This is a genomic window from Streptomyces sp. NPDC002640 (genome assembly GCF_053592575.1).
This window is the reverse complement of the sequence record NZ_JBSFVZ010000016.1, coordinates 57,672-172,609: the sequence shown is the minus strand read 5'-3', so window position 1 is coordinate 172,609 and position 114,938 is coordinate 57,672. Positions and strand designations below refer to the sequence as shown.

Here is a 114,938-nt window from a genome sequence, read left to right as displayed (position 1 = left end):
CCTCGCGCACCGCCTGCGCCCAGGGCCCGGGCATGCCCTGGCAGGCGCGCTCGGTCACCGTCCGCACCGCCTGCTCCACGATCTGCCGCGCGGTGGCCTCGTCGTCGGCGGGCTGGGTAACGGCGAGCCGCCGGGTGGTGAGCGGCGCCCGCCGCCCCTGGTGCCAGCGCCACAGCCGCAGCCACGGCGTGCCGCAGGCCCGGTTGGCGCCGCGCATCCAGGCGCGTTCGGCGGCCTCCCCGGCGGCCCGCGATCCGACCGCGGCGGCCAGGCCGTCGGCGAACTCGTCGCGCGCCTCCTCGCTGAGACCGGCCCGTACGCCCGTGGTGTAGGCGGGGCGCAGCCGGGCCGCGGCGGCGTCCACGTCGGCGGCGATCCGCCGGGCGGCCGCCCCGCGTTCGCGGACGAACCGGCCCAGCGCGTCCTTCAGGTCGTCCACGCCGTCCCCGGTGAGGGCGGACAGCGCCAGCACGGTCGCACCGGGCTCGCCGTGCTCGCTGAGCGCGATGCCGTCCTCGTCGAGCAGCCGCCGCAGGTCGTCGAGGACCTGGTCGGCGGCCTCTCCGGACAGCCGGTCGATCTGGTTCAGCACGACGAAGGTGACCTCGGCGTGCCCGGCCATCGGCCGCAGGTACCGCTCGTGGAGCACCGCGTCGGCGTACTTCTCCGGGTCGACGACCCAGATCACCGCGTCCACCAGGGTGAGCAGCCGGTCGACCTGCTCACGGTGCTGGACGGCGGCCGAGTCGTGGTCGGGCAGGTCGACCAGGACCAGGCCGCGCAGCCGCTCCTCGTCCTCGATGTTCTGCAGCGGGCGGCGCCGCAGCCGGCCCGGGATCCCGAGGCGGTCGATCAGCGGGGCGGCGCCGTCGCTCCAGCTGCAGGTCAGGGCCGCGGCGGTGGTGGGCCGGCGCACCCCGGTCTCGGAGATGGCCACCCCCGCCAGGGCGTTGAAGAGCTGCGACTTGCCGCTGCCGCTGGCTCCGGCGATGGCGACGACGGTGTGCTGACCGGAGAGCGAGCCGCGTTCGGCCGCGCGGTCGAGGACCTGGCCGGCCTCGGCGAGGGTCCTGCTGTCGACGCGCGCCCTGGACATCCCGATCAGCTCGCGCAGCGCCTCCAGCCTGGCGCGCAGGTGGTTCCCGTAGACCGACTCGGCGGCGGGCTGCGCGGTGGAGGCGGAGGGGGCGGACACGTGGCGCGCGGCGAGGGGTTTCGCGGTGGCGAGCCCGGCGCGGCGCACCAGCGAGCCGCCCGGGCCGGGGAAGCCGGGGGCGGCGGCGCCCCGGCGCAGCCCGACGTGTTCGTCGGACCGGGTGCTCCCGCCGGGCCGGGTCCGGGCGCGGTCCGCGCCCGCCCCGTCCACCCGGACGCGCCGCACATGGGCCCCGCCCGCGGCCCCGGGCTCCTCGTCCTCGCCCACCGGACCGGTGCCGCCGGACCCCAGCTCGGAGTCGCCGGACCCCCGTCCCGTGCCGCCGGACCGCAGCCCCCCGTCACGGGACCGCCGCTCGAAGTCGCCGGACCCCAGCTCGGAGTCGCCGGACCCCCGCCCCGTGCCGCCGGACCGCAGCTCCCGGTCACGGGACGGCCGCTCGGATTCGCCGGACCTCAGCCCCTGGCCGCCGGACCGCTGCTCGGTGTCCCCGCCGTGGGCGGCCCGGGCCGTGCGCGGGGCGTCCGCCGGGGTGCCGTGGCCGGGTGGGGCGGTGGTTCCGCCGTCGGCCGGCGGGTCGGCGGGACCGTCCGCGGCACGCCGGGCCGGACCCTCGGGCCCGCTCCCCCGGGCGTCCGGGCCGCTGCCCGTCCCGGCAGACCCGTCTCCCGGTCCGGGTTCGGGCTGTTCGGGGCGGTCCGTGTGGTCCTGGTCAGTGACGGCGGTCACCGGTCACCTCTCCTTCTGCAGTACGGACAGCGCGGCGATCAGTTCGGACTGTGGCTCGGCGTGCACGTCCAGCGCCTCCAGCGGGGAGAGCCGGCGTTCGCGTTCGGCCGCGATCACCCGGTCGACCAGCGAGGTGAGCAGCCGCGATCCCCGGTCCCGCAGGCGCAGCGCCCCGTGGGGACCGATCCGTTCGGCGAGCCGCTCGCCGGAGGAACGGGCCCGCCGCCCGCCCAGCAGCGCGGTGGCGGCCAGCGCGGCCACGGCCTCCGGGTCGGGCGCGCCGGAGCGTTCCAGCTCGCGGACCTCGTCCTCGGCGTACTCCTCGATCTCCCGCCGCCAGCGCCGCACGGCCATCCCGATGCGGTGCTCGGCGCTCTCACCGCCGGACGCCTCGTCGTCGAGCAGTCCGGAGGCCTCGGCGGCCGGTTCGCGACGCCAGGTCTCGTCGGCGCGTTCGTCGGCGGCGGTCACGGCGCACAGCAGCAGTTCCGTCAGGCTGTCGCAGAGCGCGTCGAGCAGTTCGTCGGGTTCGCAGTCCAGCGGGTAGGCCCGCCACCGCTTCAACGCGTCCCCGGCGAGCGCGGCGCCGGCCTGGATCCGCCCACGGACCCGCACGTGCTCGCTGTCGTACGCCTTCTCGACGGCGTTGGTGAGCCGCAGCGCGGCGGCGTACTGAGCGGCGGCCGCGCCTGCCAGTTCCGGCATCCTGGTCCGCAGCGAGTCCAGCACGCCCCGCGCGGTGCGGGCCACCGCGTACCCGCGGGCGGCGGGGTCCTCGGCGAGCCGGGTCAGCCACTCCCGGAGCGGGGCCACCGCGCTGCCCGGCAGCAGGCCGCCGCCGGACGCCGACTCGGGCAGCTCCGGCACGGTGAACCGGGGCACGTCGCCGAGACCGGCCTTGGTGAGCAGGGCCGCGTACTGCCGGGACACCTCGTTCACCACCTGGTGCGGCACCCGGTCGAGCACGGTGACCAGGCTGACGTCGTACTGCTTGGCGACGCGCAGCATGTTCCAGGGCACCGCGTCCGCGTACCGGGAGGCGGTGGTGACCATGATCCAGACGTCGGCGGCGCAGATCAGCTCGGCCGCCAGCACCCGGTTCTCGGCGACCAGCGAGTCCACGTCCGGGGCGTCGATCAGGGCCAGTCCGCGCGGCAGGGTCTCCGCCGTCTCGATCCGCAGCGCCCGCTGCGCGGCGCCGTCCCGCCCGCGCTCGCCCCGGCCGCCCCGCGCCCCGCGCACGCCGCGCCGCGCCGGTTCCTCCGCGGGGTCCTTGGTGTCGCCCTGCACGCGGGTGAGCCGGGGCAGCACCCGCATACCGCTGAACCAGTGACAGTCCTCCGGATGGCAGACCAGCACCGGGGTCCGGGTGGTCGGCCGCAGTACCCCGGCCTCGCTGACCTGACGTCCGACCAGCGAGTTGACCAGCGTGGACTTCCCCGCGCCGGTCGATCCGCCGATCACCGCGAGCAGCGGCGCCTCCGGGTCCCGCAGGCGCGGCACCAGGTAGTCGTCGAGCTGCGCGAGCAGCTCCTCCCGGTTGGCCCGGGCCCGTGGGGCGCCCGCCAGCGGCAGCGGGAAGCGTGCGGCGGCGACGCGCTCACGCAGGGCGGAGAGTGCGTCGAGCAGCTGAGGCCGTACGTCCAAGGTCACCACATGTGAAGAATGCCCAATTTTACGGACTTTCTGAAGCATATGGGCATGTCTGCGTGCCGCCGGGTCCAGGAAGGGAAGGGACGGCCGGGCCGCACGCATAACGAGTGCACAACACCCGGCGCGTCAGGCGCGAAAAGCGCTGCGCGAATCAGCACTGCCTGGGATTATCAGGAATCGCTTCACCGAACCTCCACATCGAGCCACGGAGGCGAGGCGCTCGGGGCGTGAAGGATGGGACCCCTATCCTTGTCCCCGGCAACGTCAAGGACACGCCCGGACCCGGGCACCGCGACAGAGGCCAGCACACCGGCCCCCGTAGCTCAGTGGATAGAGCAGGCGCCTTCTAAGCGCTTGGCCGCAGGTTCGAGTCCTGCCGGGGGCGCTCGAAAGGGCTGGTGACAGCCCTCCGCGCCCGGCGCGGACCGCCCGCCCGACAGGGCGGGATCCGTACGGCCACGGCCGGCACCGTCCCCGCGAACTCCGCCCGGCGGCCCGCCCGTCGTACCGCTCGCGCCGCCGGACCGGCCGGCGATTCCCCCACCGGATCACCTCCGGCGGTCCCCCGCGTCACGACCGCGCCCTCCCGGAACGGGAAGCCGATCTTCACGCCGCCACCCAGTGGCACGGCGGACGCCGGCGCACGCCCGCCCCGCCGGACGAGCCCGCGCAGGGGCGGCCACCGCGGCTCCTCCGGCGGGGCGGGTGTCCGCCTCCTCACACCTCGCCGAAGTCGAGCCGCCCCGGCGGGTCCACCCCCGACGGGGCGGACAGCGGCACAGACCGTTCGTCGTGCGGGCCAGTCGTGCGGGCCGAGGGTTTCTGTTCCGCGGCCGAATTCACCCGTCCGGCGGTGGTGTTCCGCCTGTTCGGCGGCATGGTTCGTCCATCGGTGACGGGCCTCTGTTCAAAACGGGTGATTGCCTCGAACCATGCCGTTACCAGGACGACAGAGGCGCGTTGAAGGGGGAGTGCGGCGGCGTTGACCTGCTGTCGCCCTCACCGAGTAAGAAGGAGTACGTGATGTCTCGCATCGCGAAGGCTGCCGTTGTCGCGTTCGGCACGGGTGCCGTTGTTCTGGGCGGCGCCGGCATGGCGCTGGCGGACGCCGAGGCGGAGGGCCAGGCCGTTGGTTCGCCGGGTGTCATCTCCGGCAACGTGATCCAGGTTCCGATCCAGGTTCCGATCAACCTCTGCGGCAACACCATCGACATCATCGGCCTGCTGAACCCGGCCGCGGGCAACGTCTGCGCCATCGACAGCGAGTTCGAGAAGGACGACAAGGGCCACAACAAGGGCCACAACAAGGGCCACGGCTACGGCCACTGAGCCTGGCGTTCCGCTCTTGCGGTATTGCACGAGGGCCTCGGCGGTTTCCCCGCCGGGGCCCTCCCGCATGTCCGGGCGCGGGTGACAGCACGTCGAGCGCCCCGCTCCCCCACCGGGTGGGGCCGGGGCGTCGCGCTGCGGGCTTCGGGTTTCCGGCTTCGGCGTAATCCCTCAGGCGTAGACGTAGATCTGGGCGACGTCCTCGACGTCGGCCGGGGTGGTGTTCCACGGCGGCAGCGGTTCCCCGCGGGCGACGATGCGGCCGTACTGGCTGTCGCGCGGCTTCGGGGGGCGCGCCGGCAGGTAGCGGGCGCCGCGGTGCAGCCGCTGCCAGCGGGTCCACAGCAGGTCGACGTAGGCGTGGTGGAGCCAGAACGCCGGGTCGTTGACGGACGCGGCGCCCAGCATGGTGCCGCCGATCCAGCGGTGGACCCGGTTGTGGTTGCGCCAGGATGCCTGGCCCGCGCCGCGGCCCCAGCCCTCGATCCGGTTCCGGAACCCGCGCGGCGAGGTGGAGTCCCAGGGCGCCGTGTCGTACACCGGGTCCTCCATCGCCCAGGCGACGTCCCGGGCGGTGGGCAGGGTGATCGGGTCGCGGGACCGGCCCAGGTCGCGGGTGAGGTAATCGGTGTCGGTGACGTTCACCCCGAGGATCCAGCCCTCGCGCCGGGCGAACGGCCCGGTGGTCACCTGTCGGTCGGAGCGGCGGCCGTCGCCGCCGAGCAGGCCCTCGGTCCACGGCGTCCCGGTGGCGCCGCGGTTCTTCGTCCAGTCCCAGTAGGGCAGTGTCACCGCGGGGTCGATCCGCTGCAGCGCCTCCTCGAACCGCAGCAGGAAGAGCCGGTGCCACGGCAGGAACGAGGGCGTCATGTGCGCGGCGCGCAGACCGCTCTCCCCGTCGGGGGCGAAGTGCTCGATGTGCGTCAGCACGAACTCGTCGTACTCGCCGCGGCGTTTGAGCTCCAGGACGGCGCCGACGAACCGGCGGCGCTCGCCCGCGGTCAGGCGGCTGACGTCCTTACGGGTGTACGCCATGGCCTGCGCCCCTCCCCGCTCCGGGACTCCCCACTCCGGGACTCCCCGCTCCGGCGGCGCCCGCTCCCGGAGCGCCGTGGGAGAGGCCGGTGAGCCGCTCTCCGGGCAGGAGTTGGTCCACGGCGGCCCGGGCGGCCGCGCGGGGGGTCGGATAGGACCCGTAGTGGTCGATCATGCTCAGGTACGAGCCGTCGGCGCGCCGCATCAGGTGCAGCGGCTGGTCGTCCACGGTGACGTGCCATTCCAGGACCCCCTCGGCGAGGGCGGACCGGGCGTGACCGCGGAAGCCGCGGATCCGGCGGCCCCGGTAGACCTCGTCGAACAGGGCCTCGGCGACGCGCGGCCCGTGCGCGCGAGGCGCTCCGTGCGCCGCGTGCGCCTCGTGCCGGCGGGGGCGCCGCAGCGCCCGCGGCTCCTGCGGGTCGGTGGCGGGCAGCGGCCGGGATCGGGGGGCCGCCGCGGCGACCACCGGGGCGGTCACGGCGGTGAACGCCGCCGCCAGCAGAACGCGCAGCGCGCCCCGCCGGTTCCTCGGGACGGACATCGTGGTTCTCCAGTCCGGGGTGGGTGACGTGCTGCATGCCCCGGCCGAGGGCTGTGTGTGGGGGGGCGGCCGGTGAGGGCGGACAGGCGCGGGCCGGTCCCGCCGTCTCGGCGGAAACCGGCCCGGCCGGCGGTGCTCCCGGCGCGTCAGCCGAGGGGGAGGCCGCCGAGCAGTCCGCCGCCACCCTGGTTGAGCTGCTCCGTCATGCCGTTGACGGCGTTGAGCGGGGAGCCCTCGGCCTCGGTGTTGAGGAGCGTCTCACCGCTCTGGTGCTGGATCGGCATCAGCGGACCGGCCAGCTCGGTGACCGTCCCCAGCGGGGAGGCGGGCGCCTCGGCGGCGGAGGCGGTCCCGGAGACACCGGCCGCGGCGGCCAGCGAACCGACGAGGACGGCGGCTGCCTTCAGAGACTTCATCGTGTTCCTTTCATGCCGCGGCGGCACGACGACGCGCACCGCCACGACGGGCTTTCGATTCTCCGTGCCCAACGAGCCACCCCCTTCGGGGAAACCCCGTCACACCGCTTCCGGCCGAAACCACGCGCCGGAACGCCCGGAACGGTCCGGTCTCCGGCCGCCGTGCCCGGAACAAGGGCGGGCCGCCCCTCCGCGGGAAACGACGGAAGGACGGCCCGCCCCGGGCAACCCGCCGGACCAGGGCCGGTACGTGCTGCCGGGGCTGTCGGTGGACGCCGCGCACCCGGGGTGCCCGGCGCCCGAGGTGCCGTGGGACGGTCAGGCGGCGACGCGTCCACGGCGGTAGAGGAGGGCACCGGCGCCGATGAGCGCGGCGGCCGCGGCGGCCGCGGCCGCGGTGCCCGCGGCACCGGTCTCGGCCAGCTGCGGGCCCTCGCCACCGTGGGGCTCCGGGGCGGGCGGCACCGAGCGGTCGCCGCCGGGCGGCTGCTCCTCGTCGGTCGGCGGGTTCTCCTGGCCGGGGGCCGGAGGCTCTTCGTGGTTGTCGCCCGGAGGCTCCTCGTGGCCGTGGCCCGGGGGCTCCTCGTGGCCGTAGCCGGGCGGGTTGCCGGGGTTGTGCGGGTTGTGCGGGTTGTGCGGGTCACCGCCACCCGGCTTGCCGGGACCGTCGTGGTCCTCGTCCTCGACCTCGGTGTTGGTCAGGCAGGTGTTGCCGACCGCGGGGTTGAGGAGACCGATGACGTTGATCGAGTTGCCGCAGACGTTCACCGGCACGCTGATCGGCACCTGGATCGCATTGCCGGACAGGACACCGGGGGAACCGGCGGCCTGCGCCTCCGCCTCGGAGTCTGCGAACGCTGGTGCGCCGTATGCGGCGAGGAGGCCGGTGGCGGCTGCGGCCATGGCCGCGCCCCTGCTCAGAGACTGTCGCACTGCTGATGATCTTCCTGCTCGGAGAATAGGAGAAGGCCGGCTCCGGCACGCCCCGTGGGCATGCCGGAGCCGGCCCGGGTGCAACCGAGTGGCCCGGTAGGTCAGTCGATGGCGCAGAAATTGCCGACGGCCGGGTTGAGGAGGCCGATGACGTTGATCGTGTTGCCGCACAGGTTCACCGCGAGCTGGACCGGAACCTGGATGACGTTGCCGGAGACCACACCCGGGGAACCGACAGCCTGCCCCTCGGCCTCGGCGTCGGCGAAAGCCGGAGCGGCGATGGAAGCCGCCATCAGGGCGCCCGCGACGACAGCAACGCTCTTCTTCATGAAGTTTCCCTTCTCAACGGTCATGCCCCTGTGTCGGCCGGAACCGAGCGAGCTCACTGGAACGGCTCGCACCATGACCTGCCGAGAAGTAGAACGAGGCGACGACGGGGAGGAAACTCCACAGAACGCACCATCCAGGAATTCACCCGAATGCCAGCTGTAGTGTGACAAGTAATCCAAGGGCGCAGGAGCTCAGCAGGAGCTCAGGAGCTCAGGGAGCCTTCCGGTACAGCTCCTCGATCTGCTCCTTGTACGCCTCCGCCACCGCGTGCCGCTTGACCTTGAGGGACGGGGTGAGCAGCCCGTTGTCCTCGGTCCACTCCCCCTCGACGAGGACGAACGAGCGGACGGACTCGGCGCGGGAGACCGCCTGGTTGGCGTGGTCCACGGCCTTCTGCACCTCGGCCCTGATCCGCTCGTCGCGGATCACCTCCGACATCGGGGTGTCGGCCGGCCTGCCCCGCACGGAGAGCCAGTGGGCGACGGCCTCGGGGTCCAGCGTGACCAGCGCGCCGACGAACGGGCGGTTGTCGCCGACCACCATGCACTGGCCGATCGGCGGCCGGCTGCGCATGCGGTCCTCGAGCACCGCCGGGGCGACGTTCTTGCCGCCCGAGGTGACGATCAGGTCCTTCTTGCGGCCGGTGATGGTGAGGTAGCCGCCCTCGTCCAGGGCGCCGAGGTCCCCGGTGGCGAACCATCCGTCGCGCAGCACGGCGTCGGTGGCCTCCTGGTTGTTCCAGTAGGCGCCGAAGACGATGCCGCCCTTGACCAGCACCTCGCCGTCCTCGGCGATCCGGACGGCGGTACCGGGGACCGGACGGCCGACCGTGCCCGGACGCGGTTCCAGCGGCGGGACCACGGTGGCGGCGGCGGTGGTCTCGGTGAGGCCGTACCCCTCGAAGATGAGGACGCCGGCGGCGTAGAAGAAGAGGTTGAGCTCCCGGTCGAGCGGCGAGCCGCCGCTGATGGCGTACCGCAGGCGGCCGCCGAGCTCCTTGCGGATGCGGCGGTAGACCAGCAGGTCGTACAGCGCCCAGCCGGCCCGCAGGCCGGGGCCGGGCCCGTCGCCCCGGCCCAGGAAACGGCGCAGGTGGGCCTCGGCGAAGCGGACGCCCAGGCGCTCGGCGCGGTCGAAGGAGGCGCCGCGGCCGATCTTCTCGGCGGTGGCGCGGCCGGTGTCGCGGATCTTCTCGAACAGGTACGGCACGCCGACCAGGAAGGTGGGGCCGAACTCCCGGAACAGCGGGCGGAGTTCGTCGGGCTTGATGCTGGGGCAGTGCCCCAGCTCGATCCGGGCCATCTGGCAGGCGATCTGGATGGTCCGGCCCAGGATGTGCGCGAGCGGGAGGAAGAGCAGGGTGGAGGCCGCCTGACCGGTGGCCGCCTTGAAGACCGGGTGGAGCAGCTCGACGGTGTTGGCGGCCTCGGCGTGCAGGTTGCCGTGGGTCAGCGCGCAGCCCTTGGGGCGGCCGGTGGTGCCGGAGGTGTAGCAGAGGGTCGCGACGCTGTCCGGGCCGAGCGCGGCGCGGCGTTCGGTCACCGCGGAGTCGGGCGTCTCCCGCCCCAGCGCGGTGAGTTCGGCGATGCCACCGCCGTCGAGCTCCCACAGCCGTACGGGTTCGGGGTGGTTGCCCTGCCGCACGGCGGCGGCGAGGTCGGAGGTCTCCACGACCGCGAGGCGGGCGCCGGAGTCGGCCAGGATCCACTCGACCTGGTCGGGCGACGAGGTCGGGTACACGGGGACGGTTCTGCCGCCGGCCGCCCAGATCGCGAAGTCGAGCAGCGTCCACTCGTAGCGGGTCCTCGACATCACGGCGACGCCGCCACCGGGTTCGAGGCCGGCGGCGATCAGGCCCTTGGCCACGGCGGTCACCTGGCGGGCGAACTCCTCGGCCGTCACCGGCGTCCACACGCCGCCCTCGCCGCGGCGGCGCAGCACCACGGCGTCCGGGGCCTCGGCGGCGTTGGTGAACGGCAGGTCCGCGATGCTGCCGCGGGTGGGCGGCGTGGCCAGTGCGGGGGTGCGGGCCTCGCGCACGACGCCGTGCTCGTCGCGGACGAGCTCGACGGCCGCGGAGCGGCCGCCCATGCTCCGCCGTGCCCGCTTCATCTCCTTGCGTACGCCCATGTGCGCTCCCGGTCCGGCGGTCAGGGGGTCTCCGGCGCTAACTTACTCGCGCGTAAAGAAGAGTCAACGGGTCTGACGTGAAGGGGTGGGGGAGGCGGTCGCGGGGCGGGGGCTCGAGCGGGGGTGGAGCGGGCTCGGGGTGGGGACGGAGCGGTGGTGGAGGCCGGGGGGCGGCGGGGGTCGGCGAGGGAAGGAGGCGGGAAACCGACTCGGGGGATGTCGGTGCCGGCCGCTAGAGTCGGGGGCAGTGAGCCGGGTGCGGGTGGGCCCCGGCCGGTACGGTCCGACGTCGGCGTGAGGTGGGGCGCATGAAGCTGCGGTACGCCGTGGCGTGGGTGGGGTGCACGGTGGCGGCGCTCGCGGTCACGTATGTCGCGGGGGCGGTTTCCGGGGGGTCGGCGCCGGTGGAGGTGCCGGGGGTCACGTCGGATCTCCCCGCGAACGGGGTGGAGACCGAGGCGGCGCTCCCGCTGCCCACCGCGACGGCCTTCGCGGGCTGACGCCGCGTTCCCTTCCGCGGGGCCGGGCCCGGTGGTGTTCCGGGGGCCGCTCTCCGCGGGCCCTGCGCGCGGCTGGACCTGCCGGTGACGCCGGCCTCCGCCGTTCGGTGACCGGGCCTGACGTCCTGCCGCGCGTGTGCGGCACCTGTGGCTGCGCTCGCCTCCGCACAGGCACCCGGCGGGATCGGATCGCCGGCCCTGTGCGCGGTGCGTCGCCACGCGCCTTCACCCCCGGCGGGCGGCTCGCACCGCCACGGGTGGGCCGACCTTGCCGGAGGCACGCGGCCTCGCCACAGCGCGGCGGGGGCACAGCCCCGGCGGACGGCACCGCCTTGCTCCCCCGACCCGCCGCGCCTCCTTCCGGAGGGACCGAGGCACAGGTGCGCCGGCCGCAGCGTGTGTACGCACCGGCCTGCGCCCGCCCCTCCCCCAGCGCCCAGCGCCCAGTGCCCAGTGCCCAGTGCCCAGCGGCACGATGGCCGCAAGGGGAGGACGCCGGTGCCCCGTGCGGGGTCGGGTGGGGTCAGTGGTGGTGGGGTCAGTGGTGGTGGGGGAAGCCGAGGTTGACGCCGGTGGGGGTGTCGGCGGGGTCGGGCCAGCGGGTGGTGACGACCTTGCCGCGGGTGTAGAAGTGCGTGCCGTCGTTGCCGTAGACGTGGTGGCCGCCGAAGAGGGAGTCCTTCCAGCCGCCGAACGAGTGGTAGCCGACCGGCACCGGGATGGGGACGTTGACCCCGACCATGCCGGCCTGGACCTCGAGCTGGAAGCGCCGGGCCGCGCCACCGTCCCGCGTGAAGATCGCCGTGCCGTTGCCGAAGGGCGAGGAGTTGATCAGGGCCAGGCCCTCCTCGTAGGTGTCGGCGCGCAGCACGCAGAGCACGGGGCCGAAGATCTCGTCGCGGTAGGCGTCGGCGGTGACCGGGACCCGGTCGAGCAGCGAGATGCCGATCCAGTGGCCGTCCTCGTAGCCCTCGACGGTGAAGCCGGTGCCGTCCAGGACGACCTCGGCGCCCTGCGCGGCGGCGCCCCGGACGTAGGAGGCGACCTTGTCCCGGTGGGCGCGGGTGATGAGCGGGCCCATCTCGGAGACCGGGTCGTGGCCGGGGCCGATCACGACCTTCTCGGCCCGCTCGCGGATGCGCCGCACCAGCTCGTCGCCGATGCCGCCGACCGCGACCACCGCGGAGATCGCCATGCACCGCTCCCCCGCCGAGCCGTACGCGGCGGAGACCGCGGCGTCGGCGGCGGCGTCCAGGTCGGCGTCGGGCAGCACCAGCATGTGGTTCTTGGCGCCGCCGAGGGCCTGGACGCGCTTGCCGTGGGCGGAGGCGGTGGTGTGGATGTGCCGGGCGACGGGGGTGGAGCCGACGAAGGAGACGGCCTGCACGTCCGGGTGCTCCAGCAGGCGGTCCACGGCGGTCCCGTCGCCGTGGACGACGTTGAGGACGCCGTCCGGGAGGCCCGCCTCGGCGAGGAGTTCGGCGATCCGGACGGAGGCCGAGGGGTCCTTCTCGGAGGGCTTGAGGACGAAGGTGTTCCCACAGGCGACGGCGATGGGGAACATCCACATCGGCACCATGGCGGGGAAGTTGAACGGCGTGATGCCGGCCACCACGCCCAGCGGCTGCCGGATCGCGGCCACGTCCACCCGGCTCGCCACCTCGGTGGACAGCTCGCCCTTGAGCTGGACGGGGATGCCGCAGGCCAGGTCGATGATCTCCAGGCCGCGGGCGACCTCGCCGAGGGCGTCGGAGTGGACCTTGCCGTGCTCGGCGGTGATCAGCCGGGCGAGTTCCTCGCGGTGGGCGTCGACCAGGGCGCGGAACGCGAAGAGGACGGTGGTGCGGGTGGCCAGTGAGGAGCGGCCCCAGGTGGTGAACGCCTCCCGGGCGGCGGCGACGGCGGCGTCCACCTCCCGCACCGAGGCGAGGGGGACCCGGGTGGTGACGGCGCCGGTGGCGGGGTCGGTGACCGGGCCGTAGGTCCCCGAGGTGCCCTCGACGGCCTTGCCGCCGATCCAGTGAGGGAGGGTCCTGGTCATGCCTCAACTCCTTCGCGGTCGACCGCTTGCCCGACCAGTCCAGCAGCCCGGACACGCCCTGTCGACGGAGACTTCTTGGAGACATACCCCCAGGGGGTATAGTCTGGGTACCGGTGGACAACCGGTCCATCTCTTCGATCAGGAGTAACGACATGACCCAGTCGACCGACACCCAGGGCGCCGTCACCACCGTCTACAAGGTGACCGGCATGAGCTGCGGCCACTGCGAGGGCTCCGTCTCGGGCGAGGTCTCCCAGATCCCGGGCGTGCGGTCGGTGAAGGCCGTCGCCTCGGCCGGGGAGGTCACCGTGGTCTCGGCCGCCCCGCTGGAGGAGGACGCCGTCCGCGCCGCCGTCGACGAGGCCGGGTTCGAGTACGCCGGCCTCGCCTGACCCCTGCGAACCCCCCGTCACCCACCAGGAGGCCCGAATGTCCAGCACCGTCACCACGACCGGGACGGCGGATCCGGCCGCGGACGCGCCGCGCGCCGAGGTCGAGCTGCTGATCGGCGGCATGACCTGCGCCTCGTGCGCCGCCCGGATCGAGAAGAAACTCAACCGGATGGAAGGCGTCGAGGCGACGGTCAACTACGCCACCGAAAAGGCGCGGGTCTCCTACCCCGAGGGGGTATCGGTCGACGACCTGGTCGCCACCGTGGTGAAGACCGGGTACACCGCCGAGCCCCCTCCGCCGCCCGCGCCCGCGGAGACCGTCCGGCCGGGCGGCGCCGCCACCGGGGAGGACGCCGTCCAGGACGACGACCCCGAGGTGACGGCGCTGCGGACCCGGTTCACGGTCTCCGCGGTCCTCGGACTGCCCGTCGTGCTGCTGGCGATGATCCCCGCCCTGCAGTTCGACAACTGGCAGTGGCTGTCCCTCACCCTGGCCGCCCCGGTCGTGGTGTGGGGCGCCCTGCCGTTCCACCGCGCCGCCTGGACCAACGCCAGGCACGGCGCGGCCACCATGGACACGCTGGTCTCGCTGGGCACCCTGGCCGCCTTCGGCTGGTCGCTCTGGGCCCTCTTCCTCGGTGACGCCGGGATGCCCGGGATGCGCCACGCGTTCACCCTGACCGTCTCCCGCGGTGAGGCCTCGGGCACCCTCTACCTCGAGGTGGCCGCCGGGGTCACGGCGCTGATCCTGCTGGGCCGCTGGCTGGAGGCGCGCTCCAAGCGGCGCGCCGGGGCGGCCCTGCGGGCGCTGATGGAGCTGGGCGCCAAGGACGTCGCGGTGCTCCGGGACGGCCGCGAGGTGCGGATCCCGGTCGACGCGCTCGCACCCGGCGACCGGTTCGTGGTGCGGCCCGGCGAGAAGGTGGCCACCGACGGCGTGGTGGTGGAGGGGTCCTCCGCCGTCGACGCCTCGCTGCTGACCGGCGAGTCCGCGCCGGTGGACGTCTCGGTGGGCGACCCGGTCACCGGCGCCACCGTCAACGCGGGCGGGCGGCTGGTCGTCGAGGCCACCCGGGTCGGCTCGGACACCCGGCTGGCCCGGATGGCGAAGCTGGTCGAGGAGGCGCAGAGCGGCAAGGCGGAGGTGCAGCGGCTGGCCGACCGGATATCGGGCGTCTTCGTGCCGGTGGTGCTGCTGATCGCCCTGGGCACGCTCACCGCCTGGCTGCTGCTGGACGGCGACGTCACGGCCGCGTTCACCGCCGCGGTGGCGGTGCTGATCATCGCCTGCCCCTGCGCGCTGGGCCTGGCCACCCCGACGGCGCTGATGGTGGGCACCGGGCGCGGTGCCCAGCTGGGGATCCTGATCAAGGGCCCGGAGGTGCTGGAGTCGACCCGCCGGGTGGACACCGTGGTGCTGGACAAGACCGGCACGGTCACCACCGGCGCGATGACGCTCCACGAGGCGCACGCCGCCGAGGGCGTCGAGGAGCGGCTGCTGCTGCGCCTGGCGGGCGCGGTGGAGCACGCGTCCGAGCACCCGGTGGCCCGGGCGATCGCCGCGGGGGCCGAGGAGCGGGTGGGCGCGCTGCCCGCCGTGGAGGACTTCGTCAACCTGCCCGGCCGGGGCGTGCGCGGTCGCGTGGAGGGTCACGAGGTGACCGTCGGACGGCTCACGGCGGACGGCGCGGCGGTGGAGCTGCCGCCGGCGCTGGCGCGGGCCAAGGACGCCGCGGAGGACGCCGGGCGCACCGCAGTGGTGGTCTCCTGGGACGGCGCCCCGCGCGGGGTGCTGGCGGTGGCCGACACGGTGAAGGCGACCAGCGCCGAGGCGGTGACCGAACTGCGCCGCCTGGGGCTGCGGCCGGTGCTGCTGACCGGGGACAACCGGCGGGCGGCCGCCTCGGTGGCCCGCGCGGTGGGCATCGGGGACGAGGCCGACGTGATCGCGGAGGTCCTGCCCGAGGACAAGGTGGCGGCGGTGCGCCGGCTGCAGTCCGAGGGGCGCACGGTGGCCATGGTGGGCGACGGCGTCAACGACGCGGCGGCGCTGGCCGCGGCGGACCTGGGCCTGGCGATGGGCACCGGGACGGACGCGGCGATCGAGGCGGGCGACCTGACGCTGGTGCGGGGCGACCTGAGGGTGGCGGCGGACGCGATCCGGCTCTCGCGCCGGACCCTGGCCACCATCAAGGGCAACCTGTTCTGGGCCTTCGGCTACAACGTGGCGGCGCTGCCGCTGGCGGCGGCCGGGCTGCTGAACCCGGTGATCGCGGGCGGCGCGATGGCCTTCTCCTCGGTCTTCGTGGTCACCAACAGCCTGCGGCTGCGGGCCTTCCGCTGAGCCGTCGGGGAGACGCCGGACCGTGTGCGAGAGGGCCGTCGGGCCCGGGCCGACCGCCCGGGCCCGACGGCCCTCTCGCGTGGCCGGAAAAGGTCTTGTGGCAAATCCGTCGTCCTCTGGATCTGCCCCCGGTTCCTCACATAAGCTCTTCACAAGTCTCACGCGACATCTTCAATCGGCACCGCCCGGCCCGACGCCGGTCGTGCGTCGTGGCGAGGAAGCCGCACGAGATGCAGATCACAGTGCAGTCAACGTAACCCTTGGCGGCAGTCAAGGGTCTAAGTTGGCGGTTACCGGGAGCATCTTGGGGGGTGTTGCCGGTAACTGCGGGGTCGTCTTGGGGGACGGCTCCGGAGCTGCGTTGCCGGGGCACGCGCAACCGGGGAGCTTTGAGCGGCCCCCCCGACGGTGCGGGTCCCGGCAGACCGCACACCGCTCGCCGCCACCGGCGGCGTACGCAGCGATTCAGGCGCTGCCCACAGACGCCCGGGCCCGGATCCCGTGGGGGGAATCCGCTCCGGGGCACAGAAGGGCGCCCTGTACGTCGGCCCGTGGGGGGACCGGCGGCAGGGCGCCCTTCGTCTTTCCGTCTTCCGCCCCGATGCCCGTCTTCCGCCCCGAGCGACCGAACGCGGCGGAGCCGCCCCGGCGAGGCCGGGGCGGCTCCTGTGAGGCGTGGGGCGACCGAGGTCAGCCGCGCTCCTCCACGGGGACGAAGTCGCGCTCGACGATGCCCGTGTAGATCTGGCGCGGGCGGCCGATGCGGGAACCCGGCTCCTTGATCATCTCGTGCCACTGCGCGATCCAGCCCGGCAGGCGGCCCAGCGCGAAGAGCACGGTGAACATCTCGGTCGGGAAGCCCATCGCCCGGTAGATCAGACCCGTGTAGAAGTCCACGTTCGGGTACAGGTTGCGGGAGACGAAGTAGTCGTCGGAGAGCGCGTGCTCCTCGAGCTTCAGCGCGATGTCCAGCAGCTCGTCGGACTTGCCGAGGGCCGAGAGGACGTCGTGCGCCGCGGCCTTGATGATCTTGGCGCGCGGGTCGAAGGACTTGTACACCCGGTGGCCGAAGCCCATCAGGCGGACGCCGTCCTCCTTGTTCTTCACCTTGCGGATGAAGGCGTCGACGTCGCCGCCGTTGGCCTGGATGCCCTCGAGCATCTCCAGCACCGACTGGTTGGCGCCACCGTGCAGCGGGCCCCACAGGGCGCTGATGCCGGCCGAGATCGACGCGAACATGTTCGCCTGCGAGGAGCCGACCAGGCGGACCGTGGAGGTGGAGCAGTTCTGCTCGTGGTCCGCGTGCAGGATCAGCAGCTTGTCGAGGGCGGAGACCACGACCGGGTCGAGCTCGTACTCCTCCGCCGGCACGGAGAACGTCATGCGCAGGAAGTTCTCGACGTAGCCGAGGTCGTTGCGCGGGTAGACGAACGGGTGGCCGACCGACTTCTTGTAGGCGTGGGCCGCGATCGTCGGGAGCTTGGCGAGCAGGCGGATCGTGGAGAGGTGCCGCTGCTTCTCGTCGAACGGGTTGTGGCTGTCCTGGTAGAAGCTGGACAGCGCGGAGACCACCGAGGACAGCATCGCCATCGGGTGGGCGTCCCGCGGGAAGCCGCGGAAGAAGTTCTTGACGTCCTCGTGCAGCAGGGTGTGCTGCGTGATCTCGTTCTTGAACGTGGTGAGCTCGTCGACCGTGGGGAGCTCACCGTTGATCAGCAGGTAGGCGACCTCCAGGAAGGTGGACCGCTCGGCCAGCTGCTCGATCGGGTACCCGCGGTACCGCAGGATGCCCTGCTCACCGTCCAGATAGGTGATGGCGGATTTGTACGCGGCGGTGTTGCCGTATCCGCTGTCCAGGGTCACCAGACCGGTCTGAGCCCGGAGCTTCGCGATGTCGAAGCCCTTGTCACCGACGGTGCTGCCGACCACCGGGTAGGTGTACTCGCCGTCGCCGTACCGCAGTACTACAGAGTTGTCGCTCACGTCTTCCCTCACCGACCTAGTCCTCATCTTCGAGGTGCCCTGACGCCTCTACCTTCCCCCAACTGGCTCTGGAGAGTGCACTCGGGGTCGACCATCGGGCCCACTGGCGGCACTCAGTGCCGTCAACCTGTTCATCCTGCCCGTCCCGGGCGAGTTGCGGAAGGCCACTGTGACCTTTGCGACCCATTTGATCGATCATTTTTATCGAACCGAATCCTCACACCGGCGACCGGGGACCCGAGAGCCGGAAATCCAGCGCCGTGCAGCGCCGCCCGGCCGACACCGTGCGCACCGCCTGACCGAGGGCTTTGCGGGAGCCAACGAGGACGACGAGCCTCTTGGCCCGGGTCACCGCCGTGTAGAGCAGGTTCCGCTGGAGCATCATCCAGGCGCCCGTGGTCACCGGGATCACCACCGCCGGATACTCGCTGCCCTGCGAGCGGTGGATGGTGACCGCGTAGGCGTGGGCCAGTTCGTCGAGCTCGTCGAAGTCGTAGGGCACCTCCTCGTCCTCGTCGGTGAGCACCGTCAGCCGCTGCTCGTCCGCATCGAGCGAGGTGACCACGCCGACCGTGCCGTTGAAGACGCCGTTCTTCCCTTTGTCATAATTGTTGCGGATCTGGGTCACTTTGTCCCCCACACGGAAGACCCGGCCGCCGAACCGCTTCTCGGCGAGGTCCGGGCGGGCGGGGGTGACCGCCTGCTGCAGGAGTCCGTTGAGCGCCCCCGCGCCGGCCGGTCCGCGGTGCATGGGGGCGAGGACCTGGACGTCGCGGCGGGGGTCCAGGCCGAAGCGGGCGGGGATGCGGCGGGCGGCCACGTCGACGGTGAGGCGGCCCGCGGCCTCGGTGTCCTCCTCGACGAAGAGGAAGAAGTCCTTCAGGCCTTCGGTGAGCGGGTGCTGCCCGGCGTTGATCCGGTGCGCGTTGGTGACCACGCCGGACTGCTGGGCCTGGCGGAACACCTTGGTCAGGCGCACCGAGGGCAGCGGGCCGCCGACGGCCAGCAGGTCCCGCAGGACCTCGCCGGCGCCGACGCTGGGCAGCTGGTCGACGTCCCCCACGAACAGCAGGTGGGCGCCGGGGGCGACGGCCTTCACCAGCTTGTTGGCGAGCAGCAGGTCCAGCATGGAGGCCTCGTCGACGACGACCAGGTCGGCGTCGAGCGGGCGGTCCTGGTCGTAGGCGGCGTCCCCGCCGGGCTTGAGCTCCAGCAGCCGGTGGACCGTGGAGGCCTCGGCGCCGGTGAGCTCGGCGAGCCGCTTGGCGGCCCGGCCGGTGGGCGCGGCCAGCACCACCTTGGCCTGCTTGGCACGGGCCAGCTCCACGATGGAACGGACCGTGAACGACTTGCCGCAGCCGGGTCCGCCGGTCAGCACGGCGACCTTCTCGGTCAGCGCCAGGCGGACCGCCGCCTCCTGCTCGGGCGCCAGGTCCGCGCCGGTGCGGGTGCGCAGCCAGCCGAGCGCCTTGGCCCAGTCGACCTCGCGGAACCACGGCATCCGGTCGTCCTCGGTGCGCAGCAGCCGCAGCAGGCGGGAGGCGAGGGCCTGCTCGGCGCGGTGGAACGGGACCAGGTAGACGCCGGTGACGAGGCCGGCGGCGGTGCCGTCCTCCGGGCCCGGGACCTTCTCGCGGATCACGCCCGGCTCCTCGCCGTCCGGCCCGGGCTCGGCCAGCTCCGCCAGGCACTCGATGACCAGGCCGGTGTCCACCTGGAGCAGCTTGACCGCGTCGGCGATCAGGCGCTCCTCGGGGAGGAAGCAGTTGCCCTGGTCGGCGGACTGGGAGAGCGCGTACTGGAGGCCGGCCTTGACCCGCTCCGGGCTGTCGTGGGGTATGCCCACGGATCGGGCGATCTTGTCCGCGGTGAGGAAGCCGATGCCCCAGACGTCGGCGGCCAGGCGGTAGGGCTGGTTCTTCACCACGGAGATGGAGGCGTCGCCGTACTTCTTGTAGATCCGCACGGCGATGGAGGTGGAGACCTCGACGCTCTGCAGGAAGAGCATCACCTCCTTGATCGCCTTCTGCTCCTCCCAGGCGGCGGCTATCCGCCGCGTGCGCTTGGGGCCGAGGCCGGGGACCTCGATCAGGCGCTCCGGCTCCTCCTCGATCACCGTGAGGGTGTCCAGGCCGAAGTGCCGGGTGATGCGGTCGGCGAAGACGGGGCCGATGCCCTTGACCAGGCCCGAGCCGAGGTAGCGGCGGATGCCCTGGACCGTGGCGGGGAGGACGGTCGTGTAGTTCTCCACGTGGAACTGCTTGCCGTACTGGGGGTGGGAGCCCCAGCGGCCCTCCATGCGGAGCGACTCGCCCACCTGGGCGCCCAGGAGGGCGCCGACGACGGTCAGCAGCTCGCCCGGGCCGGAACCGCGGCCGGTGTCGACACGGGCGACGGTGTAGCCGTTCTCCTCGTTGGCGTACGTGACGCGTTCGAGGACGCCTTCGACCACGGCGCGCTTGGGGGCGGGCGGAGTTGCCATGGTCCGACGTTACCGCCGCCCGGGGACAGCGCCGTGGGCCTGTGGAAAACCCCGGGCGGAACGGGCGGGCGGTCAGGCGGGCAGTCGGGCAGTCGGGCGGTCGGGCGGTCAGCTCTTCCGGGCGACGTCCCGTGCCCACAGAACGAGCGGCGCCTGGAGGGGCAGGCGGCCGTAGGCGGCGGCCTTCATCGGAGCGGGGCGGTGGCGCCAGTCGTAGGCCATCTTCACGTTGGCGGGGAGGACGCCGACGAAGAAGGCCCCGGCCGCCAGGGCCGCCGTCCGCCGGGTGCGCGGCGCCACGAGCCCTGCCGCCAGGGCGAGTTCGACGACGCCGCTGGCGTACGTCCAGGTCCGCGGAGAGCCGGGCAGACCGCGGGGCACGATCCCGTCGAAGACGCGCGGCTTCGCGAAGTGGGCCGCGCCGGCCGTCGCGAGGAGCGCGGCGAGGGCGAGCGGGGACCCGGAGCGGGACCGGGAGCCGGAACGGGGGCGGGAGCCGGAGCCGGAACCCTGGCGGGAGCCGGAGCGGGAGCGGGACATCGCGTTCTCCTCGGAAGGCGGCGTGATCCGGCGATGCTACGCGCCGCTCGCCGATGATCATCAGTGCTCACATGAGCGAGCTGCGTCACAAAGCCCCCCAGGGTCTTGCCGGCCGGCCGTGTAATCGTTTCCAATCACCCGTGTAAACGTTTCCACAAGGAGGTGGAATCCGCGGATGCCCGGTATCAAGGACGTCGCCGCACACGCCGGCGTCTCCGTCGCCACCGTGTCGCGCGCGCTCAACCGGCACCCCTCGGTGAGCGAGGAGGCCCGCGCCCGGGTGCTGGCGGCGGTGGAGGAGCTGGGGTACCGGCCCAACGCCGTCGCCCGGTCCCTGCGCACCGACCAGACCCGCACCCTCGGGCTGGTCATCAGCGACGTGCTCAACCCGTACTTCACGGAGCTGGCGCGCGCCGTGGAGGAGGAGGCCCGCGCGCTCGGCTACAGCGTGATCATCGGCAACGCCGACGAGCGCCCCGACCTGCAGGACCACCACATCGGGACCCTCCTGGACCGCCGGATCGACGGCCTGCTGGTCTCCCCCACCGACGGCGGCGGCCCGCTGGTGCTGGACACGGCACGGGCCGGGACCCCGGTGGTCTTCGTGGACCGCTGGATCCCCGGCGCGGAGGACGTGGACGTCCCCGTGGTCCGGTCGGACGGGCGGGAGGCGGTGCGGGACCTGGTCGCCCACCTCCACCGCCTCGGTCACCGCCGGCTCGCGATCATCGCGGGCCCCGCGGCCACCACCACCGGCAGCGAGCGGGTCGAGGCGTTCCGCGGCGCGCTGGCGGCCCTCGGCCTGGAGCTGCCCGACGCCTACATCGGCCAGGGCGACTTCCAGGCGGAGAGCGGACGCCGCGCCACCGAGCGGTTCCTCGACCTCCCCGAGCCGCCCGAGGCCGTGTTCGCCGCCGACAACCTGATGGCGCTCGGCGCCCTGGACGCCGTGCGGGCGCGCGGGCTGCGGGTGCCGCACGACATCGCGCTGGCGGCGTTCGACGACATCCCGTGGTTCGTGCACACGGACCCCGCGGTCACCGCGATCGCCCAGCCGACCGGCGAACTCGGCCGCGCCGCCGTGCGCGCCCTGGTCGACCGCATCGAGGGGCGGGCCGCCCGGTCCGTCACCCTCCCCGCCCGGCTCGTCGTACGCCGCTCCTGCGGCGAGGACGGCGGGGCCCATCCCCAGGAGAGGAGCAACCCGTGAGCGACACGCAAGAGTTGCTGCGCATCGAAGGAGTGCGCAAGGCCTTCCCCGGCGTGGTCGCGCTCGACGGCGTCGACTTCGACCTGCGGCGCGGCGAGGTTCATGTGCTGCTCGGCGAGAACGGCGCGGGCAAGAGCACGCTGATCAAGACGCTCTCCGGCGCCCACCGTCCCGACGAGGGCCGGATCCTGGTCGACGGCCGGGAGGTCGTGATCGGCGGCGCGCAGGACGCCGAGAAGCTCGGCATCGCCACCATCTACCAGGAGTTCAACCTGGTCCCGGACCTGACGGTGGCCGAGAACATCTTCCTTGGCCGCCAGCCCCGCCGGTTCGGCATGATCGACCGCCGGACGATGGAGGCCGAGGCCGCGAAGCTGCTGGAGCGGGTCGGGGTGCCGGTGTCGCCGCGCGCCCGGGTGCGGGAACTCGGCATCGCCCGGCTGCAGATGGTGGAGATCGCCAAGGCGCTCAGCCTGGACGCGCGCGTGCTGATCATGGACGAGCCGACCGCCGTGCTCACCTCGGAGGAGGTCGAGAAGCTGTTCTCGATCGTCCGCCGGCTGCGCGAGGACGGTGTGGGCGTCGTCTTCATCACCCACCACCTGGAGGAGATCGCCGCCCTCGGCGACCGCGTCACCGTCATCCGCGACGGCCGCAGCGTCGGCCAGGTGCCGGCCTCCACCCCGGAGGACGAGCTGGTCCGCCTGATGGTGGGCCGCTCCATCGAGCAGCAGTACCCGCGCGAGCGCGCAGCGGCCGGCGAGGCGCTGCTGCGGGTGGAGGGGCTGACCCGGGACGGCGTCTTCCACGACGTCTCGTTCGAGGTCCGGGCCGGCGAGGTCGTCGGCATCGCCGGGCTGGTCGGCGCGGGCCGCACCGAGGTGGTGCGGGCCGTCTTCGGCGCCGACCACTACGACGCGGGCACGGTGACGGTGGCCGGCCGGGCGCTGCGCCGCCACGACGTCAACGCGGCGCTGGACGCCGGGATCGGCCTGGTCCCCGAGGACCGCAAGGGCCAGGGCCTGGTGCTGGACGCCTCCGTGGCGGAGAACCTGGGCCTGGTCACCCTGCGGTCGTCGACGAAGGCGGGCCTGGTGGACCGCAGGGGGCAGCGGCAGGCCGCCGGGCGGATCGCCGAGCAGCTCGGCGTCCGGATGGCCGGCCTCGACCAGCAGGTGCGCACGCTCTCCGGCGGCAACCAGCAGAAGGTCGTCATCGGCAAGTGGCTGCTCGCCGACACCCGGGTGCTGATCCTCGACGAGCCCACCCGCGGCATCGACGTGGGCGCCAAGGTCGAGATCTACCAGCTGATCAACGAACTCACGGCCGCCGGCGCGGCGGTCCTCATGGTCTCCAGCGACCTGCCCGAGGTGCTCGGCATGAGCGACCGGGTGCTGGTGATGGCCCAGGGCCGGATCGCGGGCGAACTGCCCGCCGACGAGGCGACCCAGGACACGGTGATGGCGCTGGCCGTCACCACGCAGTCCACGAACACCCCCGGCGACGAGGCCGGCGACGAGGAAGGGAAGGCCCCCCGTGGCCACTGACACGCTCAAGAGCAAGCCGGGCGCGGGTGGCGCCGGCGGCCTGCGCCGCATTCTTCTCGACAACGGCGCGCTGACCGCGCTGATCGTGCTGGTCGTCGCCATGTCGGCGCTGTCCGGCGACTTCCTGACGGCGGACAACCTGCTCAACGTGGGCGTCCAGGCGGCGGTCACCGCCATCCTGGCGTTCGGTGTGACCTTCGTGATCGTCTCGGCGGGCATCGACCTGTCGGTCGGCTCGGTCGCCGCGCTGTCGGCGACCGTGCTGGCGTGGATGGCGACCTCCGAGGGGGTGCCGGTCTGGATCGCCGTGATCCTCGCCGTCGCCACCGGTCTGGCCTGCGGTTTCGTCAACGGTGTGCTGATCTCCTACGGGAAGCTGCCGCCGTTCATCGCCACCCTGGCGATGCTGTCGATCGCCCGCGGTCTGTCGCTGGTGATCTCGCAGGGCTCCCCGATCGCCTTCCCGGAGTCGGTCTCCCACCTCGGTGACACCCTCGGCGGCTGGCTGCCGGTGCCGGTCCTGGTCATGGTCGTCCTCGGCCTGATCACGGCGCTGATCCTGGGCCGCACCTACATCGGCCGCTCGATGTACGCCATCGGCGGCAACGAGGAGGCCGCGCGGCTGTCCGGCCTGAAGGTCAAGAAGCAGAAGCTGGCGATCTACGCCCTCTCCGGCCTGTTCGCCGCCGCGGCGGGCATCGTGCTGGCCTCGCGCCTGTCCTCGGCGCAGCCGCAGGCCGCACAGGGCTACGAGCTGGACGCGATCGCCGCGGTGGTCATCGGCGGCGCCTCGCTGGCCGGCGGCGTCGGCAAGGCCTCCGGCACCCTGATCGGCGCGCTGATCCTGGCGGTGCTCCGCAACGGCCTCAACCTGCTGTCCGTCTCCGCCTTCTGGCAGCAGGTCGTGATCGGCGTGGTCATCGCGCTCGCCGTCCTGCTGGACACCGTCCGACGCAAGGCGGGCGCCACCCCGGCCGCCGCCTCCCCGGCGGGCGGCGGCAACCGCGGCAAGCAGGCGCTGACCTACCTGCTGGCGGCCGTGGTCGCGATCGCGGTGGTGGCCTCGATGTCCTTCCTGCACAAGGACTCCGACTCGGCGGCCCAGCGGAAGGTGGGCCTGTCGCTCTCCACCCTGAACAACCCGTTCTTCGTGCAGATCCGTCAGGGCGCCGAGCAGGAGGCGAAGCGCCTCGGCGTCGACCTGACCGTCACCGACGCGCAGAACGACGCCTCGCAGCAGGCCAACCAGCTGCAGAACTTCACCAGTTCCGGCCTGTCGACCATCGTGGTCAACCCGGTCGACTCGGACGCGGCCGGCCCGTCGGTGCGCTCCGCCAACCAGGCGGACATCCCGGTGGTCGCGGTGGACCGCGGCGTCAACAAGGCGGAGATCGACACCCTGGTGGCCTCCGACAACGTCGAGGGCGGCCGGCTGGCGGCCCGCGCGCTGGGCAAGAAGCTGGGCGGCGAGGGCCGCATCGTGATCCTGCAGGGGCAGGCCGGCACCTCCGCCAGCCGTGAGCGCGGCCAGGGCTTCGCCGAGGGCCTGAAGGAGTTCCCCGGCATCGAGGTGGTCGCCAAGCAGCCCGCGGACTTCGACCGCACCAAGGGTCTGGACGTCATGACCAACCTGCTGCAGGCCCATCCGGACGTCGACGGCGTGTTCGCCGAGAACGACGAGATGGCGCTGGGCGCCGCCAAGGCGCTCGGCTCCAGGGCCGGCAAGCAGGTCCAGGTCGTCGGCTTCGACGGCACGCCGGACGGTCTGAAGGCCGTCGAGGCGGGCACGCTGTACGCCTCGGTCGCCCAGCAGCCCACCGAGCTCGGGAAGATCGCGGTGCGCAACGCGCTGGCGGCGGCCGAGGGCAAGGACCTCGAGGACCTGGTGAAGGTCCCGGTGAAGGTCGTCACCGAGCAGAACGTCGGCTCGTTCGGCGGCTGACGGGTCCGGGCGAGGAAGACGAGGGAAGACGAGGAACGCGACATGCACGACTACGACCTGGTGGTCGTCGGGTCGGCCAACGCCGACCTGGTGATCGGTGTCGAGCGGCGGCCCGCCGCGGGAGAGACGGTGCTCGGTTCCGACCTGGCCGTCCATCCGGGCGGCAAGGGCGCCAACCAGGCGGTCGCCGCCGCCCGGCTGGGGGCGCGCACCGCGCTGGTGGCGCGGGTCGGCGACGACCCGCACGGGCGGCTGCTGCTGGAGTCGCTGTCCGGCTCCGGCGTCGACACCTCCGCGGTGGCGGCCGGCGGGGCGCCCACCGGCGTCGCGCTGATCACCGTGGACCCGTCCGGCGACAACAGCATCGTGGTGTCGCCCGGCGCCAACGGGCGGCTGACGCCCGAGGACGCCCGGGCCGCCGCCGAGCGGGTGCTGCGGTCGGCGGCGGTGGTCTCCGCGCAGCTGGAGATCCCGCTGGAGACGGTCACCGAGGTGGTCCGCCTGCTGGCGCCCGGGACCCGGTTCGTGCTGAACCCGTCGCCGCCGCGGGAGCTTCCGGCCGGGCTGCTGTCCGCCTGCGACCCGTTGATCGTGAACGAGCACGAGGCGCGGGTGATCGCCGGCGCCTCGGCGCTCGGGGACACCCCCGAGGAGTGGGCCGCCGCGCTGCTGGCGCTTGGCCCGCGCTCGGTGGTGATCACCTTGGGCGCCGAGGGCGCGGTGACGGCGGAGGCCGGCGCGGAGCCGGTGCGGGTGCCGTCGGTGCGGGTGGACGCCGTGGACACGACCGGGGCGGGCGACGCGTTCACCGCGGCGCTGGCCTGGCGGCTGGGGCTCGGCGAGCCGCTGCCGGTCGCGGCGGGCTACGCGGCGCGGGTCGGCGCGGCGGCCGTGACGAAGGAGGGCGCCCAGGCGTCGTACCCGACGGCGGAGGAGGTCGCGGCGCTGTGAAGCGGTCCGGGATCCTGAACCGTCACCTCGCGGGCGCGCTCGCGGAGCTGGGCCACACCGACCAGGTGCTGGTCTGCGACGCCGGCATGCCCATCCCGGCGGGCCCGCGGGTGGTGGACCTGGCGTTCCGGGCCGGGGTGCCGTCCTTCGCGACGGTGCTGGACGGGCTGCTCGAGGAACTGGTCGTGGAGGGCGCGGTCGCGGCGGACGAGGTGCGGGACGCCAACCCGGCGGCCGCGGCACTGCTGGCGGGCCTGCCGGGACTGCGGACGGTCCCCCACGAGGAACTGAAGGTCCTGTCGGCCGGTGCGCGGCTGGTGGTGCGCACCGGCGAGGCGGCGCCGTACGCCAACGTCCTCCTGCGGTGCGGGGTGTTCTTCTAGGGCCTGTCCGGCGGATCATGCCGTTCTCGCCGCCGGGTTCGCTTCACACGCCGCTTGAGCGGGGCCTGGTGCGTGCGGCTGCAAGGCGGAGGAGGGAGGCGACGCGGAGCGTCGTCGAGTGACGACAACGCCGCAGACGTGCGTGCCAGGCCCCGCGACCCACGTGCATGATCCGCCGGACGGGCCCTAGGGCTGTCCGGCGCCTGTCCGGCCGGCGTGGGGAACGTTCGAGGGGGCCCGGTCCTGTGGACCGGGCCCCCTCGTTCCCCCCGCCAGAAGCCACCGATCCCCCCGGATCCCCCCGGAACCCTCTCCACAACTTCTGACGCCGACTAAGACCGGCGAGGTGGCGCAAGGGTTGTACGGTCGGACAAGATTTTTTCGAGCCGCCCCCGGACGCCCGGCCAGTCCTCCGCGAGGACCGCGTGGACCGCCGTGTCGCGCAGCCGGCCCTCCTCCCCCGTGACCCGGGAGACGCCCCATCCCCGCAGCACTCCTTCGGGCCGCGCCCCCACCCGTTCCATCGCGGCGCGCGACCGCGCGTTGCGGGCGTCGGTGAGCAGGTCCACCCGCCGCACGTCCCACCCCTCGAACGCCTGCCGGAAGAGCAGCAGCTTGGCCTCGGTGTTGATGCCCGTCCCCTGCGCGGAGCGGCCCAGCCAGGTCCAGCCGACCTCGACCGCGTCCAGCCGTTCCGGGGAACGCCAGGAGCGCGGGGCGCAGAAGGAGGTGCAGCCGACGGCCCGGCCGGTGGCCAGGGAGATCTGGGCGTAGGGCGCCACCGTCCCCTCCTCGGCCTGCCCCCGCCGGGTGGCGATGTAGTCCGCGACCTCGTCGGCGCGGGGGACCCAGGTGTAGGTGTAGGCGGACCGGTCCTCCTCCGCCGCCACGGCCAGGTCAGCCGCGTGACGCGGGTGCAGCGGCTCCAGCCGTACCCGCGAGCCCTCCAACGGCGGCGCGGTCGGCAGCCGTCCCATCCGGGTCCTCCTTCGTCGGGGTGCGCGGCACGGAGTCTGCCGTACCGCCCGGCCCGCCGGCGACGGGTTTCCCGCCCGGGCGGGACAGCGAGGTCATGGCGACGCCCGTCACCAGCAGCGCCGCGGCCGCCCAGCGCAGCGGACCGACCTCCTCGTCCAGCAGGAGCCAGGCGGAGGCCATGCCGAAGACCGGGACCAGCAGGGAGAACGGGGCCACGGTGGACGCCGGGTGGCGCTTGATCAGCCATCCCCAGGCGCCGAAGCCGAAGACGGTGCTGACCCAGGCGATGAAGAGGATGACGGCGACGCCCTCCCCGTCCAGGGCGCGCAGGGCTGCCAGGTCGCGGTCGGCGCCCTCGGTGAGCAGGGACAGGGCCAGCAGCGGCAGCACCGGCACGGTGCTCACCCAGACCATGAAGTTGAGCGCGTCCGGCGGGGACGCCTTGCGGGTGAGGACGTTGGAGACGCCCCAGCAGGCGCCGCCGAGGATCACCAGGGCGAAGGCGTGCAGCGGCCCCGTGCCGCCCTCGTCGACGGCGGCCACCACGATCCCGGCCACCGCCACGGCCATGCCGGCCACCCGCGGTCCGGTGAGCCGCTCGCCGAGCACGGCGAAGGCGAACAGGGCGGTGAAGACGGCCTGGACCTGCAGGACCAGCGAGGTGAGCCCGGCGGGCATGCCCTGGTCCATGCCGACGAAGACCAGGCCGAACTTGGCCACGCCCAGGGCGAGCCCCACGCCCACGATCCACTTCCACGCGACCTTCGGCCGCCCGACGAGGAAGACGGCCGGGAGGGCGGCGAGGAGGAACCGCAGCGCGGACAGCAGCAGCGGGGGGAAGTGGTCGAGGCCTATCTCGATGACCACGAAGTTGACGCCCCAGGTCGCCGCGACGCACACGGCCAGGAGGAGATGAGTAGGTCGCATGGATCGAGGATCCGCCGCCGGGACCGTGAAGCACCAGCGATGATTGCTGCACCCGTGGATGTAGCGATACTGCATGATGACGCACGGATAGCGCCACGGATCGAATGAGATCCGGATCGGATCGGAGGGGACCGGGCCATGCTCGATCTGCAACGGCTGCGCGCCCTGCACGCGGTCGCCGTGCACGGGACCGTCAACGCGGCGGCGGAGTCGCTGGGTTACACGCCGTCGGCGGTGTCCCAGCAGATCGCCAAGCTGGAACGGGAGACCCGCACGTTGCTCCTGGAGCGGCGGGGCCGCGGGGTGCGGCTCACCGAGGAGGCGCGGCGGCTCGCGGAGACCGCGCGCGAACTGCTGGGCATCGTGGAGCGCGCGGAGGCGGAGCTGGAGTCGCGGCGCGGGGAGCCGGCGGGGCGGCTGACGATCGCCGCCTTCCCGTCGGCGGCCCGCGGGCTGATGCCGGGGGTGCTGGCCGACCTGGCGGCGGGGCACCCGGCGCTGGACGTCCGGCTGAGCGAGGTGGACCCGCACCTCTCGGTGGGGATGGTGGCCAAGGGCGCCGTGGACCTGGCGGTGTCCCACGACTGGGACGTCGCGCCGATGGCCCTGCCGCCCGGGCTGGCCCGGCAGCGCATCGGTGAGGACCGCAGCGACCTGATGGTGCCGCGGGGGCACCGGCTGGCCGGCCGCGACGTGGTGCGGCGCGAGGAACTGGCCGGTGAGCCGTGGGTGTGCCAGCCGCCGGGGCGGGTCTGCCACGACTGGCTGGTGCGGACCATGCGCGCGGCCGGGCACGAGCCGCGGGTGGTGCACACCGCGGACGAGAACCCCACGCTGGTCGCGCTGGTGGCGGCGGGTCTGGGCGTGGCGGTGATACCCCGGCTGGGCCGCGGGCCGCTGCCCGAGGAGGTGGTGACGGTGCCGATGGAGCCGGTGCCGGTGCGGCGGCTGTACGCCGTGTGGCGGGAGGAGGCGGCCCGGCGTCCGGCCGTGGCCGAGACGGTGCGGACGCTGCGGGCCCGCTGGGGACGGATCGCCGGGGAACCGTGAAGCGGGCCGGCGCGTCCAAGGGCCGTACTGCCGGACGAGTCACCGCAGAGCGGTCGACCGGCCACCTGTGGGGGCCGGTTTCTCCCCTCCCCTCCGCCTGCGGCCGGCAGCCGCGGCCGTCACCGGCGCCACCCCCCTCCACGGCGCCGGTGACGGGCCACCGGACGGCATCCGGTGCGGTCGTCGCTCTTGACCGAAAGAAACTTCCCCGATATTCGTGACCCCTCGGCAGTTTCCTTCACCACGGAAGGGGCGCACGTGCGCGACTCCAGCACGGGGCTCAACGGAACCACCGCCTCAGGGAACACCGCTCGACCCTCCAGACGTACCGTTCTCGCCGCCACCGCGGGGATCACCGCCGCACTGGCGGTCGGCTCCCCCGCCCTCGCCGCCGACGGTCCCGCACCGGTGGACGACGACCGGCTCCGGGCGCTCATCTCCGGGATGACCCTGGAGGAGAAGGTCGGCCAGCTCTTCGTGATGCGGGTCTACGGCCACTCGGCGACCGCTCCCGACCAGGCGGACGTCGACGCCAACCTCAAGGAGATCGGCGTCCGCAACGCCGCCGAGCTGATCGAGAAGTACCGGCTCGGCGGCATCATCTATTTCGCCTGGGCCCACAACACGCGCGACCCCCACCAGATCGCCGACCTCTCCAACGGCATCCAGAAGGCGTCCCTGGACCTTCCGCGCGGCCTGCCGATGCTGATCGCCACCGACCAGGAGCACGGCATCGTGGCCCGCGTCGGCAAGCCGGCCACCCTGCTGCCGGGTGCGATGGCACTGGGTGCCAGCGGGTCGAAGGCGGACGCGAAGGCCCTGGGCCGGGTGGCGGGTTCGGAGCTGACGGCGCTGGGCATCCGCCAGAACTACTCGACGGTCTGCGACGTCAACGTTAACCCGGCCAACCCGGTGATCGGCGTGCGCTCCCTGGGCGCCGACCCGCAGGCCGCGGCCCGGCTGGCCGCCGCCGAGGTGGTGGGCTACCAGAACGCCGGCGTGGCGGCCACCGCCAAGCACTTCCCCGGCCACGGCGACACCGCCGTCGACAGCCACTACGGCTTCCCGATCATCACCCACAGCCGCGAGGAGTGGGACGAGCTGGACGCCCCGCCGTTCCGGGCGGCGATCCGGGCCGGGATCGACTCGATCATGACGGCACACCTGATGGTGCCCGCGCTGGACCCGTCCGGCGACCCGGCCACGCTCTCCCGGCCGATCCTCACCGGCATCCTCCGCGAGGAGCTCGGCTACGACGGCGTGGTGGTCACCGACTCCCTCGGCATGCAGGGTGTGCGGACCAAGTACGGCGACGCGCGGGTGGCGGTGATGGCGGTCCAGGCCGGCGTCGACCAGCTGCTCAACCCGCCGGACATCAGCGTCTCGTGGAACGCGGTGCTGGACGCGGTCCGAAGCGGCGAGCTGACCGAGGCGCGCCTTGAGGAATCGATCCTGCGCATCCTGCGCCTCAAGGCGAAGCTGGGCCTCTTCGAGGACCCGTACGTCACCCGCGACGGCGTCGACGAGGTGGTGGGCACGCACGCCCACTACAAGGCGGCCGACCGGATCGCCGACCGCACCACCACGCTGCTGGTCAACGAGGGCAACCTGCTCCCGCTGAACCGGCTGAGCCACCGCAGGATCCTGGTGGTCGGCCCGGACCCGGCCTCCCCGTCGCTCTCCGACGGCCCCACCACCAAGGTGATCGCCGCGGAGCTGGCCCGGTTCGGCTTCGCCACCACGGCCCGCACCACCGGCACCGCGCCGTCCGCCTCCGTGATCGCGGGGGCGGTCACGGCCGCGGCGGACGCGGACGCGGTGGTGGTGGCCACCTACAACGTGACGGCGAGCAGCGCGCAGCGGACGCTGGTGCAGCGCCTGCGGGAGACCGGCCTGCCCGTGGTCGTGGTGGCGGTGCGCAACCCGTACGACGTGGCGCACCTGCCGGACGTGCGGGCCGTGCTGGCCTCCTACTCGTGGACCGACACGGAGGTGCGCGCCGCCGCGCGGGTCATCGCCGGGGAGGTCTCGCCGAGCGGCAGGCTGCCGGTGCCGGTGCAGCGGGCCGACGCCCCGAGCGAGGTGCTGTTCCCGATCGGGCACGGGCTGACGTACTGACCCCCGGGCGGCGCGGCCCGCCTGGGGTACCGGGCGGCCTGCGGTACCCGGGGGCCGTCCATCCGCCGTACGCGGCCTGCGCCCGTCATCGCCGCACAGATACCGGTTCGGCCCCATTCCTCCCCGAGGCCCGGCGTGTCCCGCTCCCCCGCGGGGCAGGCTGCTGCGGGGGGATGGACCGATGCGGATTTCTGCTGTGGCGGTGGCGGGCGCCGTGCTGCTCGGCGCGCTGCTGGGCACGGGGTGCGGGCCCGGCGCTCCGTCAGGATCACCCAAGTCGCCGGAGGCGGCCGGGGCCGAGGCGGACGGCCGGGGGCAGGCCACGGCGGGGCCGTCGCCGACGGGTCACGGCGAGGTGTTCCTGGCGGTCGGCGCGTGCGGTTCGTCCGGGTCCCGCGGCTTCGCCGAGGTGCCCTGCACCAGCGAGCGGGCGGTGGCCCGGGTGACCGCGCGGCACGAGGGGAGGCCCACGGGCGGCCCCGCCTGTCCGGCGAACACCGACTTCGTGCTCCACGTCAGCGACCGCGGGTCCGCCGCGGACGAGGACGGCGACGGCGTCACCCCGCGCGGGTACGCCTGCATGCGCAACCTCCAGCCGCCCCATCCCGGCGACCCGGGCGGCGGGGGCGGCCCGCTCACGGTGGTCGGGGACTGCGTCCACGGCACCGGCGAGGGCGAGGTCCGCGAGACGGCCTGCGACGGCACGGGCGAGCACGCGCCGGAGTTCGAGGTCACCCGCGCGGTGACCGACCGCGACCGGTGCCCCGCGTCGACCGACCTGTACGTGCGGCTCGGCGGCGACCGGCCGGTCGGCTGCGCCCGCGAGCTCTGAGGCGGCACGGCGCACGGCGCACGGCGCACGGCGGCACGCGAAGGCCGTGCCGTGCGGGGCCTCCCCCGCACGGCACGGCCGGTACCGCCCGTCGGTGACGTGTCAGGTCACCGATGTCGTGTCAGGTCACGGACGGAGCGTGGGCTCCCGCTCCACGTCCCGCTTGTCCAGCTTGGCGTCGAACTTCGCCAGCGGCTTCGCCTTGGCCGGGTCCGCCTGGACGGCGGCCGGGGCGACGCCGGCCCACTCGAGGATCCGCGCGGTGGCGAGCGCCTTCTCCTCCGGGACCAGACCGGCGACGTTGGCGCCGTGGTTCATCCCGGGCGCGGTCAGCACGTAGGAGTCCTTCGCGCCCTTGCCCAGGTGGAACGGCTCGGCGCCCCACGGGTCGTTCTGCCCGTAGACGAAGAGCATCTGACGCGCGTTCCTGCGCACCCAGTTGTCCACGTCGCGCATCGCGGACGGCTGGAACCGCATCGGGATGGAGCGCGGCACGAAGTTCCGCGGCGGCTGGTAGCCGTAGCGGATCAGCTCGTCCTCGATGTACGGGAAGGTGATCGTGGGCGCGCCCAGCTGGGTGCCGGCCTGGTAGTAGTACGGCGTGTACGGGCTCAGGCCCTGGTCGGTGTAGAAGGAGAACCCGGAGATCGTGTCGACCGAGTTCCAGATCTCCTCGTCCGTGGCGTTCGCCGCGTCGGCCGGGATCGAGGCGCAGTCGGCGACCGTGCTGTACTGCCAGAAGCCCCACACGTAGTCCAGCACCACGGCCTCGTAGGCGCGGTCCATGGAGCCGATGGTGTCGAAGGTCCAGCCGTTCTCGGCGGCGGCGGTCCGGTAACGCTCCATCAGGGCGTCCCGGCGGACCAGCGCCTCGCGCTGCACGCCGTTGAGGCGGTCGCGGCACTCCTTGGTGCCGACCGTCGCGAAGAACTCGTCGTACGCCGAGTCCTCCTTGTTCACCACGTCGTTCGGGGCGACGTAGGCGACCACGCCGTCCATGTCGCGCGGGTAGAAGCGCTCGTAGTAGGTGGCGGTCATGCCGCCCTTCGAGCCGCCGGTGGACAGCCACTTCTCGCCGTAGATCGGCTTGAGGGCCTGGAAGATGCGGTGCTGGTCGCTGGCCGCCTGCCAGATGTCCAGGTCCGACCAGTCGGCCGGGTCCGGGCGGGACGGCGAGAAGAACCGGTACTCCATGGAGATCTGGTTGCCGTCGACGATCTGGGTGGGCTCGCGGCGGCTCGGGTTGGTGGAGACGCTGTAGCCGCCGGTGTAGAAGACCGTCGGGCGCGAGACGTCCTTGTGCAGCACGGTGATGCGCTGCTGGAACGTGCCCTTCGACGGGTCGCGGTGGTCCACCGGCTGGGTGTAGTTCAGCACGAAGAAGCGGTAGCCGGTGTACGGCTTCTCCTGGATCAGCTTCATCCCGGGTATCGCGAGCAGCCGGTCCAGGATGTCCGCCTCGGCGGCGACGCCTGCGGTGGCCGCGGTGGCGGCCGTGGTGGCCGTGGCCTCGGGCTGGACGGCGGTCGCCGTCGTCGCCGTGCCCAGTGTGCCCATCAGCACACCGAGCGCCACCGCCCCTCTGAGCGCGTTGCGCATGCACCCTCCCCTGGGAGTCATAGGTGGCCCGAACCTACCGGTGCGTCACCCGTCCCACCAGGGGCGGACGGTGGATTCCGTCACCCCGGTACCGCCGCCCGCTGCCGCCGCCGTCCTCCCGGCACCGTCTCCGGCCCGATTGTGGTGCGGCGGCACCGTGCGGCCGCACCGCCGTTCAGTCGCTCCCCGTCCGGCCGTCGCCCGTCCGGCCCTCGTCCGTCCGTCCCCCGCCCGTCCGGCCGCGCCGCGCGATGAGGGCCGCCACCCCGTCGAGGACGACCTCCAGGCCGAACGCAAAGTCGGCGTCCGCGTCGTCCACTCCGTGGGTCTCGTCCGTCCCGCCCGGCGCGTCGAGGGCGTCGGAGGCGAGGAGGCGCGTGACCGCCGGGTGCCGTTCGGGGTCGGTGAGGGCGGCGAGGGTTCGCCGGTAGCGGCGCAGGATCTCGTCCGGCGGGCTGCCGCTCGCCGTGTACGCGGCGTCCAGGTCGGACCGCAGCGTCGCCCCGTCGCGGACGTACCCGCCGACCAGCATGAGCACGCCGAGCTTGGCGCCCTCGTCGAGCCCGGTGCCGTCGAGGGCCGCGAGGCCGCGTTCCATCCACGCCACCGACCTGGGGCTCGCGGGAGGGCCGGACACCGGGATCCGCAGGAGCCAGAGGTTGCGGTGGAAGACCTCGCGCTGCGCCCGCGCCCAGTGCGTCAGCGCGGCACGCCACCCGGCCCCGCCCGGCGGCGGAGGGGGAGGCTCGGGCATCACCGCCTCCTGCATCAGGACGTAGAGCTCGTCCTTGGCGCCGACGTACCGGTAGAGCGACATCGGCGAGACGCCCAGCTCCTTGGCGACGCGCCCCATGGACACCGCGCCGATGCCCTCGGCCTCCGCCACCCCCACCGCGGCGGCGACGATGCGGTCCAGGGTGAGACCGGGCTTCGGCCCCTTGGAGGGGCGGGCCCGGAGCCCCCAGGCGGTCGCCAGACTCGCGGGCAGGCCGGTGTCCTCGTCCGCCGTCATCCCTCGCCTCCCTCCGCGACCCGGGCGCCGTTCCCTCGGCCTCGGGGTTGACGCACATCCTAAATCTGCGTAACCCTTACACAGTAACGCGTATGCCTTACGCAGTACGCCACGCGGCACACCGCCGGAGAGGGGCGAGGACATGCCCGGCACACCTGCCATCGAGGCCGTCGGCCTCCGCAAGAGCTACCGGGGGGCCGAGGTCCTGCACGGCCTCGACCTGACGGTCCCGCGCGGCGCGGTGCACGCGCTGCTCGGCCCGAACGGCGCGGGCAAGACGACCACCGTGCGCATCCTGGCCACGCTCACCGAGGCCGACGCCGGCACCGTCAGGGTGGCCGGGCACGACCTGCGCACCGAGCGGTCCCGGGCCCGCCGCGCGCTCAGCATCGCCGGACAGTTCACCGCGCTCGACGAGGCGCAGACCGGTGCGGAGAACCTGGTGATGCTGGCCCGCCTCGCCCGCCTCCCCCGCGCCGCCGCGCGCACGAGGGCCGCCGGACTCCTGGAACGCTTCGAGCTCACGCACGCCGCCGACCGCCTGGTCAGGACGTACTCGGGAGGCATGCGCCGCCGCCTCGACCTGGCCGCGGCCCTGGTGGGCCGGCCCGACGTGCTCTTCCTGGACGAGCCGACCACGGGTCTGGACCCGCGCAGCCGCCGGGAACTGTGGAACGCCGTGCGCGAACTGTCGGCGGGCGGCACGACCGTCCTGCTGACCACCCAGTACCTGGAGGAGGCCGACCGGCTGGCGGACCGGGTCGCCGTGATGCACGACGGGCGACTGGTCGCCGAGGGCCGCCCCGAGGAGCTGAAACAGCGGGTCGCCGGGCACCGCCTGGACGTCGTCCTGGCCGACGCGGACGCCTACCGGCGCCTGGTTCCGCGGGCGGTGTTCGAGGAGCGCGAGACGCTCACCCTGGGCTTCCCCACCGACGGGGGCGCGCCCCACGTGCGGGCGCTGCTCGACGCGCTGGACCCCGACGGCACGGCCGTCGAGCGGTTCTCGCTGCACACGGCCACGCTCGACGACGTCTTCCTGTCCCTCACCCGGCCCGCGCCCCGCCCGGAGGCCCGCCGTGTCTGACGTCCTGATCATGACCGGCCGCTCGGTCCGGCTCAGCCGCCGCAACGTCGACGCGCTGTTCACGGCCCTGGCGCTGCCGGTGATGCTGCTGCTGATCTTCGTGTACTTCTTCGGCGGCGCCATCGACACCGGCACGCGGTACGTCACCTACGTCGTCCCCGGGGTCCTGCTGCTGTGCGCCGGCTTCGGCTCGGCCGGCACCGCCGTGGCCGTCACCGAGGACCTCAAGGGCGGCATCATCGACCGCTTCCGCTCCCTGGACGTCGGCGGCGCCGCCGTGCTGGCGGGCCACGTCCTCGCCTCCACGGCCCGGAACCTGATCGCCGTCTCCCTGGTCCTCGCGCTCGCCTTCGCGATCGGCTTCCGTCCGACGGCGGGCCCGGGCGGCTGGTTCGCCGCGCTCGGGCTGCTGGTCGCCTACATCGCGGCGCTCTCCTGGCTGTCCGCGGTGGTCGGCCTCCTGCTCAGGTCCCCCGAGGCGGCCGGCGGCTTCACCTTCTTCGTGAGCTTCCTGCCGTACCCGAGCAGCGCCTTCGTGGAGACCGACACGATGCCGTCCTGGCTGCGGGGGTTCGCCGAGCACCAGCCCGTGACCCAGGTGATCGAGGCGGTGCGCGGGCTGCTGCTGGGGCAGCCGGTGGGCTCGGTGGGATGGGTGGCGCTCGCCTGGTGCGCGGGTGGCCTCGCCGTCGCCGTGGCCGTCTCGGGGCCGCTGTTCAGGCGGCGGGCGGTCTAGGGACGGTCCACGGGCCGTGCGGCGGCCGGCGCCGCGGGTCCGGCCTCCGCGGGTGCGGCGGCGGCTGCGGGGGCCGCGGGTGCCGCGGCGTCGGCGGGCGCCGCGGGTCCGGCGGCGGGGGTCACCGGTCCGGTCGTGACGTCGAAGGCGTGGGTCACCTCGGGGGCGGTGCCCTCCGCGAGGAGGCCGCGCGCCTCCTCCTCGGCCCGGCGGTCACCGGCCGTCAGCCGGCCGTGGTGCTGCGCCAGGTGTTCCGCCCAGGAGCCGACCAGGTACGTCTCGACGAACCGTTCCGGGTCCGCGCCGTCCTGGTAGAGGCCCCAGGAGAGGGCTCCCGTGCGGCGCCGGGAGCGGGCCACGTGCCGCATGCGGTCGGTGAAGGCGGCCCGGTTCCCGGGCGCGATCCGGTACACGACGGAGACGAGCACCGGGCCGTCGGCCGGGCCGGGCTCGAAGACCAGCGGCGGGTCCGGCCAGTGGTCGGACAGGGCCGGGTCGACCCCGTCCATGTCGTGCAGCGGCCAGCGGCGCACGCTCACGGCGCAGACCACCAGCAGACCGGCGCCGGCCAGCAGCGCGGCGGTCAGCCCCAGCCCGTCGGCCAGCGCGCCCCACACGGGGGCGGTCAGGGCCTGCCCGCCCTGGAACACGACGAGGTAGACGGCGAGGCCCCGCCCCCGGACCCAGCCGGGCAGCCGCTGCTGGACGGCCGCGTTGAGCGTGGACAGCACACCGATCCAGGCCAGCCCCGCGGGCAGCAGCGCCACCGCCGCGAGCCAGGGCTGACGGGTGGTGGCCAGCACCGCCAGGGCCGCGGCGAAGACCGTCGCGCCCGCGGCGAGCGTGCCGTTGGCTCCCAGCAGGCGCCGGGCGGCGGGCAGGACGAAGGCGCCGCACACCGCGCCCAGCCCGACGACGCCGAGCAGCACGCCGTACCCGCCGGAGCCGAGTCCCAGGGACCGGCCGGCGACGACGGGCAGCAGCGACCACAGGGCGGCGCCGCCCGGGATGAACAGGGCCGTGCGCAGCAGGATCCGGCGGACGCCGGGCGCGTGCCACACGTAGCGGCGGCCGGCCTGCACGGCCGCCGGCAGGCTCTCGCCCCCGGCCGCGGGACGGGGCGCGGCCGGGCGCCGCCACAGCAGGAGGACGGCGGCGGTGCCGAGGTAGGACAAGGCGTTGAAGGCGAAGACCCAGCCCGCGCCCGCCGCGGCGATCGCCACGCCGCCGAGGGCCGGGCCCACCGCACGGGCCAGGTTCATGTTCACGGCCCCCAGCGCCGCCGCCTGCCCCAGCTGCTGTCGTTCGACCAGCTCGGGCTGGATCGCCTGCCACGCCGGGCCCATCAGCGCGGTGCCGCAGCCCAGCAGGAAGGTGAGGCCGAGCAGCAGGGCCGGGGTGGCCGCGCCCCGGAACACCAGCGCGGCCAGCACGGCGGAGACGGCGAGCATGGAGAACTGGGCGACCAGCAGCAGCTTGCGGCGGTCGTACCGGTCGGCGAGCACACCGGACGGCAGCGCGAGCAGCACGACCGGGAGGCTGGCGGCGGTCTGCACGAGCGTCACCAGGGCGGCGCTGTGCCCGACGAGCAGCCATTGGGCGCCGACCGTCTGCATCCAGGTGCCGGTGTTGGACACCAGCTGCGCGATCCACAGCGCGCGGAACACGCGCGCCGCCAGGGGCGCCCAGGCGCCGGCGCCGTCCGGTACCGCCGTGCGCCGGAGTTTCGACCGTTCGCTGTCCATCGTGTCCGTGCCCGTTCCTGACGCCCGTCGACCGTGAAGTGCCGCGTGTACCGCGTGATGTGCCGCCGCGGCTGCTGCGCCGGCCACGCTAGGCGGGGCCGGTCCGGCCGGGTTTCCGGTCGGTGCACCGGAGCTTGCCCGGCAGTGCACCGCCTCCGCCGGACGGCCCGCGGGGGTGACCGAAGCGGGTTCGGGCTTCGGGGCGCTGCTGCGGCAGTCGCGTCCGAAGGCGTCAGCCGCGGCGGCGGTGCAGGGCGACGTGCACCGTGTCGAGGGCCTGGACGAGGGCGGCGCGGGCGGCGTCCGTGTCCCGCAGCGGGTCCAGCACCGTGAACCCGTGGACGGTGCCGTGGTAGCGCATGGAGACCACCTCCACGCCGGCCGCGCGGAGCTTCGCCGCGTAGGCCTCGCCCTCGTCGCGCACCACGTCGGCCTCGCTGGTGACCACCAGCGCCGGCGGGAGCCCGGTGAGCTGCTCCACTGTCGCCCGCAGCGGTGACGCGGTGGCCAGGGACCGCCGCCGCACGTCGGGCAGGTACTGGTCCCAGAACCAGCGCATCGTCTCGCGGCCGAGGAAGTACCCCTCGGCGAACTCCTGGTACGAGGGGGTGTCGAAGTCGGCGTCGGTCACCGGGCAGTGCAGCACCTGCTGCAGGAGCCGCACGTCGCCGCGCTCCTTGGCGAGCAGGGTCAGCGCCGCGACCAGGTTGCCGCCGGCCGAGTCGCCCACGGCGGCCATCCGGCTGCCGTCCAGGCCGATCTCGCCGCCGCGCCCGCAGATCCACCGGGCGACCGCGTAGCACTGCTCGAGGGCGACCGGGTACTGCGCCTCCGGGGCGCGCTCGTACTCGACGAAGACCACGGCCGCGTCCGTGCCGAGGGCGAACGCGCGCACCAGGCGCTCATGGGTGCCGGCGTCGCCCAGGACCCACCCGAGCCCGTGCAGGAACAGCACGACGGGGATCCGGCCGACGCTGCCGGCGGGTCTGACCACCTTGACCTGGACGTGCCCGGTCGGCCCGCCCGGCAGGGCGAACCACTCCGTGGAGGTGGCCTCCTCCTCGTCGAAGGGTCCGGGGCTCCGCTGGAGACGGGCCAGGTCCCGGCGGGCCCGTTCCGGGTCCGGGTGGCGCGCCGATCCCGGACAGGCGTGCCGGTCCACGAAGGCCCTGGTGGGGCGGTCGAGGACGGTACGGGGGCGGGCCGGAGGGACAAGGTCGTTCACACGGTCTCCAGTCGGGCCGTGGGCGCCGGCGTGCCGGCCGGGGGCCGCCCGGTCCGGTCCTGCTCGGCGCGCAGGCCGCGCCATTCCCGGGGCGAGACGCCGTAGGCGGCGCGGAAGGCACGGCTGAAGTGGGCCGGGCTGACGAAGCCCCACCGCTGGGCCACCGCGGACACGGTGGGGGCCGTCCTGCCACGGCGGGCCAGTTCCCGGCCGCACTCCTCCAGACGCCGTTGCTGGATGAGCCGGCCGACGGTGATCCCCTCCCCCTCGAACAGCCGGTGCAGGTACCGGATGGAGATCCGGTGCCTGCGGGCGATGCTCTCCGGGGAGAGGTCCGGGTCGCCGAGGTTCCGGTCGATGTGCTCGCGCACGCGCAGCAGGAGATGGGCCCGCGTGCTGTCGGTGTCGGTGCCGCCCGGGTGGAGCTGGTCGGCGATCAGGGTGGCGAACAGGTCGACGACGTTGCCGGCCAGCCGGTTGGTGACGGCCGGGGAGTGGCGGTCGGTCGAGGTGGCCAGGGAGGTCAGGAACGGGAGCAGCACCGCGCCGACGCCGGTGCCGGTGCCGATGACGCGGCCCGTGACCTCGCGGACGTCGGTGTCCGGAACGCCCAGCGCGCGGCGGGGCAGCTGGAAGACGTGCTTGACGTACCGCAGCGGGTGGTCGAAGGAGTACGGCCGTGTCGTGTCGTACACGACGAGGTCTCCTTCGCCGACCTCCGCCCGTCGCCCGTCGTGGAGGAAGGTGGCCGTGCCGGACACCTGGAGGCCGACCGCCACCAGCGCCTCCGCCGAGGCGCCGATCAGTGCGGGGGTGCGGCTGAGCCGTTCCGCGTCGGCCTCCAGGGTGGAGACCTGGAGGTACCCGAGGCGGCGGGTGGCGATCCGGCCGCGGAACGGGCCGTCGCCGCGCGGGGCGACCGACACCGGCACCAGCGTCCTGCTCACCGCCTCGTTCCAGTAGGCGACCTTGTCCAGGTCCGGCACGGAGTCGGTGGTCAGCACCAGGCTCACGTCGCTCTCCGCTCAGGGGTGTGACATCGGGTGGGGAACCGGACGGGCAGGGGGTTCCGCGGGTGCGTGACCCCCCGCCCGTCCGTGGACACCAGCCAATCAGCGGGCGACCGCCGGTCCCAGGCAGAACCACAGGCAGAAATGCCGGCGGAACGCCGGGCGCCCGCCGCGGCGTCACTTCGCCAGGAAGGCGAGGAGCGCGGCGTTGACCTCCTCAGCGTGGGTCCACAGCAGTCCGTGCGGGGCGCCCTCGATCTCGACGTAGTCCGCGGACGGGAGGGCCTTGTGGAAGGGCCGCGCGGTGCCCTCGGCCGGCAGGATCCGGTCGGCCGTGCCGTGCAGGATCAGGGCGGGCACGTCGATGGCGGGGATGTCGGCCCGGAAGTCGGTGTACCAGGTCGACGGCGCGGCGGCCGCGGCGAAGGAGCCGCCGCCGGCGGCGACGTTCCAGCTGTTGCGGACCGTCTCCTCGCTGATCCTGGTGCCCAGGTTCTCGTCGAGGTTGTAGAAGTCCTCGAAGAAGGCGGTGTAGTAGGCGTAGCGGTCCTGCCGCACGGCGGCGACCACGCCGTCGAAGAACTCCTTCGGGGCCACTCCGTCCGGGTTGTCCTCGCTCTTGAGCAGGCAGGGTTCCAGCGAGGCGAGGAAGGCCACCTTGGCGACCCGGGAGGAGCCGTAGGTGGAGACGTACCGGGCGACCTCGCCGGTGCCCATCGAGAACCCGACCAGGACCGCGTCCCGCAGGTCGAGGGTCTCCATGACGGTGTTGAGGTCCGCCGCGAAGGTGTCGTAGTCGTAGCCGGCGGTCGGTTGGCCGGACCGGCCGAAACCGCGGCGGTCGTAGGTGACGACCCGGTGGCCGGCGGCGAGCAGGGCGGCGCTCTGCCGCTCCCAGGAGTGGCCGTCGAGGGGGAAGCCGTGGATGAGCACGACCGTCTGCCCGGAGCCGTGGTCCTCGTAGTAGAGGTCGACGGTGGTGGAGTTCTCCTGCCCCACGGTGATGTACGGCACGTCGCTTTTTCCTTCGTCCGGAGTGGGCGGCGCGCGCGGATGCGTGCTGCGCCGCGAGGAGGCGGGCCGCCGTGCGGACGGTGTCGCCCTCGCGGGTCCACGCGTCCTGGCCGCCGCCTCCTCGGGCATCACGCTAGGGCGGTCCTCCCGCCCTCTCTTCTCCTGGAACGCACCGCCGGTTGACCGCGAGCGCCAGGGGTTCAGCGGTGGTCGACGGCCGGTTCGGGGGCGCCGATGAAGGTGTGCCACAGCTTCGCGTAGCGACCGTCCCGGGCGAGCAGCTCGTCGTGGGTGCCGTCCTCGGCGATCCGGCCGTGGTCCATCACGACCACCCGGTCGGCCTTGGCCGCCGTGGTGAGCCGGTGGGCGACGACCAGCGTGGTCCGCCGCCCCGCCAGCTTGTCCGTGGCGGCGTTGACCTGCGCCTCCGTGGCGAGGTCCAGCGCGGCGGTGGCCTCGTCGAGCAGCAGCACGTCCGGGTCGACCAGCTCCGCCCGGGCCAGCGCGATCAGCTGCCGCTGGCCGGCGGAGAGGTTCCGCCCCCGCTCGGCGACGGCGTGGAGGTAACCGCCCTCCAGGGTGGCGATCATCTCGTGCGCCCCGACCGCCCGTGCCGCCGCCTCGACCTCCGCGTCGGTGGCCTCCGGCCGCCCGTAGGCGATGGCGTCCCGGACCGTGCCGGGGAAGAGGTACGCCTCCTGCGGCACCACACCCAGCCGGCGCCGGTAGGCCGTGAGGTCCAGCTCCCGCAGGTCGTGACCGTCGACGGTGACCCGTCCGGCGGTCGGGTCGTAGTACCGGGCCACCAGCTTCACCAGGGTGGACTTGCCCGCGCCGGTCTCGCCGACGAAGGCCACGGTCTGGCCCGCGGGGATCCGCAGGTCGATCCCGGTCAGCGCCGCGGCGTCGTCGCCGTCGGCACCGTCCGCGCTGTCGGCGCCGTAAGCGAAGCGCACGTCCTCGAAGGCGATCTCCCCCCGCACCCCGCGCACCGGCACCGGCTCGGCGGCCGGCCGGGTGGAGGTCGGCTCCCGCAGCAGTTCCTGGACGCGCCCCAGCGAGACCGCGGCCTGCTGGTAGCCGTCGAAGACCTGCGAGAGCTGCTGCACCGGGGCGAAGAACAGGTCGATGTAGAGCAGGTAGGCGACCAGCGCGCCCGCGGTGAGCGTGCCGGCCGCGATCCGCCCGGCGCCCACCCACAGCACCGCCGCCGAGGCGGCCGTGGCGAGGAACTGCACGAACGGGAAGTAGACGGAGATCAGCCACTGGCCGCGGATCCGGGCCCGGCGGTAGAGGTCGCTGCGGGCGGCGAACCGCTCGCCGCCGGAGCGCTCCCGGCCGAACGCCTGGAGGACGCGGAGTCCGGCGACCGACTCCTGGAGGTCGGCGTTGACCGTGGAGACCCGCTCGCGGGCCAGCTCGTACGCCTTCACGCTCGCGCGGCGGAAGAAGTACGTGGTGACGATCAGCGGCGGCAGGGTCGCGAAGACCACCAGCGCCAGCTCCACGTCGATGACCAGCAGGGCGCCCATGATGCCGAAGAAGGTGACCACCGAGACGAACGCGGTGACCAGGCCGGTCTGCAGGAAGGTCGCCAGCGCGTCGACGTCCGTGGTCATCCGGGTCATGATCCGGCCGGTGAGTTCACGCTCGTAGTAGTCCAGGCCGAGCCGCTGGAGCTGGGCGAAGATCTTCAGGCGGAGCGCGTAGAGGACCCGTTCGCCGGTGCGGCCGGTCATCCGCATCTCGCCGATCTGGGCGGCCCACTGGGTGAGCACCACGCCCAGCGCGATCAGCGACGCCACCCACACGCCGCCGAGCGCGGCCCGCTGGACGCCGTCGTCGATGCCGTTGCGGATCAGGACCGGGAGCAGCAGGCCCATGCCCGCGTCGATCGCGACCAGCAGCAGGCTGACCGCCAGCGGGGCGCCGAAGCCGCGGAGCAGGCGGCGGAGGTTGTACTCCTCCTCGGCGCGGACGGCGCGGTCCTCGTCCACCTCGGGGGTGTCGTCCGCCGGGGGCAGGGCGTCGACCTTGGCCAGCAGGTCCGGGGTGGCGGGCATGCCCTCCAGGGCGGCGTCGCGCGGCTCGCGGTCGCCCGTCCACAGGCGGGGGGTGACGCCGCGCTCGGCGTCGAACTCGGCGTCCAGCTCCTCGCGGACCGTGGTGTCGGTGGCCTCGTCGTCGCGCTCGCCGGTGACCGTCCGGACGTGTCCGGGGGAGACTCCGCCGAGCTCGTCGGGGTCGGTGAGCAGGCCGCGGTAGAGCGGGCAGCGCTCGGTGAGCTCCTCGTGGGTGCCGATGTCGGCGAGGCGGCCGGCGTCGAGGACGGCGATCCGGTCGGCGAGGTTGAGGGTGGAGCGGCGGTGGGCGATCAGCAGGGTGGTGCGGCCCCGCATCACCTGGCGCAGCGCCTCGTGGATCTCCTGCTCGACGCGGGCGTCGACGGCGGAGGTGGCGTCGTCGAGGATCAGCAGGCGGGGGTCGGTGAGGATGGCGCGGGCGAGCGCGATGCGCTGGCGCTGGCCGCCGGAGAGGGTGAGGCCGTGCTCGCCGACCTTGGTGGCGTAGCCCTCGGGCAGCGCGGTGATGAAGTCGTGGGCCTGGGCGGCGCGGGCGGCCCGCTCGATCTCCTCCTGGGTGGCCTCGGGCCGGCCGTAGGCGAGGTTGTCGCGGACGGACTCGGAGAAGAGGAAGGAGTCCTCGGGCACCATCCCGATCGCGTCGCGCAGCGACCGGAGGGTCAGCTCCCGCACGTCCCGTCCGCCGACGCGGACGGCGCCGCCGGTGACGTCGTAGAAGCGGGGCAGCAGCAGCGACACCGTGGACTTGCCGGAGCCGGAGGAGCCGACCACGGCGACGGTCTCGCCGGGCCGGATGGTGAGCGAGAGGCCGTCCAGGACGGGGCGGGTGTCGCTGTAGGCGAAGGAGACGTCGTCGAACTCGACGGTGGCGGGCGCGTCGGCGGGCAGCTCGGCGGCGCCGTCCCGGAAGCTCGGCTCGGTGTCGATCAGCTCCAGCACGCGCTCGGTGCCGGCCCGGGCCTGCTGGCCGACCGTGAGGACCATGGCGAGCATGCGGACGGGCGAGACCAGCTGGGCCAGGTAGGCGGAGAAGGCGACGAAGGTGCCGAGGGTGATGTGCCCCTCGACCGCCAGCCAGCCGCCGACGGCCAGCATGGCGACCTGCCCGAGCGCCGGGACCGCCTGCAGGGCGGGGGTGTACTTGGCGTTCAGCTTGATGGTGCGCAGTCGGCCGGCGAAGAGCCGGCGGCCCACCGCGCGGAGCTTCCCGGTCTCCTGCTCCTCCTGCCCGAAGCCCTTGACCACGCGGACGCCGGTGACGGCGCCGTCGACCACCCCGGCGACGGCGGCGGCCTGGGCCTGCGCGTACCAGGTGGCCGGGTGCAGCCGGGTGCGGCTGCGGCGGGCGATCCACCACAGGGCGGGGGCGACGGCCACGGCGACCCCGGTCAGCGGGAGGGAGAGGGCGGCCATCACGCCGAGCGAGATGAGGAAGAGCAGGAGGTTGCCGATCGTCATCGGCAGCATGAAGAGGAGGCCCTGGATGAGCTGCAGGTCGCTGGTGGCCCGCCCGACGACCTGGCCGGTGGACAGCTCGTCCTGGCGGCGGCCGTCGAGGCGGGTGATGGTGCGGTACATGTCCGTGCGCAGGTCGTGCTGCACGTCGAGGGCGAGGCGCCCGCCGTAGTAGCGGCGGATGTACGTCATCACGTAGACGAGGAACGCGGCGCCGATCAGGAGGCCCGCCCAGTGGGCCATCTCCCGGGTGCGGTCGACGATCACGTCGTCGATGATCACCTTGGTGATCAGCGGGATGAGCGCCATCACCGCCATGCCGGCCAGGGAGGAGCCCAGGGCGAGGATCACGTCCTTGGGGTGCCGCCACGCGTACGCCGTGAGCCGGCGCGCCCAGCCGGGCGTCTTCTCCTGTTGCCGCTCCGTCACTCGGGGTGCCCTCCGTCGGTCCTGATCTTCCGCATGGCCCAACGACGACGGGAGCGGATTTCATCCCTCCGCAACAATCGGAGCGGGAACGGAGCGGGAACGGTTCTCCCGAGGCACGGGTGCACGAGCCGCCGAATGCGGCGCCGCCCGGGCGGGTAGGGATCTCCGACGTCGTGCACGGCGGGGGCGGATCCGGGGGGAATCGTGTCGAAGGCGACGGTGGAGTCGGTGCGGCGCGCGGGGCGGGCGCTGGTGACCCTGCACTGGCTGAAGGCTCTGGCCCGGCCGGAGCACCGCGTCCCGGCGGCGGACAGCTTCCGCGGGGTCGACCGGGCGGACGTGGCCGTGGAGAAGCTGCTCCACGCGGCCGCGCCGCTGCTCGTCGAGGCGCTGGGCCGGCAGGGGAAGGCGGAGGCGGCGGCCAGGCTGTTCCGGGAGCTGCCCGATCTCGTGCCGGTGGGCACGGTGTACGGGAAGTGTCTGGCGCCCGAGGAGCGGGCGGGGTTCGTCGCGGGCTACGCGGAACAGCACGCGGTGTGGGTCGAGGAGTTCGGCCAGGACGCGGTGAAGGCCGCCGGTCCGGCATGATCGTACGACTACCGGACGGAAGTTCGAGGGCTGTGGACAATCCCCAGGACGTGCGGCGCGAGGTCCATCAGAATGGGGGCATGCCGATACCTGGGACCGCCGTGCCGAGTCGCGAGGAGCTGATCGAGCACCTCGTCCGCACCCGTATCGCGGGGGACGTCGCCACGCCCCGCGAGAACAACCTGTCCCACTACCGCGCCCTGGCCAACGGTGACCGGTACTACTGGTTCGGCCTGGAGTTCGGTGACCGCTGGGCCGACGAGCAGGACGTGCTGGCCGTCATGGCCGAGCGGGTGGGGGTGGACGACGACCCGTCGCACCGGGTCGGGCAGGACACCATCGACCCGGAGCTCACCGTGTCGGGCCTGGAGCGGATGGCGGCCCGGCTGCGGAAGGCGGCGGAGGACCGGCAGCGGGTGCTGCTGGCCACCGGGCACCCCGGCGGGCTGCTGGACGTGCACCGGGCCACCGCGGCCGCCCTGCGCGCGGCGGGCTGCGAGATCATGGTCGTGCCGGAGGACCTCGGCACCGTCGAGGGCCGGGTGGTGCAGTTCGCCGACGTCGCGGTGGTGGAGCGCGGCGCGAGCCTCTGGCACACCCATTCGGGCGACCCCATGCGGGCGATCCTGTATGCCCTGACCGAGGACGGCCGCCCGCTGCCCGACCTGGTGGTGGCCGACCACGGCTGGGCGGGGTACGCCGCGCAGCACGGCGTGGACGCGGTGGGGTACGCCGACTGCAACGACCCGGCGCTGTTCGTGGCGGAGGCGGAGGGCACCCTCCAGGTCGCCGTGCCGCTCGACGACCATGTCCACAGCCCCCGGTACTACGACCCGATGACCGCCTACCTGCTGTCCGAGGCGGGCCTGTACGAGGCCTGACCCGGCGCTCTGCGCGGCCCGCCGCGGCGGCCTGCGCGGTCGGGCGCGGCGGCCTACGCGGTCGGGCGCGGCGGCCCCGAGGGCGTCGGGTCCAGGTACACCCGGCTGATCACCGGGAACGCCTCCCGCAGCCGCTTCTCGGCCGCCTCGCACGCCCACTCGACCTCGGCGGCGGTGGAGACGTCCCGGAAGTCGACCTTGGCCGCGACCAGCGCCTCCCGCGGCCCCTGGAGCAGGGTGGTCAGCTCCAGGACGTCCTCGATGTGCGGCACGGCGCGCAGTTCGGCGCGGATGCCGTCGCGGACGGCGGCGGGCAGCGGGCGCCCGACCAGCAGCTCGGCGTTGGAACGGCCCAGCACCCACGCGACGTACAGCAGCAGCACGCCGATCAGCAGCGAGGCCACGCCGTCCCACACGCCGGACCCGGTGAGCTGGGTGCCCAGCAGTCCGAGCGCCGCCAGGACCAGGCCGGCGAGGGCGGCGCTGTCCTCCAGGACCACGGCCTTGACCGCGGTGTCGGGCGTGTGGCGCAGGTACCGCCCGAAGGTCGCGCCGTACCGCCGCGCCTCGGCCCGGGTCTGCCGCAGCCCGGTGCGCAGCGAGACCGCCTCCAGCGCGAAGGCCACCGCCAGCACGATGTAGGCGATCAGCGGGTCGCCCGGTTCCTCGCCCTTCACCAGCGTGTGGATGCCGTCGTAGAGCGAGAACACGGCGCCGCCGACGAAGGTCGCCACGGCGGCGAGCAGCGCCCAGATGTACCGCTCCGGGCCGTGGCCCAGCGGGTGGGCCTCGTCGGCCGGTTTCTCGCTCCGGCGCAGGGCGGTGAGCAGCAGCACCTCCGTCACCGTGTCGGCGACCGAGTGGGCGGCCTCGGAGAGCATGGCGCTCGACCCGCTGACGACGCCGGCGACCGCCTTGGCGAGCGCGATCCCCAGATTGGCCACCGCCGCGACGATCACCGTGACGGTGCTCTCGCCGCCGCCCGGAGCCGCCTCATGATCCGTTGTGTCCCGCATGCCCCGATTGTCGCCCGGCGCGGGCCGGGACGCCCGCAGGACGGCGTCCCGCCGCGGGCGGTGCCGCCGAGGAGCCTGCCCCGTCACGGGCCGGTGCCCCGCCGCCCGTCGGGGCGGCGGGGCACCGGGTGCTCACCTCAGCCCAGCGGGATCCGCCGCGCGTCGGAGGGGGCGTCCGTCGCGGACACCGTCTTCGGGACCAGCGAGGCCCCCGGCGCGAAGGACCGCATCGGGCCCGCGACCGGGAGGTTCAGCCGGGTGGCGCCCAGGTCGATCCGGTACGGCGAGGCGGCGCCGTCCACCCGCACCGTGCCGCCGTCGTAGCCGGTGACGACCAGCCCGAGCTGGTGGCCGGCCGGGACCAGGACGTCGTTGGCCTGCAGTTCGACGGTCAGGCTGTGCTTCCCGCCGCCGGCCAGCCGGGCCCAGCCGCGGCCGAGGACCTGGAGGTCGGACTGCTCGATCCGCCGCTCGACCTCCCGGTAGCAGGCGTCGTCCACCGCGGAGGAGGCGCCCCAGCAGGTCTCCGTGGTCAGGGTGCGCGCGCCGTCGCCCGAGGCGGACACCCGCGCGGCCGGGCCGTAGTCGACCAGGGCGACCGAGAGCTGGCCGGTGGGCGCGCCGGTGGTGACGGTGGTGGTCAGCGAGGCGGGGCCGGACAGGCGCAGGTCGTCGGTGAGCCGCCCGGTGGTGAAGAGGAGGCGGGAGTCCATCGCGCCGGACCCCAGCATCTGGGCGAGCCGCCCGTTGGGGTTGTTGGTCCAGGCGGCCTCGCCCTTCTTCCCCCGCGCGCCCAGCGCCAGCGTGCCGTCGGCGCCCGGTCGCAGCGTGGCGACGCGGTCGGTCACCGGCCAGGTGTCGGAGTGGACGACCTCGCCCGGCGCGATCTCGGCGCGCACCGCCGGCTCCTCGGTGATGCCGTTGTCGACGCCGAGGAGTTCGTGGTCGAACCAGCGGTGCAGGGTGTCGACCCACTCCTCCCGGTCGGAGTCGAACGGGTCGACGTGGCCGAGCCGGGTGAGCCACATCTTCCTCTGCACGCCGTGCTCGCCCAGCGCCTCCCACCAGCGGGAGGCGTTCTGGGTGTCGACGTTGGTGTCCTGGAGGCCGTGCATGATCAGCGCCGAGGCCGTGACCCGGGAGGCGTCGCCCAGGGTGCCCTCGCGGTAGTCGCGCTCGTCCCAGAAGGCGGTGTGCTCACCGGTCTCGTCGGCGGCGTCGACCCGCATCCGCTCGAGCTGGGCGGAGCAGTCGACGGACAGGTGCCGTCCCCCGGCCACGTAGGTGGAGAGGTAGTTGGGGTAGCCGTAGGAGAACGGCAGGCCCTGCCAGCGGTCGTAGTCGTACCAGGAGCTGATCGCGCCGATGGGCACGATGGTCTCCAGCCCCTCCGTGCCGAGGGCGGCCACGCCGTTGGCGAGGGTGCCGTCGTAGGACTTGCCGATCATGCCGGTGGCGCCGGTGGTCCAGTACGCGTCGGCCGGGGCGCCGTCGGCGAAGGAGGCGGTGGCGTTGCCGTTCAGCCAGTCCACGGCGGCCTTGGCGGAGAGGATGTCGGAGCGTCCGCCCTGGTCGACGCAGCCGGTGGAACGGCCGGTGCCGGCCATGTCGACGTGGACGACGGCGTAACCGCGGGGCACGAACCAGTTGTCGTACCAGAGCGGGAACGACTTGATGACGCCGTTCTCGTCGTAGGTCTTCTTCTCGCTCTCGTTGCCGCGGCCGCAGCAGGCGAAGTAGGGGCTGGCGTCCATGATCACCGGCACCCGCTCGACGCCGTCGAGCTCGGCGGGGCGGATGACGTCCACGGCTATCCGCTCGCCCCGGCCGTCACCGTCGAGGTCGGGGGCGTCGACCCAGACCGACTCCTTGATCGCCGCCTCGTAGTCGTGGACCGCCGCGGTCTTCCCGTCGGCGCCCAGCCGGGCTCCGGTGCCGGCGAGCGGGACGGTCTCCCCGGCGGCCGCCGCGTCCGGCGCGGCGCCCGCCGCGGGGGCGCCCAGCAGGCCGCCCAGCAGCACCGCCGCCGTGACGGCCGCGCCGGCGGCGGCCGTCAGGCGGTGTCTGCGCCGTGGTGTCGTGTGCCGGGTGGTGCGCGCTGCCAGCAGTTGCATGCCGTCGGCTCCTTCTCACGGGGACAGGGCGCGCCGAACCTAAGCACCCGTCATGTCCGGAACAGATCAAGGTCGTTACCTGTGCGTCAATACCGGTCGTGAGCGGGACGCGTCAATGGGACGGGACGGGTCGACGGAAGGGACAGGCCGACAGAAGGGACGGGACGACGGAAGGGACGGGTCGACGGAGAGGGCGGCGGAAACGGACTAAGGCCCCGCCTCCTGCCGTGCGGCGGCGGGTGGCGGGGCCTCGGAACGTTCGGGTGGACCGGATGCGGCGGCGGCGCGTCAGCGGGGGACGCGGACGACGCCCTCCTGGATGACGGAGATGGCCAGGCTGCCGTCGCGCGTGTAGATGCGCGCCTGGCCGAGGCCGCGGCCGCCGGAGGCGGACGGCGACTCCTGGTCGTAGAGCAGCCACTCGTCGGCCCGGAACGGGCGGTGGAACCACATGGCGTGGTCCAGGGAGGCCCCGACCACGTCCCCGCTGGCCCAGCCGCCGCGGCCGTGCGCGAGGAGCACCGAGTCCAGCAGGGTCATGTCCGAGACGTAGGTGGCGAGGCAGACGTGCATCAGCGGGTCGTCGAGCGGCCCGTCGAGCTTGTCCTCGGTGCGGAACCAGACCTGCGAGCGGGGTTCGCGCGGTTCGCCCACGCTGCCCCACGGCGGCGGGTTGACGTACCGCAGGTCGACCGCGGCCCGCGCCTCGACCATGCGCTCGAGCATCTCCGGCGAGGCGTAGGCGTCCGCGTAGCGCGGCATCATCTCGCCGAAGGTCGGCAGCGTCTCCGGGTCCGGGACCTCGGGCATCGCCGTCTGGTGGTCCATCCCCTCCTCGTGCACCTGGAAGGAGGCGGAGAGGTGGAAGATCGGCCGGCCGTGCTGGACGGCGACCACCCGGCGGGTGGTGAAGGAACGGCCGTCGCGGATCCGGTCCACGTTGTACACGATGGGGGCGCCGGGATCCCCGGCGACCAGGAAGTACGCGTGCAGCGAGTGCGCGAACCGGTCGGCGGGGACGGTGCGTCCCGCGGCGATCAGTGCCTGGGCCGCCACCTGTCCCCCGAAGACCCGGGGGACGACGGCGGCCCGTGACCGACCGCGGAAGATGTCCTGCTCGATCTGCTCCAGGTCGAGCAGATCGAGCAGTGACTGAAGTGCCTGACTCATGTCGCCAGTACTATCCGACGGACTTTTCGCGGACCTTACAGCCCCATGTCCTTGGCGATGATCGTCTTCATGATCTCGCTGGTCCCGCCGTAGATGCGGTTCACCCGGTTGTCCGCGTACAGACGGGCGATCGGGTACTCGTTCATGTAGCCGTAACCGCCGTGCAGCTGGAGGCAGCGGTCGATCACGCGGTGGGCGACCTCGGTGCAGAACAGCTTGGCGGAGGCGGCCTCGGCGGCGGTAAGCTCACCGGCGTCCAGGGCCTCCAGGGCGCGGTCGGCGACGGCCTCGGCCGCGTCCACCTCGGCCTTGCAGGCGGCCAGCTCGAACTTGGTGTTCTGGAACGACGCGACCGGCTTGCCGAAGACCGTGCGGTCCTGGGTGTAGCGCTTGGCGAACTCCACCGCGGCCTTGGCCTGGGCGTAGGCGCCGAAGGCGATGCCCCAGCGCTCGGAGGCCAGGTTCTTGCCGAGGTAGGAGAAGCCCTTGTTCTCCTCGCCCATCAGGTCCTCGGCAGGCACCTTGACGTCGACGAACGCGAGCTCGGCGGTGTCGGAGGTGCGCAGGCCCAGCTTGTCCAGCTTGCGGCCGATCGAGTAGCCCTCGGACTTGGTGTCGACGGCGAAGAGGGAGATGCCGTGACGGCGGTCCTCGGGGGTCGCCGGGGCGGTGCGGGCGCAGACGATCACACGGTCGGCGTGGACGCCGCCGGTGATGAAGGTCTTGGCGCCGTTGAGGACGTAGTGGGTGCCGTCCTCGGAGAGCTTGGCGGTGGTCTTCATGCCGGCCAGGTCGGAGCCGGTGCCCGGCTCGGTCATGGCGATGGCCCACATCTCCTCGGCGGAGACGAACTTCGGCAGCCAGCGCTTCTTCTGGTCACCGGTGGCCAGCATCTTGATGTACGGCAGGGCGAGCAGCACGTGCACGCCGGAGCCGCCGAAGTTCACGCCCGCGCGGGCGGTCTCCTCGTACTGGATGGCCTCGAACTTGTGGGTGTCCAGGCCCGCGCCGCCGTACTCCTCGTCGACGTTGATGCCGAAGAGACCGAGCTCGGCGAGCTTGTAGTAGAACTCGCGGGGCACGATGCCCGCCTGGAACCACTCGTCGTAGACCGGGACGACCTCGGCCTCGATGAAGGCGCGCAGGGTCTCCCGGAACGCCTCGTGATCCTCGTTGAACACCGTACGGCGCACCGCCGCCACCTCCGCCTTCGTCCTGGCTGTGTTTCCGCTGCCGACCGAGCGAGCAGGAATCTAAGCGCTTGCTCAGCCTCCCTCACCGTACCGGCGAGTAGGACACTCGTCCAGAGAAGCGCCCCTGAACGGCTCCGTAACCCTCATCACGCACCAGTAGAAGCGCCGCCGCCCTTTCCCGCCCCCTCCGGAGCACGGGGGACCCTCGCCGTCACGCCACCGCGACACGCCGCCGCGTCACGCCGCCGCTCCCCGCCTCTCCCCGCCGCCCCGTCACGCCCCGGCGGCGACCTCCGCGGCGGAGGCGAACGCGCCGCGCGCCATCGCGTGGAGCAGCGCCGCCGTCGCCGCCCGCCCCGGCAGGCGCGGCCGGCTGAGGTGCGGCGTGGAGTTGAGCAGCCCGAACACCGCGTGCACCGCCGCCCGCGCCGGGGGCTCGGCCAGCTCCGGGTGCACGTCCCGCACGACCGCCACCCACAGCTCGACGTACTGCCGCTGGAGCTGCCGCACCATCTTCCGGTCGCTGTCCCGCAGGCGGTCCAGCTCGCGGTCGTGCAGGGTGATCAGCGGGCGGTCGTCGAGCGCGAAGTCGATGTGCCCCTCGATCAGCGAGTCGAGGACCGCCTCGGGGCCTCCCCCGGCCGCGGCCCCGGCCTCGGTCCCGGCTTCGGCCACCCGCCGCCTGCCCCCCGTGAGGAGCTGACCGCTGATGCCCACCAGCAGCTCCGCGAGCATCGCGTCCTTGCCGGCGAAGTGCCGGTACAGCCCGGGCCCGCTGATGCCGACGGCGGCGCCTATCTCGTCGACGCCGACGCCGTGGAAGCCGCGTTCGGCGAAGAGCCGCGCGGCCTCCTTGAGGATCTGCTCACGGCGGGTCGAGGCATCGGTCCTGGTGGCCATGGCATCAATTGTAGACAGGCGGGTTAGCGCTCGTTAACCTGAAGGAAATGGGTTAACGAGCGCTAACCTGAGGGAGCGCCTGATGGACGACGCACCGGAGCTGAAGAGCGCGGCGGATCCCGCCTCGGACGCCTGGAGGGCCAACGAGGCGGCCCACCGCGCCCTGGTGGAGGAGCTGCGCGCCAAGCTGGCCGCGGCCCGCCTGGGCGGGGGCGAGAAGGCCCGCGCGCGGCACACCGCGCGCGGCAAGCTGCTGCCGCGCGACCGGGTCGACACCCTGCTCGACCCCGGCTCGCCGTTCCTGGAGCTCGCGCCGCTCGCGGCGGACGGGCTGTACGACGGCCAGGCGCCCGCCGCGGGGGTGATCGCCGGCATCGGCCGGATCGGCGGCCGCGAGTGCGTGGTCGTGGCCAACGACGCCACGGTCAAGGGCGGCACCTACTACCCGATGACGGTGAAGAAGCACCTGCGCGCCCAGGAGGTCGCGCTGGAGAACCGCCTCCCGTGCGTCTACCTGGTCGACTCCGGCGGCGCGTTCCTGCCGATGCAGGACGAGGTCTTCCCCGACCGGGAGCACTTCGGCCGGATCTTCTACAACCAGGCCAGGATGTCCGCGGCCGGGATCCCGCAGATCGCCTCCGTGATGGGTTCCTGCACGGCGGGCGGCGCCTACGTCCCGGCGATGAGCGACGAGGCGGTCATCGTCCGCGACCAGGGCACGATCTTCCTGGGCGGTCCGCCGCTGGTGAAGGCGGCCACGGGCGAGGTGGTCACGGCGGAGGAGCTGGGCGGCGGCGAGGTCCACTCCCGGGTCTCCGGCGTCACCGACCACCTCGCCGAGGACGACGCGCACGCCCTGCGCATCGTGCGGACCATCGTCTCCACGCTGCCCGCCCGCCGGGAGCTGCCCTGGCAGGTCACCGCCCCCGTCGAGCCCAAGGTGGACCCGTTCGGCCTCTACGGCGCGGTGCCGGTCGACTCCCGCACGCCCTACGACGCCCGCGAGATCATCGCCCGGATCGTCGACGGCTCCCGCTTCGCCGAGTTCAAGTCGGAGTTCGGCCAGACCCTGGTCACCGGCTTCGCCCGGATCCACGGCCACCCGGTGGGCATCGTCGCCAACAACGGCATCCTGTTCGCCGAGTCCGCCCAGAAGGGCGCGCACTTCGTCGAACTGTGCGACCAGCGCGGCATCCCCCTGGTGTTCCTGCAGAACATCTCCGGCTTCATGGTCGGCCGCGACTACGAGGCGGGCGGCATCGCCAAGCACGGCGCCAAGATGGTCACGGCGGTGGCCTGCACCCGGGTGCCGAAGCTGACGGTGGTGGTCGGCGGCTCGTACGGCGCGGGCAACTACTCCATGTGCGGACGGGCCTATTCGCCGCGCTTCCTGTGGATGTGGCCGAACGCCAAGATCTCGGTGATGGGCGGCGAGCAGGCCGCCTCCGTGCTGGCCACGGTCAAGCGGGACCAGCTCGAGGCGCGCGGCGAGGAGTGGCCCGCGGAGGACGAGGAGTCCTTCAAGGCCCCCGTGCGCGCCCAGTACGAGGAGCAGGGGAACGCCTACTACGCGACGGCCCGTCTCTGGGACGACGGCGTGATCGACCCGCTGGACACCCGGCAGGTCCTGGGCCTGGCTCTGACCGCCTGCGGCAACGCCCCGCTGGGCGAGCCGAAGTTCGGCGTCTTCCGGATGTGAGGGGTGGGACACGTGACACACACCATGACTACGCAGGCCACGACCGCGCAGGCAGCGCCCTCGGGGCCCGCGGCCCCGAGGGCGATGTTCGACACGGTGCTGGTCGCCAACCGCGGCGAGATCGCCGTCCGGGTGATCCGCACGCTGCGGGAACTGGGCGTCCGCTCGGTCGCCGTCTTCTCGGACGCGGACGCCGGGGCACCGCACGTGCGGGCGGCCGACACCGCGGTGCGGATCGGCCCCGCGCCGGCCGCCGAGAGCTACCTGCGCATCGACCGGATCCTGGAGGCCGCCGCCCGCACCGGCGCGCAGGCCGTGCACCCGGGGTACGGCTTCCTCGCGGAGAACGCCGCCTTCGCGCAGGCCTGCGCGGACGCCGGGCTGGTCTTCCTCGGCCCGCCCGCCTCGGCGATCGACCTGATGGGCGACAAGATCCGCGCCAAGGAGACGGTCCGCGCGGCCGGCGTCCCGGTGGTGCCGGGTTCCAGCGGCAGCGGGCTGTCCGACGCCGAGCTGGCGCGGGCGGCCCGGGAGATCGGCATGCCGGTGCTGCTCAAGCCCAGCGCGGGCGGCGGCGGCAAGGGCATGCGCCTGGTCCGCGAGGAGTCCGCGCTGGCCGACGAGATCGCCGCGGCCCGCCGGGAGGCCCGCGCCTCCTTCGGTGACGACACGCTGCTGGTGGAGCGCTGGGTCGACCGCCCCCGGCACATCGAGATCCAGGTCCTGGCCGACGCCCACGGCAACGTCCTGCACCTGGGCGAGCGCGAGTGCTCGCTCCAGCGGCGGCACCAGAAGATCGTCGAGGAGGCGCCCAGCGTCCTGCTGGACGAGGCGACCCGGGCGGCGATGGGCGAGGCGGCCGTCCAGGCGGCCCGCTCCTGCGGCTACGTCGGCGCGGGCACGGTGGAGTTCATCGTCCCCGGCGGCGATCCCTCCTCCTACTACTTCATGGAGATGAACACCCGCCTCCAGGTCGAGCACCCGGTGACGGAGCTGGCCGTGTCCATCGGTGGGGGCGGCCTGGACCTGGTGGAGTGGCAGCTGCGGGTCGCCGCCGGCGAGCCCCTGCCCTTCACCCAGCAGGACGTCACCCTCACCGGCCACGCCGTGGAGGCCCGCATCTGCGCGGAGGACCCCTCGCGCGGCTTCCTGCCCTCGGGCGGCAGGGTGCTTCTGCTGCGCGAGCCGTCCGGTCCCGGCGTGCGCACCGACTCCGGGCTGGCCGAGGGCTCCGAGGTGGGCAGCCTCTACGACCCGATGCTGGCCAAGGTGATCGCGCACGGCCCCGACCGGGCCACGGCGCTGCGCCGCCTGCGGGCCGCCCTCGCGGACCTGGTGGTGCTGGGCGTGCCCACCAACGCCGGGTTCCTGCGCCGGCTGCTGGCCCACCCGGCGGTGGTGTCGGGCGAGATGGACACCGGTCTGGTGGAGCGGGAGGTCGACTCCCTGATCCCCGAGGGCGTGCCCGCGGAGGTCTACGAGGCGGCGGCCGCGGTCCGGCTGGCCGGGCTGGCGCCCGAGCAGGCCGAGGGCGGCTGGACGGACCCGTTCGCCGTTCCCAGCGGCTGGCGCCTCGGCGGCGTCGAGGCGTACCGGCCGGCCGCCTTCCCGCTGCGGGTGCCGGGGCTCGACCCGGTCACCCACACGCCGCGGGGCGACGCGGCCGGTCACGAGGTGGGCCCGGACCGGGTCTCGGTGACGCTGGACGGCGTGCGCCACACCTTCCACCGGGCCGACGACTGGCTCGGCCGGGAGGGCGACGCCTGGCAGGTCCGCGACCACGACCCGGTGGCCGCCTCGCTGACCGGTGCGGCCCGCGCCGGCGCGGACTCGCTGACCGCCCCCATGCCGGGCACGGTGACGGTGGTCAAGGCCGCCGTCGGCGACCGGGTGGAGGCCGGGCAGAGCCTGCTGGTGGTGGAGGCGATGAAGATGGAGCACGTCATCTCCGCCCCGCACTCCGGCACGGTCGCCGAGCTGGAGGTCACCCCGGGCACCGCGGTCGCGATGGACCAGGTCCTCGTCGTGATCACGCCCGACGAGGACGGGGAGGAAACGCGATGACCGCCGCCGGACTGCCGATGCGGGTCTCCGCCGAGGGCCTCCCCGCCCGGGTGCGGATCTACGAGGTCGGCGCCCGGGACGGCCTGCAGAACGAGCAGGGCACGGTCCCCACCGAGGTGAAGGCGGAGTTCGTCCGCCGTCTCGCCGGGGCGGGGCTGTCCACGGTCGAGGCCACCAGTTTCGTCCACCCCAAGTGGGTCCCGCAGCTCGCGGACGCGGAGCAACTGTTCCCGATGGTCCGCGACCTGCCGGTCGAGCTGCCGGTGCTGGTGCCCAACGAGCGCGGCCTGGACCGGGCGCTGGCGCTGGGCGCGCGCACGGTGGCGCTGTTCGCCAGCGCCACCGAGTCCTTCGCCAAGGCCAACCTCAACCGCACGGTCGACGAGTCGCTGGCCATGTTCGAGCCGGTCGCCGCCCGCGCCGGGGCGGAGGGGCTGCGGATCCGCGCGTACGTCTCGATGGTCTTCGGCGACCCGTGGGAGGGCCCGGTGGCCGTCCCGCAGGTCGTCAGGGTCTGCCGTGCGCTGCTGGACATGGGCGCCGACGAGCTGAGCCTGAGCGACACCATCGGCGTCGCCACGCCGGGCCACGTCACCGGCGTACTCGCCGCCCTGCGGGAGGCCGGGGTCCCCACGGAGGCCGTCGGCGTCCACTTCCACGACACCTACGGCCAGGCCCTGGCCAACACCCTGGCCGCCCTCCAGGCCGGTGTCACCACCGTCGACGCCTCCGCCGGAGGCCTCGGCGGATGCCCGTACGCGAAGTCCGCCACCGGCAACCTCGCGACCGAGGACCTGGTGTGGATGCTCCAGGGCCTCGGCATCGAGACCGGGGTCGACCTCGGCCGTCTCACCGCCACCAGCGTATGGATGGCCGACCACCTGGGCCGGCCCAGCCCGTCCCGCACCGTCCGAGCCCTCTCCCACCAGGAGCAGTGACGCGATGACCGCCACCACCGACACCACCGCCACCCCGCGGGACCGCCGCCTCAGCCCCGAGCTGGAGGAACTGCGCCGCACCGTCGAGGAGTTCGCCCACGACGTGGTCGCCCCCAAGATCGGCGACCACTACGAGCGGCACGAGTTCCCGTACGAGATCGTCCGCGAGATGGGCCGCATGGGCCTGTTCGGCCTGCCGTTCCCCGAGGAGTACGGCGGCATGGGCGGCGACTACTTCGCCCTGGGCGTCGCCCTGGAGGAGCTGGCCCGGGTCGACTCCTCGGTCGCCATCACCCTGGAGGCCGGTGTCTCGCTGGGCGCCATGCCGATCCACCTCTTCGGCACCGAGGAGCAGAAGCGCCGGTGGCTGCCGCGGCTGTGCTCCGGCGAGGTCCTCGGCGCGTTCGGCCTGACCGAGCCCGAGGGCGGCTCCGACGCGGGCGCCACCCGCACCACGGCCCGGCTGGACGAGGCCACCGGCGAGTGGGTGATCAACGGCACCAAGTGCTTCATCACCAACTCCGGCACGGACATCACCGGCCTGGTCACGGTCACCGCGGTCACCGGCCGCAAGCCGGACGGGCGGCCGGAGATCTCCGCGATCATCGTCCCCTCCGGGACCCCCGGGTTCACGGTCGCCGCCCCCTACTCCAAGGTCGGCTGGAACGCCTCGGACACCCGTGAGCTCTCCTTCTCCGACGTCCGCGTCCCGGCCGCCAACCTGCTGGGCCAGGAGGGCCGCGGGTACGCCCAGTTCCTGCGGATCCTCGACGAGGGCCGGATCGCCATCGCGGCGCTGGCCACCGGACTGGCGCAGGGCTGCGTGGACGAGTCGGTGAAGTACGCCGGCGAGCGCCGCGCCTTCGGCCGTCCGATCGGCGCCAACCAGGCCATCCAGTTCAAGCTGGCCGACATGGAGATGAAGGCCCACACCTCCCGCCTGGCGTGGCACGACGCGGCGGCGCGGATGGTCGCGGGCCGTCCGTTCAAGAAGGAGGCGGCGATTGCCAAGCTGTACTCCTCCACGGTCGCGGTGGACAACGCCCGTGAGGCCACCCAGATCCACGGCGGGTACGGCTTCATGAACGAGTACCCGGTGGCCCGGATGTGGCGGGACTCCAAGATCCTGGAGATCGGCGAGGGCACCAGCGAGGTCCAGCGGATGCTGATCGCCCGCGAAATGGGCGTCGCCTGACACTCCCGCCCGTCGGACCGCGGAGGCGGACCCCCTCCGCGAGGCGGTCCGCCTCCGCCGGGCGGTCCGCCTCCGCCGGGCGGTCCGCCTCCGCCGGGCGGTCCGCCTCCGCGGGGCGGTCCGCCCCGCGGCCCTACGCCCGCCCGGCCTTCTCACGCCCGCGCCGGCCCCACGCCCGCTCCCGTCCGTCCTACGCCCGCCCCGGCGCCGCCCGCGTCGTGGCCAGCAGTTCCGCGTAGCCGCGCCGTGTCGCGGCCAGCACGATCCGGTCGTCCGGCCGGAGCACGTACCCGGGGTGCAGGTCCCACAGCAGCTGCGGCTCGTCGCCCGAGGCGCCGCGCGCCAGGTCCGGCCGACGGGCCTCGGGCCGCTGCGTGTCCAGGGCGAGCACCCGCCAGGCCCCGGCCCGGAACGCCTCGGACACGGTGCGCCCCTCGAACTGCGGGTGCCCGCCGACCACCAGGGCCGCGAACAGCAGCACCTTGCGCTCGATGGAGATGGCGCCCAGCACCTGCCGCCCCATCATCGCCGCGGCGAACGCCGGCGCGGAGAGGTGGCTGACGCTGCGGCTGCGGGTCACCGCGCGCGGGTGCGCGGTCCGCAGGGTGCGGTAGACGACGGTGGCGAACTCGTCGTCGTACAGCCGCAGCGCCACCCGGAGTTCGGGGGCGATCGCCCGGGCGGCCAGCGTCGCCTCCAGGTTGGTGGTGTCGGAGCTGGTCAGCGCCAGGAGGGCCGCCGCCCGGTGGATCTTGGCCGCGCCCAGCACCCCCGCCTCGGTGACGTCGCCGAGCACCACCGGCACCCCGAGGTCCCGCGCGAGCGGCACGCCGCGCGCCTCGGCGGACTGCTCCACGCACACCACCGGCACGTCCAGCTCACGCAGCCGTGACAGCACCCGGGTGCCGACCCTGCCGAGGCCCAGCAGCACGATGTGCCCGGAGAGCCCGCGCGGCGGCCGGCGCAGCGCGCCCGCGCCGCGGAAGGTGCCCAGCGCCTCCAGGCCGGCCGCCACCAGCAGCGGCAGCAGGGCCAGGCCGACCAGCCCGGACAGCAGTTGCAGGATCTGACGCGACGCCGGGTCGCCCACCGCCGGGTCGCCGATGCCGAGGAGGTCGAGCAGCGAGAGGTAGGTGGCGGACAGGAAGCCCAGGTCGGTGAGGACCGTGGTGGCGACGGCCAGCGCCAGCACCGAGGCCGCCACCCCGGCCGTGGCCCAGCGCAGCCGCCGGGAGAACACCAGGGACAGCGGCGCGCCCCGGCGGGCCAGCCGGCGCGGCGGAAGGGCGGGGCCGGTGCGGCGCAGCGCGTCCAGCACCACCGTGCCGCGTCCGGTGGCCGCCCGGACCTCGGCCTCGTCCGGGAGCAGCCGCGGACCCTGGGGACCGCTGGCGTCGGAGCCCTCGGCGCCGGCCGGGTCGGCGGTGGTGGAGGACAGCAGGGCGAGCGTGCACAGACCGGGGTCGGCGGTCGCGCCCTCCCGGGGCGGGGTGCGCTCGGCGGCGCGCAGCAGCAGCCCGTCGGCCTGAACCACCCGGCGGGTGTCGGCCACCGCGGTGGCGGCCAGGGCGGGGGCGGCGGTGTCCGCGTCGGAGAGGACGGTGGTGGATGCCTCCAGGGTGGCCCGGTCCAGGTCGGGCTCGGCCACCAGGGCCGCCTGGTCGAGGAGTTCCTCCATGTACTCGCCCAGCTTGCGGTTGTACATCCGCACGACCAGCCGCACCGAGGGGTTGAGGCGGCGCGCGGCGAGGGCGGCGCGCAGGTTGGTCTCGTCGTCCTCGTAGAGCAGGGCGAGCGCGGTGGCGCGTTCCACGCCGGCCTCGGTGAGGACGTCCAGGCCGGGCTGGGCGGCGCGGATCTCCAGCACGGGGATGCTGAGGTTCGGCTGGGAGTCGTAGGGCCCGGTTCCGGCCGCCGGGACCTGGTTGCGGCGGCCGATCAGCGCGGCCGCGCGCGAGACGGTGGAGGCGAACGATCCGGTGTCCGCGGGCCGCTCCCCCGGCACCACCAGGACGACGCGCTGCCGGTACACGTCGCGCAGTTCGGCGGCCAGCCGGGGGGCCAGCCCGTCGTCCCCGCAGACCAGCATGTGCCGTTCCGTACGCGCCCGTTCGCCCTGCCGCGGCAGTGTCACCACACGCCCCCCCTCGCGTCCCCACCCGTCCGGACCGGCCCGACCCTAGCGCGGGCCGCCGACGCCTGCCCGGTGATCGTCGCGGCATGGCGGGTAAGCGCGCACTGCCCCTTCCCGGCAGTTCCGCACCGCCCGGAACTGCCGGGGGCACGCGTCGCCGGACCCTGCGGGCAAGTTTTTCGGCCCACCCCCTGGACAGGAGCAAATGAGGTTAGGCTAACCTTCCTGCGAATCGTCCGGCGGCTGTCCGCCCTGTTCGAAAGCAGTCACCTCATGGCTCAGGTCCGTTCCTCCCTCCCCACCCGTCGCGGCATCCTCGCCGCAGGCGGCGCCCTCGGCCTGGGCGCCGTCCTCGCCGCCTGCGGCGACGACTCGTCGGCTCAGGGCAGTTCGGACAAGGGCGGCGCCTCCTCGGGCCCGTGGACCTTCGAGGACGACCGCGGCACGACCGTGAAGCTCGACAAGGCGCCGCAGAGCGTCGTCGCCTTCACCGGCGTGGGCGCGGCCCTCCACGACTACGGCGTCCAGGTGAAGGGCGTCTTCGGCCCGACCACCACCAAGGACGGCAAGCCCGACGTCCAGGCCGGCGACATGGACGTCTCCAGGGTCGAGGTCATCGGCAACGTCTGGGGCGAGTTCAACGTCGAGAAGTACGCGGCGCTCAAGCCGGACCTGCTGGTCTCCACCATGTTCGACGGCGCGGGCACCCTCTGGTACGTCCCGGAGGAGTCCAAGGACCAGATCGCCAAGTTCGCCCCGAGCGTCGGCGTCTCCGTCTACGACGTGCAGCTGACGAAGTCGCTGGAGCGGATGGCCGCGCTGGCCGAGGCGCTGGGCGCGGACATGAAGGCCGCGAAGGTCGTCGAGGCGAAGAAGGAGTTCGAGAAGGCCGCCGCCCGCCTCAAGGCCGCGGCGAAGGCCCGCCCGGAGATCAAGGTCCTGGCCGGTTCCGCCTCCCCCGACCTCTTCTACGTCTCCACCCACAACCTCTCGGTCGACCTCGAGTACTACAAGGCCCTCGGTGTGAACATCGTGGAGCCGGACCCGAAGGCCATCGAGGAGAGCGGCGGCTGGTTCGAGAGCCTCAGCTGGGAGAACGTCGACAAGTACGCCGCCGACGTGATCATCATGGACGACCGCGCGCAGGCCATCCAGCCGGCCGACATCGCCGAGGCGACCTGGGAGAAGCTGCCCGCCGTCAAGGCCGGCCAGGTCATCGCCCGCTCGCCGGAGCCGATCCTCTCCTACGCCAAGTGCACGCCGCTCCTGAACAACCTCGCCGAGGCCATCGAGAACGCCAAGAAGGTCTCCTGACCCCACCGGGCCCCCAGGCCCGACCCCCGCGGCCCGGCAGCCGCCCGACGCCCCCGGAGACGGTCCTCCGGGGGCGTCCCCACGCCCCACGGCCACACGTCACCCCCCGCACTCCCGCGACGCGGCTCCGCACCGGCCCCCGCGCGCCCCACAGGCCCGCGCCCTCGCCCGCGCCCTCGCCCGCGCCCCGCGCGCCCCGCCTCACCGCACCCCGCCTCCGCACCCCCTCCGCGCGCACCCCACGGCGCAGCCCGGCCCCACCGCCACGCACCCTCGTGACGCCGCACCAGACCCCCGCACGCCCCGGCCCGGTCACACCGCGCCTCGCCCGCGCGCCGCACGCCCCGACGCACCGCACCCCGTCTCCGCACCCCCGAGACACGGCGCCGCACCAGGCCCCGCGCAGCCCGGCCCGGTCACACCGCGCCTCGCCCGCGCGCCGCGCGCCCCGACGCACCGCACCCCGCCTCCGCACCCCCGCGACACCGGCCCCGCACCAGCCCCCCGCACGCCCCGGCCCGGTCACACCGCGGCCTCACCCACCCCGCCTCCGCAAGCCCCGTGACACGGCACCACAGCAGGCCCCGACCCAGCCACGGCGGCCCCGCCCGCGCGCCACCTCACCCCGCCCCCAGGCGTACCCCGCGACGCAACCCGGCCTCACCGCCACGCGCCCCCGCGACGCAGCCCGGCTCCACCGCCACGCGCCCCGCACCGCACCCTCGCCCGGCCCGGGCGAACCCGGCACCCCGAAGCCCCCGCCCCCGCCCCCGCGCCCGCCCAGCCGCGAAAATGTGGCCTGCCGCACCCGAACGCCGCGATCCTGCCCGATATCGGGCAGGATTGTTGCGGAAGCCGCGCGCCGTATCGGAGGATCAGCCATGCACGACGAACTCGTCGATCACCTGACGCGGTCCTCCTCGCTCACGCGGGGCGAGGCCGTGCGGGTGATCCAGGACGTTCTCGCCTTTTTCGACGAGACGACCGAGGACTACGTCCGTCGCCGCCACCGCGAGCTCCAGGCCCAGGGCCTGGTGAACGCGGAGATCTTCACGAGGATCGCGGCGGACCTCCAGTACCGCGCGGTGGCGCCGCCGGAGCTCTCGCTCCGGCAGCTCCGCCGCATCGTCTATGGCTGAGGAACCAGAACATATGTGCGGAATTGTCGGCTACATCGGCAAGCGTGACATCGCCCCGCTGCTCCTCGAGGGCCTCGCGCGCCTCGAGTACCGCGGGTACGACTCCGCGGGCATCGCCGTCACGGCCCCCAAGGGCGGGCTGAAGATGGTCAAGGCCAAGGGTCGTGTCCGTGAGCTCGAGGCGAAGGTGCCGGCCCGCTTCAAGGGCACGGCCGGCATCGCCCACACCCGCTGGGCCACCCACGGCGCGCCGTCCGACGTGAACGCGCACCCGCACCTCTCCGCCGACGAGAAGGTCGCCGTCGTCCACAACGGCATCATCGACAACGCCACGGACCTGCGCCGCAAGCTGGAGGCCGACGGCGTCGAGTTCCTCTCCGAGACCGACACCGAGGTCCTCACCCACCTGATCGCCCGCTCCCAGGCGCCCACGCTGGAGGAGAAGGTCCGCCAGGCGGTCCGCCTGATCGAGGGCACGTACGGCATCGCGGTGCTCCACGCCGACTTCGCGGACCGCATCGTCGTCGCCCGCAACGGCTCCCCCGTGGTGCTCGGCATAGGCGAGAAGGAGATGTTCGTCGCCTCGGACATCGCCGCCCTGGTCACCCACACCCGCCAGATCGTCACCCTGGACGACGGCGAGATGGCCACCCTCACCGCGGAGGACTTCCGCACCTACACCACCGAGGGCACCAGCACCGCCGCCGAGCCGACCACCGTCGAGTGGGAGGCCGCCTCCTACGACATGGGCGGCCACGACACCTACATGCACAAGGAGATCCACGAACAGGCCGACGCCGTGGACCGCGTGCTGCGCGGCCGCATCGACGACCGGTTCTCCACCGTGCACCTGGGCGGTCTCAACCTCGACGCCCGCGAGGCCCGCAAGATCCGCCGCGTGAAGATCCTCGGCTGCGGCACCTCGTACCACGCCGGCATGATCGGCGCCCAGATGATCGAGGAGCTGGCCCGCATCCCCGCGGACGCCGAGCCGGCCTCCGAGTTCCGCTACCGCAACGCGGTCGTCGACCCCGACACGCTGTACATCGCCGTCTCCCAGTCCGGCGAGACCTACGACGTGCTCGCCGCGGTCCAGGAGCTCAAGCGCAAGGGCGCCCGCGTCCTCGGCGTGGTCAACGTGGTGGGCTCCGCCATCGCCCGTGAGTCGGACGGCGGCATCTACGTGCACGCCGGCCCCGAGGTCTGCGTGGTCTCCACCAAGTGCTTCACCAACACCACGGTCGCCTTCGCGCTGCTCGCCCTGCACCTGGGCCGCACCCGTGACCTGTCCGTCGCCGACGGCAAGCGGATCATCGCCGGTCTGCGCCGCCTGCCGGAGCAGATCAACGAGATCCTCAAGACCGAGGACGAGATCAAGGAGCTGGCGCAGGAGTTCGCCGACGCCCGCTCGATGCTCTTCATCGGCCGCGTCCGCGGCTACCCGGTCGCCCGCGAGGCCTCGCTGAAGCTGAAGGAGGTCTCGTACATCCACGCCGAGGCCTACCCGGCCTCCGAGCTGAAGCACGGCCCGCTGGCCCTGATCGAGCCGGCCCTGCCGACCGTCGCGATCGTGCCGGACGACGACCTGCTGGAGAAGAACCGCGCCGCCCTCGAGGAGATCAAGGCCCGCAGCGGCAAGATCCTCGCGGTCGCGCACCAGGAGCAGGAGAAGGCCGACCGGACCGTCCTCGTCCCGAAGAACGAGAACGAGCTGGACCCGATCCTGATGGGCATCCCGCTGCAGCTGCTCGCCTACCACACGGCGCTGGCGCTGGGCCGGGACATCGACAAGCCGCGCAACCTGGCCAAGTCGGTCACCGTCGAGTAGTCACGGCGGCGGTCCGGCGTCCCGGACGGCGAAACGGTCCCTGCGCGCCACCATGCACAGGGACCGTTTCTTTCCTCGGGCCGGAGCCGCCCGAACTCCTCCGGCCCAGGCTGCCGTTGCGTGGCCGTCACCCCACCGCGGTCGGCAACCGGTTTCCGTGTCGGGTTTCTTCCCGTGTGACGACGCCGAACACGCCGTACGCACCGGTAGCTTGAGCCGGGCTGTACACAACTGCGCGCGCTGTTGACGGCGTTCAGGGCGCGGCGCGGGAGAAACGCGGCGTCGGCGCGGGGGCACGCGTCAGCCGCGGGGGCAGGAGTCGGCCGCGGAGGCACGCGTCAGCCGCGGGGGCGGGACTCGGCCGCGAGGGCAGGAGTCGGCCGCAAGGGCAGGATTCGGCCGGGGGTCGCGTCGGCCGGCGTCAGGGGATGACGACCACGGGGCGCTGCGCCCGCTTCGCCAGGCGGCCGGCGACCGAGCCGAAGACCCGGCTCAGCATGCCGTGCGTGGAGCCCACGACGATGGCGTCGGCCTCGTACTCCCGGCCGACCTCCTCCAGCTCGTGGCAGATGTCTCCGCCGCGCTCGACCAGGATCCACGGCACCTCGGCCAGGAAGTCGGCGCAGGCCAGCTCCAGCCCCAGCACCTCGGTGCGGTGGTCGGGGACGTCGACGAAGACGGGCGGCTCGCAGCCGGCCCAGACGGTGGTCGGCAGACGGTTGGCGACGTGGACGATGATCAGTCCCGAGCGGGACCGGGTCGCCATGCCGACGGCGTAGGCGAGGGCGCGCTCACTGGACGTGGAGCCGTCGAACCCGACGACCACCCCGTGCTTGAAGGCGGGGTCGCAGGGGCTGGGGCGCGTCTCGTCCGCCGCCAGGGGATCGGCCGCCGTCGGTTCGGCGACCGGCCGCTTGCGGTCCGCGGGATCGGTGTATTCGTGACCGGCCATGGCTGTCTCGGCGTTGTGATCCTCGTTGAGGCGACGTGAGCGGCGGAGCTGTGTCCGGGATTCATCTTCCCGTCCCCATACCCTCCAGGGTACGGCGGCAAGCGTTCCCGGCCCATTTTCCGCGGGTCCCGCGGGGGCCTCCCCAGGGAGATCCGCAGGTCCGCGCGGTACCGGCAGATGCCGGTGGCAAGACTTCACCCGGTCGGCCGCTCCGCGAGGCCCGCCGGGATTCCCCGGAGCATGCACGAGCCGACGCCCCGGGCGCAATGTTGGCTGCGCCGTACAGGCGGTTCCGTGGCGGATCGGGCGTCCGGGAGGTGACCTCCGCCGTCCTCCCGCCGTTGTACCCGCACGCCTCGCGCGGGGCCCTTTCCGCCGGGCCGGCGGCGGTTCCGCGCCGGGACACGCGTGGTCACCCGCCCCGTACGCCCCACCGGCCCCGTGCGCCACGGAGCACACGGGGCGCATGGGGGCATGTCGGGCCGCTCCGCGCGCACCACCGTCCGACTGACCGGTTTCCGCTCCACCGTCCGCACACTTTCAGCCAACTTCCCCGACCCCCCACCCCCCTGCCGAAACGTCCCCCCAATCACCGTTCGACCAGGGCAAAAAGGGTTCGGCCGCCCTGGGGCACCCTATGGGGATTGGCCACCCGCGAACGGCGCGCTTCCCCGCCCCCTCCCGCACCGCGACCCTTCGTGATCGAATGCTTCACGCCAAGTTGCCATGTCGACATTCCGGCGCTTGCCGAACTGGGCTTTCCGGCGGCGTCGGACACAGTAGATTCGATCTTGACTGTCGTCTGGCGGGGGATTCGTTCAGGACCGAGGGGAAAAGTGCTGGAGCGAGAGACCCGTCCAGTGAGAGGCGCCGCGACCATCGAGGGGGGCTTAGCGGGATGAGCCACGACTCCACCGCCGTACTGGAGGCAGGCGCCAGGAAGCTGTCCGGGCGACGCCGCAAGGAGGTCGTCGCGGTACTGCTCTTCAGCGGCGGCCCGATCTTCGAGAGCTCCATTCCGCTCTCGGTGTTCGGCATCGACCGGCAGGACGCCGGCGTGCCGCGCTACCGGCTGCTGGTGTGCGCCGGCGAGGAGGGACCGCTGCGGACCACGGGGGGCCTGGAGCTCTCCGCGCCGCACGGACTGGAGGCGATCGGCCGGGCCGGCACCGTCGTGGTGCCCGCGTGGCGTTCGATCACCTCCCCGCCGCCCGAGCAGGCGCTCGACGTGCTGCGCCGGGCGCACGAGGAAGGCGCCCGCATCGTGGGCCTGTGCACCGGCGCGTTCGTGCTGGCCGCCGCCGGTCTCCTGGACGGGCGTCCGGCGACCACGCACTGGATGTACGCGCCCACGCTGGCCAAGCGCTATCCGTCGGTCCACGTGGATCCGCGGGAGCTCTTCGTCGACGACGGCGACGTGCTGACCTCGGCCGGTACGGGCGCGGGCATCGACCTGTGCCTGCACATCGTCCGCTCGGACCACGGGAACGAGGCGGCCAACGCGCTGGCCCGCCGCCTGGTCGTCCCGCCCCGCAGGGGCGGCGGCACCGGGCACGCGGGCGGAGCGGGAGGCGGGGCGGCGCAGGAGCGTCACCTCGACAGGTCTTTACCCGAGGAGATCGGCGCCGACCCGCTGGCCGAGGTCGTCGCCTGGGCGCTGGAGCACCTGCACGAGCAGTTCGACGTGGAGCAGCTGGCGGCGCGCGCGTACATGTCGCGGCGCACGTTCGACCGGCGGTTCCGTTCGCTGACCGGCAGCGCCCCGCTGCAGTGGCTGATCACCCAGCGGGTGCTCCAGGCGCAGCGGCTGCTGGAGACGTCGGACTACTCGGTCGACGAGGTGGCCGGGCGCTGCGGCTTCCGTTCGCCGGTGGCGCTGCGCGGGCACTTCCGGCGGCAGCTCGGGGCGTCCCCGGCGGCCTACCGGGCCGCGTACCGGGCCCGTCGTCCGCAGGGCGAGAAGGGCACGGCCTCGGAGAACGGCTCCGTCGCGCCGCAGGGGCAGAGCCAGCCGCAGGGTGCCGTGCCGGTGCCGTCGGGTGAACCGGCGCCGCTGCCCGGGCCGCCCGCCGTGCCCGCCCAGTCGCGGCGGCCCGCGGACGGCGGTGAGGCCCTGCCGCGGCCGACGGTGCCCGGCCGGCGCTGAGCCGCCGCGCACCGCGGGCGCGGAGGGGGCGTGCATCCGCACGCCCCCTCCGCGCGCGGGGAGGTACGGCAGCGCGTACGGTCACCTTCCCGCCCCGTAGGGTGGACGTATGAACGATCGCATGGTGTGGATCGACTGCGAGATGACGGGGCTCTCGCTGTCCGACGACGCTCTCATCGAGGTGGCCGCCCTCGTCACCGACTCCGAGCTGAACGTGCTCGGCGAGGGGGTGGACATCGTCATCCGTCCGCCGGACTCGGCGCTGGAGACGATGCCGGAGGTGGTGCGTCAGATGCACACCGCGTCCGGTCTGCTGACCGAGCTGGCGGGGGGCACCACCCTCGCCGACGCCGAGGCGCAGGTGCTCGCCTACATCCGTGAGCATGTGAAGGACCCCGGCAAGGCCCCGCTGTGCGGGAACTCCGTGGGCACCGACCGCGGCTTCCTGCTGCGGGACATGCCGACGCTGGAGGCCTTCATGCACTACCGGATCGTCGACGTCTCCTCGGTGAAGGAGCTGGCGCGGCGCTGGTACCCGCAGGCGTACTTCAACGCCCCGGAGAAGGCCGGCAACCACCGGGCGCTGGCCGACATCCGGGAGTCCATCGCCGAGCTGCGCTACTACCGCGAGGCCGTCTTCGTCCCGCAGCCGGGACCGGACTCCGCCACGGCGCGCTCCATCGCCGCCAAGCACGTGGTGTCCGGCGCCTGACGTCCTGCCCGGCGTCCTTTCCGGGGCGCCGGGAAAAGGGCGGCGCGAGCACCCCTTCCGACCCTGTACACTTTTTCTCGGCCGGTCGGAGAAAACCGCAAGGTAACCGAAGCACCGGTCATGGTGGGTGTAGCTCAGCTGGCAGAGCACCTGGTTGTGGTCCAGGATGTCGCGGGTTCAAGTCCCGTCACTCACCCTGATGGATGAAGGCCCGATCTGCGAAAACAGGTCGGGCCTTCGTCATACCCGGTGGCGGAGCGAGAACTTCGGCCGCGACCGCGGGGAGGAGCACGCCGACCGGTTTGCGGCGATCGTCGACTCGCACGGCAACGTCCGGCCGTCCGGCTGGGTCAGGGGTGAGGGCTTCGTCGAGGAGTCCGGGCCCGCGACGTGCAGTTGTCCGAGGACGCGACCCGGTACGTCGACCGCCATACCGGCAGCCCTGGAGCGGAAGGCAGAGGGCCACAGGCGCTCCGATACCCTGCCCGCATGATCCGCGCAGTGGTCTTCGATGTCGGTGAGACCCTGGTCCGCGACGACCGGTACTGGGCAGCGTGGGCCGACTGGCTCGACGTCCCCCGGCACACCGTGTCCGCTCTCGTCGGGGCCGTCGTCGCCCAGGGCAAGGACAACGCCGACGCCCTGCGCCTTCTCCGCCCCGGCATCGACATCCCGGCCGAGTACGCGGCACGCGAGGCCTCCGGCCTCGGAGAGCGTCTCGACGAGACAGACCTGTACGCCGACGTGCGGCCCGCTCTCACCGAGCTCCGCCGACTCGGACTGCGGGTCGTCGTCGCCGGGAACCAGACCACCCGTGCGGGCGAACTCCTCCGAGCCCTCGACCTACCGGCCGATGTGATCGCGACCTCCGGGGAGTGGGGCGTGGCCAAACCGGACGCCGGCTTCTTCCTACGCGCAGTGACGGCCGGGCGGGCCTCGCCGAACGAGACCCTGTACGTCGGCGACCACCCGGCCAACGATGTGGTCCCGGCGGCAGCGGCCGGGCTCCGCACCGCTCACATCCGGCGAGGACCGTGGGGCAACCTCTGGGCGGACACCCGCGAGGTGACCGCGACCGCGGACTGGCGGATCGACACCCTCACCGACCTGGCACAGCTGCTGAGCGGGTAGCGGCAATGCCGCAACCGGACAGTGAGCGTCTCGGTACTCTGCGGGCATGTCCACCACCGCCGGCAGGCGCGAGGTCGGCCAACGCATCGCCACCATCCGCCGCACCCGCAGGATGACCCAGGCCGAACTCGCCCGCGCCGCACACGTGTCCCTTCCCACCGTCAAGGGGATCGAGCGAGGCGCACGCTCGCCGAGCGACGACACCCTCGACTCCCTCGCCACCGCCCTCGGCGTCGACACCGGCCGCATCATCACCGGCAGCAGCCGCGCCGACAGCCGCGTCCACGCCGCGCTCCCAACGCTCTCCGCGGCGATCGTCGCCTACGACATCCCGCCCGACACCAGCCCCCGCCCGTTCCCCGACCTCGCCGACGCCGTCGACCAGCTCGTGCGACGCCGCCTCACAGCTCAGTACGCCCGCATCGCCGAGGACGTCCCCCACCTCCTGACCCAGACCCTCGCGGCGTTCCACCACTCGGCCGGCGCAGACCGCCTGCACGCGGCCCACCTACTGGCCACCGCAGCCCGCTCAGCCGATGCCGTGGCCCACAAGTTCGGGGCACACGATCTGTCCGCCCGCCTGGTGGATCTGATGCGCTGGGCTGCCGCTCGGACGGAAGACCCCATCGCCCAGGCCACGGCTGCCTACGTGCGCACCGAAACGTTCTTCACCGCCCGCGCACACACGGCAGGACTGCGGGCGCTGGAGCGCGCCATCGACGTCAGCCCTAGCCCGCTCTGCAGAGCCTCGACTGCCGCGCGCGGTGCCCTGCACATGCGCGCAGCAGTGATCGCCGCCCGCGGCGACGACGCTGATGCAGCCGCCCTGCATCTGGCCGAAGCCCGGCGGTTGGGCGATGCCCTCCCGGAAGCCGCTCACGACGGGACCCAGTTCGGCCCGGACTCCGTCCGAGCGCACGAGGTGTCCGTCGCCGTCGGTCTCGGGCAGGACCATGTCCAGCGTGCTCTCGACAGCGCCACCGAGTGGGCCCCGCCGGACTCCCTGCCGGCAGAGCGACAGAGCGGCTTCTGGATCGAGCTGGCGCGCGCGCAGGTCTGGGCAGGCCGCCCGGACGACGCCTTCGCCTCGCTGAAGGCTGCCCGGTCCGTCGCCCCGCAGCACACACGAGAGCACCCGTGGGCGCGGGAGGCCGCAGCTACGGTTCGCCGCCTCAAGAGGGCGGATGCCGAGTCGTTGACGGCCTTCACCAAGTGGATCGGCGCTGTCTGAGGGGATACACGCTGTATCCCTCGCACCTCTCGTGACGGCCCATTCTCTGTCTGTCAGCAAGCCAACGCGGCAGAGCGGAGAGCGACGTGCGCCCCACGTGCACAGTGACGTCACTACGAGCGAATATCACGGGCGGCCTCACAAGGCTGCACGGCCGGGCGCGCCGGTACCGCGGTGCCGTGTCACGCGACCCGGTGGCTGTCGGCAGCGTGCGGCTCACGGCCGGTCGGCGCGTGGGGACGGCCCTGTCGTGCGGCTGCCGCCCGAAGGACGGAACGTCATCTCCGCACCGGGCGGTGAAGCGGTGTCCGTGACCCTGCAGTCCCCGCCCACGCTGACCCTGCCCCCCGAGCCGCAGTCCGTCCGACGGGCCCGCCGCTTCAGCGAGCAATGTCTCCGCGACCACCGGCCCGACGCCACCGCCGACCACATCAACTCCGTGGTCCTCATCGTCAGCGAGCTGGTCACCAACTCCGTCCGCTACGGGACCGAGCCGGGGGACTCCCTGCGCCTGGTCCTCGACGTCGTCCCCGAGCGCACGGTGGTCGAGGTCCAGACCCGGTCCGCCACCGCCCGCGGCCGCGCCCCACGTCCGCGACGCGGGACCGCGGGCGCGGCCTGGTCATCCTCGACCAGCTGTGCCCGCGGCTGTGGGGCACCCGGGACCGCCCGATGGGCAAGATTGTCTGGGCGGCCGTCCTGACCGTCCCGGAGGAGCACGTGCCGGGCGAGCGCCTCGGCGTCCACGGCTACCTGTGCCGGGCCTGCCGGTCGAAGCGCCCCTGCGCCGACGGCGCGTTCCTGGCCCGCGCCGCCGCCCGCGCCGGACGCTGAACACAGGCTGCCCCGATCCTCGTCGCGCCGTCGGCACCCGCTCCCGCGGCCTGGTCAGGCGGACTCCCGCAGGACCAGGCTGGTCGGCACGATGACGGACGAGAGGGGCCGGACGGTGCGGTCGCCGGACGGTTCCGCGTTCCGCTGGAACAGCAGCCGGGCCATCAGGCGCCCCATGCCCTCGATGTCCTGGCGCACCGTGGTCAACGGGGGGTCCGTCCCCTCGGCAAGGGACGCCAGGTCGTCGAAGCCGACGACGGCCACGTCGTCCGGCACCCTGCGCCCGTTCTCCCGCAGGACGCGCATGGCACCGTGGGCCATCAGGTCGGAGGCGACGAAGACCGCGTCCAGGTCGGGGCACCGCTCGAGGAGCGCGGACATGGCCCTGGCGCCTCCCTCGAGGGTGAAGTCACCTTCGGCGATCAGCTGATGGGTACCGCGGTCCAGGAGGACGTCGCGGTAGCCGTCCAACCGGTCCACCGCGGCGGCCTGGTTGAGCGGGCCGGTGACGGTCGCGATACGCGTGCGGCCCTGCGACACGAGGTGGCGGACGGCCTCACGGGCTCCGCCGCGGTTGTCGGCGTCGACGTAGGCGTAACCGTCCCCGGCCTCCCCGGCGCCGAGGAAGGGGCGGCCGCCGAAGACGGCGGGCAGCCCCATCCGGGCGACCATCCCCGGCAGCGGGTCGTCCGCGCGCAGCGAGAAGAGCAGTGCGCCGTCGACGTGGCTGCCACCGAGGAAGTTGCCGACACGGGCGTAGTCGTCCGGCTCCTCGATGAGCAGCAGGACCAGCCCCGCGCCCTGCTGGACGAGTTCCCGTCGGATGCCGCGCAGGTGGAGGTCGAAGAACGGGTCCACGAAGAGCCGGGTCTGCGGCTCGGTCACGACGACGGCGACGGTGTCATTGCGGCGGGTGACCAGGCTGCGGGCGGCCTGGTTGGGAACGTAGCCCAGCTCGCTCACCGCCTGACGGACACGTTCGGTCGCGGCGGCGCTCACCTGGGGCGAGCCGTTGATCGCGCGCGACACGGTGGCCCGCGACAGTCCGGCCCTGCGGGCCACGTCCTCGATCGTGGGGCGTTTCCGCTCGGGTCGACGCGTCACACCCGCCCTCCCAGACGCAGCAGTTCCTCGAGCACCCGCTGGGCGTCGTAGCCGCTGTCGAAGTCGGCCATGTCCTCCGGGCGCCGGGAGGTCCTCACCGCGCCCGCCCACGCCTGGAGCTGGTCGATGAAGGAGTCCGCCCAGCCGGGCACCTCACCCGGCGGGTCCTCCAGCCGGCCCTGACCGAGCACCTTGATCTGCTCCCACTCCACCCCCGTCCGCAGGTGGAGCACCGGGCCGTCCTGCGAGTCGTGGACGAGGTCGCCACCGCTGCCGGTCAGGGTGAAGGTGAACCCGGTGTCCTCCGGCCGGGACGCTTTCGAGGCGGTCAGCGTGAAGGACGGACCGATCTCCAGGCGGCCGCTGACGAAGGAGTGGTCGTCGACCAGCACCTCCATGTCGCCCTTCCTGGGGACCTTGGTCTGCAGCCCGACCTGGCAGCTGGTGAGGTCGATCCGGGTGTCGAAGAGGAAGTGCAGCAGGTCGATCAGGTGCACACCCAGGTCACCGAGGGCGCCGCTGGTGCAGCGTTCGTCCATGCTGTCGCGCCAGGTGAAGTGCGTGCGGGTGAGCGCGCTTTGGCGTTTGAAGGCGATGTCGACGTGCAGGAGACGCCCCAGCGTACGGTCGGCGATGCGTCGGCGGGCCTCCCGGACGACGCCGAGATGGCGGTAGTTGAACCCCATGGCGCAGATCACGGACGACTCCGCCGCCCGGACGCGCATGTCGGCGGCCTGGGCCAGGGACACGGCCATGGGTTTCTCGCACAGCAGGTTCCGGCCCCGCTCGAGCGCCTCCAGCGCGTAGTCCGCGTGGAACCGGTTCGGTGCGGCCACGACCACGCCGGTGGACGCCTCGTAGAGCTCGTCCGCCGAGGCGAAAGCCGGTACGCCCAGGGAGGAGGCCATGCTCAGCGCCTTCCGCGCGTCCACGTCGTACACGCCCGCCAAGGACACGTCCGGGCCGGCCAGCACCGCCTCGGCATGGATCCGGCCGATGTTGCCCGCGCCGACTATTCCGACTCGCACAGCTGTAATCCCCTTCTCAGTTCGGACAGGATCGCGTCCGTGTGGGTCCACTCGGACACGTGCGGGTGCCGGCGCCGCGCCTCCTCGGTGCAGTTGCCCACCAGCACCCCCCGGCCGACGGCGGCGAGCATCTCCAGGTCGTTGCCGCTGTCCCCGAAGGCGAAGGCGTCCGCCCGGTCCACGCCGTGCGTGCGGCAGACGTACTCGACGATCCGGCGCTTGCCGCAGCCGGGCGGCAGGAAGTCGACGTCGTAGCAGTTCTCGGGGTCCCCTGCCGCGGGATTGCAACGGCTGAGGTTCAGGCCGAGGGAGAGACCGCCCGCCACCTGACGGATCAGGGCGAGGTGGCGGGCGTCCCGCTCGGCGTCCTGCTCGTGGTAGTAGTGGCTGATCGTCATGCTGCCGGGCGGCCGGCAGTCCTGCGGGACGAGCGGCACACCGAGCCGGCTCAGTTCGCGCACGGCCCGCTCCGCGAGGGCGGCGATGTGTCCGCCGTCGGGCAACCCCCGCTGCCAGCCCGCGTCCGGGCGGATGCTCCCGTCCCGCGTCACGTACATCTCGGTGCCGAGGGAGCAGGCCAGGAAGTGCGGCAGGACGCGCAGCCCGTGGTTCCCGGCCTTGCGCAGCACGGAATCGAGCGAACTGCCGGTGACCCATCCGAACAGCACGCCGAGCCGCTCGCTCGTCTCCAGGAGGTGGTCCTCCAGCCGCCGGCGTGAGCGGATCTTCTCGGGCGAGCCGGCGTGGGCCAGATACGTCTCGTCGAAGTCGCAGAACACCACGGTGCGGACCGTCCGCGGCGCCGGCAGCACGGCGAACTCAGTGGAGGGTGTCACGGACGGCGCCATGCAGGGCCTCGATCACTCGGTCCTGCTCGGCGAGCGACAGGTTGTTGTGCAGGGGCAGGTGGAGGACGGTGTCGTGGAGGCGCTCCGTTACCGGCAGCACCGTCTCGGCGAAGAGCTGCCGGTGCAGCGGCGTCTGCTGCCGGTGGGTGAGCACCGGGTAGTAGACGTCCGTCTCCACCCGGCCCGTCGACCGCATGTGGGCGCGGACCGCGTCCCGCGCGGCGCGCCCGGCGGCGACGCGCACGCCGAACAGGTGCCAGGCGTGGTCCGGTCCGAAGGCGGGCAGCAGGACGGATCCGCTCGCCTCCAGCGCTGCCAGGCCGTCGAGGTAGCGGCGGGCGAGGAAGGCCCTGCGGTAGTTGTTCAGGGTCAGGCGCGGCAGCAGGCCGACGGCGATCGCCGCGGTCGCGTTGTCGATCCGCGCGTTGAGCCCGTAGCCGCCCTCCTTGACGTTCTTCTGCTTCGGGTCGAAGCCGTGGTAGGCGAACCTGCGGGCGCTGTCGGCGACCTCGTCCTGGCAGGTGACGACGGCGCCCGCCTTCCCGGTCAGCCCGAAGTTCTTGTACGGGTTGAAACTGAGGGCGGCGGCGTCCGCGTGCTTGCCCACACCGGTGACCCCGATGGCCTGGCAGGCGTCCTCCACGACGCGCAGGCCGTGCCGGCGGGCGACCCGCGCGAGCGCCTCCATGTCCGCGAGACGTCCGTAGAGGTGCACGGGCAGGATCGCCCGGGTACGCGGACCGATCGCGGCCTCGACCAGGGCCGGGTCGAGGGTGTGGCGATCGGGTTCGACGTCGACGAGGACCGGGGTGGCCCCGCAGAGCCACACCGCGTTCTCGGTCGCGGCGAAACTGTTGGCCGGCATGATCACCTCGTCGCCGTGGCCGACCCCGACCGCTCTCAGGGCGATGACCAGGGCGTCGGTGCCGCTGCCCGTGCCGACCGCGTGCGGTACGGCGAGGAAGTCGGCCAGGGCGTCCTCGAACTCGGCCACGGCCGGCCCGCTGGTCAGCTCGCCGGTCGCCAGCACCTGGGTGAAGTGCTCCACCGCCACGCGCTGCTCGTCCCGCGTGAGCAGCCGCTCCCGGGGCAGGAAGGGCACCGGCGCCGCCGCCTCCGGCCGGGGGTCGGCGGCGAAGACCGAGCCGGGGGCGTCCGGGGCGAGTCGCCCGGGGTCCTGCGTGAGGAGGCCGGCCAGGGCCTGGTTGGCGCGGGAGCCGGTGGGGGCGTACGCCGGGACCTCGCCCCGCCGCACCTCGGTCACCAGTCGGCGGATGTCGGCGCTGTCTCCGGTGAAGGAGCTCGTTCCGGACGCACGCGTCACGTCGATCACGCCCCCGTCGTACGGTCGAGGAGCGCGGGGCACCCGAAGGACTTCGCCGCCCGCTCGAGCACCTGCGGGTCGGGGTTCTTGTAGTACAGCAGCTCCCGGCCGGTCCGCAGGGACTGCACGGCGATGGGCAGTGCGCGGTCCTCCGTGGTGTCGAGCACGACGAGGTCCGTCGTCGCGCCGGCGCGGCCGATCGCCTCGACGGCCTCGCGCAGGTTGTCCTCGTCCACCACCAGCACCTCGTACGAGCGCCCGAGCGGCAGCCGGCCGGCGGCGGCCCGGCAGGCGAACTCGAAGCGGAGGTAGGCGTCGAGCCAGCTGGACCGGTCCTCGCGCGCGGGGTCGAAGTAGGAGTCGAGGACCCACTGGAGCCTCACCTCCAGTTCGGGATGTCTGGCGGTGAAGTACGCGAAGTTCTCCAGCCAGTCCTCGTAGCGCTCCTTGTCGGACTCGGCGTGGTCCTGGTGGTACACCCGCGCGTAACGGTTGTGGACGAGGGTCAGGCCGTGCCGGTGGAGCCGGTAGCCGAGCTCGACGTCCTCGAAGCTCCACCTCTTGATGTGCTCGTCGAACCCTCCGACCGCCAGCAGGTGCTCCCTGCGGACCGAGAAGTTGCACCCGTACACGAAGTGCCACCCCGCGGCCAGGTTGCCCAGGTTCTGCGAGAGCACCTCCAGGACTTCGGCACGCTCGTCCATCGCGGCGACCGGCGGGAACGCGTCCTGGGTGAACGCGTCCCCGAGGCGGGACGCGTCGACCGGCCCGGGCGCCAGGTAGTCCCGGAAACCGATGGCCACGAGATCGGGGCGGGCGCGGTGGCAGTCGATGTGTGCCTGGACGAAGAGCGGATCGATGATCTGATCGCCGTCCGCGAAGACGACGAGGTCTCCCTGGGCGGCGCGGACCCCCGCGTTGCGCGCCGCGGACCGGCAGGACTCCTCGGTGCGGGGCAGGTACACCCGCCGGACCGGGTAGGTGAGGGTCAGCGCGTCGACGGCCTCCCCGGTGCCGTCCGTGGAACCGTCGTCGACCAGGACGACCTCGAACGCGTCGCCCTGCTGGATCCGCTGGTGGTTCAGGGATTGCAGGCAGGGGACAACGAGGTCCTTCGAGTTGTAGGTGGGGATGACCAGACTGGCTTTCACGGCATTCTCCGAGGGAGGAACAGGAAGGCGGACGGACGGGGCGCACGAGCGGTGGTACGGGGGTGACGGAACATCTCAGATGCCGACCGAGGGGGCTTCCTTCGCCTTCTCGGCCACCGGCTCCGTCCCGGGTGCCGCGGAGACCCGGCGCCACCGGACGCTGAGCAGCAGGGCCCTGAGGTTCTCGTCCACCGTCATGGCGATCATCACGCCGAGGATGGCGAGACCGAGCGGCAGAGACAGGACGTAGGCCAGGGGGATGAAGACACCCCACAGCACCAGGATCCCGGTCACGGCGGGGTAGTTGACCTGGCCGACGGCCCGCAGGCTGCTCGCCGTGGTCATGATGAGCGCGGAGCCCGGAAGGTAGAGCAGACCGCACCACAGGAGGAGCCGGCCCGCCTCGGCGACGTCCGGGGAATCGGTGAAGGCGTCCATGATCACGCCGCTCGACAGCGCGGCCGCGAGCGCCAGCACGAACGCGGCCACGACTCCCCCGAGACGGGTCGCCCGGGAGACCCTCCGGATGCGCTCCCAGTCTCCGGCCCCGGCGAGGTAGCCGACCGTGATCTGCAGGCCCTGGGAGAGCGCGGACGAGACCATGCCGATCATGTTCGTGATGCTCAACGTGTACATGCGGGCGGCGAGTTCGCTGTCCCCGATCGCGGAGATGATCCGGGTGGTGACGATCTGCGCGCCCTGCCAGAACGCCGGCTCCAGCATGGTGGGCAGCGAGACGGCGGCGAGAAGCGCGGCATGCGCCTTCACCTGCCGCGCGTCGGCGGGCCGGCGGAACCGGATCCGGACGTGCCGCAGCACCAGCCAGACGCTGAACAGCAGACCGGCTCCCGTGGCGAGCGCCGTGGACAGGGCGACACCCCGGACGCCCCATTGGGGCCCGGCGGGGAGCAGGACCAGGAAGCCGATCAGGACGATGTTGACGACGTTGGTGAACATCGCGGCGTACATCGCCGCCCGGGTGCGGCCGTTCGCGGCCAGCACGCCGCCCAGCATCGCCACCAGCGAGTGGATCAGGCAGCTTCCGCCGACGATCTGCAGGAAGGTCGTGCCGTAGGACAGGTGCTGCCCCCGGAGACCCAGCAGCCCCGCCACGTCCTCGGCCCACAGGTACAGCGCGGCACTCACGGCCACACCCAGCAGGACGTGGAGGCCCAGAGCCACCGAATAACACTCCTGGGCCTTCCTGACGTCCCCCTTCCCGAGCATTCGGGCATATACGAGGCTGCCGCCCTGCCCCATGAAGGAGAACATCATCAGCACGAATGTCGTGACGGTGTTCACCGATCCCACGGACCCCGCCGCGGCATCCGAAACCATTCCCAGGGCCCAGATGTCCACCAGACCCATGCAATAGGTGAAGGCTAATTGAATAAATATCGGCCAGCTCAGGGAGAGAACCCCGATATTCACCTTTGACGGCACGGTGATGCTTTCCCCGTTTCCCCCCGACCGGAACCCGGCCCCCGAATTGCCGCGAATGCGAACGCGCCGAAGAGTATCGACACGCGGCACCGATCCGGAAGTGTGTTCCACATCCGGGGCGCCCGCACTCCAGTCTTCGGCCAGAGGCGACGGGTCCGGTGAGGACACGTCGACGTCACTCGCCGCGACGTCGAGGTGCAGCGAAAACAGCCGTAAACCAGACGAACCCACTAAGGCGGCGGCGCGTCGCCCGCCCACGTCGCTGACGGGCTGTGACGGCGCGACCGGGCCAGCATGGCCGATCCTCACCGCCTCCCGTCGGCCACCGGGGACGCCGGGGACCCCGGAGCGTGACGGACAAGGACTCGCCAAGAACCGCTCCCTACAGTCGACGGCGTGATCCAGTCGAATGGTGCGGGTCGATGAAAAGGGCGGACACCCAGGAGAACCAGGAGGTCCAAGAGGTCCAAGAGGTCCAAGAGGTCCAAGAGGTCCAAGAGGTCCAAGAGGTCCAAGAGGTCCAGGAGAATCACCAGGTCCAGGAGGTCCAGGAGGTCCAGGAGGCGGGCTCCCGCTCGGGCGGGCTGCTCCGGCGCACGCTGACGGCTGTGCTGTTCCTGGGCATGGCCGCGGCGGTGGTGTGGTTCGTACGCGGTCAGGACTGGTCCGTCCTGGCCACCTCGATGCGCGGCCGGCCGCCGGAGTCCTTCGCGCTGTGGATCGGACTGGCGCTGCTGGCCAACGTCGCCGCTCTACTGGCGTCCCTGCTCGCCTGGTGGTCGATGCTCTCGGCCGCGAGCGCGGACGTCGCGCCCCGGGCCGACGGCGGCGGGCTCACAGCGGTGGGCGCCGCGCAGATCTTCTTCGTCGGCCAGTTCGCCAAGTACGTGCCGGGCAAGGTCTTCGGCCTCGTGCTGAGCGTGCGGATGGGGCAGGCGATGGGCGTACCGCCTGCCCGGACGGCCACCGCGTGGCTGCTGACGCTGGTGATCGGGCTGCTGACCGCGGCCGCCGCCGGCATGGTGGCCGGGCCGCAGGTGCTCGGCGGGTCGCAGCTCTGGCTGGTGTCCGCGTCGCTCGTGCCGCTCGTGGCCCTCCTGCTGCGGCCGCGGCTCGTCAACGACGCCGCCACCTGGGTGGCACGGCTGCGCAGGCGCCCCCCGCCCGCGGTGACCCTGCCGGGAGGGGTCATCCGCCGCAACGTGCTGGTGCAGGCGGTCTCCTGGCTGTTCGGCGGGCTCCACCTGTGGTGTCTCGCCATGGCGCTGGGCGCCCCGGCCGCCCGTGCGCTTCCCCTGTGCGTCGGCGCGTTCGCCCTGGGCGCGACCGCCGGCGTGTTCGCGTTCTTCACACCCGACGGGCTGGGGGTGCGGGAGGTGATCCTGGTGGGCGCGCTCGGCACGGTCCTCCCGCTGCCGGCGGCGGCCGCGGTGGCGGTCGTCAGCCGACTGGTCGTGGCGGTGAGCGAACTCGTCACCGGCGGTGCCGGTCTGGCGGTGACCGAGGTCCTGCGGCGGCGCGCGAGTGCCCGGGCGGCACATGCGTCCGGGCGGCCCGGAAGCGGGGACAAGGTACGGCCAAGCGGTGCACGGCTAGGTTCGCCACCGCCCCGTCGCACGTCGTCCACGGACGAGAAGATGATCCGGAGGAGCAATGGCTGAGGTACCACTGGTTTCCATCGTCATTCCGAACTACAACTACGCCCGGACCCTCGGGGCCTGCATCGAGGCCGCCCAGGCGCAGACCTACCCCGCCGTCGAGGTCATCGTGGCGGACGACTGCAGCACCGACGACTCCGTCGCCGTCGCGCGTCGCACGGGAGCGACGGTGCTGGAGAGCCCCGTCAACCGCGGTGTCTCCAGCGCCCGCAACCTCGGGGCGGAGGCGGCACGCGGCGAGGTGCTCTTCTTCGTCGACTCCGACGTCGCCCTGGCTCCCGACGCGGTGGCCAAGGCGGTGGAGTTCCTCGACGCCGACCCCGGCCTCGGCGCCATCTGCGGCATGTACCAGGCGGAGTCGCTGTTCCCGGACAGCTTCGTCAAGAAGTACCGGGCGATCCAGCAGTACGTGTGGTTCACCGAGATCGACGGTCCGATCCCCGGCCTGCACTCGGCGCTCTTCGCGATCCGGACCTCCGTGTTCCGCGAGATCGGTCCGTTCAACGACCGGCTGCGCTGGACGGAGGAGCAGGACTACGGCTTCCGCCTCAACGCGCGCTACGCGGTGTGGGCCACCGCGGCCATCCGCGGCCGCCACGACCATGACGGCACGCTGCGCGTCATGCTGACGAAGGTGTTCCAGCGCACCCGGATCGGCGCCCCCAACTGGGTGCGGCTGCGGGCCATGCCGGGCGGCGCCGGCACGAGCTACCGCGCGCTCGGCAGCGGTTTCGTCCTCGCCGCGGCGCTCAGCCTCCTGGGTGTGCTGTTCCTCGGGCCCCCGGCCCTGCTCGCGACGGCCGTGGCGCTCGCCGTCGGCGTGGCACTCGATTGGCGAACCTACGCCTACGCGTACCGGCACCATGGCATGCTGTTCGGGTTTCGGTTCGCGCTCCTTCACCTGCTGGTGACGCTGACATCCGCGATCGCCGCCGGCATCGGGATCCTGCAGGGTGTGCTGTTTCCCGGCTCGGTGCGTCGCCTCTACGGCGTGAACACCCCCGCTTGACCATCCCCACAAGGCTGAGGAAAGCATGAACTTAACCATCGACAGTTCCACCGCGGACGTGCTGGCCGGGGTCGACCTGCACGGAAAGCTGGCCGTGGTGACCGGAGGCTACTCCGGTCTGGGCCTGGCCACGACCCGGGCGCTGGTGGACGCCGGCGCGCAGGTGGTGGTGCCGGCCCGCCGCCCGGACGTCGCGCGGGAGGCCCTCCACGGTCTGGCCGCCGAGGTCGACGAGATGGATCTCGCCGATCTGAAGAGCGTGAACGGCTTCGCCGACCGCCTGCTGGCGTCGGGCCGCACCATCGACATCGTCATCACCAGCGCCGGCGTCATGGCGGTACCGGAGACACGGGTCGGGCCGGGCTGGGAAGCACACTTCGCGATCAACCACCTCGGGCACTTCGCGCTGGTGAACCGGCTGTTCCCGGCGATCGCCGAGGGCGGGCGCGTGGTGGCGGTCTCGTCGGGCGTCAGCCCCACCGGAACCGTCCAGTGGGACGACGTGCACTTCGAGCAGGGGTACGACCGGTGGGCGGCCTACGCGCAGTCGAAGCTCGCCAACGCGCTGTTCGCCGCCCAGCTCGATCTGCTCGGCCGCGCGGCGGGCGTGCACGCGTACTCGGTGAACCCCGGATACATCCTCACACCGCTCCAGCGGCACCTGACCAAGGACGAGATGATCGCCGCGGGCTGGATCGACGAGGCCGGAAGGCCCCTGCTGCCCGAGTTCCGGGCGCCCGAGCAGGGCGCCGCCACCCAGGTGTGGGCGGCCACCTCGCCGGAGCTGGCCGAGGCGGGCGGCTCCTACCTGCAGCACTGCGTCGTGACCCGCCGGTTCGACCAGCCGGCGGACCGCGAGCAGGCCGCCCGGCTCTGGGCCTTGTCGGCCGAACTGACCGGGGTGGACGCGTTCGCCGCGGCGGACGGCTCCGGCCCACGATGACCTCGCCGACGGTGACGCCGCGTCACGGCGCGACAGGAGGTGCGCCGGTTCCGGCCCGGTAGCGTCGCCCGCCGGGCGGCGTCCGGTCCGCGCACCGGACCGGACGCCGCCCGCGGTCCTCAAAACCGCCGCGCGCCCACGCCGCGTCACGACCGCACCGGCCGGCGCCGTGGCGCCACAGTCCCTGTTCACGGACAGGGACTTCTTCGTGCGGTACCGCGGTCACCCAAGGCCGGGAACTCGCGCATTGCGCCCGGGCAGGTCCGGCGGCCGGATTGCCGATCACGGGACAGGCCCGTCCCGGAGTTAATTTCCTTACCACTTTCGAACCGAGAGGACGCCCTCCGCGTACCGAACTCGAAATATGCTGGTCGACTACGCACCCAGATCGATAGAATTCTGTCGCGAAGGCATGGTCCACCGAGTGTCCCGTCGATTGGCGGCCGCCGCCGAGCCAACCCTCGGCGCCGCGCGGGGCGCTCGACCTGATTGACGGAGAGATGCGTCGACGACGCCGCGTTTCCCTCATCAGGACTCGTCCTTCGACGGCCCGGAAGGTGACTCGATGGGAACAGCACACTTACGGCCGCCGGGGTCGCCGACACGCATGCGGCGGCCCTCCGCCCCTTCCCACCGCGCGTCCGCCTCGTGTCGGACCCGGGAGATCACCCTGTTGACACGGTGAGGCAGACCTCGCCCCGAGGACACCCGCCGTACGGCGCCCGGCTGCACGGCCGGCCGCCTACAGACCCGCAGGAAGCACTCGACTTGCCCTTACCCCGGAGGCGTCTGCCTCATTGCCGTGGAGCGAACGTGACTGGTTCTGAACGCGCACTCGTGTCAGTGATCGTCCCCTGCTACAACAGCACGAAGACCATCGCCCTGTGCGTGGAGTCGGTCCTCGCCCAGACGTACGCACGTGTCGAGCTGATCGTCGTGGACGACTGCAGCACCGACGAGACGGCCTCGGTGGCCGAGAGGTACGACTGCACCGTCGTCCGGCTGGCCGAGAACTCCGGCGCCGGCATCGCACGGAACCGCGGCATCGCCGCCAGCAACGGCGATGTCCTCTTCTTCCTCGATTCCGACGTCGCCCTGGCGCCGGACGCCGTGGCGAACGCCGTCCGCGTCTTCGAGGAGAACCCCGCGAGCGGCGCCGTCTGGGGTGTCTACGGGGACCGGCCGCTCGTGAACGACGGCATCGTCGAGCAGGTGCAGGTCCTGCACGGGCACTTCCGGCAGATTCAGCCCCGCCCCGTGCTCACCGGGCACTTCGCGGTCGGGGCGATCCGCCGCCGGGTCGTCGAGGCGATCGGCGGCTTCGACGAGCGGCTCACCGGGCAGTGGGCCAACGAGGACCACGAGTACGGCCTGAGGATCGCCGAGCACTTCCCGGTGGCCCGTGCGGTCGATGTCGTGGGCTACCACGACGACGACGACCGGATGTCCTCGGTGCTCCGCAAGCGCTTCGGCCGGGCCGTCTCGCTGGTGCCCCTGATCCTCCTGCAGCGCGATCTCAAGCCGGAGCGGGAGGCGCTGCACCGGCCGCCCGAGATCCTGGCCATCACCCTCACCACGGCGACCCTGGCGTTGCCGTTCCTCACGCCCGCCCTCGCGGTCCTGCCCGCGGCCGGCCTCGCGTGGTTCCTCTGGGTGAACCTCCCGCTGCTGGGCTACGTCCGGCGCGCCGCCGGGTGGCGCGTGGTCCTGGTGACGACGGCCCTGAACTACCTCTACGGCCTCGCCGTCTCGGCGGGCGGTGCGACCGGGGCGCTGCGCTATCTCGTCGATCCCGCCTTCCGGCGGCGTTACCGCACGGTTCCCGCGGCCGCGTGATCCGCGCCCGGTCCCAGGCACCGGCACCCGCGCCGACACCGGCTCTGGCACTGGCACTGGCACTGGCACTGGCACTGGCACTGGCACTGGCACTGGCACGACACCACACCACACCGGGCGCGACACCAGTTCATTTGTATTTAGGGGGAGACAGTGAAAGTTGGCCTGCTCGGATTGATACATGTCGAAGTGGCCGGCCGGTCGGTGGATGTGGGGCCGCAGCAGCGGCGCCTGGTGCTGGCGGCGTTGGCCGTCGACGCGGGCAACCCCGTCTCCATCGACGTCCTGACCGAACGGGTCTGGGGTCAGGACACGCCCCACGCACCGCACAGCGCCCTCTACGCCCACATCACCCGGCTCCGGAACTTCCTGGCCGAGGCGGCGCGTACCGAGGGCCCCCGGGAAAGACCGGTCGCCCTGGTCAAGAACGCGCAGGGCTACATCCTGGAGATCGACCGGCAGGACGTGGACCTGCACCGCATCGCGTCCCTCGCGGACGGCGCGCGCGTGGCCGACCCGGAACTCCGTCTGCTCGCCCTGCGTGAGGCGATGGCCCTCTGGCGTGGACAGCCGCTGGCGAACCTGGCGGGTTACTGGGCCGGCACGGTCCGCCGGAACGCCGCGTCACAGTTCGTGGGCGTCGCGAGCGAGTGGGCCGCCGCGGAGCTGCGCCTGGGCAACGGCCAGGTCGTCGCCGACCGGCTGGTCGAGCTCCTGAGCTCCCATCCGCTCGCCGAACCACTGGCGGAGTGGTATATGCGCGCGCTGTGCGCGCTCGGCCGCACCTCCGAGGCGCTGCAGTACTACGCCACCGTGCGCGAGCGGATCGGCGAGCAGTTGGGGCACGAGCCCGGCCCGCGGCTGCGGGACGTGCACATGGCCCTGTTACGCGGCGATCTCGACACCCACCACCGGCCCGTCACCGTCCGGTCGGCGCCGCTGCCCCGGCAGCTCCCCAGCGACGTGGCGCACTTCGTCGGCCGCACCGAGGAACTGGCCTGGCTCCGGGACGCGCTCACCGCGGTGGGCCCCGGGGCGGCGGCCCCGCTGGTGAGCGTCCACGGAGCCGCCGGCGTCGGGAAGTCGGCCCTCTCCATCCACGCCGCGCACCAGCTCGCCCATCACTTCCCCGAGGGCCAGGTCTACGTCGAGCTCGGCGGGAGCAGCACCGGTGTGCCACCGCTGACGCCGTCCGAGGCGCTGGCCCGCCTGTTCCGCACCCTCGGCGCGGACGCGCCGCCGCCGGGCATGCAGCCGGACGAGGCCGCCGCCCAGCTCCGCTCCCTGGTGGCGGGGCGGAAGATGCTCCTGGTGCTGGACAACGCCTCCGACTCGGACCAGATAAGGCCGTTGCTGCTGCACGGGGCGGGGTGCGGCGTGATCGTCACGAGCAGGCAGCCGCTGGCGGCACTGGGCGGGGTCGGCCAGTTACCCGTCAGGCCGCTGGAGGTGGACGAGGCCGTCACGCTCCTCGGCCGGCTGGCGGGCGCCGAGCGCGTCGCCGCGGAACCCGCCACGGCCGCGGCGATCGTGAAGCTGTGCCAGTGCCTGCCGCTCGCGGTGACCACCGCGGCGGCCCGCCTCGCGGCCCGACCGAGCTGGCCCCTCGCCGAGCTGCACTCCCGCCTGGCCGACGAGGCACGGCGGCTCGACAACCTCGAGATCGAAGGCATGGGCATGCGGGCCAGTCTGTCCGGCTCCTACCAGCGCCTGAACGAGAACGCCGACCCGGCCAACCGCGCGGCCGCACAGGCCTTCAAGGTGCTCAGCGGGTACAGCCAGCCGGTGGTGACCCTGTCGGACGCCGCGCAGCTGCTCAGCGAGTCCAGTGCGCGCGCCGAGCTGTTCCTGGAGCGGCTGGTCGACGCCCAGCTCCTGGAGACGGTCGCTCCGGGCCTCTACCAGATGAACGATCTCCTGCGGCTGTTCGCCCAGGAGTGCTGAACGGCTCGGGTCCTCGGCGGCGCCGACCGGTCGCGGCAGCCCGTCCGCGACCGGTCCGGCGCCGGTCGGTCCTCACACCATCTCGTGCCTGACGAACTCGCGCAGCCAGGCCCTGAAGTCCGGTCCCAGGTCCGCGCGCCCGCACGCCAGGCGGACGGTGGCCCGCAGGTAGTCGGCACGGTCACCGGTGTCGTAGCGGCGGCCGCGGAAGACGACACCGTGGACGGGCCCGCCCAGGGACGGGTCGGCGGCCATGGCCTGCAGGGCGTCGGTGAGCTGGATCTCGCCGCCGCGTCCCGGTTCCGTCTTGCGCAGCACCTCGAAGACGCCGGGGTCCAGCAGGTAGCGCCCGATGATCGCGAGGTTGCTGGGGGCATCCGCCGGCCGGGGCTTCTCCACCAGGCCGGTGATGAGGACGTCGTCGCCGCACGGGGTGGCCGCCACGCTGCCGTAGAGGTGGATCTGGGACGGGTCGACCTCCAGCAGGGCGACGACACTGCCTCCGTGCCGCCGCTGCACGTCGATCATGTGGCTGAGCAGCGGGTCCCGCGGGTCGATCATGTCGTCGCCGAGCAGCACCGCGAAGGGCTGGTCGCCCACGTGCGCCTCCGCGCACAGCACGGCATGGCCGAGGCCTCGGGGTGCCCCCTGGCGGACGTAGTGGATGTCGGCCAGCTCGCCGGAGGCCCGCACCTCGTCGAGTCTGGCGATGTCGCCCTTGTGGCGCAGGGCCTCCTCGAGTTCGAGGTTCCGGTCGAAGTGGTCCTCGAGGGAGCGCTTGTTCCGCCCGGTGACCACGAGGACGTCCGAGAGGCCCGCCGTGACGGCCTCCTCGATGACGTACTGGATCGCGGGCTTGTCGACCACCGGCAGCATTTCCTTGGGGGTGGCCTTCGTGGCGGGCAGGAAACGGGTGCCGAGTCCGGCGGCGGGGACGACCGCCTTGGTGACCCTGGGTCCTCGCCCGGATGCGTGGCTCACGCCTGGACTCCTTTCAGGACCGCTTCGTAGCGGTCGAGGCAGCTCTCCGAACCGAACAGGTCTCTGGCGCGTGCCGCGCCGCGCTCCCTCACGGACGCGTCCCAGGCGAGCGTCTCCAGGAGGGCGTCGCGCAGGGCCGCGGGGTCGCGCGGCGGGACGACGGCGCCCATCCCGGTGGCGGTCACGGGGTAGCGGCCGCCCGGCAGGTCGGTCGTGACCGAGGGGACGCCGCACATCATCGCCTCGGCCTGGGCGATCCCGAAGGACTCCGCGACCGAGGGCAGGGCGAAGACGTCGATCGAGGCGTAGAAGTCGTCGATCTGCTGTCCCCGCAGGAGCCCCAGGATGCTGATGCGGGGGTCGCGCCGGGCGGCCCGGCGGACCTCGTCGATGACGCTGCCGCCCGCCACGGTCAGGTAGTCGCCGCCTATCAGCAGCCGGGCGTCGGGGTCGGTGATGTCGTCGAAGGCGGCGAGCAGGTAGGACAGCCCCTTGTCGGCCACGATGCGTCCGAGGAAGCCGATGTGCGGCCCGGACGTCGTGCGGTACCCGGGTGATCCCCCTCGCCGGTCCAGGCACGGGGCGGCTATCGGGAAGCGCTTCGCCGTGCGCAGCGACGGCCACATCCGGGAGTGCTCGGCCTGGTCGTCGCTGTTCACCACGACGGCCGCGGAGCGGCGCAGCGTGATCGCCGAGGAGACCCGCACCGCCGCTGTCGCGGCCCGGGCCACCAGACCGGGCGGAAGCCAGAGGTCGATGTGGTAGGTCGACACGACGGGGACCTCCGGCCGCAGCCCCGTGATGAGACCGGCCTCGAGCATCGGCAGGTGCAGGTGCAGCACCCGCGAACGCCTGGAGATCCGGCGCACCGTGGCGGCGAACGAGGGGCTGACCAGCCCGCGGCCGATCGTGGCGACGACCGGGCACCGGTGGACGTCCACGCCCCCGAGGCGTTCGCGCGACGGCAGTGCCGGGTCGTGGCGGGTGGCGACGACGGCCACCTTCCACCCGCGGGCGGCGAGTCCCTCGGCGACGACCCGGGCGGTCTCGGTCAGGCCGCTCACGTAGGGCGCGTAGTAGTTGACCGCGATGCAGACGTCGTAGGTCACAGGGCACTCGCCAGGAAGGTCGCGGCCAGGACCGTGAGCCACAGGCCGAAGTTGAGTCGCATCTGCCGGTCGCGCACGAGGTCCTCGACCGGGTCGCCACCGGAGCGCTCCACGATGAGCATCTGCAGGTAGCGGGTGACGTGGAACGCCGCGAACGGGAAGCTGAGCGCCGCTCCCGCCTTTCCGTACGGTGCCTCCAGCTGCCACAGCGCCGCCACGTAGCAGACCAGGGCCGCCACGAGGTTCAGGACCACGACGTGGTCCAGGAAGGGCACCGTGTAGGCCGACAGCGCCGGCCGGTGCTTCTCCCCGGTCACCCGCGGATCGGCCAGTTCGTGTCGTCGCTTGCCCAGGGACAGGGCCACGGAGGCGCAGTAGACGCAGATGAGCAGCAGCGGCTGGATGTCCAGACCGGCGGCGAGCGCTCCGGCCAGCACCCGCAGGACGAAGCCGACGGCGACCACGGAGACGTCGACGAGGGGCTGGTGCTTGAGGGTCAGGGTGTACCAGATGTTCATGGCGATGTAGGACCCGAGCACCAGTGCGGCCAGGGGAGGGACGGCCAGGAGCAGTCCCGCCGTGGCGAGCAGCAGCGCGGTGAGCACGGCCTGGGCGCCCCGGACGCCCACGTCTCCGCTCGCGATCGGCCGCAGCCGCTTCACCGGGTGCAGCCGGTCGGCCGCACGGTCGCGCAGGTCGTTGAGGACGTACACGGCGGAGGAGGCGGACAGGAACGCCAGCAGGGTCAGGCCGATCGGCGCGAGGTGCGGGAGCGCGGCCGGCCCGGCCGTCACCGGGATCACCAGCACCAGGACGCTCTTGAGCCAGTGGCGTGGCCGCAGCAGGGCCACGTAGGCCTGTAACTGTCTCAGCCGCCCGGTGTCGATCGGCGGTCCCACGGCGTCGAGCGCGAGCCTGTCCGTTTCCACGTAGTGATCCACGAGCGTCTCCCCTTTCATGCCGGTCGGTCAGAAAAATGCCTTGGTGAGACTCAGTGCTCCCTGGCGCCACGGGTCGCGGTGGGTACGGCCGGCGGCGCCCCGGCGCGTGTGGCCCGTGCTCTGCCACCACCGGTACGTCCTGAGCAGCGACTCGGTGTTGCTGAGCCGGGGGGCGAACCGCAGCTGGTCGCGCGCCTTGTCCAGCGACACGTAGGAGTCACGGGTCAGCTTGTGCACCAGCCGCCGGTACACCGGGGAGAGGCGCAGGGCCGCGAGGGCACGCAGCGCCACGACGGCCGGCCCGACCGGAACGGTGACGACCCGGCGTCCGTGCCCCGCCTCGTCCAGCACCGCCTGGAAGTCGTCACGGAGCGAGGTGAACTCGGCGGCGGCTATGTTGAAGGTGTCGTTCACGGCGTCGTCGGGCCCTTCGCACGCCTGCCGGATCGCGTCGCAGAGGTCGTCCACGTCCAGCATCTGGGCAGCGGCGTGGCCGCCTCCCAGCAGGGGGAAGTTGCGCCCCTCGTCGGCCCACTCGAACAACATCGCGAACAGCCCCAGCCGCTCCGGGCCGAGGAACGTCTTGGGCCGCAGCACCGGGACGCAGAGCCCCTGCCTCCGGGCCCGCAGAACGACCTCCTCCGCGGCCAGCTTGGCGGCGGAGTACGGGTCCACCGGCTCGCAGGGATAGTCCTCCGGGGTGGGGCAGTGGCGGGGCAGACCGTATACGGCGGTCGACGAGATGTGCACGAGGCGCTGCACGCCCACGCGACGGGCGGCCTCCACGACCGCGGCCGTTCCGTCCACGTCGACCGAGCGGATGTCCTCGGCCCGGTGGCTCGGCAGGGCGGCGGCCGAGTGGACGACCACGTCGGCGTCGCGGAACACCTTGGCCAGGGCCTCCGCGTCCCGGACGTCGGCCCGGACGAACCGGGCGCGGTCACGGGCACGTGGAGCGAGGGGACGGACGTCGACGCCCGTCCAGCTGACGCCGGGCCAGGGCCGGGTCAGCAGGGCGGTGCCGAGCATCCCGGCCGCCCCGGTGACGACAATGTTCATCTCGCGTCCCTTCCGTCGAGTACGCGCCGCACGCGCCGTGGCGCCGTGGCGCCGAGGAGGACCTGCTCGCTGTCCTGTGCCGCGGCCACGGGTGACGGGCGTCCGCTCTCGTCGGCTCGTCCGCCGGACCAGGACGGAATGTACGGGCCGGTCGATTGCCCCGGTCTTGGCGGCGGCTCCAAGACCGGGGCAAGGTCCCGGTGCGAGACTCGGCGGACCGACAGCACCGATCACCGGGGAGAAGTGTGAGTCCGTGAGCGAGACCGCGATTGTCGAAACGTCCACCGCCTCGGGCGAGCAGCCGGACCCGGACCGCGGGGCTCCGGCGGGCCGGCTCGGCCTGCGCGCCCGCCTCGCGATCTTCCTCTGCGTCGCGTGGCTGGCCTTCGTCGTGCTGCACCGCCTGCTCAGCAACCGGTTCTACTGGTGGGGCACCTTCGACCTGGTGCCGCCCCTGGCCTTCGCCCTCGTACCGCCGGTCCTGGCGGGCGTGGCGCAGCTGGCGCCGCGCGTGCGGTGGCGTCTGACCGCCGTGCCGGTGCTCGCGCTGGTGCTCGGCATCGGCGGCTCCGGGCTCAACTTCGGGTCCCTCTGGTACTCGCCGCCGCCGGCACCGCCCGAGGCGGTCAAGCTGTTCACCTGGAACACCCAGTACTGGGATCAGGACCTGCAGCCCGGTGGTCCGCACACCACCGACGACTTCTACGCGTTCCTCCGCGATCAGCGTGCCGACGTCTACATGCTGCAGGAGTACGCCCGCGTGGACATGACCCGCACGCACTGGGCGCAGGCCCGCGCGATCGATCAGCTCGACCGGCTGCGGCGGGAGTTCCCCGGCTACGAGGTCGTGATCGAGGGACGCAACGTCACCCTCTCCCGCCTCCCGGTGGTGGGCCGCAGCTGGCTGGACACCACCCGGTGGCTGCCGGCCGATCTCAAGGCGGTCCCGGCGGCACTGCGCAGCCGGCCCCTCTTCTACTCCTCGCAGACGCAGCGGACCGACATCCTGGTCGACGGCGAGGTCGTGTCCTTCTACAACTCCCACCTGTTCCAGCCGCCGCAGCGCATGATGCGGCTCCAGAACGGCCCCGAGGGCAGCATGTTCGAGGTCGATCGGCTCAACCACGAAATGCGGAGGGCCAGTTACCGAGCCCTCCAGGAGGACGTCGAGCGGAACACCAACCGGATCGTTCTCGGTGGCGACCTCAACACCTCGCCCTCGATGGGCATCAGGTCGATGATCCCCGACCGGCTCGTCGACCACACGCGGGTGCTCCCGTCGCTCTATCCGGTCTCCTGGGAGACCGGCAGGCCGTGGTGGCGGCTGGACTGGCTCTTCACGACCTCGGACGTCGCCGTGTCGCGCTACGAGCTGCTCGACTCCCGCGGCCTCTCCGACCACCGGGCCCAGAGCATCACGCTCTGGCCCCGCTGACCCGCCTCCGGCCCGGCGCCCGGGCCCCCGGCCCGGCACGGGCGTGACGCGCGGGCGAGGACGCTCCCGGGGCGGTCCGCGGGCGGCGCCCGGTCAGGACGACTGGCGGACCACCAGCTGGGTCGGCAGCACCGTCTGCGGGCGGCGGGCCCGGGGGGAGAGCGACGCCGGCCGCGGGCCGCGGGGGGCCGTGGACGTCTCCTCCAGGAGCAGGTGGGTCATGACCCGGCCCATCCCGCTGATCGGCTGCCGCACGCTGGTGAGCGGCGGGTCCATGTGGCGGGCGATCACCGAGTCGTCGTAGCCGACCAGGGCCACGTCCTCGGGGATGCGCCGCCCCGCCTCGCGCAGCACCTGCCGGGCTCCGGCCGCGGTGACGTCGGAGGCGGCGAAGACGGCGTCCAGGTCCGGCCGGCGCTCCAGCAGCGCGGCCATGGCACGGCGTCCGCCCTCCTCCGAGAAGTCGCCGGGCTCGATCAGCCCCTCGTCCTCCTCGATGCCCGCCTCGGCGAGGGCGGTCCGGTACCCCTCGGCGCGGCGCTGGGCGCCGTACACGTCCAGGCGCCCCGTGATGTGGGCGATCCGGCGACGGCCCCGCTGGATCAGGTGCGCGGTGGCGGAGCGGCCGCCGCCGTGGTTGTCGGAGTCGACGGAGGCCAGCGGCTCGTCCGCGGAGCGGGGGCCGCTGATGACGGCGGGGATGCCGAGCTCGGCGACCATGTCGGGCAGCGGGTCGTCGGCGTGCACCGAGACCAGCAGGACACCGTCCACCCGGTGTGCGGCCAGGTACTGGGCGAGGCGCTGCCGCTCTCGGTCGTTGCCCGCGAATATCAGCAGCAGCTGCATCTCGGTGTCCGAGAGGGCGCTGCCGACGCCGCGCAGCATGTCGGAGAAGTACGGCTCGGCGAAGAAGCGGGTCTCCGGCTCCGGGACCACCAGGGCGATGGCGTCCGACCGGTTGGCGGCCAGCGCGCGGGCCGCCGTGTTGGGCACGTAGCCGAGTTCGGCGACCGCCGCCTCCACGGCGGCCCGGGTCGTCTCGCTGACGCTGGGCGAGCCGTTGATCACGCGCGAGACCGTGCCGCGGCCGACGCCCGCCCGGGCCGCGACCTCCTCAAGGGTGGGTCGCCCGCCGCCTCGGCCCCGTCCGTGACCCGCCATCCGCCGCCTCCTGTTCGTACCGATCCTGGAATCTAACAGCCGTGCCCGCCCCCGCCGGGGCCGACCGCCGTCCGTCCCGCACCGGGAGCGCTCCCGGTCCTGCCGGCCGCAGCGGGGAGAACCGGTCTACGCGCGGAGCACCAAGTATCGCGAGCACCCCTCCCGTTGACCGGGTTCTCCCCATTCGGTAACACACTGATAACCCCCGCAAGATCCCGGCGTCACTTCCCTTGACACCCCTGCCGCGACCCGGGACTCTTCAAGACATCACCACTGGGAGCGCTCCCATAGGCTTCCACGTTACCTGACCCAAACCCAACCCACGCGTTCCCCGCCCGCGCCGCAGCAGGAAGATCAGAGGCCGCCAGTGGCCTTTGGCCCGGGGGGTCGGCACGTCAGGGCAATCAGGAGGGACGACCATGCGCGCCATTCGAACCGCCCGCTCCCGGGCAGTGGTTCTCGCCACGGTCGCGGCGCTCGGCGCCGGGCTGCTGGCCGGCTGCGCCGATGACGGCAAGGACGAGGAGAGCACCTCGTCCGGCAGCGCCGACGGCAAGACCGTGATCACGCTCGGTCTGTTCGGCACGTTCGGCTTCAAGGAGGCGGGGCTCTACGCCGAGTACGAGAAGCTGAACCCGGACATCCAGATCAAGGAAACGGTGATCGAGCGCAACGAGAACTACTACCCGGCGCTCGTCAACCACCTGACCACCGGCAGCGGCCTCCAGGACATCCAGGGCGTCGAGGTCGGCAACATCGCGGAGATCACCGCCACCCAGGGCGACAAGCTGGTCGACCTCTCGAAGTACGGCAAGAAGGGCGACTTCCTCGACTGGAAGTGGCAGCAGGGCACCACCAAGGGCGGGCAGACGGTCGGCCTCGGCACGGACATCGGCCCGATGGCGGTCTGCTACCGCAAGGACCTCTTCGAGAAGGCCGGCCTGCCGACCGACCGCGAGGAGCTCTCGAAGCTGTGGGAGGGCGACTGGGCGAAGTTCATCGACGTCGGCCGCGACTTCCAGAAGAACGCCCCCAAGGGCGTCACCTTCATCGACTCTCCCGGCGGCCTGCTGAACGCCGTCCTCTCCAGTGAGTCCGAGAAGTTCTACGACGCCAAGGGCGATGTCGTCTACAAGACCAACCCGGCGGTCAAGGACGGCTTCACCCTCACGGCGGAGGCCGCGGAGGAGGGCCTGATCGGCAAGCAGGTCCAGTTCCAGCCCGCCTGGGACACCACCATCGCCAACTCCCAGTTCGCGGCCATGCCGTCCTGCCCGCCGTGGATGCTCGGCTACATCGAGAGCAAGTCGAAGCCGGAGTCCGCGGGCAAGTGGGACGTCGCCAAGGCGCCCAAGGCCGGCAACTGGGGCGGCTCCTTCCTGTCCGTGCCGAAGGCCGGCAAGAACACCGAGGCGGCCGCCAAGCTCGCCGCGTGGCTGACCGCCCCGGAGCAGCAGGCGAAGCTCTTCGCCAAGCGCGGGTCCTTCCCGAGCGCCCCGTCCACCTACGAGGGCGACGACGTCCTGGGCGCCAAGAACAAGATGACCGGTGACGCGCCGATCGGCGAGATCTTCGCCGCGGCCGCCAAGACCGCCCCGGAGCAGGTCATCGGCCCGAAGGACCAGATCATCCAGCAGGGTCTGACCGACAACGGCGTGATCCTGATCAGCCAGGGCAAGACCGCCGAGCAGGCCTGGTCCAACGCGGTCAAGACCATCGACAACAACCTGGAGAAGTGACCGGTATGTCCTCCCGGCACTCCGTCGCCGCGTCCCCCGTCAAGGGGGGCGCGGCCCCGGCCGGTTCGCCCCCGGCCGGCAGCGCCCCGGACGACGAGCGGCGCCGGGCCAAGCTGTCCCGCCGCTGGCAGCGGGACCTGCGCTGGAGCCCGTACGCCTTCGTCGCCCCGTTCTTCGTCCTGTTCATCGCCTTCGGCCTGTTCCCGCTGCTCTACACAGGCTGGGCGTCGCTCCACTCGGTGGAGCTGACCGCGCCCACCGACATGGAGTGGGCCGGCCTGCGGAACTACACCCGCATCTTCGACGACGAGTTCTTCTGGAACGCGGCCCGCAACACCCTGATCATCGGCGTCATCTCGACCGTCCCGCAGCTCGCCATGGCGATGGGCATCGCCCACCTGCTCAACTACAAGCTGCGCGCGTCGACCTTCTGGCGCGTCGCCATGCTCGCCCCGTACGCCACCTCCGTGGCGGCGGCCGCGCTGGTCTTCGTGATGCTCTTCGGCCGCGACTACGGCGTGATCAACTGGGCGCTGGGCCTCGTCGGTTTCGACCCGATCGACTGGCAGAACGACAGCTGGGCGTCCAAGCTGGCGGTCTCCGTCATCGTCATCTGGCGCTGGACCGGATACAACGCGCTGATCTACCTGGCGGCGATGCAGGCGATCCCGCAGGACCTGTACGAGTCGGCGGCGCTCGACGGAGCCTCCCGGTGGCGGCAGTTCGTCCACGTGACGCTGCCCTCGCTGCGGCCGACCATCCTGTTCACCGTGGTGGTCTCCACCATCGGCGCCACCCAGATCTTCGGTGAGCCGCTGCTCTTCGACGCCAGCAAGGGCGCCTCGGGCGGCTCGACCCACCAGTTCCAGACCCTCGGCCTCTACCTGTACGAGCAGGGCTGGGTGAACCAGCACCTGGGCCGCGCCTCGGCGATCGCCTGGTCGATGTTCGCGATCCTGATCGTGATCGGGTTGCTGAACTCCGTCATCTCGCGCCGGCTGCGCGCCAGTAGTTAAGGAGACCCGGCCGTGACGACGACCCTGACCCCGCCGCAGCAACCGACGCCCCGGAAGGAGCCGGACGCCAAGGCCACCCGCAAGACCCGCGGACCGCGTTCCGCCCGGGCCGGCGGCCACTTCCACGCGGGCCCGCTGACCTATGTGATCCTCGGCGTGTTCACGCTCGGCTCGCTCTTCCCGCTGTTCTGGACGGCGGTGGCGGCCTCCCGTGACAACGCCCGGCTGGCCCAGACGCCGCCGCCCCTGTGGTTCGGCTCCAACCTCGGCGACAAGCTCGCCGTGGCCTGGAAGGACGCCAACCTGGGCGAGGCCTTCCTCAACACCGCCTTCGTGTCGGGCACCTCGGCGCTGGTGACGTGCTTCCTGTCGGCCATGGCCGGCTTCGCCTTCGCCAAGCTGCGCTTCAAGGGCCGCAACGCGCTGCTGCTCGTCGTGATCGGCACCATGATGGTGCCGCCGCAGCTCAGCGTGATCCCGCTGTACATGATGGTGGCCAAGCTGGACTGGTCCGACCAGCTCCAGGCCGTGCTGCTGCCGTCGTTGATCAACGCGTTCGGCGTGTTCTTCATGCGCCAGTACCTGACGCAGGCACTGCCCGACGAACTGGTCGAGGCCGCCCGGGTGGACGGCGCCAGCACCTGGCGCATCCTGTGGCACATCGTCTTCCCGGTGGCCCGGCCCGCCATGGCGGTGCTGGCCATGCTCAAGTTCGTGGAGACCTGGAACGACTTCCTCTGGCCGTTCCTCGTCCTGACCCAGCACGGGAGTCCGACCGTGCAGGTGGCGGTGGCCGGTCTCGGCCGCGGTTTCACCCCCGACCAGGCCCTCATCATGGCCGGTGCGCTGCTCGGCACGCTGCCGCTGCTGCTCGTCTTCCTGATCTTCGGCAAGCAGATCGTGGGCGGCATCATGCAGGGCGCCGTCAAGGGCTGACCGTGCCGCGGGGCCGGTCCGCCACGTGACCGGCCCCGCGCCCTCCCGCCCTTCCTTCCCCTTCCGCCCACGGTCCCCGCCGTGACCACTCATGGGAGCGCTTCCATGCCCGATTCCGCTCAGGTCTCCTTCCCCTCCGACTTCCTCTGGGGTTCGGCCACCTCCTCGTACCAGATCGAGGGCGCGGTCCGCGAGGACGGCCGCACACCCTCCATCTGGGACACCTTCAGTCATACGCCCGGCAAGACGCACAACGGCGAGCACGGCGACACCGCGGTGGACCACTACCACCGCTACCGCGAGGACGTCGCCCTCATGGCGGACCTGGGCCTCAACACCTACCGGTTCTCCGTCGCCTGGCCCCGGGTCCAGCCCACCGGCCGCGGCCCGGCCGTCCAGAAGGGCCTGGACTTCTACCGCCGCCTGGTCGACGAGCTGCTCGAGAAGGGCATCGCCCCCGCCGTCACCCTCTACCACTGGGACCTCCCGCAGGAGCTGGAGGACGCCGGCGGCTGGCCCGCCCGCGAGACGGCGTACCGGTTCGCCGAGTACGCCGCGATCGTCGGCGAGGCGCTGGGCGACCGGGTGGAGCGGTGGATCACCCTCAACGAGCCGTGGTGCGCGGCCTTCCTGGGCTACAGCTCCGGCGTCCACGCCCCCGGCCGCACCGACGGCGAGCTCGCCCTGCGCGCCGCGCACACCCTCAACCTGGCGCACGGCCTGGGCGCCTCGGCGCTGCGCGCGGCGATGCCGGCCCGCAACACGGTCGCGGTCGCGCTCAACTCGCACGTGGTGCGCACCGTGTCCGACGACCCGCTGGACCTGGAGGCCGGCCGCCGGATCGACGACCTGGCCAACGGCATCTTCCACGGCCCGATGCTGCACGGCGCGTACCCGGAGACCCTGTTCGCCGCCACCGCCTCGGTCACCGACTGGTCGTTCGTCGAGGAGGGCGACCTCAAGGCGATCCACCAGCCGCTGGACGCGCTGGGCCTCAACTACTACACCCCGGCCCTGGTGGGCCACGCCGGCTCGGCCCCCGCCGACGCCCCCCGCACCGACGCGCACGGCACCGGCACGCACTCGCCGTGGCCGGGCGCCGAGGACGTCGTCTTCCACCAGATCCCCGGCGAGCAGACCGCGATGGGCTGGAGCGTGGACGCGACCGGCCTGTACGACCTGCTCAAGCGCTACGACGGCGAGGCGCCGGGCCTGCCGCTCTACATCACCGAGAACGGCGCCGCCTACGACGACCGGCTGGATGCCGACGGCCAGGTGCGCGACCACGACCGCATCGCCTACCTGCACTCCCACCTGTCCAACGTGCGCCGGGCGATGGCCGACGGCGTGGACGTGCGCGGGTACTACCTGTGGTCGCTGCTGGACAACTTCGAGTGGGCGTACGGCTATTCGAAGCGGTTCGGCATGGTCTACGTGGACTACGAGACGCTGGAGCGCACCCCCAAGGCGAGCGCCCTGTGGTACGCGCAGGCCGCCCGGACCGGCACGCTCGCCGAGCCGGTGCCGCTCGCCGACCCGGTGCCGGACGCCGGCTGAGGCCACCGGGGCGGCCCGCGCGAGGGGACGGGCCGCCCCGCGAGGTGCGGCCCGGCCTTGCGTTTTCCCGGGCCCTAGCGGAAGACGGAGGCCGGGGGTGCCGGGGAGGGCACGGCGGTGGCGTCGGTGACGGGGGCCGCGCCGCCGGTGAAGTCGAGCAGGGCAGGGCCGTGCTCCACCCGCGCGGTGTGCGGGTCGCCGGCCGCGCGGCGGGTCAGTTCGGCGACGGGCAGCGGCGCGTCGGAGGCGACCAGTACGGCGTTGCCGAAACGCCGCCCGCGCAGCACCGCGGGTTCCGCGATCAGCGCCAGCTCGCCGAAGCGGGCGGCGGCGGTGGCGATCTGACCGCGCAGGAACGCGAGCGGGGCGCCGTCGGCGATGTTGGCCACGTACCGCCCGCCCGGCGCGAGGGCGCGGCGCACCTCGTCCAGGAACTCCACGGAGGTGAGGTGGGCGGGGGTGCGGGCGCCGCCGAACACGTCGGCGACGACCAGGTCGGCCCGGGCGTCCGGGGCCTTGGCCAGGCCCGCGCGGGCGTCCGCGGTACGGACCCGCACCCGGGCGGCGGGGTCCAGGGGCAGTTCCCGGCGCACCAGCTCCACGAGGCGCGCGTCGCGTTCCACCACCTGCTGCGTGGAACGGGGGCGGGTCGCCGCGACGTACCGCGCCAGGGTGAATGCGCCGCCGCCGAGGTGGAGGGCGTTGACCGGCCTGCCCGGCGGGGCCGCGAGGTCGATGACGTGGCCGATGCGGCGCTGGTAGGTGAAGGAGAGGTGGGCGGGGTCGTCCAGGTCGACGTGCGACTGGGGCGCCCCGTCGACGGTGAGCGTCCACGCGCGCGGGCGCTCGCGGTCCGGCACCAGCTCGGCGGTGCCTCCGTCGACCTCCGCGCTGACCACCACCGCGGCCGCGCCGCCCCGTACCTTCCTGCCCATGCGCCCATTGTCCTCCCCCGCGGCACGGCCGTCGGGAGCACCCCCGGGCGATGCCGGGCCGGACGCGTCGTCCGACGGGCGGGGCCGTGTCACCCGGCGCGGAGCCGGGGCGGGCCTGCTCGCGGGTCGACCGCGGCGAGACCGGAAACGGACCACTGGCAGCTGCCCCTCGGCGCGAGACCGGAAACGGACTCCTCGCGGCTGCCCCCTCGGCGCGAGACCGGAAACGGACTCCTCACGCCGCGCCCCGCACGAGACCAGCAGCAGACCACTCACGCCTGCCCCCTCGGCGGCGCGAGACCGGAAGCAGACCACTCACGCCGCGCCCCGCACGAGACCAGCAGCAGAACACCCACGGCCGCCCCTCAACGCGAGACCGGAAACGGACTCCTCGCGGCTGCCCCCGGCGCGAGACCAGCAGCAGACCACTCGCGGCTGTCCCCTCGGAGCGAGACCGGAAGCAGACTACTCACGCCGCGCCCCCGCGCGAGACCAGCAGCAGACCACTCACTGCCGCGCCCCCTCGGCGCGAGACCGGAAGCGGACTCCTCGCGGCTGCGCCCCGCGCGAGACCAGCAGCGGACCACTCGCGGCCGCGCCCCCGCGCGAGACCGGAAGCGGGCTACTGGCAGCTGTCGGCCGCGGCGATGAGGCGGGCGGCCTCGCCGAGGGCGCGGCGCAGGACGGCCGGGTCGGTGGCGAGCCCGCCGGACACCGGGGGGAGCAGCCAGTCCGTGCCCTCGACCCGGTGCACGCACCGGCTGCCGGGAACGTTCCACCGCTCCGCCGTACCGGACGGCACCACGAACCCCAGCGTGCCGCCGCGGTCGTCGTGCAGCACGGGGCCCACCGCCTCGACGAAGTGGCGGCGCAGGATGTCCACCGCCTCGAGTCCCTGTCGCGTGGGCACGGTCACCACGTCGCCCCACACCGTCACACGGTCGTGTCGCATCTTCGGCCTCCAGGGACCTCAACAGCTCAAAACCGGCAGTAGCCCATAGCGTGAACTCAACGTCAGTGAACCCCCGGCGGACACGGACGGACGGCCGTATCCGCCAATCCGCTCCCCTTCGCCACCCCTCGCAATCCGGCCAACCGTCCCGAAAAGCCCCAGGAGTCACTTGCGCACCCCGCGTTGTCGGTGGCAGATGCCAGACTTCCCCGGGTGAGCGAATACCTGAGCGGCCCGCGCCCCGGTCGGGGCGGTCCGGGCCCCGAGCCGAACCAGTCGCCCGGGCCCGCCGCGGGCCGTGGCGAGGGCCCCGAGGGCGGGCCGGCGCTGCGGCAGCGGCTGGCCGACCTGCGCGGTCCGGGCGTGGACGCCAAGCCGCTGGACGCCCGTGCCCTGGCGGCGCTGGCCGCCAACCCGGGCTGTGACCGGCGGGCGCTCCTGGACGGCGCCGGTGTGGACAAGACGGAGCTGGCGAGCGCGCTGGGCGCGCCCGCCCCGTTCGGCCAGTCCCAGTTCGCCTTCACCCGTGGGCACGCCTTCGAGGCGCGGGTGAAGGGCGACGGCGGCGCGGAGCTGCTGCGGCTGGTGCGCGAGCGGCTGGATCCGTCCGCCCCGGAGCCGCCGCCGGGCGGCGCCCGGGTGCCGGACCTGGCGGCCACGGGCCCGCAGGGGCGCGCCGGCCGCACGGCGCTGGCGCTGCGCGAGGCTTCGGCCGCCGCCGCGGCGGAGGGCGCGTGGACGCTCCTGGACCACCCGATGCTGGCCCTCGAGGTGGCGGGGACGCCCGCCTTCCTGGAGCCGGACGCGGTGGTGGTCCACCCGGACGGCACCTGGACGGTCGTGGAGATCAAGTCGTTCCCGCTGCTGGACGGTTCCGCCGACGCCGCGAAGGTGGGCGCGGCGGCCCGCCAGGCCGCGGTGTACGTGCTGGCGCTGGAGGAGGTGGCGGCGCGCATCGACCCGCCGCCGCAGGTGCGGCACCGGGTTCTGCTGGTCTGCCCCAAGGACTTCTCGAACCTGCCGACCGCCTCCGCCGTGGACGTGCGCAAGCAGCGCGCGGTGACGGCGCGGCAGCTGGGCCGGCTGACGCGGGTGGAGGAGATCGCGGCCGCCCTGTCCCCGGACGCCTGCTTCTCCCCCGGGCTTCCGGCCGAGCGGCTGGTGGAGTCGGTCGAGTCGGTGCGCGCCGTGTACACCCCGGAGTGCCTGGCCACCTGCGAACTCGCCTTCCACTGCCGGTCCCGTGCCCGTGAGGACGGCGCGGTGACGGTGCTCGGCCGGTCCGCGCGGGCCGAGCTGGGCGAGCTGGCCGCCGTGGAGACGGTGCTGGCGGCGGCCCGCGGCGAGGCGGGCGACGCCTCGGACCCCGCGGTGGCCGCGCTCCGGCGGGCCGCCCGGCTGCGGGAGGAGGCGCTGGCATGTCGCTGATCACGACCCTGGCCCGGCTGGAGGCGATCCGGGTGGGCCGCGCGCAGCCCGCCGCCACGGTCCGCCACCGTCATCTGTCGGAGCGTCCGCTGGTGTTCGTGCCGCTGACCACGGCCGGTGAGGCGGGCGCCCCGCTGGGCGCCCTGGTCGGCCGCGACCGGGACGCGCCGCGTCTGCTGGTGGTGCCCCAGCCTCGCGACCCCGACCTGCGGTCGGCGTTCCTGGCCGAGCTGGCCGACGTCGTCCTGCCGTACGTGGAGTCCTTCGCGGACGACGTGGAGCTGGTGGAGGGCAAGGAGGCCGATCCGGAGACCGGCCGGCAGGTGAAGGTGGAGCGGGAGCTCTGCGCCGACGCCCCGCAGCTGATCGTGCCGAGCCGGGCGGGCGTGGACCTCGTCCGGCTGCTGGGCCGCTCCACGCGGTTCCGCCGCACCGCCGAGCAGGATCCGGAGACGGCGTACCCGGCGCCGCCGCGGGTGCCGCTGCTGGGCCGCTGGTTCACCCATTTCGGGGAGCGCGCCCGGGTGCCGGGCTCGTCGCTGCTGCTGGCGATGACCGACCTGCTCTCCCGGCACTGGGCGACCGGCCAGTCCAGCCTGGAGGACCAGCACCTGGGGGCGCTGCTGGCCTGGGTGGACCCTCCGCGGGAGGAGGGGCTGACCGGCGCCGAGGCGGCGCTGCGGGCCGAGGTGGGGCGCGACGCGGAGGGCCAGCTGCTGTGCCCGCCGGCGGGTCCGGCCACCGACCCGGCCTTCGACAACCGGCTGCTGGCCCCCGCGATCGAACGCTACGACCGGGCGCGTTCCGCGCTGGCGGCGGCCGAGGACGGCGTGGCGGCGGACGCGCTGCTGGCCCACCTGGCGGAGGCGGAGCGGGAGATCCGTGAGCTGGTCCGTTCCCGCACGCTGCCGACCTGGGAGAACGTCTGGCGGGGCCTGGACCTGCTGCGCGAGCTGCCCGAGGCGGCGCACGTGCCGGACCGCTGGACGGGCGACCGGTGGTCGTACACCGCCCACCGGGACCGGGTGGCCTCAGGCGAGCCCCCGCAGCCGCGGATCGACGACGCGGTCACGGCCGCCCAGAAGCTGGCCCGCCGCGAGCGGGAGCAGGCGAAGCTGGACGCCCAGGAGGCGCTGGACGACCCGCTGGTGCTGGCGGCCCGGCGGCTGACCGGCGAGGCCTTCGTCGGCGAGGTCGTCGACGTCACCATGACCTACACGGAGACCAAGCGGCCCAGCCCGCGCCCGCTGGTGACGCTGCGCACCGACGACCGGCCGCACCTGGGCGAGAAGGCCAAGGTGTACCGCTCCCTGGACGGCAAGCCGCAGACGGCGCAGTTCGTGTCCGTGGAGGAGGAGGACGGCGGCCTGGACCCGGAGGGCGGCGGCCCGCTGCTGGTGGTGCTGCGGATCGTCGACAGGATGGGCCGTGGCAAGGAGCCCGCGCTCGGCTCGGTGCCGGAGAAGGGCGACCGGCTCTGCTTCACCCTCTTCGAGCACGAGCCGCGCGGCGGACCGAAGCTGCCGGACCCGGAGAACACCCCGTGGACGCACGGCGGACCGCCCACCGACCCGGCGCCGCTGCCCGCCGCCGATCCCGTCACCGAGGAGGACCTGCTGTGATCACGTCCGTCGGCGCCGCCCGCGCCGCGGCCTTCGACCCCGGCGCGGAGGCCGCCCGGGTCACCGGTGAGATCCTGCGCGACACGATGGCCGGCGCGCACCGCGGCGTGGTGGTGGACTCCCCGCCGGGCGCCGGCAAGTCCACGCTGGTGGTGCGGGCCGCGCTGGAGCTCGCCGACGCGGGGCGTCCGCTGATGGTGGTCGCACAGACCAACGCGCAGGTCGACGACCTGGTGCTGCGGCTCCACGAGAAGCGGCCCGACCTCCCGGTGGGCCGGCTGCACAGCAGCGACGCCGACGCCTACGACAAGGCGCTGGAGGACCTGGACAACGTCCTGCTCTCCGACAAGGCCGCGGCGCTGGCCGGGCTGCCGGTGGTGATCTCCACGGCCGCCAAGTGGGGCCACGTGAAACCGTCGGACGCGCACTGGGAGCAGGCGATCGTCGACGAGGCGTACCAGATGCGCTCCGACGCGCTGCTCACGGTGGCCGGGCTGTTCGACCGGGCGCTGTTCGTCGGCGACCCCGGTCAGCTCGACCCGTTCTCGGTGGTCGGCGCGGAGCAGTGGGCGGGGCTGTCGTACGACCCGTCCGCCTCGGCGGTCACCACGCTGCTGGCGCACAACCCGGGGCTGCCGCAGCACCGGCTGCCGGTGTCCTGGCGGCTCCCCGCCTCGGCGGCGCCGCTGGTGTCCGACGCGTTCTACCCGTACACGCCGTTCCGCGCGGGCACCGGGCCCGAGGACCGGCGGCTGGCGTTCGGGGTGCCGTCGGACGGGTCGGGGCCGGACCGGGTGATCGACGAGGCGGCGGTCTCCGGCTGGGGCCTGCTGGAGCTGCCGCACCGGCTGACGCCGCGCACGGATCCGGAGGCGGTGCGGGCGGTGGCCCAGGTGGTGCGGCGGCTGCTGGACCGGGGCGGGGCGGCGGTGTCGGAGCGGTCGCCCGATCCGGTGCCGCTGACCGCCGACCGGGTGGCGGTCGGCACGGCCCACCGGGACCAGGCGGCCGCGGTCCGGGCGGCGCTCGCCGAGCTGGGCGTGCGGGACGTGGTCGTGGACACCGCCAACCGGCTGCAGGGGCGGGAGTACGACGTCACGGTGGTGCTGCACCCGCTGTCCGGGCGGCCGGACGCGACGGCGTTCCACCTGGAGACGGGGCGGTTGTGCGTGCTGGCGTCGCGGCACCGTCACGCGTGCATCGTGGTCTGCCGCGCGGGGGTCGCCGACCTCCTCGACGACCACCCCTCCACGGAGCCGGTCCAGCTCGGCGTCACCGTGAAGTTCCCGGACGGCTGGGAGGCCAACCACGCCGTCCTCTCCCACCTCACCGAACACCGCGTCACCTGGACCCCCTGACCCCGCCGGGGTCGCGTGACCGTGGCATGGGGGGATCCGGCCCCCTGCCCCGCCGCGGTTACGTGACCGTGGCGTTGGGGGTGAGGAGGGTGGGGACGTGGTCCGGGGGGACGGGGCGGCTGTAGAGCCAGCCCTGGCCGGTGTCGCAGCCGATGCGGCGGAGCCGGGCCGCCTGCGCCGCCGTCTCCACCCCCTCCGCGGTGACACTGAGCCCCAGCCGGTGCGCGAGCTGCACCATCGCCTCGACGATCACCTCGTCCGCCGCGTTCGGGGCGGCCCGGTCCCCGTCCTCGTACTGGAACCCCCGCACGAACGATCCGTCCAGCTTCAGCACCGACACCGGCAGCCGACTGAGGTAGGCCAGGTTGGAGTACCCGGTCCCGAAGTCGTCGATGGCGATCCGCACGCCCATGTCGCTGAGGGCCTGGAGCGCCTTGATCGGCCGCCCCGCGGACCCCATCAGCGCGGACTCCGTGAGCTCCAGCTGCAGCAGCCCCGGGTCGAGTTCCGTCTCGGCGAGGATCCGCGCCACGTCCGCGACCAGGTCGGAGTCCCAGACCTGCCGCACCGCCACGTTGACGCTGACGAACAGCGGCGGCTCCCCCGGATGGTCGAGCTGCCACCGCCGCGCCTGGCGGCAGGCGGTCCGCAGGATCCACCGCCCCAGCGGCACGATGGAGCCGTCCTCCTCGGCCAGCCCCACGAACCGGTTCGGGGACAGCATCCCGAACTGGGGGTGGTCCCACCGGACCAGCGCCTCGACCCCCCGCACCCGCCCGTCGGACATGCCGACCAGCGGCTGGTACTGGAGGACGAACTCCTCACGCTCGATCCCCGGCCGGAGCGTGGAGACCAGCGCCTGCCGGGTCATCCGGTGCGCGTTGCGCTCGGGGTCGAAGAGCGTCCAGCGTGACTTGCCGTCGGCCTTCGCCCAGTACAGCGTCGTGTCCGCGGCCTGCATCAGCCCGGTGGCGGTGGTTCCCTCGGCGTGCCGCTCGACGACGCCGATGGAGGCGGAGACGGAGAGCCGCTGCCCGGAGAGGTCGAACGGCGCCTGGAGTGCGGTGAGGACCGATTCGGCCAGGTCGGCGAGCTGCTCGGTGCCGGTGGAGTCCTCCACCAGCAGCGCGAACTCGTCGCCGCCGAGCCGGGCCACCAGCGGCGCGCCCGTCCGGTTGAACCCGGTCTCGTCGGCGCACCGGGTGAGGCGTTCGGCGACGGCGGCCAGCAGCCGGTCGCCGACCCGGTGGCCGAGCGTGTCGTTGATGGCCTTGAACCCGTCGAGGTCCAGGTAGCAGAGGCCCACCCGGCCGGTGCCGACGTCGGAGCCGACGGCGTGTTCCAGCGCGTTGGTGAGCCGTTCGAAGAACAGGCTGCGGTTGGGCAGACGGGTGACCGGGTCGTGCATCTGGAGGTGGCGCAGCCGGGCCTGGAGCTCGCGGCGGGCGGAGATGTCGGCGACCGAGAGCAGCACGCCCTGTTCGCCGCCGGTCAGCGGGGTCACCGTGACCTGCGCCCAGAGCGAGTGCCCGTCGGGGTGCTTGAGCCGGCGGGTGCACCGCAGCACCGCCTGGCGGCCCCGCAGCACCTCCCGGTACGCCTGCCAGGTGCGCGGGTCGGCGGCCAGGTCGACCAGGTCGGCGGCGACCCGGCCGGCCAGCGCGTCCGGGCGGGGCGCGCCGAGCAGCCGCGCCAGCGTGGCGTTGGCGCCCACCACCAGCCCGTCCGGGGCGACCACCGCCATGGCCAGCGGCGCGGCCGTGAAGGCGGACCGGTAGGCGGGGTCGAGGGCGAGCAGCCCCTCGCCGCCCGCGGGCGTGACCTGTGCGGATCCGCCACGCTCCGTGACGGTCTGGCCCACGCCATCCGGGGCCGCTGCCGGACCTTCGGACGTTCCGCTCACCGCTTGCTCCCGCAGTGCACTCGATCTTCGTATGGGTAGTCCGGGTCGGGAAGAGTCAGGAAAGTGTGCCGATCATAGAGGCAGCCCACAGGCCCTTCCAGCCGTTCATTTCCGCACCGGGGCAAACCACCCCAGCGACAGATCGCTTGCGTCCACAAATGGACACGTTGCTCCGTCGACCGATCAATTGTGACGTTCCGTGACCGAAGCTCCGTTCGAGTTCCGGCCGGGCCGCCGGGACGCCGTGGTCGCGCCTCACCCTTCCGGGCCAGACGAACAGGGCATCTCTCCACACCATCACACAGTCTGGGTGCGGTGTCCCGGAAATCGCGCCCGGAGGTAGACGTGCCGTGTCCACTCCCCTTCCCCGAGGGGTCCCGCCGCCGTCCGGGCATGCGGACCGCGGCGGCCGTGGCCACCACGTTGAGCGCACTCGCCGCGACCTCGATCATCGCCCACCCCTCCGCCGCCGGTACCGGCCTGGAATCCTGCGCGCTGGAACGCACCTCCGCCCACCACTCCGAGGGCCTGGACACCTGGAACGCCCACTACCCCCGTCCCACCCGGCCCCTCGACGCGGTGATGGTGTTCCTTTCCTTCCCTGACTCGGACCCGCTCACCACTCCGGCGCAACTGGTGGCCGACCATTTCCCGCTCACCAGCGAGTACTTCGAGAAGGCCAGTTACGGACGCTTCACGGTCCGCCCGCACCCGGGGCGCACCTGGCTGCGGATGCCGCGCGCGTCCACCGAGTACGCCATGCGGCGCGACTGGGGCGCCCCCGAACGCGCCGCGTACCTCCGCGACGCGCTCTCCGTCGCCGACCCGGAGGTCGACTTCTCGCGGTACGACATCGTCTACCTGGTCGCCGACCCGGACGCGCCGGGCGTCAACGCGGACGCCACCAAGGTCGTCAACCTCTCCAGGCCGCTGCGGGCCGACGGCACGGACCTGCGGCGGGTGGTCACCGTCTTCGAACGGCATCCCCCGGACCGGCTGGTGCTGGCCCACGAGACCGGCCACGTGCTGGACCTGCCCGACCTCTACAACCGCCCGGTGGACGGCAAGGGCGACTGGGACACCCACGTCGGCGACTGGGACCTCATGGGCAGCCAGTTCGGCCTCGCGCCGGACCTCATGGGCTGGCACAAGTGGAAGCTGGGCTGGCTGGAGGCGCAGCAGATCACCTGTGTGCGGGGCGCCACCCGGCTCACCCTGGAGCCGCTGGGGGTGGGCGGCGGGACGGGGCGGGGCGACCCGGAGACCGGTGCGGCGGCGGCCGGGTCCGAGAACGGGCTGGCGGGACGGCGTCCGCAGGAGGCCGGGGCGTTCGGCCTCGAGGCCTTCGGCGCCACCGGGGCGGCGGGGGCGGCCGGCTCGCCCGCCGCGATGCCGTACTTCGGCCTGGGCGGCGGCACCAAGCTGGCGGTGGTGCGGACCGGGCCGGACAGCGTGCTGGCCTTCGAGGCCCGCGGCCCCGTGGGCAACGACACCACCACCTGCTCGGAGGGCGTGCTGGTGTACCGGGTGAACGGCGGCACGGACTCCGGCAAGGGCCCCGTGGAGGTGGTGGACGCCCACCCCGGGACCTCCGCCTGCCCGGAGCGCTCGGTGTACCCGCCGCTGGCCGACGCGCCGGTGGCCGCCGGGGAGAGCTTCACCGTGCCGGGCGACGGCGTGCGGGTGCGGGTGGAGGGGCGCACGGCGTCGGGGGCCTGGACGGTACAGATCACGCCGGCCCCGGACACGACGGAGGCCCGGTCCACGTCTCCGTGAACCGGGCCTCCGGTGTCGGTGCGCCGCCAGGGACTCGAACCCCGGACCCGCTGATTAAGAGTCAGCTGCTCTAACCAACTGAGCTAGCGGCGCCTGCTGACGAGGTAGACATTAGCACCCCGGTCGGGGTGACGAGAAATCGATATTCACGCGCCGCTCACCGGGCGGTCACGTGGGCCCCGGCGCGCCGCGGTGGCCGGCCGGACCGGGGGCGTCCTCGACGCCGCGCAGCAGGTCACGGCCGAATTCGACCATCTTCACCGCGTAGTCCTCGGTCCAGTCCGCGCGGGCCGCGATGTCGGCGGTGGAGAGCCGGTCGAAGCGGCGGGGGTCGGCGAGCTGGGCGGCGGCCATCGCCTGGTACTCCAGCGCACGGTCGGCCGCCGCGCGGAACGCCACGGTGAGTTCCGTGGCCCGGGACAGCAGTGCCTCGGGGTCGTCGATCGACTCCAGGTCGAAGAAGTGCTCGGGGTCGGCGGCGGCCGCCGCCGGCTCGAAGAGCAGGGGCGCGGGGCGTAGCCGCGGGGGGTTCTGTCGCGGCGTGTGCTCCGCCATGCGGGTCTCCGTTCGTCACGTTTCCGTCTCGTGCACCGCCATCCATTGTCCCGCCCCCCGCAACCCCCGCCTTTGGCCCCGGATTCCCCGCCCGCACGACCGGCCGCGCGAGCCCCGCGGGACCGGCCGCACGACCGGCCGCGCGAGCCCCGCGGGACCGTGGCGACCGGGCGACCGGGGCCACCGGCGCGGGTCAGGAGGCGGTGGGAAGGCCGTACGCGTCGGCGACGAGCTCGTACGAGCGGACGCGGACCTCGGGCCCGTGGGCGTTGGCCGTGAGCATCAGCTCGTCCGCCCCGGTGCGCTTCTGGAGCGCGTCCAGCCCCTCCCGCACCTGCTCCCCCGTGCCGTGCACGACGTTCGCGTTCCACGAGTCCACGAAGTGCCGCTCCGCCTCGGTCCAGGGGTAGGCCTCCGCCTCCTCCGGGGTGGGGACCAGCCCGGGCCGCCCGGAGCGGAGCCGGAGCATGTTCAGCGCGGCGGCCCTGACCTGGCGCCGCGCCTCCTGCTCGGTGTCCGCGGCCAGCGCCGCGACGCCGATCAGCGCGTACGGGGCGTCCAGCACCGCGGACGGCCGGAACGACTCCCGGTACAGGTCCAGCGCCGGGATCGTGTTCTGCGCCGAGAAGTGGTGGGCGAAGGCGAAGGGCAGCCCCAGCGCGCCCGCGAGCCGCGCGGAGAAGCCGGAGGACCCGAGCAGCCACACCGGCGGCCGGTGCGCCGACTGGACGCCGCCCGCCGCGGACGCCTGCACCGGCCCCGGCACGGCGTGGATCCGCGCGTACGGGTGGCCGTCGGGGAAGTCGTCGTCGAGGAAGCGGAGCAGTTCGGCGAGCTGCTGGGGGAAGTCGTCGGCGCCCTCGTTCAGCCGGTCCGTGCGCCGCAGCGCCGCGGCGGTGGCGCCGTCGGTGCCGGGGGCGCGGCCGAGGCCGAGGTCCACCCGGCCCGGTGCCATGGCCTCCAGCGTGCCGAACTGCTCGGCGATCACCAGCGGGGCGTGGTTGGGCAGCATCACGCCGCCGGAGCCCAGCCGGATCCGTTCGGTCTGCGCGGCCAGGTAGGCGAGGATCACCGCCGGCGAGCTGGAGGCGACGCCCGGCATGGAGTGGTGCTCGGCCACCCAGTAGCGGTGGAATCCGCGCGACTCGGCGAGCCGCGCGATCCGCGCGGAGGTGGTCAGCGCGTCGCTCGAGGTGTACCCGGCGCCGACGGTGACCAGGTCGAGCACCGAAACGGGGACCGGGGCGCCGCCCTGCGCCGTTCCGCGGATGTCGTCTGCCTGCTGGGTCACCCTCGTACTCCCTCTTTCTCCACAACGCCGTGCGGTGGGCGACAACGCGGCGGGGCGGTGGCCTATTCCGCCACCGCCCCGCCGCGTGCCCCTCGGCAGGGCGTCAGAGCACCGCGCCGAGGAACTCCCGGGTGCGCTCGTGCGTGGGGTCCTCGAAGATCCGCTCCGGCGGGCCGGACTCGATGACCCGGCCGCCGTCGAACATCAGCACGTCGTCGGAGATGTCCCGCGCGAAGTTCATCTCGTGGGTGACGCAGAGCATGGTGATGTCGGTGGAGTGGGCGATGTCACGCAGCACGTCCAGCACGCCGGCCACCAGCTCGGGGTCGAGCGCCGAGGTCACCTCGTCGAGCAGCAGCACCTGCGGCCGCATGGCGAGGGCGCGGGCGATGGCGACCCGCTGCTGCTGGCCGCCGGAGAGCTGGGAGGGGTGGACGTCGCACTTGTCGGCGAGCCCGACCAGGTCCAGCAGTTCGCGGGCCCGCGCCTCGGCCTCGTCCCTGGACAGGCCCAGCACGGTCACCGGCGCCTCGGTGACGTTCCGCAGCACCTTCATGTTGGGGAAGAGGTTGAACTGCTGGAACACCATGCCGATGTTCTTGCGGACCTCGGCGACCTCCCGGCGCTTGGCCGGGTACAGCCGTCTGCCGTCGACCGTGACGGTGCCCTCGTCGGGCTTGGTCAGGGTCATCAGCATCCGCAGGATGGTGGTCTTGCCGGAGCCGGAGGGGCCGATCAGCGTGACGTGCTTGCCGGCCTCCACGGAGAAGTCGAGCTGGTCCAGGACCGTGTTCTCGCCGAACCGCTTGCTCACCTTGTCGAACCGGATCAGTTCGCCGGCGGGCGGCGTGGTGGCCTGGGTCTCGGGGGTGGGAAGGGTGTCAGACAAGGCGTCGCTCCAGGGATCGCAGGAGAAGGGAGGCGAGGTAGGAGATGACGATGAAGGCCACGCCGATCACCGTCACCGGCTCGGTGAACTCGAAGTGGTGCTGCGAGAAGAGCCGCGCCTCGCCGAGCATCTCCAGGACGGTGACGGTCATCAGCAGCGGCGTGTCCTTGAGCATCGAGATCACGTAGTTGCCCAGCGCGGGCACCACCCGCCGCACGGCCTGCGGCAGGATCACCGCGGTCCAGGTGCGCCGCAGCGGCAGGTTGAGCGCCTTGGCGGCCTCCCACTGGCCGGCCGGCACGCCTTCGATGCCGGCCCGGTAGACCTGCATCGTGTACGTGGAGTAGTGCAGGCCGAGGCCGATGACGCCCATGGTGAGCGCCGAGAAGGTCAGGCCCCACTCCGGCAGCACGTAGAAGAGGAAGAAGAGCTGCACCAGCAGTGGCGTGTTCCGGACGAACTCGGTGAACACGCCGACGGGCCAGCGCACCCAGCGGGTCGGCACCCGCATCAGCAGGGTCCACACCAGGCCGAGGGTGAAGGAGAGCAGGGAGCCCAGCACCAGCGCCTGCAGGGTGACCAGCAGGCCGTCCCAGAAGTGCGGCATGAACTCCGCGACGGCGTTCCAGTCCCAGTTCACGCGGCAGCACCCGCCTTCGCGTCGGCGGTCGCCTCAGGTGTGGCGGTCCTCACGACCTTGCCGGTGCGGACCTTGAGGTTGCGCTCCAGCCCGCGCATCAGGCGGGTGAGCAGGAAGGCGAGGACGAAGTAGATGAGCAGGATGTACGTGTAGATCTCGGTGCTCTCCTGAAGCGCCAGCCGGATCAGGTTGCCGCTGAACGCCAGGTCGCCCATGCCCATGATCGACACCAGGGCGGTGCCCTTGAGCAGCTCGACCAGGAGGTTGGAGAACGGCGGGATCATCTCGGGCACGGCCTGCGGGAGCAGGATCAGCCGCATCCGCTGCCAGGGCGTGAGGCTGAGGGCGATGCCCGCCTCGCGCTGGGCCTGCGGCACGGCGGCGATCGCGCCGCGCACCACCTCGGCACCGTACGCGCCGTAGGTCAGGCCGAGGGCGAGGGTGCCGGCCCAGAGCGGGACCAGCTGCCAGCCGAAGGCGGTGGGCATCACGAAGAAGACCCAGAACATCATGATCAGCGCGGAGGTGCCGCGGAACACCTCGGTGTAGAGGCCCGCGAGGAAGCGGACGATCCACAGCCGGTGGGTGCGGGCGATGCCCGCCACGAAGGCGACGGCGGTGGCCAGGACGGCGCTGAGCACCAGCAGCTGGACGGTGATCCACACACCGTTCAGCACCAGTTCCCAGAGCCCTGAGGTCATCGAGCTGTTCATCGGGCGCACAGCTCCTTCGCGGTCAGGTCGGTCATCTCCGACTCGGTGAACCCGAAGGGCCGCAGCACGCGGAGCAGCTCGCCGCTCTTCTTCATCTTGCGCAGTTCGGCGTTGAAGGCGTCGCGCAGCCGCGTCTCGGTGGGGCGGAAGGCGAAGGCGCCGCCGTCGATCCGGGGCTTGCCGTCCACGATCGGCGCGAACGGCTCGGTGGCCTCGGCCTTGGCGGACTTCTTGACCACCTCGCGGGTGGTGACGGCGGTGCCCGCGAACACGTCGGCGCGTCCGGACTCGACGGCGTTCAGTCCGGCCACCTGGTCGGGCACGATCAGGATCTCGCTCTGCGGGATGCCGGCCTCGACCGCGTACTCGATCTCGGCGTAGCCGGTCCCGGTGGCGAACCTGGCCTTCTTCTCCACGACGTCCCGGTAGTTCCGCAGCCCCATCGGGTTGCCCTTGCGGACGACGAACGAGTCGAGCATCTGGTAGTCGGGATCGGCGAAGATCACCTGCGCGCAGCGTTCCTTGTTGACGTACATGCCGGCGGCGACGACGTCGAACTGCTGCGAGTTGAGGCCGGGGATGAGGGAGCCGAACTCGGTCGGCACCGGCTGGACCGAGGCGACACCCAGCCGCTTGAAGATCACCCGGGCGAGCTCGGGCGCCTCCCCGGTGAGGTTTCCGTCCTTGTCGATGTAGCCGAAGGGTATTTCGCCGGCTATGCCGACCCGCACCACGCCCAGCGCGCGCAGCCGTTCCAGCAGGTCACCGCCGTCCTTGGAGTCCTCGGTGGGGACCCGGCTGCAGGCGGAGACACCGACGACGGCGGCCGTGGCGGCCCCCGCGGCCAGCACGCTCCGCCGGGTGAGTGGTCTTTCCTTCTTGAAGGGAGGTGAAGACATGGCCGCGCGCCTACCCGAGCTTCGATGGCCTAATCCGATCGGTTTCCCGGGCCGTGCTGGGTACCCGGACAGGGCCGCGACGGCGGTGACGGTGCACGTGAAGGTGACGGAGAGGCTGGACATGACCGCACTCGGATTCATCTACCCGGGCCATTCGGCCGAGGACGACTACCCCCGCATCGAGCAGCTCCTCGGCAGCGACATCCGGGTCGACGTGGTCCACACCGAGCTCGGCGAGGACGTGCGGCGGGTCGATGTCCTGCGGGCGACCGGCGCGCCGGGGCCGCTCTCGGACGCCTGCGAGCAGCTGCGGCTGTCGGGGGCGGAGTCGCTGGTCTGGGTCAACACGGCCGGCAGCTTCGTCGACGGCTGGGAGGCCTCGCGGGAGCAGGTCCGGTCGCTGGCGGTGGCGGCGGGGATGCCCGCCTCCTCGGCGTCCTTCGCCTTCGCCCACGCGGTGCGGGAGATCGGTGCGCGCCGGGTGGCGGTCGCGGCGACCTATCCGGAGGACGTGGCCGAGCTCTTCGTGCGCTTCCTGGAGGAGGGCACCGGGGTGGAGGTCACCTCGGTGCACGGGGCGGGCGCGGCCACCGCCGCCGAGGTGGCCGCCTGGGGCCCGGACCGGGTGCACGAGCTGGTGCTGGCGGCCGACCGTCCGGACGCGGAGGCCGTACTGGTTCCGGACAGCGCGCTGCACACCGTCTC

Annotated in this window: 92 protein-coding genes and 3 tRNA genes (2 of these 95 cut by a window edge); 46 read left to right on the top strand and 49 right to left on the bottom strand. The window is 73.2% G+C overall.

Annotated elements, in window-relative coordinates:
* Window positions 1-1,531: the 5' portion of a GTPase gene (locus ACWD3O_RS21650; protein WP_451417010.1), read on the bottom strand. 500 nt of this gene lie to the left of the window's left edge; 1,531 of the gene's 2,031 nt are visible here — the first part of the coding sequence; its start codon is at window positions 1,529-1,531; its stop codon lies beyond the left edge, outside the window.
* A gap of 357 nt (window positions 1,532-1,888) precedes the next feature.
* Window positions 1,889-3,541 carry a dynamin family protein gene (locus ACWD3O_RS21645; protein ID WP_451416988.1) on the bottom strand — a complete coding sequence of 551 codons (1,653 nt, stop codon included), beginning with the start codon at window positions 3,539-3,541 and terminating at the stop codon, window positions 1,889-1,891.
* Between the two features lie 309 nt (window positions 3,542-3,850).
* Between ACWD3O_RS21645 and ACWD3O_RS21640 the strand changes: the two genes are divergently transcribed.
* Both ACWD3O_RS21640 and ACWD3O_RS21635 read left to right on the top strand, forming a co-directional pair.
* Window positions 3,851-3,923: transfer RNA gene (locus ACWD3O_RS21640), tRNA-Arg, on the top strand.
* A 638-nt stretch (window positions 3,924-4,561) separates the two neighbouring features.
* Complete coding sequence (locus ACWD3O_RS21635) at window positions 4,562-4,867, top strand: chaplin (RefSeq protein ID WP_356135719.1); 306 nt, start codon at window positions 4,562-4,564, stop codon at window positions 4,865-4,867.
* A gap of 171 nt (window positions 4,868-5,038) precedes the next feature.
* On the opposite strand, the gene ACWD3O_RS21630 is transcribed toward ACWD3O_RS21635, so the two are convergent.
* The 6 genes from ACWD3O_RS21630 to ACWD3O_RS21605 form a co-directional block, all read right to left on the bottom strand.
* Window positions 5,039-5,902 (bottom strand): tyrosinase family protein, encoded by an 864-nt coding sequence (locus ACWD3O_RS21630; protein WP_451416987.1) that lies wholly within the window; start codon window positions 5,900-5,902, stop codon window positions 5,039-5,041.
* On the bottom strand, window positions 5,886-6,446 hold the full coding sequence (locus ACWD3O_RS21625; protein ID WP_451416986.1) for a tyrosinase family oxidase copper chaperone: 561 nt from the start codon (window positions 6,444-6,446) through the stop codon (window positions 5,886-5,888). Before ACWD3O_RS21625 ends, ACWD3O_RS21630 begins: the two co-directional genes overlap by 17 nt.
* Window positions 6,447-6,592: 146 nt before the next feature.
* Window positions 6,593-6,862: a hypothetical protein gene (locus tag ACWD3O_RS21620; protein ID WP_356135711.1), complete on the bottom strand. Its 270-nt coding sequence runs from the start codon at window positions 6,860-6,862 to the stop codon at window positions 6,593-6,595.
* Between the two features lie 318 nt (window positions 6,863-7,180).
* Window positions 7,181-7,765 (bottom strand): chaplin, encoded by a 585-nt coding sequence (locus tag ACWD3O_RS21615; RefSeq protein WP_451416985.1) that lies wholly within the window; start codon window positions 7,763-7,765, stop codon window positions 7,181-7,183.
* A gap of 131 nt (window positions 7,766-7,896) precedes the next feature.
* Window positions 7,897-8,148, bottom strand: coding sequence for a chaplin (locus ACWD3O_RS21610; RefSeq protein WP_451411968.1), 252 nt, complete (start codon window positions 8,146-8,148; stop codon window positions 7,897-7,899).
* Between the two features lie 187 nt (window positions 8,149-8,335).
* Window positions 8,336-10,255 carry an AMP-dependent synthetase/ligase gene (locus tag ACWD3O_RS21605; RefSeq protein WP_451416984.1) on the bottom strand — a complete coding sequence of 640 codons (1,920 nt, stop codon included), beginning with the start codon at window positions 10,253-10,255 and terminating at the stop codon, window positions 8,336-8,338.
* A gap of 308 nt (window positions 10,256-10,563) precedes the next feature.
* Between ACWD3O_RS21605 and ACWD3O_RS21600 the strand changes: the two genes are divergently transcribed.
* Window positions 10,564-10,755 carry a hypothetical protein gene (locus tag ACWD3O_RS21600; protein ID WP_451416983.1) on the top strand — a complete coding sequence of 64 codons (192 nt, stop codon included), beginning with the start codon at window positions 10,564-10,566 and terminating at the stop codon, window positions 10,753-10,755.
* 538 nt (window positions 10,756-11,293) lie between these two features.
* Here ACWD3O_RS21600 and ACWD3O_RS21595 read toward each other — a convergent pair.
* Window positions 11,294-12,796, bottom strand: a complete 1,503-nt coding sequence (locus tag ACWD3O_RS21595; RefSeq protein ID WP_451416982.1) for a CoA-acylating methylmalonate-semialdehyde dehydrogenase — start codon at window positions 12,794-12,796, stop codon at window positions 11,294-11,296.
* A gap of 152 nt (window positions 12,797-12,948) precedes the next feature.
* Between ACWD3O_RS21595 and ACWD3O_RS21590 the strand changes: the two genes are divergently transcribed.
* Together ACWD3O_RS21590 and ACWD3O_RS21585 are read left to right on the top strand one after the other, a co-directional pair.
* Window positions 12,949-13,188 (top strand): heavy-metal-associated domain-containing protein, encoded by a 240-nt coding sequence (locus ACWD3O_RS21590; protein WP_451411972.1) that lies wholly within the window; start codon window positions 12,949-12,951, stop codon window positions 13,186-13,188.
* A 37-nt stretch (window positions 13,189-13,225) separates the two neighbouring features.
* Complete coding sequence (locus tag ACWD3O_RS21585; RefSeq protein WP_451416981.1) at window positions 13,226-15,532, top strand: heavy metal translocating P-type ATPase; 2,307 nt, start codon at window positions 13,226-13,228, stop codon at window positions 15,530-15,532.
* A gap of 690 nt (window positions 15,533-16,222) precedes the next feature.
* Here the strand turns inward: ACWD3O_RS21585 and ACWD3O_RS21580 are convergent.
* The 3 genes from ACWD3O_RS21580 to ACWD3O_RS21570 form a co-directional block, all read right to left on the bottom strand.
* A complete protein-coding gene (locus ACWD3O_RS21580; RefSeq protein WP_451411974.1) occupies window positions 16,223-17,515 on the bottom strand; it encodes a citrate synthase in 1,293 nt (430 codons plus the stop codon).
* Between the two features lie 217 nt (window positions 17,516-17,732).
* Window positions 17,733-19,997: an SF1B family DNA helicase RecD2 gene (gene recD2 / locus ACWD3O_RS21575; RefSeq protein WP_451416980.1), complete on the bottom strand. Its 2,265-nt coding sequence runs from the start codon at window positions 19,995-19,997 to the stop codon at window positions 17,733-17,735.
* 108 nt (window positions 19,998-20,105) lie between these two features.
* Window positions 20,106-20,537 carry a DoxX family protein gene (locus ACWD3O_RS21570; RefSeq protein WP_451416979.1) on the bottom strand — a complete coding sequence of 144 codons (432 nt, stop codon included), beginning with the start codon at window positions 20,535-20,537 and terminating at the stop codon, window positions 20,106-20,108.
* A gap of 175 nt (window positions 20,538-20,712) precedes the next feature.
* On the opposite strand from ACWD3O_RS21570, the gene ACWD3O_RS21565 reads away from it, so the two are divergent.
* From ACWD3O_RS21565 to rbsD, 5 genes are read left to right on the top strand one after another with little or no spacing between them, the layout of a single operon-like run.
* Window positions 20,713-21,747 (top strand): LacI family DNA-binding transcriptional regulator, encoded by a 1,035-nt coding sequence (locus ACWD3O_RS21565; RefSeq protein WP_451416978.1) that lies wholly within the window; start codon window positions 20,713-20,715, stop codon window positions 21,745-21,747.
* Window positions 21,744-23,294 carry a sugar ABC transporter ATP-binding protein gene (locus tag ACWD3O_RS21560; RefSeq protein ID WP_451416977.1) on the top strand — a complete coding sequence of 517 codons (1,551 nt, stop codon included), beginning with the start codon at window positions 21,744-21,746 and terminating at the stop codon, window positions 23,292-23,294. The genes ACWD3O_RS21565 and ACWD3O_RS21560 overlap by 4 nt, the downstream gene beginning before the upstream one ends.
* Entirely contained in the window at window positions 23,284-25,236 is a 1,953-nt protein-coding gene (locus ACWD3O_RS21555) for an ABC transporter permease/substrate-binding protein (protein WP_451416976.1), read from the top strand. The genes ACWD3O_RS21560 and ACWD3O_RS21555 overlap by 11 nt, the downstream gene beginning before the upstream one ends.
* A gap of 42 nt (window positions 25,237-25,278) precedes the next feature.
* A complete protein-coding gene (locus tag ACWD3O_RS21550) occupies window positions 25,279-26,187 on the top strand; it encodes a ribokinase (RefSeq protein ID WP_451416975.1) in 909 nt (302 codons plus the stop codon).
* Window positions 26,184-26,570: a D-ribose pyranase gene (rbsD, locus tag ACWD3O_RS21545; RefSeq protein ID WP_451411981.1), complete on the top strand. Its 387-nt coding sequence runs from the start codon at window positions 26,184-26,186 to the stop codon at window positions 26,568-26,570. Before ACWD3O_RS21550 ends, rbsD begins: the two co-directional genes overlap by 4 nt.
* 332 nt (window positions 26,571-26,902) lie before the next feature.
* On the opposite strand, the gene ACWD3O_RS21540 is transcribed toward rbsD, so the two are convergent.
* Both ACWD3O_RS21540 and ACWD3O_RS21535 read right to left on the bottom strand, forming a co-directional pair.
* On the bottom strand, window positions 26,903-27,547 hold the full coding sequence (locus ACWD3O_RS21540) for a GNAT family N-acetyltransferase (protein ID WP_451416974.1): 645 nt from the start codon (window positions 27,545-27,547) through the stop codon (window positions 26,903-26,905).
* Window positions 27,468-28,475, bottom strand: coding sequence for an EamA family transporter (locus ACWD3O_RS21535; protein WP_451416973.1), 1,008 nt, complete (start codon window positions 28,473-28,475; stop codon window positions 27,468-27,470). Before ACWD3O_RS21535 ends, ACWD3O_RS21540 begins: the two co-directional genes overlap by 80 nt.
* Window positions 28,476-28,613: 138 nt before the next feature.
* Here ACWD3O_RS21535 and ACWD3O_RS21530 point away from each other — a divergent pair, with 138 nt between their 5' ends.
* The 3 genes from ACWD3O_RS21530 to ACWD3O_RS21520 all read left to right on the top strand — a co-directional run bounded on the left by ACWD3O_RS21530 (window position 28,614) and on the right by ACWD3O_RS21520 (window position 32,475).
* Window positions 28,614-29,525, top strand: a complete 912-nt coding sequence (locus tag ACWD3O_RS21530; RefSeq protein ID WP_451416972.1) for a LysR substrate-binding domain-containing protein — start codon at window positions 28,614-28,616, stop codon at window positions 29,523-29,525.
* 258 nt (window positions 29,526-29,783) lie between these two features.
* On the top strand, window positions 29,784-31,643 hold the full coding sequence (locus ACWD3O_RS21525; protein WP_451416971.1) for a glycoside hydrolase family 3 protein: 1,860 nt from the start codon (window positions 29,784-29,786) through the stop codon (window positions 31,641-31,643).
* 181 nt (window positions 31,644-31,824) lie between these two features.
* The gene (locus tag ACWD3O_RS21520) at window positions 31,825-32,475 is read left to right on the top strand and encodes a hypothetical protein (protein ID WP_451411986.1); all 651 of its coding nucleotides are present in this window, start codon (window positions 31,825-31,827) and stop codon (window positions 32,473-32,475) included.
* Window positions 32,476-32,601: 126 nt separating this feature from the next.
* Here the strand turns inward: ACWD3O_RS21520 and ACWD3O_RS21515 are convergent, their stop codons facing one another.
* A complete protein-coding gene (locus ACWD3O_RS21515) occupies window positions 32,602-34,074 on the bottom strand; it encodes a S28 family serine protease (protein ID WP_451411088.1) in 1,473 nt (490 codons plus the stop codon).
* 175 nt (window positions 34,075-34,249) lie between these two features.
* Window positions 34,250-35,086, bottom strand: a complete 837-nt coding sequence (locus ACWD3O_RS21510; protein ID WP_451411089.1) for a TetR/AcrR family transcriptional regulator C-terminal domain-containing protein — start codon at window positions 35,084-35,086, stop codon at window positions 34,250-34,252.
* 142 nt (window positions 35,087-35,228) lie between these two features.
* Between ACWD3O_RS21510 and ACWD3O_RS21505 the strand changes: the two genes are divergently transcribed.
* A complete protein-coding gene (locus tag ACWD3O_RS21505) occupies window positions 35,229-36,173 on the top strand; it encodes an ATP-binding cassette domain-containing protein (protein ID WP_451416970.1) in 945 nt (314 codons plus the stop codon).
* A 10-nt stretch (window positions 36,174-36,183) separates the two neighbouring features.
* Window positions 36,184-36,909: an ABC transporter permease gene (locus ACWD3O_RS21500; protein WP_451417009.1), complete on the top strand. Its 726-nt coding sequence runs from the start codon at window positions 36,184-36,186 to the stop codon at window positions 36,907-36,909.
* Here ACWD3O_RS21500 and ACWD3O_RS21495 read toward each other — a convergent pair.
* The 5 genes from ACWD3O_RS21495 to ACWD3O_RS21475 form a co-directional block, all read right to left on the bottom strand.
* The gene (locus ACWD3O_RS21495) at window positions 36,906-38,654 is read right to left on the bottom strand and encodes an MFS transporter (RefSeq protein WP_451416969.1); all 1,749 of its coding nucleotides are present in this window, start codon (window positions 38,652-38,654) and stop codon (window positions 36,906-36,908) included. The genes ACWD3O_RS21500 and ACWD3O_RS21495 overlap by 4 nt on opposite strands.
* Before the next feature lie 232 nt (window positions 38,655-38,886).
* The gene (locus ACWD3O_RS21490) at window positions 38,887-39,879 is read right to left on the bottom strand and encodes an alpha/beta hydrolase (protein WP_451411092.1); all 993 of its coding nucleotides are present in this window, start codon (window positions 39,877-39,879) and stop codon (window positions 38,887-38,889) included.
* Window positions 39,876-40,892, bottom strand: coding sequence for an AraC-like ligand-binding domain-containing protein (locus ACWD3O_RS21485; protein ID WP_451416968.1), 1,017 nt, complete (start codon window positions 40,890-40,892; stop codon window positions 39,876-39,878). Before ACWD3O_RS21485 ends, ACWD3O_RS21490 begins: the two co-directional genes overlap by 4 nt.
* A 174-nt stretch (window positions 40,893-41,066) precedes the next feature.
* Entirely contained in the window at window positions 41,067-41,903 is an 837-nt protein-coding gene (locus tag ACWD3O_RS21480; RefSeq protein WP_451411094.1) for an alpha/beta fold hydrolase, read from the bottom strand.
* Between the two features lie 200 nt (window positions 41,904-42,103).
* A complete protein-coding gene (locus ACWD3O_RS21475; protein ID WP_451416967.1) occupies window positions 42,104-45,871 on the bottom strand; it encodes an ABC transporter ATP-binding protein in 3,768 nt (1,255 codons plus the stop codon).
* A gap of 204 nt (window positions 45,872-46,075) precedes the next feature.
* On the opposite strand from ACWD3O_RS21475, the gene ACWD3O_RS21470 reads away from it, so the two are divergent.
* Window positions 46,076-46,459 (top strand): hypothetical protein, encoded by a 384-nt coding sequence (locus ACWD3O_RS21470; protein WP_451416966.1) that lies wholly within the window; start codon window positions 46,076-46,078, stop codon window positions 46,457-46,459.
* An 80-nt stretch (window positions 46,460-46,539) separates the two neighbouring features.
* A complete protein-coding gene (locus ACWD3O_RS21465) occupies window positions 46,540-47,340 on the top strand; it encodes a phosphatase (protein WP_451416965.1) in 801 nt (266 codons plus the stop codon).
* Window positions 47,341-47,393: 53 nt separating this feature from the next.
* On the opposite strand, the gene ACWD3O_RS21460 is transcribed toward ACWD3O_RS21465, so the two are convergent.
* From ACWD3O_RS21460 to ACWD3O_RS21440, 5 genes are all read right to left on the bottom strand, one after another.
* Window positions 47,394-48,356 (bottom strand): cation diffusion facilitator family transporter, encoded by a 963-nt coding sequence (locus ACWD3O_RS21460; RefSeq protein WP_451416964.1) that lies wholly within the window; start codon window positions 48,354-48,356, stop codon window positions 47,394-47,396.
* Between the two features lie 137 nt (window positions 48,357-48,493).
* Window positions 48,494-50,470 carry a CocE/NonD family hydrolase gene (locus ACWD3O_RS21455; RefSeq protein ID WP_451411099.1) on the bottom strand — a complete coding sequence of 659 codons (1,977 nt, stop codon included), beginning with the start codon at window positions 50,468-50,470 and terminating at the stop codon, window positions 48,494-48,496.
* A 288-nt stretch (window positions 50,471-50,758) separates the two neighbouring features.
* Window positions 50,759-51,640, bottom strand: a complete 882-nt coding sequence (locus ACWD3O_RS21450; protein ID WP_451411100.1) for an acyl-CoA thioesterase — start codon at window positions 51,638-51,640, stop codon at window positions 50,759-50,761.
* 35 nt (window positions 51,641-51,675) lie between these two features.
* Window positions 51,676-52,833: an acyl-CoA dehydrogenase family protein gene (locus ACWD3O_RS21445; RefSeq protein WP_451411101.1), complete on the bottom strand. Its 1,158-nt coding sequence runs from the start codon at window positions 52,831-52,833 to the stop codon at window positions 51,676-51,678.
* Between the two features lie 273 nt (window positions 52,834-53,106).
* Window positions 53,107-53,733: an SACE_7040 family transcriptional regulator gene (locus ACWD3O_RS21440; RefSeq protein ID WP_451411102.1), complete on the bottom strand. Its 627-nt coding sequence runs from the start codon at window positions 53,731-53,733 to the stop codon at window positions 53,107-53,109.
* An 82-nt stretch (window positions 53,734-53,815) separates the two neighbouring features.
* Here ACWD3O_RS21440 and ACWD3O_RS21435 point away from each other — a divergent pair, with 82 nt between their 5' ends.
* The 4 genes from ACWD3O_RS21435 to ACWD3O_RS21420 all read left to right on the top strand — a co-directional run bounded on the left by ACWD3O_RS21435 (window position 53,816) and on the right by ACWD3O_RS21420 (window position 59,629).
* The gene (locus ACWD3O_RS21435) at window positions 53,816-55,432 is read left to right on the top strand and encodes a carboxyl transferase domain-containing protein (protein ID WP_451411103.1); all 1,617 of its coding nucleotides are present in this window, start codon (window positions 53,816-53,818) and stop codon (window positions 55,430-55,432) included.
* An 84-nt stretch (window positions 55,433-55,516) separates the two neighbouring features.
* The gene (locus tag ACWD3O_RS21430; RefSeq protein WP_451411260.1) at window positions 55,517-57,496 is read left to right on the top strand and encodes an ATP-binding protein; all 1,980 of its coding nucleotides are present in this window, start codon (window positions 55,517-55,519) and stop codon (window positions 57,494-57,496) included.
* Window positions 57,493-58,434, top strand: coding sequence for a hydroxymethylglutaryl-CoA lyase (locus tag ACWD3O_RS21425; RefSeq protein WP_451416963.1), 942 nt, complete (start codon window positions 57,493-57,495; stop codon window positions 58,432-58,434). The genes ACWD3O_RS21430 and ACWD3O_RS21425 overlap by 4 nt, the downstream gene beginning before the upstream one ends.
* Before the next feature lie 4 nt (window positions 58,435-58,438).
* Complete coding sequence (locus tag ACWD3O_RS21420; RefSeq protein ID WP_451416962.1) at window positions 58,439-59,629, top strand: acyl-CoA dehydrogenase family protein; 1,191 nt, start codon at window positions 58,439-58,441, stop codon at window positions 59,627-59,629.
* A 190-nt stretch (window positions 59,630-59,819) separates the two neighbouring features.
* Here ACWD3O_RS21420 and ACWD3O_RS21415 read toward each other — a convergent pair whose 3' ends face one another.
* Window positions 59,820-61,718 carry an NAD-binding protein gene (locus tag ACWD3O_RS21415; protein WP_451417008.1) on the bottom strand — a complete coding sequence of 633 codons (1,899 nt, stop codon included), beginning with the start codon at window positions 61,716-61,718 and terminating at the stop codon, window positions 59,820-59,822.
* Between the two features lie 318 nt (window positions 61,719-62,036).
* Here ACWD3O_RS21415 and ACWD3O_RS21410 point away from each other — a divergent pair, with 318 nt between their 5' ends.
* The 3 genes from ACWD3O_RS21410 (at window position 62,037) to glmS (ending at window position 66,044) form a co-directional block, all read left to right on the top strand.
* Window positions 62,037-63,077 carry an ABC transporter substrate-binding protein gene (locus ACWD3O_RS21410; RefSeq protein ID WP_451416961.1) on the top strand — a complete coding sequence of 347 codons (1,041 nt, stop codon included), beginning with the start codon at window positions 62,037-62,039 and terminating at the stop codon, window positions 63,075-63,077.
* Window positions 63,078-63,958: 881 nt separating this feature from the next.
* Complete coding sequence (locus ACWD3O_RS21405) at window positions 63,959-64,216, top strand: hypothetical protein (RefSeq protein WP_356135641.1); 258 nt, start codon at window positions 63,959-63,961, stop codon at window positions 64,214-64,216.
* A gap of 13 nt (window positions 64,217-64,229) precedes the next feature.
* Window positions 64,230-66,044, top strand: a complete 1,815-nt coding sequence (gene glmS, locus ACWD3O_RS21400) for a glutamine--fructose-6-phosphate transaminase (isomerizing) (RefSeq protein WP_451411107.1) — start codon at window positions 64,230-64,232, stop codon at window positions 66,042-66,044.
* A 421-nt stretch (window positions 66,045-66,465) separates the two neighbouring features.
* Here the strand turns inward: glmS and ACWD3O_RS21395 are convergent, their stop codons facing one another.
* On the bottom strand, window positions 66,466-66,996 hold the full coding sequence (locus ACWD3O_RS21395; RefSeq protein WP_451416960.1) for a universal stress protein: 531 nt from the start codon (window positions 66,994-66,996) through the stop codon (window positions 66,466-66,468).
* An 898-nt stretch (window positions 66,997-67,894) separates the two neighbouring features.
* On the opposite strand from ACWD3O_RS21395, the gene ACWD3O_RS21390 reads away from it, so the two are divergent.
* From ACWD3O_RS21390 to ACWD3O_RS21360, 7 genes are all read left to right on the top strand, one after another.
* Complete coding sequence (locus ACWD3O_RS21390; RefSeq protein WP_451416959.1) at window positions 67,895-69,142, top strand: GlxA family transcriptional regulator; 1,248 nt, start codon at window positions 67,895-67,897, stop codon at window positions 69,140-69,142.
* A gap of 109 nt (window positions 69,143-69,251) precedes the next feature.
* On the top strand, window positions 69,252-69,854 hold the full coding sequence (gene orn, locus ACWD3O_RS21385; protein ID WP_451411110.1) for an oligoribonuclease: 603 nt from the start codon (window positions 69,252-69,254) through the stop codon (window positions 69,852-69,854).
* A gap of 123 nt (window positions 69,855-69,977) precedes the next feature.
* Window positions 69,978-70,050, top strand: a tRNA-His gene (locus tag ACWD3O_RS21380).
* Window positions 70,051-70,343: 293 nt separating this feature from the next.
* Window positions 70,344-70,985, top strand: a complete 642-nt coding sequence (locus ACWD3O_RS21375) for an HAD family hydrolase (RefSeq protein ID WP_451416958.1) — start codon at window positions 70,344-70,346, stop codon at window positions 70,983-70,985.
* A gap of 46 nt (window positions 70,986-71,031) precedes the next feature.
* Window positions 71,032-72,216: a helix-turn-helix domain-containing protein gene (locus ACWD3O_RS21370; RefSeq protein WP_451416957.1), complete on the top strand. Its 1,185-nt coding sequence runs from the start codon at window positions 71,032-71,034 to the stop codon at window positions 72,214-72,216.
* Between the two features lie 310 nt (window positions 72,217-72,526).
* Complete coding sequence (locus tag ACWD3O_RS21365) at window positions 72,527-72,919, top strand: ATP-binding protein (RefSeq protein ID WP_451416956.1); 393 nt, start codon at window positions 72,527-72,529, stop codon at window positions 72,917-72,919.
* The gene (locus ACWD3O_RS21360) at window positions 72,889-73,050 is read left to right on the top strand and encodes a hypothetical protein (protein WP_451416955.1); all 162 of its coding nucleotides are present in this window, start codon (window positions 72,889-72,891) and stop codon (window positions 73,048-73,050) included. Before ACWD3O_RS21365 ends, ACWD3O_RS21360 begins: the two co-directional genes overlap by 31 nt.
* Before the next feature lie 54 nt (window positions 73,051-73,104).
* Here the strand turns inward: ACWD3O_RS21360 and ACWD3O_RS21355 are convergent, their stop codons facing one another.
* The 6 genes from ACWD3O_RS21355 to ACWD3O_RS21330 form a co-directional block, all read right to left on the bottom strand.
* The gene (locus ACWD3O_RS21355; RefSeq protein ID WP_451416954.1) at window positions 73,105-74,154 is read right to left on the bottom strand and encodes a LacI family DNA-binding transcriptional regulator; all 1,050 of its coding nucleotides are present in this window, start codon (window positions 74,152-74,154) and stop codon (window positions 73,105-73,107) included.
* Window positions 74,151-75,182, bottom strand: coding sequence for a Gfo/Idh/MocA family protein (locus ACWD3O_RS21350; protein WP_451411112.1), 1,032 nt, complete (start codon window positions 75,180-75,182; stop codon window positions 74,151-74,153). Before ACWD3O_RS21350 ends, ACWD3O_RS21355 begins: the two co-directional genes overlap by 4 nt.
* Window positions 75,167-76,018, bottom strand: a complete 852-nt coding sequence (locus ACWD3O_RS21345; RefSeq protein WP_451416953.1) for an HAD-IIB family hydrolase — start codon at window positions 76,016-76,018, stop codon at window positions 75,167-75,169. Before ACWD3O_RS21345 ends, ACWD3O_RS21350 begins: the two co-directional genes overlap by 16 nt.
* A complete protein-coding gene (locus tag ACWD3O_RS21340; protein ID WP_451416952.1) occupies window positions 76,002-77,363 on the bottom strand; it encodes a DegT/DnrJ/EryC1/StrS family aminotransferase in 1,362 nt (453 codons plus the stop codon). Before ACWD3O_RS21340 ends, ACWD3O_RS21345 begins: the two co-directional genes overlap by 17 nt.
* Complete coding sequence (locus tag ACWD3O_RS21335) at window positions 77,360-78,505, bottom strand: glycosyltransferase family 2 protein (RefSeq protein ID WP_451416951.1); 1,146 nt, start codon at window positions 78,503-78,505, stop codon at window positions 77,360-77,362. Before ACWD3O_RS21335 ends, ACWD3O_RS21340 begins: the two co-directional genes overlap by 4 nt.
* A 75-nt stretch (window positions 78,506-78,580) precedes the next feature.
* Window positions 78,581-79,936, bottom strand: coding sequence for an MATE family efflux transporter (locus ACWD3O_RS21330; protein WP_451416950.1), 1,356 nt, complete (start codon window positions 79,934-79,936; stop codon window positions 78,581-78,583).
* Between the two features lie 434 nt (window positions 79,937-80,370).
* Between ACWD3O_RS21330 and ACWD3O_RS21325 the strand changes: the two genes are divergently transcribed.
* The 5 genes from ACWD3O_RS21325 to ACWD3O_RS21305 all read left to right on the top strand — a co-directional run bounded on the left by ACWD3O_RS21325 (window position 80,371) and on the right by ACWD3O_RS21305 (window position 87,338).
* Window positions 80,371-81,609 (top strand): hypothetical protein, encoded by a 1,239-nt coding sequence (locus ACWD3O_RS21325; RefSeq protein ID WP_451416949.1) that lies wholly within the window; start codon window positions 80,371-80,373, stop codon window positions 81,607-81,609.
* Window positions 81,602-82,615: a glycosyltransferase family 2 protein gene (locus ACWD3O_RS21320; protein WP_451416948.1), complete on the top strand. Its 1,014-nt coding sequence runs from the start codon at window positions 81,602-81,604 to the stop codon at window positions 82,613-82,615. Before ACWD3O_RS21325 ends, ACWD3O_RS21320 begins: the two co-directional genes overlap by 8 nt.
* A gap of 25 nt (window positions 82,616-82,640) precedes the next feature.
* A complete protein-coding gene (locus tag ACWD3O_RS21315; RefSeq protein WP_451416947.1) occupies window positions 82,641-83,558 on the top strand; it encodes an oxidoreductase in 918 nt (305 codons plus the stop codon).
* An 837-nt stretch (window positions 83,559-84,395) separates the two neighbouring features.
* Window positions 84,396-85,394: a glycosyltransferase family 2 protein gene (locus tag ACWD3O_RS21310; protein WP_451411120.1), complete on the top strand. Its 999-nt coding sequence runs from the start codon at window positions 84,396-84,398 to the stop codon at window positions 85,392-85,394.
* 174 nt (window positions 85,395-85,568) lie between these two features.
* Window positions 85,569-87,338, top strand: coding sequence for a BTAD domain-containing putative transcriptional regulator (locus ACWD3O_RS21305; RefSeq protein WP_451416946.1), 1,770 nt, complete (start codon window positions 85,569-85,571; stop codon window positions 87,336-87,338).
* 72 nt (window positions 87,339-87,410) lie between these two features.
* On the opposite strand, the gene galU is transcribed toward ACWD3O_RS21305, so the two are convergent.
* From galU to ACWD3O_RS21285, 4 genes are read right to left on the bottom strand one after another with little or no spacing between them, the layout of a single operon-like run.
* On the bottom strand, window positions 87,411-88,319 hold the full coding sequence (gene galU / locus ACWD3O_RS21300; protein ID WP_451411122.1) for a UTP--glucose-1-phosphate uridylyltransferase GalU: 909 nt from the start codon (window positions 88,317-88,319) through the stop codon (window positions 87,411-87,413).
* Window positions 88,316-89,428, bottom strand: a complete 1,113-nt coding sequence (locus ACWD3O_RS21295) for a glycosyltransferase family 4 protein (RefSeq protein ID WP_451411123.1) — start codon at window positions 89,426-89,428, stop codon at window positions 88,316-88,318. Before ACWD3O_RS21295 ends, galU begins: the two co-directional genes overlap by 4 nt.
* Complete coding sequence (locus ACWD3O_RS21290; protein WP_451411124.1) at window positions 89,425-90,369, bottom strand: UbiA prenyltransferase family protein; 945 nt, start codon at window positions 90,367-90,369, stop codon at window positions 89,425-89,427. Before ACWD3O_RS21290 ends, ACWD3O_RS21295 begins: the two co-directional genes overlap by 4 nt.
* Window positions 90,370-90,396: 27 nt before the next feature.
* Entirely contained in the window at window positions 90,397-91,428 is a 1,032-nt protein-coding gene (locus ACWD3O_RS21285) for an NAD-dependent epimerase/dehydratase family protein (protein WP_451411125.1), read from the bottom strand.
* 253 nt (window positions 91,429-91,681) lie between these two features.
* Between ACWD3O_RS21285 and ACWD3O_RS21280 the strand changes: the two genes are divergently transcribed.
* On the top strand, window positions 91,682-92,863 hold the full coding sequence (locus ACWD3O_RS21280; RefSeq protein ID WP_451416945.1) for an endonuclease/exonuclease/phosphatase family protein: 1,182 nt from the start codon (window positions 91,682-91,684) through the stop codon (window positions 92,861-92,863).
* Between the two features lie 93 nt (window positions 92,864-92,956).
* On the opposite strand, the gene ACWD3O_RS21275 is transcribed toward ACWD3O_RS21280, so the two are convergent.
* Window positions 92,957-94,024, bottom strand: a complete 1,068-nt coding sequence (locus tag ACWD3O_RS21275; RefSeq protein WP_451411127.1) for a LacI family DNA-binding transcriptional regulator — start codon at window positions 94,022-94,024, stop codon at window positions 92,957-92,959.
* 419 nt (window positions 94,025-94,443) lie between these two features.
* Between ACWD3O_RS21275 and ACWD3O_RS21270 the strand changes: the two genes are divergently transcribed.
* The 4 genes from ACWD3O_RS21270 to ACWD3O_RS21255 all read left to right on the top strand — a co-directional run bounded on the left by ACWD3O_RS21270 (window position 94,444) and on the right by ACWD3O_RS21255 (window position 99,272).
* Window positions 94,444-95,763 carry an ABC transporter substrate-binding protein gene (locus tag ACWD3O_RS21270; protein ID WP_451411128.1) on the top strand — a complete coding sequence of 440 codons (1,320 nt, stop codon included), beginning with the start codon at window positions 94,444-94,446 and terminating at the stop codon, window positions 95,761-95,763.
* Between the two features lie 5 nt (window positions 95,764-95,768).
* Complete coding sequence (locus ACWD3O_RS21265) at window positions 95,769-96,779, top strand: carbohydrate ABC transporter permease (RefSeq protein WP_451417007.1); 1,011 nt, start codon at window positions 95,769-95,771, stop codon at window positions 96,777-96,779.
* A gap of 12 nt (window positions 96,780-96,791) precedes the next feature.
* Complete coding sequence (locus ACWD3O_RS21260; RefSeq protein ID WP_451411129.1) at window positions 96,792-97,715, top strand: carbohydrate ABC transporter permease; 924 nt, start codon at window positions 96,792-96,794, stop codon at window positions 97,713-97,715.
* A 105-nt stretch (window positions 97,716-97,820) separates the two neighbouring features.
* Entirely contained in the window at window positions 97,821-99,272 is a 1,452-nt protein-coding gene (locus ACWD3O_RS21255; RefSeq protein WP_451411130.1) for a GH1 family beta-glucosidase, read from the top strand.
* 74 nt (window positions 99,273-99,346) lie between these two features.
* On the opposite strand, the gene ACWD3O_RS21250 is transcribed toward ACWD3O_RS21255, so the two are convergent.
* Both ACWD3O_RS21250 and ACWD3O_RS21245 read right to left on the bottom strand, forming a co-directional pair.
* Window positions 99,347-100,207, bottom strand: a complete 861-nt coding sequence (locus tag ACWD3O_RS21250) for a spermidine synthase (protein WP_451416944.1) — start codon at window positions 100,205-100,207, stop codon at window positions 99,347-99,349.
* A gap of 622 nt (window positions 100,208-100,829) precedes the next feature.
* Window positions 100,830-101,159 (bottom strand): hypothetical protein, encoded by a 330-nt coding sequence (locus ACWD3O_RS21245; protein ID WP_451411132.1) that lies wholly within the window; start codon window positions 101,157-101,159, stop codon window positions 100,830-100,832.
* A 213-nt stretch (window positions 101,160-101,372) separates the two neighbouring features.
* On the opposite strand from ACWD3O_RS21245, the gene ACWD3O_RS21240 reads away from it, so the two are divergent.
* From ACWD3O_RS21240 to ACWD3O_RS21230, 3 genes are read left to right on the top strand one after another with little or no spacing between them, the layout of a single operon-like run.
* Window positions 101,373-102,587, top strand: coding sequence for a hypothetical protein (locus ACWD3O_RS21240; RefSeq protein ID WP_451416943.1), 1,215 nt, complete (start codon window positions 101,373-101,375; stop codon window positions 102,585-102,587).
* Window positions 102,578-104,209: a hypothetical protein gene (locus ACWD3O_RS21235; protein WP_451416942.1), complete on the top strand. Its 1,632-nt coding sequence runs from the start codon at window positions 102,578-102,580 to the stop codon at window positions 104,207-104,209. The genes ACWD3O_RS21240 and ACWD3O_RS21235 overlap by 10 nt, the downstream gene beginning before the upstream one ends.
* A complete protein-coding gene (locus tag ACWD3O_RS21230) occupies window positions 104,209-105,567 on the top strand; it encodes an AAA domain-containing protein (RefSeq protein ID WP_451417006.1) in 1,359 nt (452 codons plus the stop codon). The genes ACWD3O_RS21235 and ACWD3O_RS21230 overlap by 1 nt, the downstream gene beginning before the upstream one ends.
* A 58-nt stretch (window positions 105,568-105,625) precedes the next feature.
* Here the strand turns inward: ACWD3O_RS21230 and ACWD3O_RS21225 are convergent, their stop codons facing one another.
* On the bottom strand, window positions 105,626-107,365 hold the full coding sequence (locus ACWD3O_RS21225; RefSeq protein ID WP_451417005.1) for a putative bifunctional diguanylate cyclase/phosphodiesterase: 1,740 nt from the start codon (window positions 107,363-107,365) through the stop codon (window positions 105,626-105,628).
* 420 nt (window positions 107,366-107,785) lie between these two features.
* On the opposite strand from ACWD3O_RS21225, the gene ACWD3O_RS21220 reads away from it, so the two are divergent.
* Entirely contained in the window at window positions 107,786-109,246 is a 1,461-nt protein-coding gene (locus ACWD3O_RS21220) for a M6 family metalloprotease domain-containing protein (RefSeq protein WP_451416941.1), read from the top strand.
* A 19-nt stretch (window positions 109,247-109,265) separates the two neighbouring features.
* Here the strand turns inward: ACWD3O_RS21220 and ACWD3O_RS21215 are convergent.
* The 7 genes from ACWD3O_RS21215 to ehuB form a co-directional block, all read right to left on the bottom strand.
* Window positions 109,266-109,339, bottom strand: a tRNA-Lys gene (locus ACWD3O_RS21215).
* Window positions 109,340-109,414: 75 nt separating this feature from the next.
* The gene (locus ACWD3O_RS21210) at window positions 109,415-109,801 is read right to left on the bottom strand and encodes a hypothetical protein (protein ID WP_451411136.1); all 387 of its coding nucleotides are present in this window, start codon (window positions 109,799-109,801) and stop codon (window positions 109,415-109,417) included.
* A gap of 193 nt (window positions 109,802-109,994) precedes the next feature.
* On the bottom strand, window positions 109,995-111,092 hold the full coding sequence (locus ACWD3O_RS21205; RefSeq protein WP_451416940.1) for an LLM class flavin-dependent oxidoreductase: 1,098 nt from the start codon (window positions 111,090-111,092) through the stop codon (window positions 109,995-109,997).
* Window positions 111,093-111,195: 103 nt separating this feature from the next.
* A complete protein-coding gene (gene ehuA, locus ACWD3O_RS21200; protein ID WP_451416939.1) occupies window positions 111,196-111,981 on the bottom strand; it encodes an ectoine/hydroxyectoine ABC transporter ATP-binding protein EhuA in 786 nt (261 codons plus the stop codon).
* The gene (gene ehuD / locus ACWD3O_RS21195) at window positions 111,974-112,621 is read right to left on the bottom strand and encodes an ectoine/hydroxyectoine ABC transporter permease subunit EhuD (protein ID WP_451411139.1); all 648 of its coding nucleotides are present in this window, start codon (window positions 112,619-112,621) and stop codon (window positions 111,974-111,976) included. Before ehuD ends, ehuA begins: the two co-directional genes overlap by 8 nt.
* A complete protein-coding gene (gene ehuC, locus ACWD3O_RS21190) occupies window positions 112,618-113,322 on the bottom strand; it encodes an ectoine/hydroxyectoine ABC transporter permease subunit EhuC (protein WP_451411265.1) in 705 nt (234 codons plus the stop codon). The genes ehuD and ehuC overlap by 4 nt, the downstream gene beginning before the upstream one ends.
* Before the next feature lie 8 nt (window positions 113,323-113,330).
* Window positions 113,331-114,233 (bottom strand): ectoine/hydroxyectoine ABC transporter substrate-binding protein EhuB, encoded by a 903-nt coding sequence (gene ehuB / locus ACWD3O_RS21185; RefSeq protein WP_451416938.1) that lies wholly within the window; start codon window positions 114,231-114,233, stop codon window positions 113,331-113,333.
* Window positions 114,234-114,354: 121 nt separating this feature from the next.
* On the opposite strand from ehuB, the gene ACWD3O_RS21180 reads away from it, so the two are divergent.
* On the top strand, window positions 114,355-114,938 hold the 5' portion of the coding sequence (locus tag ACWD3O_RS21180; RefSeq protein WP_451411141.1) for a maleate cis-trans isomerase family protein. 151 nt of this gene lie beyond the right edge of the window; only the first 584 of its 735 coding nucleotides appear in the window; its start codon is at window positions 114,355-114,357; its stop codon lies beyond the right edge, outside the window.

Excerpts from the sequence above, each read along its gene's own strand:
- ACWD3O_RS21635 (WP_356135719.1), top strand. The coding sequence starts at position 4,562 with ATGTCTCGCATCGCGAAGGCTGCCGTTGTCGCGTTCGGCACGGGTGCC.
- ACWD3O_RS21630 (WP_451416987.1), bottom strand. The coding sequence starts at position 5,902 with ATGGCGTACACCCGTAAGGACGTCAGCCGCCTGACCGCGGGCGAGCGC.
- ACWD3O_RS21625 (WP_451416986.1), bottom strand. The coding sequence starts at position 6,446 with ATGTCCGTCCCGAGGAACCGGCGGGGCGCGCTGCGCGTTCTGCTGGCG.
- ACWD3O_RS21620 (WP_356135711.1), bottom strand. The coding sequence starts at position 6,862 with ATGAAGTCTCTGAAGGCAGCCGCCGTCCTCGTCGGTTCGCTGGCCGCC.
- ACWD3O_RS21615 (WP_451416985.1), bottom strand. The coding sequence starts at position 7,765 with ATGGCCGCAGCCGCCACCGGCCTCCTCGCCGCATACGGCGCACCAGCG.
- ACWD3O_RS21610 (WP_451411968.1), bottom strand. The coding sequence starts at position 8,148 with ATGACCGTTGAGAAGGGAAACTTCATGAAGAAGAGCGTTGCTGTCGTC.
- ACWD3O_RS21605 (WP_451416984.1), bottom strand. The coding sequence starts at position 10,255 with ATGGGCGTACGCAAGGAGATGAAGCGGGCACGGCGGAGCATGGGCGGC.
- ACWD3O_RS21600 (WP_451416983.1), top strand. The coding sequence starts at position 10,564 with ATGAAGCTGCGGTACGCCGTGGCGTGGGTGGGGTGCACGGTGGCGGCG.
- ACWD3O_RS21595 (WP_451416982.1), bottom strand. The coding sequence starts at position 12,796 with ATGACCAGGACCCTCCCTCACTGGATCGGCGGCAAGGCCGTCGAGGGC.
- ACWD3O_RS21590 (WP_451411972.1), top strand. The coding sequence starts at position 12,949 with ATGACCCAGTCGACCGACACCCAGGGCGCCGTCACCACCGTCTACAAG.
- ACWD3O_RS21585 (WP_451416981.1), top strand. The coding sequence starts at position 13,226 with ATGTCCAGCACCGTCACCACGACCGGGACGGCGGATCCGGCCGCGGAC.
- recD2 (WP_451416980.1), bottom strand. The coding sequence starts at position 19,997 with ATGGCAACTCCGCCCGCCCCCAAGCGCGCCGTGGTCGAAGGCGTCCTC.
- ACWD3O_RS21570 (WP_451416979.1), bottom strand. The coding sequence starts at position 20,537 with ATGTCCCGCTCCCGCTCCGGCTCCCGCCAGGGTTCCGGCTCCGGCTCC.
- ACWD3O_RS21565 (WP_451416978.1), top strand. The coding sequence starts at position 20,713 with ATGCCCGGTATCAAGGACGTCGCCGCACACGCCGGCGTCTCCGTCGCC.
- ACWD3O_RS21550 (WP_451416975.1), top strand. The coding sequence starts at position 25,279 with ATGCACGACTACGACCTGGTGGTCGTCGGGTCGGCCAACGCCGACCTG.
- ACWD3O_RS21540 (WP_451416974.1), bottom strand. The coding sequence starts at position 27,547 with ATGGGACGGCTGCCGACCGCGCCGCCGTTGGAGGGCTCGCGGGTACGG.
- ACWD3O_RS21535 (WP_451416973.1), bottom strand. The coding sequence starts at position 28,475 with ATGCGACCTACTCATCTCCTCCTGGCCGTGTGCGTCGCGGCGACCTGG.
- ACWD3O_RS21530 (WP_451416972.1), top strand. The coding sequence starts at position 28,614 with ATGCTCGATCTGCAACGGCTGCGCGCCCTGCACGCGGTCGCCGTGCAC.
- ACWD3O_RS21520 (WP_451411986.1), top strand. The coding sequence starts at position 31,825 with ATGCGGATTTCTGCTGTGGCGGTGGCGGGCGCCGTGCTGCTCGGCGCG.
- ACWD3O_RS21515 (WP_451411088.1), bottom strand. The coding sequence starts at position 34,074 with ATGCGCAACGCGCTCAGAGGGGCGGTGGCGCTCGGTGTGCTGATGGGC.
- ACWD3O_RS21510 (WP_451411089.1), bottom strand. The coding sequence starts at position 35,086 with ATGACGGCGGACGAGGACACCGGCCTGCCCGCGAGTCTGGCGACCGCC.
- ACWD3O_RS21505 (WP_451416970.1), top strand. The coding sequence starts at position 35,229 with ATGCCCGGCACACCTGCCATCGAGGCCGTCGGCCTCCGCAAGAGCTAC.
- ACWD3O_RS21500 (WP_451417009.1), top strand. The coding sequence starts at position 36,184 with ATGACCGGCCGCTCGGTCCGGCTCAGCCGCCGCAACGTCGACGCGCTG.
- ACWD3O_RS21495 (WP_451416969.1), bottom strand. The coding sequence starts at position 38,654 with ATGGACAGCGAACGGTCGAAACTCCGGCGCACGGCGGTACCGGACGGC.
- ACWD3O_RS21465 (WP_451416965.1), top strand. The coding sequence starts at position 46,540 with ATGCCGATACCTGGGACCGCCGTGCCGAGTCGCGAGGAGCTGATCGAG.
- ACWD3O_RS21460 (WP_451416964.1), bottom strand. The coding sequence starts at position 48,356 with ATGCGGGACACAACGGATCATGAGGCGGCTCCGGGCGGCGGCGAGAGC.
- ACWD3O_RS21455 (WP_451411099.1), bottom strand. The coding sequence starts at position 50,470 with ATGCAACTGCTGGCAGCGCGCACCACCCGGCACACGACACCACGGCGC.
- ACWD3O_RS21450 (WP_451411100.1), bottom strand. The coding sequence starts at position 51,640 with ATGAGTCAGGCACTTCAGTCACTGCTCGATCTGCTCGACCTGGAGCAG.
- ACWD3O_RS21440 (WP_451411102.1), bottom strand. The coding sequence starts at position 53,733 with ATGGCCACCAGGACCGATGCCTCGACCCGCCGTGAGCAGATCCTCAAG.
- ACWD3O_RS21435 (WP_451411103.1), top strand. The coding sequence starts at position 53,816 with ATGGACGACGCACCGGAGCTGAAGAGCGCGGCGGATCCCGCCTCGGAC.
- ACWD3O_RS21430 (WP_451411260.1), top strand. The coding sequence starts at position 55,517 with ATGTTCGACACGGTGCTGGTCGCCAACCGCGGCGAGATCGCCGTCCGG.
- ACWD3O_RS21425 (WP_451416963.1), top strand. The coding sequence starts at position 57,493 with ATGACCGCCGCCGGACTGCCGATGCGGGTCTCCGCCGAGGGCCTCCCC.
- ACWD3O_RS21420 (WP_451416962.1), top strand. The coding sequence starts at position 58,439 with ATGACCGCCACCACCGACACCACCGCCACCCCGCGGGACCGCCGCCTC.
- ACWD3O_RS21415 (WP_451417008.1), bottom strand. The coding sequence starts at position 61,718 with ATGCTGGTCTGCGGGGACGACGGGCTGGCCCCCCGGCTGGCCGCCGAA.
- ACWD3O_RS21410 (WP_451416961.1), top strand. The coding sequence starts at position 62,037 with ATGGCTCAGGTCCGTTCCTCCCTCCCCACCCGTCGCGGCATCCTCGCC.
- ACWD3O_RS21405 (WP_356135641.1), top strand. The coding sequence starts at position 63,959 with ATGCACGACGAACTCGTCGATCACCTGACGCGGTCCTCCTCGCTCACG.
- glmS (WP_451411107.1), top strand. The coding sequence starts at position 64,230 with ATGTGCGGAATTGTCGGCTACATCGGCAAGCGTGACATCGCCCCGCTG.
- ACWD3O_RS21395 (WP_451416960.1), bottom strand. The coding sequence starts at position 66,996 with ATGGCCGGTCACGAATACACCGATCCCGCGGACCGCAAGCGGCCGGTC.
- ACWD3O_RS21390 (WP_451416959.1), top strand. The coding sequence starts at position 67,895 with ATGAGCCACGACTCCACCGCCGTACTGGAGGCAGGCGCCAGGAAGCTG.
- orn (WP_451411110.1), top strand. The coding sequence starts at position 69,252 with ATGAACGATCGCATGGTGTGGATCGACTGCGAGATGACGGGGCTCTCG.
- ACWD3O_RS21375 (WP_451416958.1), top strand. The coding sequence starts at position 70,344 with ATGATCCGCGCAGTGGTCTTCGATGTCGGTGAGACCCTGGTCCGCGAC.
- ACWD3O_RS21370 (WP_451416957.1), top strand. The coding sequence starts at position 71,032 with ATGTCCACCACCGCCGGCAGGCGCGAGGTCGGCCAACGCATCGCCACC.
- ACWD3O_RS21360 (WP_451416955.1), top strand. The coding sequence starts at position 72,889 with ATGGGCAAGATTGTCTGGGCGGCCGTCCTGACCGTCCCGGAGGAGCAC.
- ACWD3O_RS21325 (WP_451416949.1), top strand. The coding sequence starts at position 80,371 with ATGAAAAGGGCGGACACCCAGGAGAACCAGGAGGTCCAAGAGGTCCAA.
- ACWD3O_RS21320 (WP_451416948.1), top strand. The coding sequence starts at position 81,602 with ATGGCTGAGGTACCACTGGTTTCCATCGTCATTCCGAACTACAACTAC.
- ACWD3O_RS21315 (WP_451416947.1), top strand. The coding sequence starts at position 82,641 with ATGAACTTAACCATCGACAGTTCCACCGCGGACGTGCTGGCCGGGGTC.
- ACWD3O_RS21285 (WP_451411125.1), bottom strand. The coding sequence starts at position 91,428 with ATGAACATTGTCGTCACCGGGGCGGCCGGGATGCTCGGCACCGCCCTG.
- ACWD3O_RS21275 (WP_451411127.1), bottom strand. The coding sequence starts at position 94,024 with ATGGCGGGTCACGGACGGGGCCGAGGCGGCGGGCGACCCACCCTTGAG.
- ACWD3O_RS21270 (WP_451411128.1), top strand. The coding sequence starts at position 94,444 with ATGCGCGCCATTCGAACCGCCCGCTCCCGGGCAGTGGTTCTCGCCACG.
- ACWD3O_RS21265 (WP_451417007.1), top strand. The coding sequence starts at position 95,769 with ATGTCCTCCCGGCACTCCGTCGCCGCGTCCCCCGTCAAGGGGGGCGCG.
- ACWD3O_RS21255 (WP_451411130.1), top strand. The coding sequence starts at position 97,821 with ATGCCCGATTCCGCTCAGGTCTCCTTCCCCTCCGACTTCCTCTGGGGT.
- ACWD3O_RS21250 (WP_451416944.1), bottom strand. The coding sequence starts at position 100,207 with ATGGGCAGGAAGGTACGGGGCGGCGCGGCCGCGGTGGTGGTCAGCGCG.
- ACWD3O_RS21245 (WP_451411132.1), bottom strand. The coding sequence starts at position 101,159 with ATGCGACACGACCGTGTGACGGTGTGGGGCGACGTGGTGACCGTGCCC.
- ACWD3O_RS21235 (WP_451416942.1), top strand. The coding sequence starts at position 102,578 with ATGTCGCTGATCACGACCCTGGCCCGGCTGGAGGCGATCCGGGTGGGC.
- ACWD3O_RS21210 (WP_451411136.1), bottom strand. The coding sequence starts at position 109,801 with ATGGCGGAGCACACGCCGCGACAGAACCCCCCGCGGCTACGCCCCGCG.
- ehuC (WP_451411265.1), bottom strand. The coding sequence starts at position 113,322 with ATGACCTCAGGGCTCTGGGAACTGGTGCTGAACGGTGTGTGGATCACC.
- ehuB (WP_451416938.1), bottom strand. The coding sequence starts at position 114,233 with ATGTCTTCACCTCCCTTCAAGAAGGAAAGACCACTCACCCGGCGGAGC.